At 63.9% G+C, this 111,429-nt stretch carries 111 protein-coding genes (2 of these 111 running past the window's edge); 42 read left to right on the top strand and 69 right to left on the bottom strand.

Annotated features, from left to right (window positions below; genetic code table 11):
• From arsH to AC0L28_RS05605, 9 genes are all read right to left on the bottom strand, one after another.
• Positions 1–317 carry the 5' end (the start) of an arsenical resistance protein ArsH gene (gene arsH / locus AC0L28_RS05645; RefSeq protein ID WP_473476277.1) on the bottom strand. 400 nt of this gene lie to the left of the window's left edge, so the window shows 317 of its 717 coding nt (coding positions 1–317); the start codon lies at positions 315–317; its stop codon lies beyond the left edge, outside the window.
• A 4-nt stretch (positions 318–321) separates the two neighbouring features.
• Positions 322–744: an arsenate reductase (glutaredoxin) gene (gene arsC / locus AC0L28_RS05640; RefSeq protein WP_473476104.1), complete on the bottom strand. Its 423-nt coding sequence runs from the start codon at positions 742–744 to the stop codon at positions 322–324.
• A complete protein-coding gene (locus tag AC0L28_RS05635) occupies positions 741–1,430 on the bottom strand; it encodes an aquaporin (RefSeq protein ID WP_473476101.1) in 690 nt (229 codons plus the stop codon). Before AC0L28_RS05635 ends, arsC begins: the two co-directional genes overlap by 4 nt.
• Before the next feature lie 4 nt (positions 1,431–1,434).
• Positions 1,435–1,941 (bottom strand): arsenate reductase ArsC, encoded by a 507-nt coding sequence (locus AC0L28_RS05630; RefSeq protein ID WP_473476099.1) that lies wholly within the window; start codon positions 1,939–1,941, stop codon positions 1,435–1,437.
• 16 nt (positions 1,942–1,957) lie between these two features.
• Positions 1,958–2,287 (bottom strand): ArsR/SmtB family transcription factor, encoded by a 330-nt coding sequence (locus tag AC0L28_RS05625; RefSeq protein ID WP_473476096.1) that lies wholly within the window; start codon positions 2,285–2,287, stop codon positions 1,958–1,960.
• 278 nt (positions 2,288–2,565) lie between these two features.
• On the bottom strand, positions 2,566–3,549 hold the full coding sequence (locus AC0L28_RS05620) for a TonB family protein (RefSeq protein WP_473476094.1): 984 nt from the start codon (positions 3,547–3,549) through the stop codon (positions 2,566–2,568).
• On the bottom strand, positions 3,549–4,007 hold the full coding sequence (gene exbD / locus AC0L28_RS05615) for a TonB system transport protein ExbD (RefSeq protein ID WP_023800509.1): 459 nt from the start codon (positions 4,005–4,007) through the stop codon (positions 3,549–3,551). Before exbD ends, AC0L28_RS05620 begins: the two co-directional genes overlap by 1 nt.
• 15 nt (positions 4,008–4,022) lie before the next feature.
• The gene (gene exbB, locus AC0L28_RS05610) at positions 4,023–4,982 is read right to left on the bottom strand and encodes a tonB-system energizer ExbB (RefSeq protein ID WP_473476090.1); all 960 of its coding nucleotides are present in this window, start codon (positions 4,980–4,982) and stop codon (positions 4,023–4,025) included.
• 28 nt (positions 4,983–5,010) lie between these two features.
• Entirely contained in the window at positions 5,011–5,802 is a 792-nt protein-coding gene (locus AC0L28_RS05605) for an ATP-binding cassette domain-containing protein (protein WP_128173647.1), read from the bottom strand.
• 229 nt (positions 5,803–6,031) lie between these two features.
• Between AC0L28_RS05605 and AC0L28_RS05600 the strand changes: the two genes are divergently transcribed.
• From AC0L28_RS05600 to fhuB, 3 genes are read left to right on the top strand one after another with little or no spacing between them, the layout of a single operon-like run.
• Positions 6,032–8,206 (top strand): TonB-dependent siderophore receptor, encoded by a 2,175-nt coding sequence (locus tag AC0L28_RS05600; protein ID WP_473476088.1) that lies wholly within the window; start codon positions 6,032–6,034, stop codon positions 8,204–8,206.
• A gap of 7 nt (positions 8,207–8,213) precedes the next feature.
• The gene (locus AC0L28_RS05595) at positions 8,214–9,095 is read left to right on the top strand and encodes an ABC transporter substrate-binding protein (RefSeq protein WP_473476086.1); all 882 of its coding nucleotides are present in this window, start codon (positions 8,214–8,216) and stop codon (positions 9,093–9,095) included.
• Positions 9,092–11,134 carry a Fe(3+)-hydroxamate ABC transporter permease FhuB gene (fhuB, locus tag AC0L28_RS05590; protein WP_473476084.1) on the top strand — a complete coding sequence of 681 codons (2,043 nt, stop codon included), beginning with the start codon at positions 9,092–9,094 and terminating at the stop codon, positions 11,132–11,134. The genes AC0L28_RS05595 and fhuB overlap by 4 nt, the downstream gene beginning before the upstream one ends.
• Positions 11,135–11,141: 7 nt before the next feature.
• On the opposite strand, the gene AC0L28_RS05585 is transcribed toward fhuB, so the two are convergent.
• The 3 genes from AC0L28_RS05585 to AC0L28_RS05575 form a co-directional block, all read right to left on the bottom strand.
• Positions 11,142–12,086, bottom strand: coding sequence for an LLM class flavin-dependent oxidoreductase (locus AC0L28_RS05585; RefSeq protein ID WP_023800515.1), 945 nt, complete (start codon positions 12,084–12,086; stop codon positions 11,142–11,144).
• A 131-nt stretch (positions 12,087–12,217) separates the two neighbouring features.
• Entirely contained in the window at positions 12,218–12,373 is a 156-nt protein-coding gene (locus tag AC0L28_RS05580) for a hypothetical protein (RefSeq protein ID WP_023800516.1), read from the bottom strand.
• Between the two features lie 199 nt (positions 12,374–12,572).
• Positions 12,573–12,965: a hypothetical protein gene (locus AC0L28_RS05575; protein ID WP_023800517.1), complete on the bottom strand. Its 393-nt coding sequence runs from the start codon at positions 12,963–12,965 to the stop codon at positions 12,573–12,575.
• 299 nt (positions 12,966–13,264) lie between these two features.
• Here AC0L28_RS05575 and AC0L28_RS05570 point away from each other — a divergent pair, with 299 nt between their 5' ends.
• The gene (locus tag AC0L28_RS05570) at positions 13,265–15,415 is read left to right on the top strand and encodes a DUF294 nucleotidyltransferase-like domain-containing protein (protein ID WP_473476082.1); all 2,151 of its coding nucleotides are present in this window, start codon (positions 13,265–13,267) and stop codon (positions 15,413–15,415) included.
• A 6-nt stretch (positions 15,416–15,421) separates the two neighbouring features.
• Here the strand turns inward: AC0L28_RS05570 and AC0L28_RS05565 are convergent, their stop codons facing one another.
• Complete coding sequence (locus tag AC0L28_RS05565) at positions 15,422–16,054, bottom strand: hypothetical protein (RefSeq protein WP_473476080.1); 633 nt, start codon at positions 16,052–16,054, stop codon at positions 15,422–15,424.
• A gap of 301 nt (positions 16,055–16,355) precedes the next feature.
• Here AC0L28_RS05565 and AC0L28_RS05560 point away from each other — a divergent pair, with 301 nt between their 5' ends.
• The 4 genes from AC0L28_RS05560 to AC0L28_RS05545 all read left to right on the top strand — a co-directional run bounded on the left by AC0L28_RS05560 (position 16,356) and on the right by AC0L28_RS05545 (position 19,355).
• Positions 16,356–16,610: a DUF4212 domain-containing protein gene (locus AC0L28_RS05560; protein WP_473476078.1), complete on the top strand. Its 255-nt coding sequence runs from the start codon at positions 16,356–16,358 to the stop codon at positions 16,608–16,610.
• Between the two features lie 14 nt (positions 16,611–16,624).
• Positions 16,625–18,613 (top strand): sodium:solute symporter family protein, encoded by a 1,989-nt coding sequence (locus AC0L28_RS05555; RefSeq protein WP_473476076.1) that lies wholly within the window; start codon positions 16,625–16,627, stop codon positions 18,611–18,613.
• 108 nt (positions 18,614–18,721) lie between these two features.
• The gene (locus AC0L28_RS05550) at positions 18,722–19,030 is read left to right on the top strand and encodes a YggT family protein (RefSeq protein ID WP_128173652.1); all 309 of its coding nucleotides are present in this window, start codon (positions 18,722–18,724) and stop codon (positions 19,028–19,030) included.
• Between the two features lie 4 nt (positions 19,031–19,034).
• On the top strand, positions 19,035–19,355 hold the full coding sequence (locus AC0L28_RS05545; protein WP_091592307.1) for a hypothetical protein: 321 nt from the start codon (positions 19,035–19,037) through the stop codon (positions 19,353–19,355).
• A 20-nt stretch (positions 19,356–19,375) separates the two neighbouring features.
• On the opposite strand, the gene AC0L28_RS05540 is transcribed toward AC0L28_RS05545, so the two are convergent.
• The 8 genes from AC0L28_RS05540 to AC0L28_RS05505 form a co-directional block, all read right to left on the bottom strand.
• Entirely contained in the window at positions 19,376–20,320 is a 945-nt protein-coding gene (locus tag AC0L28_RS05540; RefSeq protein ID WP_473476074.1) for an ABC transporter permease, read from the bottom strand.
• Positions 20,317–21,372 carry an ABC transporter permease gene (locus tag AC0L28_RS05535; RefSeq protein ID WP_473476073.1) on the bottom strand — a complete coding sequence of 352 codons (1,056 nt, stop codon included), beginning with the start codon at positions 21,370–21,372 and terminating at the stop codon, positions 20,317–20,319. The genes AC0L28_RS05540 and AC0L28_RS05535 overlap by 4 nt, the downstream gene beginning before the upstream one ends.
• Positions 21,372–22,883: an ABC transporter ATP-binding protein gene (locus tag AC0L28_RS05530; RefSeq protein WP_128245862.1), complete on the bottom strand. Its 1,512-nt coding sequence runs from the start codon at positions 22,881–22,883 to the stop codon at positions 21,372–21,374. Before AC0L28_RS05530 ends, AC0L28_RS05535 begins: the two co-directional genes overlap by 1 nt.
• Before the next feature lie 191 nt (positions 22,884–23,074).
• The gene (locus AC0L28_RS05525; RefSeq protein ID WP_473476070.1) at positions 23,075–24,106 is read right to left on the bottom strand and encodes a BMP family protein; all 1,032 of its coding nucleotides are present in this window, start codon (positions 24,104–24,106) and stop codon (positions 23,075–23,077) included.
• 164 nt (positions 24,107–24,270) lie between these two features.
• Positions 24,271–25,563 carry an NAD(P)/FAD-dependent oxidoreductase gene (locus tag AC0L28_RS05520; protein WP_473476067.1) on the bottom strand — a complete coding sequence of 431 codons (1,293 nt, stop codon included), beginning with the start codon at positions 25,561–25,563 and terminating at the stop codon, positions 24,271–24,273.
• On the bottom strand, positions 25,563–26,915 hold the full coding sequence (locus tag AC0L28_RS05515; RefSeq protein WP_473476065.1) for a glutamine synthetase family protein: 1,353 nt from the start codon (positions 26,913–26,915) through the stop codon (positions 25,563–25,565). The genes AC0L28_RS05520 and AC0L28_RS05515 overlap by 1 nt, the downstream gene beginning before the upstream one ends.
• A gap of 37 nt (positions 26,916–26,952) precedes the next feature.
• Positions 26,953–28,236, bottom strand: coding sequence for a glycosyltransferase (locus AC0L28_RS05510; protein ID WP_473476062.1), 1,284 nt, complete (start codon positions 28,234–28,236; stop codon positions 26,953–26,955).
• Positions 28,237–28,253: 17 nt separating this feature from the next.
• Positions 28,254–29,192 (bottom strand): GntR family transcriptional regulator, encoded by a 939-nt coding sequence (locus AC0L28_RS05505; RefSeq protein ID WP_128173659.1) that lies wholly within the window; start codon positions 29,190–29,192, stop codon positions 28,254–28,256.
• Positions 29,193–29,431: 239 nt separating this feature from the next.
• On the opposite strand from AC0L28_RS05505, the gene AC0L28_RS05500 reads away from it, so the two are divergent.
• The 8 genes from AC0L28_RS05500 (at position 29,432) to AC0L28_RS05465 (ending at position 37,338) form a co-directional block, all read left to right on the top strand.
• Complete coding sequence (locus AC0L28_RS05500) at positions 29,432–30,496, top strand: polyamine ABC transporter substrate-binding protein (RefSeq protein ID WP_128168655.1); 1,065 nt, start codon at positions 29,432–29,434, stop codon at positions 30,494–30,496.
• A gap of 365 nt (positions 30,497–30,861) precedes the next feature.
• A complete protein-coding gene (locus AC0L28_RS05495) occupies positions 30,862–31,704 on the top strand; it encodes an ABC transporter permease (RefSeq protein WP_473476274.1) in 843 nt (280 codons plus the stop codon).
• Positions 31,697–32,491 carry an ABC transporter permease gene (locus AC0L28_RS05490; protein ID WP_128168656.1) on the top strand — a complete coding sequence of 265 codons (795 nt, stop codon included), beginning with the start codon at positions 31,697–31,699 and terminating at the stop codon, positions 32,489–32,491. The genes AC0L28_RS05495 and AC0L28_RS05490 overlap by 8 nt, the downstream gene beginning before the upstream one ends.
• On the top strand, positions 32,488–33,561 hold the full coding sequence (locus AC0L28_RS05485) for an ABC transporter ATP-binding protein (RefSeq protein WP_473476059.1): 1,074 nt from the start codon (positions 32,488–32,490) through the stop codon (positions 33,559–33,561). Before AC0L28_RS05490 ends, AC0L28_RS05485 begins: the two co-directional genes overlap by 4 nt.
• 16 nt (positions 33,562–33,577) lie before the next feature.
• The gene (locus tag AC0L28_RS05480) at positions 33,578–34,852 is read left to right on the top strand and encodes a glycosyltransferase (RefSeq protein ID WP_473476057.1); all 1,275 of its coding nucleotides are present in this window, start codon (positions 33,578–33,580) and stop codon (positions 34,850–34,852) included.
• A 238-nt stretch (positions 34,853–35,090) separates the two neighbouring features.
• The gene (locus tag AC0L28_RS05475) at positions 35,091–35,441 is read left to right on the top strand and encodes a cupin domain-containing protein (RefSeq protein ID WP_473476055.1); all 351 of its coding nucleotides are present in this window, start codon (positions 35,091–35,093) and stop codon (positions 35,439–35,441) included.
• A gap of 24 nt (positions 35,442–35,465) precedes the next feature.
• A complete protein-coding gene (locus tag AC0L28_RS05470; protein WP_473476053.1) occupies positions 35,466–35,810 on the top strand; it encodes a cupin domain-containing protein in 345 nt (114 codons plus the stop codon).
• A gap of 19 nt (positions 35,811–35,829) precedes the next feature.
• Entirely contained in the window at positions 35,830–37,338 is a 1,509-nt protein-coding gene (locus AC0L28_RS05465; RefSeq protein WP_473476051.1) for an aldehyde dehydrogenase family protein, read from the top strand.
• 38 nt (positions 37,339–37,376) lie between these two features.
• Here the strand turns inward: AC0L28_RS05465 and AC0L28_RS05460 are convergent, their stop codons facing one another.
• Genes AC0L28_RS05460 through AC0L28_RS05445 form a run of 4 tightly spaced genes read right to left on the bottom strand, consistent with a single transcriptional unit; the run spans position 37,377 to position 41,894 of the window.
• A complete protein-coding gene (locus AC0L28_RS05460; RefSeq protein WP_128181260.1) occupies positions 37,377–38,324 on the bottom strand; it encodes an ABC transporter permease in 948 nt (315 codons plus the stop codon).
• 4 nt (positions 38,325–38,328) lie between these two features.
• On the bottom strand, positions 38,329–39,309 hold the full coding sequence (locus tag AC0L28_RS05455) for an ABC transporter permease (RefSeq protein ID WP_287172999.1): 981 nt from the start codon (positions 39,307–39,309) through the stop codon (positions 38,329–38,331).
• 1 nt (position 39,310) lies between these two features.
• Positions 39,311–40,831, bottom strand: coding sequence for an ATP-binding cassette domain-containing protein (locus tag AC0L28_RS05450; protein ID WP_473476047.1), 1,521 nt, complete (start codon positions 40,829–40,831; stop codon positions 39,311–39,313).
• 49 nt (positions 40,832–40,880) lie between these two features.
• A complete protein-coding gene (locus AC0L28_RS05445) occupies positions 40,881–41,894 on the bottom strand; it encodes a substrate-binding domain-containing protein (protein ID WP_236384608.1) in 1,014 nt (337 codons plus the stop codon).
• Between the two features lie 201 nt (positions 41,895–42,095).
• Here AC0L28_RS05445 and AC0L28_RS05440 point away from each other — a divergent pair, with 201 nt between their 5' ends.
• From AC0L28_RS05440 to AC0L28_RS05415, 6 genes are all read left to right on the top strand, one after another.
• Positions 42,096–44,492 carry a glucan 1,4-alpha-glucosidase gene (locus AC0L28_RS05440; protein WP_473476044.1) on the top strand — a complete coding sequence of 799 codons (2,397 nt, stop codon included), beginning with the start codon at positions 42,096–42,098 and terminating at the stop codon, positions 44,490–44,492.
• Between the two features lie 120 nt (positions 44,493–44,612).
• A complete protein-coding gene (gnd, locus tag AC0L28_RS05435) occupies positions 44,613–45,629 on the top strand; it encodes a phosphogluconate dehydrogenase (NAD(+)-dependent, decarboxylating) (protein ID WP_473476042.1) in 1,017 nt (338 codons plus the stop codon).
• Positions 45,630–45,645: 16 nt separating this feature from the next.
• Complete coding sequence (gene zwf / locus AC0L28_RS05430) at positions 45,646–47,022, top strand: glucose-6-phosphate dehydrogenase (RefSeq protein ID WP_473476041.1); 1,377 nt, start codon at positions 45,646–45,648, stop codon at positions 47,020–47,022.
• 16 nt (positions 47,023–47,038) lie between these two features.
• Positions 47,039–47,743 (top strand): ROK family protein, encoded by a 705-nt coding sequence (locus AC0L28_RS05425; protein ID WP_287343382.1) that lies wholly within the window; start codon positions 47,039–47,041, stop codon positions 47,741–47,743.
• Positions 47,744–47,890: 147 nt separating this feature from the next.
• Positions 47,891–48,352: a Ros/MucR family transcriptional regulator gene (locus AC0L28_RS05420; protein ID WP_023800548.1), complete on the top strand. Its 462-nt coding sequence runs from the start codon at positions 47,891–47,893 to the stop codon at positions 48,350–48,352.
• A gap of 307 nt (positions 48,353–48,659) precedes the next feature.
• Positions 48,660–49,901, top strand: coding sequence for an MFS transporter (locus AC0L28_RS05415; RefSeq protein WP_091592269.1), 1,242 nt, complete (start codon positions 48,660–48,662; stop codon positions 49,899–49,901).
• Positions 49,902–49,937: 36 nt separating this feature from the next.
• Here the strand turns inward: AC0L28_RS05415 and AC0L28_RS05410 are convergent, their stop codons facing one another.
• From AC0L28_RS05410 to hemC, 6 genes are all read right to left on the bottom strand, one after another.
• The gene (locus tag AC0L28_RS05410; RefSeq protein WP_023800550.1) at positions 49,938–50,654 is read right to left on the bottom strand and encodes a glutamine amidotransferase; all 717 of its coding nucleotides are present in this window, start codon (positions 50,652–50,654) and stop codon (positions 49,938–49,940) included.
• 13 nt (positions 50,655–50,667) lie between these two features.
• Positions 50,668–51,147 carry a tellurite resistance TerB family protein gene (locus tag AC0L28_RS05405; protein ID WP_287343388.1) on the bottom strand — a complete coding sequence of 160 codons (480 nt, stop codon included), beginning with the start codon at positions 51,145–51,147 and terminating at the stop codon, positions 50,668–50,670.
• 64 nt (positions 51,148–51,211) lie between these two features.
• Positions 51,212–52,813 carry a heme biosynthesis protein HemY gene (locus tag AC0L28_RS05400; RefSeq protein ID WP_128168666.1) on the bottom strand — a complete coding sequence of 534 codons (1,602 nt, stop codon included), beginning with the start codon at positions 52,811–52,813 and terminating at the stop codon, positions 51,212–51,214.
• 10 nt (positions 52,814–52,823) lie between these two features.
• The gene (locus tag AC0L28_RS05395; protein ID WP_473476036.1) at positions 52,824–54,317 is read right to left on the bottom strand and encodes a COG4223 family protein; all 1,494 of its coding nucleotides are present in this window, start codon (positions 54,315–54,317) and stop codon (positions 52,824–52,826) included.
• Between the two features lie 91 nt (positions 54,318–54,408).
• Entirely contained in the window at positions 54,409–55,125 is a 717-nt protein-coding gene (locus AC0L28_RS05390; RefSeq protein ID WP_287241317.1) for a uroporphyrinogen-III synthase, read from the bottom strand.
• 1 nt (position 55,126) lies between these two features.
• Entirely contained in the window at positions 55,127–56,053 is a 927-nt protein-coding gene (gene hemC / locus AC0L28_RS05385; protein ID WP_473476033.1) for a hydroxymethylbilane synthase, read from the bottom strand.
• A gap of 103 nt (positions 56,054–56,156) precedes the next feature.
• Here hemC and tsaD point away from each other — a divergent pair, with 103 nt between their 5' ends.
• The 6 genes from tsaD to AC0L28_RS05355 all read left to right on the top strand — a co-directional run bounded on the left by tsaD (position 56,157) and on the right by AC0L28_RS05355 (position 60,328).
• Positions 56,157–57,242 carry a tRNA (adenosine(37)-N6)-threonylcarbamoyltransferase complex transferase subunit TsaD gene (gene tsaD, locus AC0L28_RS05380; protein ID WP_287241324.1) on the top strand — a complete coding sequence of 362 codons (1,086 nt, stop codon included), beginning with the start codon at positions 56,157–56,159 and terminating at the stop codon, positions 57,240–57,242.
• Positions 57,239–58,249, top strand: a complete 1,011-nt coding sequence (locus tag AC0L28_RS05375) for an NAD(P)H-dependent glycerol-3-phosphate dehydrogenase (RefSeq protein ID WP_287260887.1) — start codon at positions 57,239–57,241, stop codon at positions 58,247–58,249. Before tsaD ends, AC0L28_RS05375 begins: the two co-directional genes overlap by 4 nt.
• 25 nt (positions 58,250–58,274) lie before the next feature.
• Positions 58,275–58,571 carry a YciI-like protein gene (locus AC0L28_RS05370; protein ID WP_027154810.1) on the top strand — a complete coding sequence of 99 codons (297 nt, stop codon included), beginning with the start codon at positions 58,275–58,277 and terminating at the stop codon, positions 58,569–58,571.
• Between the two features lie 123 nt (positions 58,572–58,694).
• Positions 58,695–59,120: an EVE domain-containing protein gene (locus AC0L28_RS05365; RefSeq protein WP_023800559.1), complete on the top strand. Its 426-nt coding sequence runs from the start codon at positions 58,695–58,697 to the stop codon at positions 59,118–59,120.
• Between the two features lie 53 nt (positions 59,121–59,173).
• Positions 59,174–59,773: a class I SAM-dependent methyltransferase gene (locus AC0L28_RS05360; RefSeq protein WP_287059049.1), complete on the top strand. Its 600-nt coding sequence runs from the start codon at positions 59,174–59,176 to the stop codon at positions 59,771–59,773.
• 132 nt (positions 59,774–59,905) lie between these two features.
• A complete protein-coding gene (locus AC0L28_RS05355) occupies positions 59,906–60,328 on the top strand; it encodes a DUF1761 domain-containing protein (protein WP_473476029.1) in 423 nt (140 codons plus the stop codon).
• 60 nt (positions 60,329–60,388) lie between these two features.
• On the opposite strand, the gene gcvA is transcribed toward AC0L28_RS05355, so the two are convergent.
• Positions 60,389–61,324, bottom strand: a complete 936-nt coding sequence (gene gcvA / locus AC0L28_RS05350; protein WP_287173850.1) for a transcriptional regulator GcvA — start codon at positions 61,322–61,324, stop codon at positions 60,389–60,391.
• 164 nt (positions 61,325–61,488) lie between these two features.
• On the opposite strand from gcvA, the gene AC0L28_RS05345 reads away from it, so the two are divergent.
• Positions 61,489–61,725: a hypothetical protein gene (locus AC0L28_RS05345; RefSeq protein WP_091592244.1), complete on the top strand. Its 237-nt coding sequence runs from the start codon at positions 61,489–61,491 to the stop codon at positions 61,723–61,725.
• Positions 61,726–61,828: 103 nt separating this feature from the next.
• Here AC0L28_RS05345 and AC0L28_RS05340 read toward each other — a convergent pair whose 3' ends face one another.
• Positions 61,829–62,425: a L,D-transpeptidase family protein gene (locus AC0L28_RS05340; RefSeq protein WP_287232845.1), complete on the bottom strand. Its 597-nt coding sequence runs from the start codon at positions 62,423–62,425 to the stop codon at positions 61,829–61,831.
• Positions 62,426–62,509: 84 nt separating this feature from the next.
• Here AC0L28_RS05340 and AC0L28_RS05335 point away from each other — a divergent pair, with 84 nt between their 5' ends.
• Together AC0L28_RS05335 and AC0L28_RS05330 are read left to right on the top strand one after the other, a co-directional pair.
• Positions 62,510–63,193, top strand: coding sequence for a response regulator transcription factor (locus AC0L28_RS05335; protein WP_023800565.1), 684 nt, complete (start codon positions 62,510–62,512; stop codon positions 63,191–63,193).
• A gap of 232 nt (positions 63,194–63,425) precedes the next feature.
• Complete coding sequence (locus AC0L28_RS05330; RefSeq protein ID WP_023800566.1) at positions 63,426–63,881, top strand: cyclic nucleotide-binding domain-containing protein; 456 nt, start codon at positions 63,426–63,428, stop codon at positions 63,879–63,881.
• Positions 63,882–64,094: 213 nt separating this feature from the next.
• Here AC0L28_RS05330 and AC0L28_RS05325 read toward each other — a convergent pair whose 3' ends face one another.
• The 6 genes from AC0L28_RS05325 to tesB form a co-directional block, all read right to left on the bottom strand.
• The gene (locus AC0L28_RS05325) at positions 64,095–64,901 is read right to left on the bottom strand and encodes an exodeoxyribonuclease III (RefSeq protein WP_027155918.1); all 807 of its coding nucleotides are present in this window, start codon (positions 64,899–64,901) and stop codon (positions 64,095–64,097) included.
• Positions 64,902–65,269: 368 nt separating this feature from the next.
• A complete protein-coding gene (locus AC0L28_RS05320) occupies positions 65,270–65,953 on the bottom strand; it encodes an outer-membrane lipoprotein carrier protein LolA (RefSeq protein ID WP_027155917.1) in 684 nt (227 codons plus the stop codon).
• Between the two features lie 165 nt (positions 65,954–66,118).
• The gene (locus tag AC0L28_RS05315; protein ID WP_287259424.1) at positions 66,119–68,767 is read right to left on the bottom strand and encodes an FtsK/SpoIIIE family DNA translocase; all 2,649 of its coding nucleotides are present in this window, start codon (positions 68,765–68,767) and stop codon (positions 66,119–66,121) included.
• Between the two features lie 371 nt (positions 68,768–69,138).
• On the bottom strand, positions 69,139–70,566 hold the full coding sequence (locus tag AC0L28_RS05310; protein ID WP_473476024.1) for an ammonium transporter: 1,428 nt from the start codon (positions 70,564–70,566) through the stop codon (positions 69,139–69,141).
• Between the two features lie 31 nt (positions 70,567–70,597).
• Entirely contained in the window at positions 70,598–70,936 is a 339-nt protein-coding gene (locus AC0L28_RS05305) for a P-II family nitrogen regulator (RefSeq protein WP_023800571.1), read from the bottom strand.
• A gap of 220 nt (positions 70,937–71,156) precedes the next feature.
• Positions 71,157–72,032: an acyl-CoA thioesterase II gene (tesB, locus tag AC0L28_RS05300; RefSeq protein ID WP_128173684.1), complete on the bottom strand. Its 876-nt coding sequence runs from the start codon at positions 72,030–72,032 to the stop codon at positions 71,157–71,159.
• Positions 72,033–72,190: 158 nt separating this feature from the next.
• On the opposite strand from tesB, the gene AC0L28_RS05295 reads away from it, so the two are divergent.
• Positions 72,191–73,450 (top strand): ubiquinone biosynthesis hydroxylase, encoded by a 1,260-nt coding sequence (locus AC0L28_RS05295; RefSeq protein ID WP_128170437.1) that lies wholly within the window; start codon positions 72,191–72,193, stop codon positions 73,448–73,450.
• A 42-nt stretch (positions 73,451–73,492) separates the two neighbouring features.
• On the opposite strand, the gene AC0L28_RS05290 is transcribed toward AC0L28_RS05295, so the two are convergent.
• Together AC0L28_RS05290 and AC0L28_RS05285 are read right to left on the bottom strand one after the other, a co-directional pair.
• Positions 73,493–74,020: a hypothetical protein gene (locus AC0L28_RS05290; protein ID WP_128177907.1), complete on the bottom strand. Its 528-nt coding sequence runs from the start codon at positions 74,018–74,020 to the stop codon at positions 73,493–73,495.
• Positions 74,021–74,131: 111 nt separating this feature from the next.
• A complete protein-coding gene (locus tag AC0L28_RS05285; protein ID WP_128177909.1) occupies positions 74,132–74,488 on the bottom strand; it encodes a YciI family protein in 357 nt (118 codons plus the stop codon).
• 412 nt (positions 74,489–74,900) lie between these two features.
• On the opposite strand from AC0L28_RS05285, the gene AC0L28_RS05280 reads away from it, so the two are divergent.
• Complete coding sequence (locus AC0L28_RS05280) at positions 74,901–75,326, top strand: OsmC family protein (protein ID WP_287067316.1); 426 nt, start codon at positions 74,901–74,903, stop codon at positions 75,324–75,326.
• A gap of 99 nt (positions 75,327–75,425) precedes the next feature.
• Here the strand turns inward: AC0L28_RS05280 and AC0L28_RS05275 are convergent, their stop codons facing one another.
• The 6 genes from AC0L28_RS05275 to AC0L28_RS05250 form a co-directional block, all read right to left on the bottom strand.
• On the bottom strand, positions 75,426–76,064 hold the full coding sequence (locus AC0L28_RS05275) for a YceH family protein (RefSeq protein ID WP_128177915.1): 639 nt from the start codon (positions 76,062–76,064) through the stop codon (positions 75,426–75,428).
• Positions 76,065–76,152: 88 nt separating this feature from the next.
• Positions 76,153–76,932, bottom strand: a complete 780-nt coding sequence (locus tag AC0L28_RS05270) for a succinate dehydrogenase iron-sulfur subunit (RefSeq protein WP_023800578.1) — start codon at positions 76,930–76,932, stop codon at positions 76,153–76,155.
• Positions 76,933–76,996: 64 nt separating this feature from the next.
• A complete protein-coding gene (sdhA, locus tag AC0L28_RS05265) occupies positions 76,997–78,835 on the bottom strand; it encodes a succinate dehydrogenase flavoprotein subunit (protein ID WP_128170443.1) in 1,839 nt (612 codons plus the stop codon).
• Between the two features lie 4 nt (positions 78,836–78,839).
• The gene (gene sdhD, locus AC0L28_RS05260; protein WP_268929907.1) at positions 78,840–79,214 is read right to left on the bottom strand and encodes a succinate dehydrogenase, hydrophobic membrane anchor protein; all 375 of its coding nucleotides are present in this window, start codon (positions 79,212–79,214) and stop codon (positions 78,840–78,842) included.
• Between the two features lie 23 nt (positions 79,215–79,237).
• Positions 79,238–79,657, bottom strand: a complete 420-nt coding sequence (gene sdhC / locus AC0L28_RS05255; RefSeq protein ID WP_077380892.1) for a succinate dehydrogenase, cytochrome b556 subunit — start codon at positions 79,655–79,657, stop codon at positions 79,238–79,240.
• A gap of 387 nt (positions 79,658–80,044) precedes the next feature.
• A complete protein-coding gene (locus AC0L28_RS05250) occupies positions 80,045–80,389 on the bottom strand; it encodes a hypothetical protein (protein ID WP_023800582.1) in 345 nt (114 codons plus the stop codon).
• Between the two features lie 229 nt (positions 80,390–80,618).
• Here AC0L28_RS05250 and AC0L28_RS05245 point away from each other — a divergent pair, with 229 nt between their 5' ends.
• Positions 80,619–80,987 carry a hypothetical protein gene (locus tag AC0L28_RS05245; RefSeq protein WP_128170444.1) on the top strand — a complete coding sequence of 123 codons (369 nt, stop codon included), beginning with the start codon at positions 80,619–80,621 and terminating at the stop codon, positions 80,985–80,987.
• Here AC0L28_RS05245 and AC0L28_RS05240 read toward each other — a convergent pair.
• Together AC0L28_RS05240 and AC0L28_RS05235 are read right to left on the bottom strand one after the other, a co-directional pair.
• Complete coding sequence (locus AC0L28_RS05240; protein ID WP_128177919.1) at positions 80,971–82,194, bottom strand: GGDEF domain-containing protein; 1,224 nt, start codon at positions 82,192–82,194, stop codon at positions 80,971–80,973. The genes AC0L28_RS05245 and AC0L28_RS05240 overlap by 17 nt on opposite strands.
• 166 nt (positions 82,195–82,360) lie before the next feature.
• The gene (locus tag AC0L28_RS05235; RefSeq protein ID WP_128177921.1) at positions 82,361–83,572 is read right to left on the bottom strand and encodes a GGDEF domain-containing protein; all 1,212 of its coding nucleotides are present in this window, start codon (positions 83,570–83,572) and stop codon (positions 82,361–82,363) included.
• Between the two features lie 155 nt (positions 83,573–83,727).
• Between AC0L28_RS05235 and AC0L28_RS05230 the strand changes: the two genes are divergently transcribed.
• Positions 83,728–84,039, top strand: a complete 312-nt coding sequence (locus AC0L28_RS05230) for a hypothetical protein (protein ID WP_023800585.1) — start codon at positions 83,728–83,730, stop codon at positions 84,037–84,039.
• A gap of 50 nt (positions 84,040–84,089) precedes the next feature.
• On the opposite strand, the gene leuC is transcribed toward AC0L28_RS05230, so the two are convergent.
• The 5 genes from leuC to rplS all read right to left on the bottom strand — a co-directional run bounded on the left by leuC (position 84,090) and on the right by rplS (position 89,136).
• The gene (gene leuC, locus AC0L28_RS05225; RefSeq protein WP_128170446.1) at positions 84,090–85,499 is read right to left on the bottom strand and encodes a 3-isopropylmalate dehydratase large subunit; all 1,410 of its coding nucleotides are present in this window, start codon (positions 85,497–85,499) and stop codon (positions 84,090–84,092) included.
• A 277-nt stretch (positions 85,500–85,776) separates the two neighbouring features.
• Positions 85,777–86,412, bottom strand: a complete 636-nt coding sequence (locus AC0L28_RS05220) for a class I SAM-dependent DNA methyltransferase (RefSeq protein ID WP_128170447.1) — start codon at positions 86,410–86,412, stop codon at positions 85,777–85,779.
• 57 nt (positions 86,413–86,469) lie between these two features.
• A complete protein-coding gene (locus tag AC0L28_RS05215) occupies positions 86,470–87,285 on the bottom strand; it encodes an amino acid ABC transporter permease (protein WP_128170448.1) in 816 nt (271 codons plus the stop codon).
• A gap of 257 nt (positions 87,286–87,542) precedes the next feature.
• Entirely contained in the window at positions 87,543–88,340 is a 798-nt protein-coding gene (locus AC0L28_RS05210) for a transporter substrate-binding domain-containing protein (RefSeq protein WP_023800590.1), read from the bottom strand.
• 256 nt (positions 88,341–88,596) lie between these two features.
• The gene (rplS, locus tag AC0L28_RS05205; RefSeq protein ID WP_023800592.1) at positions 88,597–89,136 is read right to left on the bottom strand and encodes a 50S ribosomal protein L19; all 540 of its coding nucleotides are present in this window, start codon (positions 89,134–89,136) and stop codon (positions 88,597–88,599) included.
• Between the two features lie 333 nt (positions 89,137–89,469).
• On the opposite strand from rplS, the gene AC0L28_RS05200 reads away from it, so the two are divergent.
• On the top strand, positions 89,470–90,222 hold the full coding sequence (locus tag AC0L28_RS05200) for a sulfite exporter TauE/SafE family protein (RefSeq protein WP_473476016.1): 753 nt from the start codon (positions 89,470–89,472) through the stop codon (positions 90,220–90,222).
• Here the strand turns inward: AC0L28_RS05200 and trmD are convergent.
• Both trmD and rimM read right to left on the bottom strand, forming a co-directional pair.
• Positions 90,204–90,902, bottom strand: coding sequence for a tRNA (guanosine(37)-N1)-methyltransferase TrmD (gene trmD / locus AC0L28_RS05195; protein ID WP_287343407.1), 699 nt, complete (start codon positions 90,900–90,902; stop codon positions 90,204–90,206). The genes AC0L28_RS05200 and trmD overlap by 19 nt on opposite strands.
• On the bottom strand, positions 90,899–91,498 hold the full coding sequence (gene rimM / locus AC0L28_RS05190) for a ribosome maturation factor RimM (protein ID WP_287067340.1): 600 nt from the start codon (positions 91,496–91,498) through the stop codon (positions 90,899–90,901). Before rimM ends, trmD begins: the two co-directional genes overlap by 4 nt.
• A 132-nt stretch (positions 91,499–91,630) precedes the next feature.
• Between rimM and AC0L28_RS05185 the strand changes: the two genes are divergently transcribed.
• Both AC0L28_RS05185 and AC0L28_RS05180 read left to right on the top strand, forming a co-directional pair.
• Positions 91,631–92,569 carry a tyrosine recombinase XerC gene (locus AC0L28_RS05185; protein WP_128187221.1) on the top strand — a complete coding sequence of 313 codons (939 nt, stop codon included), beginning with the start codon at positions 91,631–91,633 and terminating at the stop codon, positions 92,567–92,569.
• A gap of 113 nt (positions 92,570–92,682) precedes the next feature.
• A complete protein-coding gene (locus tag AC0L28_RS05180) occupies positions 92,683–93,765 on the top strand; it encodes a TraB/GumN family protein (RefSeq protein WP_128175391.1) in 1,083 nt (360 codons plus the stop codon).
• Between the two features lie 714 nt (positions 93,766–94,479).
• Here AC0L28_RS05180 and lpdA read toward each other — a convergent pair.
• The 11 genes from lpdA to mdh all read right to left on the bottom strand — a co-directional run bounded on the left by lpdA (position 94,480) and on the right by mdh (position 106,257).
• Positions 94,480–95,886: a dihydrolipoyl dehydrogenase gene (gene lpdA / locus AC0L28_RS05175; protein WP_128175390.1), complete on the bottom strand. Its 1,407-nt coding sequence runs from the start codon at positions 95,884–95,886 to the stop codon at positions 94,480–94,482.
• A 38-nt stretch (positions 95,887–95,924) separates the two neighbouring features.
• Entirely contained in the window at positions 95,925–96,680 is a 756-nt protein-coding gene (locus tag AC0L28_RS05170) for an SDR family oxidoreductase (RefSeq protein ID WP_128175389.1), read from the bottom strand.
• Positions 96,677–97,165 (bottom strand): hypothetical protein, encoded by a 489-nt coding sequence (locus AC0L28_RS05165; RefSeq protein ID WP_287067342.1) that lies wholly within the window; start codon positions 97,163–97,165, stop codon positions 96,677–96,679. Before AC0L28_RS05165 ends, AC0L28_RS05170 begins: the two co-directional genes overlap by 4 nt.
• Before the next feature lie 68 nt (positions 97,166–97,233).
• Positions 97,234–98,541 carry a 2-oxoglutarate dehydrogenase complex dihydrolipoyllysine-residue succinyltransferase gene (gene odhB / locus AC0L28_RS05160; protein WP_128175386.1) on the bottom strand — a complete coding sequence of 436 codons (1,308 nt, stop codon included), beginning with the start codon at positions 98,539–98,541 and terminating at the stop codon, positions 97,234–97,236.
• 50 nt (positions 98,542–98,591) lie between these two features.
• Positions 98,592–101,576 carry a 2-oxoglutarate dehydrogenase E1 component gene (locus tag AC0L28_RS05155; RefSeq protein ID WP_473476012.1) on the bottom strand — a complete coding sequence of 995 codons (2,985 nt, stop codon included), beginning with the start codon at positions 101,574–101,576 and terminating at the stop codon, positions 98,592–98,594.
• A gap of 149 nt (positions 101,577–101,725) precedes the next feature.
• On the bottom strand, positions 101,726–102,628 hold the full coding sequence (gene sucD / locus AC0L28_RS05150) for a succinate--CoA ligase subunit alpha (protein ID WP_473476009.1): 903 nt from the start codon (positions 102,626–102,628) through the stop codon (positions 101,726–101,728).
• A gap of 13 nt (positions 102,629–102,641) precedes the next feature.
• A complete protein-coding gene (locus AC0L28_RS05145; protein ID WP_473476007.1) occupies positions 102,642–103,055 on the bottom strand; it encodes a PIN domain-containing protein in 414 nt (137 codons plus the stop codon).
• A 21-nt stretch (positions 103,056–103,076) separates the two neighbouring features.
• On the bottom strand, positions 103,077–103,448 hold the full coding sequence (locus tag AC0L28_RS05140; protein ID WP_077380912.1) for a cupin domain-containing protein: 372 nt from the start codon (positions 103,446–103,448) through the stop codon (positions 103,077–103,079).
• A 36-nt stretch (positions 103,449–103,484) separates the two neighbouring features.
• On the bottom strand, positions 103,485–104,042 hold the full coding sequence (locus AC0L28_RS05135; protein ID WP_473476005.1) for a hypothetical protein: 558 nt from the start codon (positions 104,040–104,042) through the stop codon (positions 103,485–103,487).
• 10 nt (positions 104,043–104,052) lie between these two features.
• Positions 104,053–105,246, bottom strand: coding sequence for an ADP-forming succinate--CoA ligase subunit beta (gene sucC, locus AC0L28_RS05130; RefSeq protein WP_473476003.1), 1,194 nt, complete (start codon positions 105,244–105,246; stop codon positions 104,053–104,055).
• A 42-nt stretch (positions 105,247–105,288) separates the two neighbouring features.
• Positions 105,289–106,257, bottom strand: coding sequence for a malate dehydrogenase (gene mdh / locus AC0L28_RS05125; protein WP_128170459.1), 969 nt, complete (start codon positions 106,255–106,257; stop codon positions 105,289–105,291).
• 238 nt (positions 106,258–106,495) lie between these two features.
• Between mdh and AC0L28_RS05120 the strand changes: the two genes are divergently transcribed.
• Positions 106,496–106,924 (top strand): GNAT family N-acetyltransferase, encoded by a 429-nt coding sequence (locus AC0L28_RS05120; protein ID WP_128175380.1) that lies wholly within the window; start codon positions 106,496–106,498, stop codon positions 106,922–106,924.
• Between the two features lie 206 nt (positions 106,925–107,130).
• Here AC0L28_RS05120 and zapE read toward each other — a convergent pair whose 3' ends face one another.
• Positions 107,131–108,333 (bottom strand): cell division protein ZapE, encoded by a 1,203-nt coding sequence (gene zapE, locus AC0L28_RS05115; RefSeq protein WP_473476000.1) that lies wholly within the window; start codon positions 108,331–108,333, stop codon positions 107,131–107,133.
• Positions 108,334–108,473: 140 nt separating this feature from the next.
• Entirely contained in the window at positions 108,474–109,013 is a 540-nt protein-coding gene (locus AC0L28_RS05110) for a protease inhibitor Inh/omp19 family protein (RefSeq protein ID WP_128170462.1), read from the bottom strand.
• A gap of 293 nt (positions 109,014–109,306) precedes the next feature.
• Here AC0L28_RS05110 and AC0L28_RS05105 point away from each other — a divergent pair, with 293 nt between their 5' ends.
• The 3 genes from AC0L28_RS05105 to dapF form a co-directional block, all read left to right on the top strand.
• Entirely contained in the window at positions 109,307–110,317 is a 1,011-nt protein-coding gene (locus AC0L28_RS05105) for an MBL fold metallo-hydrolase (RefSeq protein ID WP_473475997.1), read from the top strand.
• A 95-nt stretch (positions 110,318–110,412) separates the two neighbouring features.
• Positions 110,413–110,574, top strand: a complete 162-nt coding sequence (locus AC0L28_RS05100; RefSeq protein WP_023803355.1) for a DUF1328 family protein — start codon at positions 110,413–110,415, stop codon at positions 110,572–110,574.
• 176 nt (positions 110,575–110,750) lie between these two features.
• Positions 110,751–111,429, top strand: partial view of a diaminopimelate epimerase gene (dapF, locus tag AC0L28_RS05095; protein WP_287067359.1) — the 5' portion only. It continues 206 nt past the right edge of the window; 679 of the gene's 885 nt are visible here — the first part of the coding sequence; the start codon lies at positions 110,751–110,753; its stop codon lies beyond the right edge, outside the window.

Here is a 111,429-nt window from a genome sequence, read left to right as displayed (position 1 = left end):
CGCTCCGGCGAGCACCAGACCTGCGCTTCCGACCAGATCGACAGGTCTCGCAGCTCCTGGACTTTGGCGTGGTCGGCCGAGGTCGAATCCGGCAGCGGCAGGCCGGAAGGATTGTAGATGCGCACTTCGGCGCCGAGGCGGCGCAAAATGCGAGCGGCCTCCTCCGTCGCGAGCCGGGAGTAGGACCGCTCGCGCAGCGAGCCGTAGAGCATCAGCACGCGAGGTTTTTGGATCGACCGCGGCACGTCGAGCAGCGCCTGCAGGTCGATCGGCCGGAACAGGTCTTCGTCGACGTTCGGCAATGAGTCTTCAGGCAATTGGTCAGGCAACGCGCTTGCCCTGCGCGTCGATGACGATTTCGCCGTCTTCCTTGGTGAACGGCCCGATCTCAGGATTGGGCAGGATGTCGAGAACCGCTTCGGACGGCCGAGCAAGCATAGTGCCAAGGGGCGTCACCACGATCGGCCGGTTGATCAGGATCGGATGCGCCAGCATGAAATCGACGATCTCGTCGTCGGTCCATTTGGGGTCGCCGAGATTGAGCTCGGCGTACGGCGTGCCCTTCTCGCGCAGCAATTGGCGCGGCGTCATCCCCATCGCCTTGATCAGCTCGACCAGCCGCTCGCGCGACGGCGGGTTTTTCAGATATTCGATCACATCAGGCTCTTCGCCGGACTGCCGAATGATCGCCAACGTGTTGCGCGAGGTGCCGCAGTCGGGGTTGTGGTAGATGGTGATGGTCATTTCGCGGCCCTCATCTGTCTGATTGGTTTGGGCTCAGCGAGCAGCCATCCTGCCAAGGCCATGGCAAGCAGCGCGCCCAGAAGTTCGGCAAGGATGAACCCCGGCAGGTCTATCGGCCGGATGCCCACGAATGTGTTGGAAACCGCCCGCGCGATGGCGACTGCCGGATTGGCAAACGAGGTCGAGGCCGTGAACCAATAGGCCGCGGTGATGTAGAGGCCGACCAGCCAGGGGATGGCATCCGAATGGAAGCGAAGGCCGGCCAGAATGGTGAAGACCAGGCCGAAGGCGGCCACCAACTCCGCAATCCATTGTCCGTTTCCGGTCCGCACGGTTTGCGAGATTTGTAGGATCGGCAGTTCGAACATGGCGTGCGCCAGCAGCGTTCCGGCGACGCCGCCGACAATCTGGGCGATCACATAGGTCAGGGCAGCGTTCGCTTCGATTTCCCGCCGCAGCGCAAAAACCAGCGTCACCGCCGGATTGAAATGCGCCCCGGAAATCGGTCCGAGTATGGTGATCAGCACCACCAAAATCGCTCCAGTCGGCAGCGTGTTGCCGAGCAAGGAGAGACCCACATCATCCGTCAGACGATCCGCCATGATGCCGGACCCGACGACCGTCGCAACGAGCATCGCAGTGCCGAGCGCTTCCGCGACGATGCGGCGGGACAGGTCGGCCGCCATTATGTCAGCCGGCCTTCGGCAGATCGCGGCCGATTTCATCGAGCCGTCTCTGCAGGGCGAGCTTGTCGATGGTGTTCATCGGCAGGCTGACGAAGATCGAGATCCGGTTGTTGAGCATGCGATAGGCTTCGGCAAAGGCCAGATGCTTTTCGGCATCGGTGCCGTCCACGACGGCCGGGTCGGGCACCCCCCAATGCGCGGTCATCGGCTGTCCCGGCCAGACCGGGCAGGCTTCATTGGCCGCGTTGTCGCACACCGTGAAAACGAAATTCATCTCCGGGGCGCCAGGAGCCGCGAATTCCTGCCAGTCTTTTGAGCGGGCGAAGGACGTGTCGTGGTTGAGGGTTTTCAACAGCTGGAGCGCGTAGGGATGGACCTCTCCCTTCGGCCGAGATCCGGCCGAATAGGCCCTGAACGTGCCGGCGCCGACACGGTTGAGGATCGCTTCGGCGAGGATCGACCGTGCCGAATTGCCGGTGCACAGGAAAAGCACGTTGTATGGGTCATTCATGGGGTGGTCCTCCCTTCTAGCAGCAAGTCACGGCCTGAATGACCGGCTGGCAGAGTTCCGGCGCGCCGTTGCAGCAATCCTCCATGAGATAGGCAAGCAGATCGCGAAAGCCGGTCATGTCGGCAACGTAGCGGATCGTCCGGCCGTCGCGCTCGGCGCGGACCAGGCCGGCATGGTCAAGGACCTTCAGATGCGCCGACATGGTGTTCTGCACCGCACCGAGGCGCGCGGCGATCTCGCCGGCTGGCACACCGTCTGCGCCCGCCCGCACCAGCAGGCGAAACACTTCGAGCCTGGTATCCTGGCCAAGCGCTGCCAATGCGAGAAGAGCGGTGTTCTTATCCATGTATCCTAAAATCCGGAATTATGGATGTATATGGCAGGTATGTGACAACCAGATGACGGAGGCAAGAGGCCGGCCACTTCTGAGCCGCTGCATTCTTCGGCTGATGTCACGGAATGGATCCCAGGGTCTGCGCCGCGTCGCTTCGCTCCTTGCTCCGCCCTGGGATGACGAAGTGGAGGATGATTCGGCTAATCCTAGAGGTTGGCGGTTTGCCACTGGACCGAATTGTCGACGTTCGCTGCCGGCCCAGACCTGTCAAAATCACTGTGCCGAGGAACTTAGTTGCGCAGGGCGAACGAGAATGGCGCGGTGCGGGTTATGCGGGAGCCGAGTTCCGGCGGCGGCTCGGGCACCGAGGCGCCCTGTAATGTGCTGAGCGCCGCCCTATCGAGGTCCGGATCGCCGGAGGAACGAGCCAGCCGGGCGGACAGGACCCGGCCGGATCCGTCGATCGTGAAGGTCACGCTCGGACTGCCTTCCGAGCGCCGGGCCTTCGCCGCCCTTGGATAGTTTGTGTGCCGTCTTATCCATGCACGCAGCCGCGAATTCCATCTGTCCGGACTCACGCCGGATCTCGCAGCCGTTGCCTTGGTCGATTTCGGGGCGGCCGCCCTGGCTGCGGATGTCGCAGCGACACTGGCCGTCGTCCGCGGCGGTGCGGCCTTTTCCTTTTTCGGACGCTTTTTGGCTTCTTTGACAGGCTTCTTCGCCTTGACCTCAGCCGGCTCCTTTACCTCAGTCTTTGCCTGTTTCTTTGGCTTGGCCTCGACGGGTTTGTCGACCGGTTTCGGCTGCGGCAGCGGAACGACCACTTCCGGCGTGACGGCTTCGGCAATTTCGGGCACGACCTCCTCGAGCGGCGGCTGGTCGACCCGTTCGGCCACTGTCGGCGGGGTCGGCTCGACCGTGTCGGCCGGAGCGGCCTCCGATGGCTCGGTGACCGGCTCGGCCTGCTCGACGGGCGGTTCGGGCGGAGGCTCCGTTACGGTTATCTCGGGCTGCTCGGCCGGGTCCGGCTGATCGGGCGCTATCTCATCCGATATCGGCGCCGGCTCGGCCGGCGTGAGCGCCATTGGCGACAGCTCGATCACCTGCGCCTGCGGCGGCCCGCCATCGGGCTCGGCCGGGCGCCAGCTCTGCATCGCATAGCCGACCGCGGCATGCGCCATCAGGACCAGCGCAGCCGCGCCCGCCCACCAGGCGATCTCGCGCGCGCCGAAACGCCTCTGATCGGCCATCGGCAGGGCGGCCGCCGGCGACATTATTGGCCGGTTCCGACTTGCGGCGCCGCGGCATCGCCGGGCGCGGTCTCGAGGCCAACCAGCGCGATCTTCAGATAGCCGGCGCCGCGCAAAAGGTTCATCACCTCCATCAGCTCGCCGTAGCCGACCGCCTTGTCGGCGCGCAGGAAGATGCGCGTCTGCCTGTCGCCTTTTGTCCTGCCGACCAGCGCGGCGGCGAAGGCTGCGCGCGGCACGCTGTCGTTGCCGATCGCCAGGCTGAGATCGTTCTTCAGCGTCAGGAACAGCGGCGTCTCCGGTCGAGGCGCAGGCGTTGCGGTCGAGCCCGGCAGGTCGACATTGACATCCACGGTCGCCAGCGGCGCCGCGACCATAAAGATGATCAGCAGAACCAGGATCACGTCGATGAACGGCGTGACGTTGATCTCGTGATTTTCCTCGAGATCGCCGTCAATGTTCTCTCGAATTCTAGCCGCCATGGCGTCGCTCCGTGTTCATTCCGCGGCCATCTGCTTTGCCGGCGCGACCGTGCGGAAATCCAGATCCCGGCTGACCAGCCGCTCGACCCCTGCCGACGCATCGGCAAGGATCTGCCTGTAGCCGGCTATCGATCGCGCGAAGACGTTGTAGATGACCACCGCCGGGATCGCCGCGACAAGGCCCATCGCCGTGGCCAGCAAGGCTTCCGCAATGCCCGGGGCAACCACGGCGAGGTTGGTGGTCTGCGCCTGCGAGATGCCGATGAAGGCGTTCATGATGCCCCAGACGGTGCCGAACAGGCCGACGAAGGGCGCGGTCGAGCCGATTGTCGCCAGCACGCCGGTGCCGCGCGACATGCGCCGCGCCGCCGCCGCCTCGATGCGCGACATGCGCGAGGTGACCCGTTCCTTCAGCCCGTCGCCGGACACATGGTCGAGCGAGCCGGCCGAAAGCGCGGTCTCTTCCTCGGCTGCCCGCACCAGCAGGGCGCCAGGACCGTTATTATGGCCAAGCGCGCGCCCGGCCTGGTTCAACGTCGCGGCATTGCCGATCGCTTGTGCCGCGCGGCGGGCGCGCAGCTTGCCGCCAAGGATCTCCAGCGATTTGGCCAGCCATATCGTCCAGGTGACGAAGGACGCAAAAGCCAACCCGATCATCACCGCTTTCACGACGATGTCGGCCGCCATGAACATGCCCCATGGCGACAGGTCACGCGGCAGGGTCAGGGACGTTGCCGTCGAAGGGCCAGTTTCGGTAGGCGTTGTCTCGATAGGTGTTGTCACGCCGGGCTGCGTCGCCGGTGGCGCGGCGGCGTCTGGCGCAGCCTGCCCAGGCACTGGAGCCGGCGCCTCGATCGCCGGGGCCGCGCCCGGTTGCTCCTGGGCGGCTGCCTCCGGGTGCTCCTGGGCGGCTGCGCCGCCGGCCGACAGGATGGCGGATGCGAGCAACGCCGCGAACAAACCATGTCTGGACAAGGGCTTCTTCCTTATTCTCACGGTGGCCTCATTGCACATAGCCGATGGGCTGGCCGGTGACGGGGTGCGCAAACACGCCCATCTCGACACCGAAAATTCCTTTGAGCACGTCGCCCTGCATGATCTGGTCCGGCGTGCCGCGCGTCAGCAGCCTGCCGTCCTTCAGCGCGATCAATTCGTCGCAGTAGCGCGCCGCCATGTTGGGATCGTGCAGCACGACGACGACGCACAGGTCGCGCTTGCGGCTGAGGTCCCTGACCAGCCCCAGCACCTCGACCTGATGGGCGATGTCGAGCGCCGAGATCGGCTCGTCGAGCAGCATGACGCCGGCATTCTGCGCCACCAGCATGGCCAGCCATGCGCGCTGGCGCTCGCCGCCGGATAATTCGTCGACCAGCCGGTCGGTGAAGTCAGCCATATCGGTCAGGACAAGCGCCTCCTCGACATGGCGCCTGTCCTCATGCCCGAAACGACCGAGCGCGCCATGCCAGGGATAGCGGCCGAGCGTCGCCAGTTCGCGCACCGTCAGGCCGGTCGCCGCCGGCGTCGTCTGCGGCAGATAGGCGAGCGCGCGCGCCAGTTCGCGCGCGCCCCACTGCACCAGCGGCCGCTGCGCGAAGGTTATGCCGCCCGAGCTTGCCGGCTGCTGGCGCGCCAGGAGCTTGATCAGCGTCGACTTGCCCGAGCCGTTGTGCCCGATCAGCCCATAGACGCGCGAGCGTTGCAACTCGAGTGTAACCGGACCGAGCAGCGTCCGCTCGCCGACGGCGAACCGCACCGCTTCGACATGGAAGGCAGTCTGGGCATGAATTCCTGCCACGGTCTCGGCCTCACTCCAGCTTTCCGCGCATTTCGAAATCCGGTTTTCGGCAATCCGGTTTGCGGGCGCCGATGTCCGGTTGACTATGAAACATGAGTTTACTAGTCAACAATGAAGATGACTTTTGAGTCAACAAAATGTCGTGACGCGCCGGATTTGCGTCGAAACACGAAATGTGGAGCGCGCCGAGATGGTCGTTGGTTCAGGTCGCGGAAGAACTCAAAGCGAAGTGACTGCGCGCCGAAACCTGCTGGTCGCGGCGATGTCGCTGCCGGTGCTGCTTGGCGGCGGTCACGCCGTCGCGCAGGAGGCGACCACCACTCTCGACCCGATCAATATTCAGGAACGCGTCGAAAGCGCCTTTGGGACGGTCGACGGCTATGTCGCCACCCAGGGCTCCACCGCTACCAAGACCGAAACACCGCTGATCGAGACGCCGCAGTCGATATCGGTCATCACCAAAGACCAGATGGAAGCGCAGGCGGTGGACAGCCTGAACAGCGCGCTGCGGTATACGCCAGGCGCAACCGGCAATCTCTACGGCACCGACAATCGTGGCCACGGCTTGCAGATACGCGGCATTTCGAACTCCAGCGGCGTCTTCTACAAGGACGGGCTGCAGCTCAAGGAAAGCAATTTCACGCTGTTCACGGCGCTCGATTCCTACGGTGCCGAACGCTACGAAATCCTGCGCGGGCCGGCATCGGTTCTTTACGGCCAGGCAAGTCCTGGCGGCATCATCAACTATGTCAGCAAGCGTCCGACCGAGGAGAACCTCCGCGAGGTTGAGCTCGGCGCCGGAAGCTTCGACCGCTATGAAGGAAAGTTCGACTTCAGCGGGGCTGTCAACGCCGACAAGTCGCTGCTGTTCCGCCTCACCGGCGCCGCCCACACCGGCGATACGCAGACAGACTTCGTCGAGGACGACCGCATCTTCATCGCGCCGGCGCTGACCTGGCAGCCCGATGCCGATACCAGCCTGACCATCCTCGCCAACTATCAGCGCGACCGGTCCGGCTGGGCGATGCAGTATCTGCCGGCATACGGCACGATCAGGCCGGGCAGGGACGGAAAATACCTGCCGAACAGCATGTTCGTCGGCGAACCGGGCTTCGACACCTACGACAACGACCAGGCGTCGATCGGTTACGAGTTGGATCACCGCCTCAACGAGACGTGGCAGGTTCGCCAGCATGCCCGCTACGTCTATCTGAAGCACTATGAGGAAGGCGTCTTCGGCGGCGGGCTTCTGAATGATGAGGGCGACTATTCCCGCTATGCCGATGCCGGCGGCAGCAGGCTCAGCGGCGTGACCATCGACAACCAGGCGCAGGCCGATTTCGACACCGGGCCGCTCGCCCACACGCTGCTTCTCGGCCTCGACTACAAGCGCTACACCTACCGCGACTATGCCGCCAGCAACGATATGACCGACGATGAATTCAACATATTCGACCCGGCCTATGGCTACCCGGTCGGCGAAATGACACCCTATACCGACACCGACACCACCCAATCGCAGGTCGGCCTCTACGCACAGGACCAGATCAAGCTGGGCAACTGGCGGCTGACGCTGGGCGGCCGCCAGGACTGGGCCGACGCGAAAGTCCACGACAATCTGGCCGGCGCTTTCGGTCCGCGCCAGAAGGACGACGCCTTCACCAGCCGCGCCGGTCTGCTTTATCTCGCCGACAACGGCCTTGCCCCTTATGTCAGCTATTCCGAATCGTTCCAGCCGGTGTCCGGCCCCGACAGCAACGGCAATCCGCTCGTGCCCGAAACCGGCAAGCAGTACGAGGTCGGGCTGAAATACCAGCCGGTCGGCTGGAACGCTTTCGTCACCATTTCGGCGTTCGACCTGGCCCGGCAGAATGTCGTGCGCTATGGCGGTGTTGGCGCGCCCAACGATATCTTCCAGACCGGCGAGATCAGGTCGCGCGGCATCGAGCTGGAAGCTGTTGCGAGCCTCGATTCAGGCTTCGATTTCCGGGCGGCCTATACCTATCTCGACACCGAGATCACCAAGGCCACCTCGATCACCGTCGATGACGATAGTGGCGAGACAATCAGCGATGAGAGCAACACCCCATTCGGCGTGCCGGAGCATGCGGCCTCGCTGTGGGCGAATTACACCGTCGGCAGCGGCAAATTGGAAGGCTTCGGGCTCGGCGCCGGCATCCGCTATGTCGGCTCGACCTTCGGCGACGACGCCAACACTTTCAAAGTGCCGGCAGTCACGCTTGTCGATGCCGCACTCCACTACGAATGGAGGAACGCCGAGCTGAACCTCAATGTCAGCAATCTGTTCGACAAGCGCTATGTCGCCTCCTGCTACGCGGAAAGCTTCGGCTGCTTTTATGGCGAGGGTCGCCGGATCAACGGCTCGGTGAAGTACACATGGTGACCCGCGCGTGCAGGCCCGGACCCAATTGGCGCCACTGACGCGGCGCCGGTGCCTGGCCGGCCTGGCCGCGACGAGCCTAGGCCTGCGCGGCGACCCGGCGCATGCCGCTCCGCCGCCGCGCATCGCCTGCCTCGAATGGACCTCGGCCGAGATGGTCATCTCGCTCGGGATCGGCCCGGTGGCGGTCGCCGACACCAAAGGTTACCGCGACTGGGTCGCGGGACCGGCTCTTCCTGCCGGCTGCCTCGATCTCGGCTCGCGCGGCGAGCCCAATCTCGAACTGCTCCTGGAACTCAAGCCCGATCTTATCACCGGTGCCTATGGCTATGGGCTGGACGAAGCTCCGTTCAGGCGGATCGCGCCGCTGCATACGGTGCCCTTCTACGATGGCACCGAAGCGCCTTATCGCCAGGCCGAGAATGAGACTCTGAAACTTGGCTCAAAACTCGGCCGCGAGGCTGAGGCGCTGCGCCTTGTCCAGGAAACGGCGGCGGCAATCGCCCAGATCAGGGCACAGTTTTCAGGGCGGGCAGACCAGCCGCTCGCGGTGGTCAGCATGTTCGACGATCGTCACGTCCGTGTCTACGGCAAGGGCAGTCTGTTCCAGGACGTGCTCGCCAGGTTGAGCCTCACCAACGCCTGGACGGCGCCGACCGATAGCTGGGGCTTTTCCATGCTGGGCATCGAAGAGCTGGTTGCGATCGGCGAGGCCCGCGTGATTACCCTCGATCCGATCCCGCCGCATGTGAAGATCAGGATCGACCAGAGCAGCCTCTGGGCGAACCTTCCCTGTGTCAAGGCCGGCAACGTCAGGACAATCCCGCCGGTATGGCCGTTCGGCGGGCTGGCCGCCGCTGCCCGTTTTGCGACGTTTTTGGCCCGGGCATGACCATCATGCAGTCCACGGCCAGCCATCGTGCTCGTTTCAAGGCAGGGATGCTCGTCGCCCTCGTCGGCCTGCCGGCGGTGCTCGCCGCCTATCTCACCGCTGCCGGGCTTTTGCGCCTGTTGCCCGCCGAAATGTGGTGGCAGTCGCTCGTGGCGACCGACTTTTCCGATCCGCGGCAGCTGCTTTACCGGCATGCCTTCCTGCCGCGCCTGGCGATCAGCCTGCTGGCCGGCGCGGCGCTCGGCCTGACCGGCGCGCTGCTCCAGCAGCTGCTGCGCAATCCGCTCGCCGAGCCGACGACCATCGGCACCAATGCAGGCGCCACCGTCGCCCTGACGATCGCCACGCTCTACGCGCCGTGGCTGCTGGAGCAAGGTCGCGAATGGATGGCGCTCGCCGGCGGCGCCCTGTCGACGCTGGCGGTTTTGGCTCTGGCCCGGGGCCGGAGTTTCTCGCCGGTCGCGATCATCATTTCCGGCCTGGTGGTCAGCCTCACATGCAGTTCGGCGAGCGCCCTGCTGATGGCGGCCAACCGCGAATATTCCGAGGAACTCTTCATCTGGCAGAGCGGTTCGCTGATCCAGAACGGCGATGCCGTAGTGCTCGGGTTCGCGCCATGGCTGGCGATGGCCGGCTTTGCCGCCTTCCTTCTGCTCCGGCCGCTGCGGCTTCTCGACCTGAGCGACGAGGGAGCCGAAAGCCTCGGAACGAATCCCGCGATGACACGGCTGGCCGGGATGACCGTCGCCGTCGCTCTGAGCAGCATGGTGGTCGCAGCCGTCGGCGTCATCAGCTTCGTGGCGCTTGCGGCGCCGGCGCTGGTCAGGCTCGCCGGCGCACGGACCCTGCGCCAGCGCATGATCTGGGCGCCGCTTGCGGGCGCCATGCTGTTGTGGCTGACCGACCGGCTGGTGCAGGTCCTGCCGTTTACCTCCGAAATCCCGGCAGGCGTGGCGACTGCTTTCCTCGGTGCGCCGCTGCTGTTTCTTCTCCTGCCGAAATTGCGCACCAGCCCGGATCGGGACGGCACCATGCTGGCTTCCGTGCGCAGGCGCAGCGGGTGGCCCTGTCTGCTGCTCGGGCTCGTCGCGATGGCGCTTCTTCTCTGCGCCGCGCTTGTCATCGGGCGAGGCGCGACCGGCTGGCACGTGGCCTCGGCCGCCGAACTTGCCGACCTGCTGCCGCTCAGAGCGCCTCGCATCGTCGTCGCGGTTTGCGCTGGCATGATGCTTGGCGTGGTCGGCACGCTGATGCAGCGGATGACCGGCAATCCGATGGCGGCGCCCGAGGTGCTGGGTATCTCAGGCGGCGCCTCGCTAGGCATACTGCTGCTCTTCGTCGCGACTTCTGATGTCAACCGTCCGGCGATGATCGCGGCCGGTCTCGTCGGGGCGCTGGTCAGCCTGGCGATGGTTTCGCCGACCGCCCGCCGGCAGCCCCTCGCGCCTGATCGGTTGCTGCTTTCCGGGGTCGCCGTGGCGACGATGGCGTCGGCATTCTCGGCGGTGATGCTCGCCAGCGGCGATCCTCGGCTCGATACGCTGATCGGCTGGCTGTCCGGCTCCACCTACCGAGCCACCGCCGCCGATGCCTCAATCGCTGCCGTGACGGCGACTGCTCTGCTCGCCATCGTGCCCCTCACCAGCCGCTGGCTGGAAATCCTGCCGCTTGGAGAAGCCGCCTCGCGCGGGCTCGGGCTTGGCCTGTTTCGCGTGCGGGTCGTCCTCCTGGTGCTTATCTCGGTGCCGACGACAATAGCCACGCTGGTCATCGGGCCGCTGAGCTTCGTCGGATTGATGGCGCCGCACCTGGCCCGCATGCTCGGTCTTCAACGCGCGTTGCCGCAGCTTTTCGCTTCCGCGATGCTTGGCGGGATGATGCTTGTCTCGGCCGACTGGGCCGGCCGGATGCTGATTTTCCCGTGGCAGATTCCGGCGGGTTTGCTTGCTGCCCTGGTTGGCGGGCCTTACTTCATGGTGCTGATGTGGAAAGGCCGGCAATGGCCACGCGCTTCGGGTTGGCGACCACAAAGCGCATAGCACGCGCTCAGCCGGCGCGTGCTTCGCGGATCACGCGAGGCGCAAACGCGCCGGGCTGAGGGACATCGGCCTCGCGGCGCGTCAGCGAATTGCGCAGCAGCGCGATCACCTCGCGGCCCGCCGCCGCGATGCCGCCCGGCCTGTCGACACCGACGATCATGAACTCCTCGATTCCCAGGGCAGCATAAGGAAGCAGGGAAAGCGCGACTTGTGTCGGCGGCCCGACAAATTCGACCGCCTTCTGGCAGGAAGCGTTGCCCTCCGAACGGATCCGGACGGGGAGCGCGAAACGCAGCTTGCCGGCCCGACCGTGTTCGGCGGCGGCATTGCGAACCCGCTCCATCAGTTGCCGGATCTCGTCGAGCGAACCCGGCGTCAGCTCGAAGACATCGGCATGCCGCCCGGCGACCCTGAGCGCCGTTCCGGACCGTCCGCCCATGCGGATGCTCACCCCGGCGCTACGCGGCCCCTTGCGCGGCACATAGCCGCCGCTGACGCTGTAGAAGGCGCCTTCATGGTCGAACGGCCTGTCGTTCGACCACAACCGTTTCAGCAGCACCAGATATTCATCGATGCGCTGCCAGACAACCGTATGACCGACCGGGCGTGTTTCGGCATCGTCGTCGTTCAGCGGCTCGCTGAGCATCCTGAGCGACAGCCGACCGCCGCTTTTCGCGTCGAGGGCCGCCAATTGCCGTGCCGCCACCGTCGGGTCGATCACACCAGCCCAATGCGTGAGAACGATCTCGAGCGAAGAAGTGCGGTCCAGCGCCCGGGCGGCAATATCCATATTGGTCAGCAGCCCGGCCGGATCGTCGACGACGATTTTCTGGAAACCGATGTCCTCGATCAGCGACAGCTTTGTCGCGGTTTCCGCGAAATCGTAGAAAAACGGCGCGGTTGGGTCGGCCGGGTGAGTTTTACCGGGAACATGCGTGAACTCGAACGGCATTGCCATCTCCTCCATCACGTTGGGGTCAAGCGCGCGAAAGCGCACCGGGACTCGGTTCATTCAACTCCGATATCGCGAAACGGCAGACAGCTATCCCTTTAGTCAGGCCCGATGACTCGCGGGCTCCAAAGTCAGGGAACAAAACCCAGAACGACCGCCCCGGTGAACACGAACGCAAGGGCAAAGACGAGATAGGCAAAGGCGCCCGCATAGGCCGGCCGCCAAGTCTGCTCGGAACCGAGACTTTGGCCTTTGCGGGCAGTGTGGGTGTTCTGGAAATAGGACATATCGACCTCCGTCTCGGCAGTTAATCTATTAAATCAGTAGACTTTGTCGAGTGCTATTTTCCAGCGATCCTTAGAATGTTTTTCTCCAACCTGAGCACAATTTGGTTTGTTTGCTGCAGCGCGGCACTTTCCGAGGCCGATCGGCTCGATGGCAAAACGCCCGGTCGTGCGGGCGGGCAGGGATGGGCGGAGCGGCCGCCTAGTTGGCGGGCGGCCTGTAAGCTTCCAGGCCGAACAGCATCAGCACGAGCGACACAAGGAAGAACCCGACCGCGACGCCGAGCGCGATCCGGGCGTAGAGTCTATAAACGTCGCCCATGATGGTGCCGAACACCCGTCGTGCCGAGGCATCGGCTGGGCGCGATTTCTCATCGAGGTAGAGCCAGACTTCGGTGTGCTTGGGATTTTTGAAGGCTGCGGTCGTGGCTTTCCACATCAGCGCCAGAACCATGGTCAGCGTGAGGAACGCGCCGGAGCGAAATGCAGACACCGGGTTGAAGGAGAATCCGACCATGACACAGCCAATGGCAAGCGAGCCGAACATGACGGCGCGCCCGATGCACCCCACAGCAACCCGCCTGATCTCATCCATCGGCGCCCTCGGCAGCAAGCTCGCCGACAATGTGCGAGCGCTGCGACCGTATCAAATCACTTTAAGGCGAATGTGCCGCCAGGACGGGTATACCTCTGGGAATTCAGCATGGGCGTGCAGGCGCGCGACTCCCCAGCGCAACTTTGCGAACGCAACAGCCTGAAATACGGCCATCGACGCGGCCGGCCGGCGCCCTCTATGTTGCATGGCAAGCCGGATCGAACCTTTCCGCACCGACAGGCGCTGCCTCGGACAGGCATTGTCTGGGCAAGACATCCGGCAGAGGAAGGCTATCGGCTATGCCGAAGGAGACGGAATTGAAGCCGCCGAGCGGCGCGACACCGCTGATAGCAATTGCGGCTGCCGCCGTCGACACCGAAACAACCGGGCCCGACGCCACCAGGGCGCGCGTGGTCCAGATTGGCGCGATCGGCATCGCGCATGGCAAGGTCGTCCGGGAAACTCAGCTCGATCTCCTCATCGATCCCGGTGAAGCAATCCCGTCCGAGGCTTCGCTCGTCCATGGCATCACCGATACCGATGTTGACGGAGCCGGCAGCTTCCCGGATGCATGGGCACAATTCCAGGAGTTCGTCGGCGACCGCATCCTCGTCGGCCATTCGATCGGCTTCGACCTGGCGGTATTGGAACGCGAATGCCGACGCGCCCGATTGCCCTGGAAAAAGCCTCGGGCGCTGTGCGTCCGGCTTCTTGCAACCATAGCAAATCCCAATCTGGCAGACCATTCGCTGGAAACGATCGCCGGATGGCTTCGCCTGGAGATAACCGGCCGGCATTCGGCTCTGGGCGATGCGATTGCGGCCGGAGACATCTTTGCCGCGTTGATTCCGGAGTTGCGCAAACGCAACATCCGAACACTTGGAGAGGCCGAGGTTGCCTGCCTTGCCCTTTCGGACGCTCTCGAAGCCGGCCATCGCGCCGGCTGGGCCGAGCCGGTGTCGCGACCCCAGGCTCCGGCGTTTCAGCCGGTTGATCCCTATGCCTATCGCCATCGCGTCGGCAGCCTCATGAGCAGCCCGCCAGTCGTGGTGAAGTCGACCAAACCGACAAGGCAGGTCATCGACCTCATGGTCAAGCGCAAGATCAGCTCGGTCCTCGTGTCCGAGCGTGGAACGCCGGATCAAGCGATTGAGGCGTATGGCATCGTTACCGAGCGTGACCTGCTGCGCCGCATATCGTCCGACGCCGAGCGGGCTTTTGACATGCCGGTCGGAAAAATCGCGACGCGACCGCTGATAAGCATCCGCGCCGCCGCCTTCGCTTATCGGGCGATCGGCCGCATGGATCGGCTGAAGGTCCGCCACCTCGCCGTCCGCGACGAAGGCGGCATGCTGGTCGGCGTGCTTTCGGCGCGCGACCTGCTGAGGCTTCGCGCCGCCGCTGCCATCGATCTCGACGACACGATCGAACATGCCAGGGATGCCGCCGAACTGGCGGCCAGCTGGTCGATGCTGCCGGGCGTGGTACGATCGCTCATAGGCGAAGCAATCGACCCGCGCGTGGTGGCGGAAATCATCAGCGACGAACTTTGCTCGCTTACCCGCCGCGCCGCGGTGCTTGCCGAACAGCAGATGCAGATAGAAGGTCACGGCCCGCCGCCCTGCGCCTACGCCGTGCTTGTGCTCGGCTCGGGCGGCCGTGGCGAAAGCCTGATGGCCCCCGACCAGGACAACGCAATCGTCTTTGCAGATGGCGAGCCGGATGGGCCCGAAGATCGCTGGTTCAAGAATCTCGGCGCCAGGCTCGCCGACATGCTCGACATCTCAGGCGTGCCGTATTGCAAAGGCGGGGTAATGGCCTCGAATGCCGCATTCCGCGGTAGCCTCTCCACCTGGAAGCGGCGCGTCGAGGATTGGGTTCGCCGCCTGCGGCCTGAGGACCTGCTCAACGTCGATATCGTCTACGACCTGCGACCGGTGCATGGCGACACCGCACTGGCCGCGCAGTTCATCGAATATGCCTATGACCGTGCCCACGCCGAGCCGGTGTTCGCGAAGCTGCTCGGCGAGCAGATGACGACCGGCAGTCCCTTCACTGTCTTTGGCGGCTTTCAGCTTGAAAATGGCCGGCTGGACATCAAGAAGCATGGCCTTTTTCCAATCGTCGCGACCGCACGCACGCTTGCAATTCGCCAAGGCATCCGCGAGCGGAGCACCCGTGCCCGGCTCGAGCAACTGATCGCCCTGGATATTGGCGGCGAGCCCGACATGAAGGCGATGCTGGCCGGCCACGCCATGCTGGTCGGCTTGCTGCTCGCTCAGCAGACGCATGACATCTACGCCGGTATACCGGTATCCAACCGCGTCGAGATCAATGCGCTGGCGCGCGAGCAGCAGGCACAGCTCAAGAGCCTCATCAAGCGCCTTCAGTCGGCACCCGACCTGGTGCGGGACCTGCTGTTCGCATCGCCGGCGACGCTCGGACAGTAAACAAACTCAGCTGCGCGCGGCGCCAAGCAGTTGGTCGACGAGGGCGCTGCGGTCGGCCTGCACCAGGAAATCCTCATGCGCGCGCAGCAGATTCATTCTCAGGAAGTTGAAGATATAGTCGTAATCGTTGGTCAGCAGATTGGGGTGGATCGGTACCATCTCGAAAACCGTTCGCGCCAGCGGCTCGGGGATCTCGCGCACCGGCCGCGGCGGGCCGATCTGGGTGGCGGCGAGGCGCTGGCGGGTGAGCTCGGCGGCGTCCTCCCAGAAAGTGGGGGGCGAGCCCGCCGGAACGGCATATTTGGAGAAGCTTGCCAGGGCGACTTTTTCCAGCGCGGCCGGCAGGCCCCGCTGGCGCAAGCCGGCGGGTTCGCGCAGCGCACCCTCCACCATTTCCGCCATCATGGCGTAACACGCAGGGTAGGCGCGCCAGCGTGAATGGTTCAGCGCCGCCTGGAACTCCTTCTCGCTGAACAGCTTCTGCCAGTAGACTCCTGCCCTGACGCGGCAGAACTCGACGATGCTTTTCTGGGCCAGGAAGGCGGCGCGAGAATCCATGAAGTCAGCCAGTTCGCCGACGCTGACGATCGGCTGCGGCTTGCGCAGGAACTCGGGCAACAAATTGTTCAGCAGGCCCATGGCGCTCTCCTTCGGTCTTGTTTCCAACCGATATTGACCGTTTAGCCCTCGCGACGCCGCACGGCCAGCCCTCTTACCGATTCAAGTCCTCCCACCGATTCTCCAGTCCTCTCACCGATTCTAAAGTCGTATGAACAGGCGCGACAAGAAGTGATACTCATACAAAGTTACGGTCGGCTGATTCTATACCTGGCCGCGACCTATGCCGGAGGGCTTCCGCGTCAGCGGAAGAGGCAAGCTTTAAACGGCGCCTTGCGGTCGAGACGGTTCGCAAGCTGCCAATCAAGGGAGGGTTCAAGCTATGGCGACGCCAGACCGCGTAAGTTATTGGAACAAGACCAGGGGCCTCATGTTTACCATGCTGGGTCTGTGGGTATTCTTCGGTTACGTCATCCACATGTTCGTGGAGCAGCTCAACACCATCGTCATATTTGGCTTTCCGCTCGGCTTCTACATGGCCGCTCAGGGTTCGCTCATCGCCTTCGTCGTCATGCTGTTCTGGTTCGCACGGCGCCAGAACGCAATCGACGAAGAGCATGGCGTCCATGAAGAATGATCGGGGGAACTTCAATGGCTAACACGACAGCGACTACGGCAGGCGGACGCGACTTCACCTCCAATCTCGGCCGCATCTACGGCATCTACACCGGCGGCTTCATAGCTTTCATCATCCTGATGGCGATCATCAGCGCGATGGGCGTCCCCAACAGAATCATCGGCTATCTGTTCGTGGCGTTCACGATCACAATCTATGCCGTGATCGGCATTCTCAGCCGCACCATGCAGGTCGGCGAGTACTACGTGGCGGGGCGCAGGGTCCCGGCGATCTACAATGGCATGGCGACCGGCGCTGACTGGATGTCAGGCGCATCCTTCGTCGGCATGGCCGGCACGCTCTATCTGCTCGGCTATGACGGCCTCGCCTTCGTGCTGGGCTGGACCGGTGGCTACGTGCTCGTGGCCATCCTTGTTGCGCCCTATCTGCGCAAATTCGGCGCCTATACTGTTCCAGACTTCCTGTCGGCGCGCTATGGCGGCAATCTGGCACGCTTTATCGGCGTGGTCGTGCTGTTCTCCTGCTCTTTCACTTATGTGGTGGCGCAGATCTACGCGACCGGCATCATCTCGGCACGATTCCTCGGCCTCGACTTCAACGTAGCAGTCTATGTCGGCCTCGCCGGCATCCTGGTCTGCTCGATGCTGGGCGGCATGCGCGCCGTCACCTGGACGCAGGTCGCACAGTACATCGTGCTCATCATCGCCTACCTGATCCCAGCCATCTGGATGTCCACCGTGAAAACCGGCGTGCCGATCCCGCAATTGATGCAGGGACAGGCACTCGCAAGCATCACCGCGCTTGAAACGGCGCAGGGCATCGCGGTGCATCACATCACGCCGTTCGTGCATGGCGGCTACAACGCGCTCAACTACTTCCTGCTTATTTTCTGCCTGATGGTCGGAACGGCATCCCTGCCGCACATCCTGATGCGATACTTCACCACCCCGTCGGTGCGTGAAGCGCGGGTCTCGGTCGCCTGGTCGCTGCTGTTCATCTTCATCCTCTATTTCACCGCGCCCGCCTATGCGGCGTTCGCCAAGTTGACGATGCTCGACCTGGTGGCGTCGGGCCTGACGCCCGAGAACATCGGTGAGAAAGCCGGATGGATGATGCGCTGGGCGGCAGCGGACGGCACGCTCGTACAGATCTGCGGCAAGGCTGCCACTGACGCGGCAGCAATTGCAGCGGCCTGCGCCGAAAAGGGCGTGACAGCGCTTTCGTTTGCCGACATCAACCTCAACGCCGACATGATCGTGCTGGCCACGCCGGAAATGGCCGGCATGCCCTACGTCATCTCGGGCCTCGTCGCCGCCGGCGGACTTGCCGCCGCGCTGTCGACTGCGGATGGCCTGCTGCTGGCCATCGCCAACGCGCTCAGCCACGACATTTACTACAAGATGATCGACCAGAATGCTCCGACCGCCCGCCGTCTGGTGGTGTCGCGTATTTTGCTCGTGCTCGTGGCCATCGCCGCCGCCTACGTGGCGTCGACCAAGCCGGGCGACATCCTCGCCATGGTGTCTTGGGCATTCTCGCTTGCCGCCGCGGGTCTGTTCCCTGCGCTGGTGCTCGGCGTTTGGTGGAAGCGCACAAACTCTGCCGGCGCTGTCGCAGGCATGATCGCCGGTTTTGGCATCTGCCTCTATTATTTGCTCGGCACCCGCTACGGCGCAGTAGGATTTTACGAGACGTGGAGTGGCCTGTCCGCGGCACCGGCTGACGCCGTTGCAAAATATGCGGAGCTGAAGGCGGCTTGGGCTTCTGCTGCTCCGGACGCTCAGGCCGCTGCATGGGCGGCACTCGACAAGCATGCCCAGACCATCGCCAACTGGTGGGGCGTCAAGAACCTGTCGGCAGCCGCGTTCGGCCTGCCTGTCGGCTTCCTGGTCATGATCGTTGTCTCCAGGCTGACCAGGGAACCATCTTTGGCAATGCAGGAGTTCATCGAGGAACTGCGTGTGCCGCGTGGCAAGCAGATGATGGAAGAAAAGACTGCCTGATCGCGCATAGCGATCGGCGCTCAAGGCGGGGTCCGGTGACGGACCCCGCTTTCATTTTGGAGGCGTCGCTGGCATAACGCGGCGCCGCCGCTGCTTGGAAACTCCCCCATGAACGATTTCTGGTCCTATTGGTATTTCCACATCCCGAATTTCATCCTTGCCGCGGTGATGTACACTCTGATGGGGCGTCTCCTGCTCGGCCTCTTCGTGCCCGAAAGCTGGGACAACTACATCTGGCGCTTCTTCAAGAGTGTCACGGACCCGTTCCTGCGGGCCGTGCGGAGCATTACCCCGTCGATCCTGACCCAGCCGGTGGTGATCGTCTTCAGCGTGCTCTGGCTTATGGCCTTGCGCGTGTTCTACCTCGTCTTTCTGATCAATTTCGGCATTGCGCCGATGGCTTCGCAGGGGGGTTGAGGCAATGGACAGAAACGGTCTTGTCCCGGTCATGGCGGTCGCCATCGTCAACGGCATCTTTTCGCCGTGGGTGCTGATGGTGTTCCTGTTCTATCCGATCTGGTATCCGGGCTGGGCGCCTCCCCTGAGCCAGATCGTCTACATGGCAAGTGCGCTGATCCTGTCGACGATGACCATCATGCTCGCCGGCGTGCCGGCCGCTCTCTATGAGCGCTGGTCGGCGCGCCCCAGGAGCATCGTCGTCGCGTCGATCTGGCTTGCCGGCACGGTTTTGCTGACGCTGCCGGCGCTGCCGAATGTGATGCGGGCGCTAAGCGGTGGCTGAGAATTCCCTTCCCCGCCCTGTCAGCGTTCTTCGCGGCGGAACGGCTTGAGGAGCGCCGAAGGCGCGACGGCGTTGCGTGACATCACCGCCATGGCGACGATGGTGAAGATGAAGGGCAGCATCAGGAACGCCTCATAGGGGATATGGCCGAGCCCGCTCGCCTGCATGCGCAGTTGCAGGGCATCGACGAAGGCGAACAGCAGGGCGGCCCCTGCCGAACGCCAGGGATCCCAGCGGCCGAAGACGACGAGCGCGATCGCCACCCAGCCACGCCCGGAGACGAGGCCGAAGGTGAAGGCGTTGAACTGCACCATCGACAGGAAAGCCCCGGCCAGCCCCATCAGGGCACCGCCAAGGATCACCGCCTGGAAGCGAGTGGCGATGACGCCGACGCCGGCCGAATCGGCGGCGCGCGGATTTTCGCCGACCATGCGCACCGACAGGCCCCACGGAGTCCGATAGAGCACGAAGGCGGCAAGGGGAACGGCTGCCATCGCCATGTAGACCAGCGAAAACTGGTTGAACACGGCTGGTCCGAGCACCGGGATGTCGGAGAGAACAGGGATCGGCAGCGTTTCGAAACTCTTGATGCTGGGCGGCACCGATTGCTGGCCGAAGATCAGCCGGTAAAGGAAATAGGCGAGGCCCGACGAGAACAGCGTCACGCCGATGCCGCAGACATGCTGGCTGAGGCCGAGAGCCACCGTGAACAGCGTATGCACGGCACCCATCAGCGCACCGGTCAGCACCGCCGCAAGCACGCCGAGCCACAGGCTGCCGCTGAGGCTGGTCGCGGTGAAGCCGGTCATCGCCGACAACAGCATGATGCCTTCGATGCCGAGATTGAGCACGCCGGCCCGCTCCGAGAACATCTCGCCCAGCGTCGCGAAAGCCAAAGGCGTGGCGATGCGGATGATCGCGGCGAGGAAGCCGACTTGAAAAATCTGTTCGAGCACGACGCTCATCGTGCGGCGCCGACGCGGCGGATGCGATAGGCCGTGAACAGCAGCGCCACCAGCATGGCGAGCAGCGCGGTGCCCTGGATAACGTCGCTGAGGAAGGCCGGAACGCCGGTGGCCCGCGACATCGCCTCGGCGCCGGTCATCACGGCGGCGAGGAACAGCGCCGCCGGCATCACGCCAAGTGGATTGAGCCTCGCCAGCATGGCGACGACGATGCCGGAATAGCCATAGCCCGGCGAGATGTCGCTCATCACTTGGAAATGCACGCCGCCGACCTCGCTGACGCCGGCAAGCCCGGCGAGCGCCCCGGACAGCAGCGCCGTCGAGATCAGCACCCGTTCGACATGGACGCCGCCATAGCGCGCGGCCTCGGGATTTTCGCCGATGACCCTGATCCTGAAGCCGAGCGTCGTGCGCATGATCAGGAACCAGATGACCGGCGCGGCCACGAAAGCCGCCACGACGCCGAGGTGCAGCCGCGTGCCTTCGAGCAGCACCGGGAAATTGGCTGAATCCTCGATCGGCGGCGAGATCGGGTAGCCGCTGAAACTGTCTTTCCACGGGCCTTCGATCAGCGCCATCAACGCGTAGAAGATGACCGAGTTGAGCAGCAGTGAACTAACGACATCATCGACTTTGAATTTCACCCGCAGCGTTGCCGGGATCAGGGCGACCCCAGCACCGGCGGCGGCGCCGGCGAGCGCCATCATCAGCATGGCAAGCGGCCCCGGCATCGGAATGGCGCCGACGGCACAGCTCGCCACCGCACCGGCAAGCAACTGCCCCTCGGCGCCGATATTCCAGAATTTGGCGCGGAAGGCGACCGCCACGGCAAGCCCGGTGAAGATCATCGGTGTTGCGCGCACGAGCGTTTCGGTGATCGCGTAGCTGTCGCCCAGCGACGCCGAGAACATCACGCCATAGGCCTCGATCACCCCGGCACCGGCCAGCGCAATGAGGCCGCTGCACAGCACCAATGTCGCGCCGATGGCCAGCAACGGCAGAGCCAGGTTGAACCAGGCGGGCGTTGAGGTGCGGGCTTCGAGGCGGAACATCAACTATGGCCCTCCGCTCCGGTCATCATCAGTCCGAGCCGCGCGATCGTGGCGTCGGCGCTGTCCAACGTGCCGGCAATGCGCCCCTCATACATCACCGCGATGCGGTCGCAGAGCATCAGCAGCTCTTCGAGGTCTTCGCCGATGACGACGATGCCGCAGCCCCTGGCACGCATGTCGAGGAACTTTTCGTGGATGAATCGGGCCGCACCAATGTCGAGGCCGCGCGTCGGCTGCGACACGATCAGCACCTTGGGGTCGAAGGCGAGCTCACGCGCCAGCAGCGCCTTTTGCAGATTGCCGCCGGACAGCGCTCCGGCCCGCGTCATCGGCCCGGGGCAGCGTATGTCATAGGCCTTGATCTGTTCTTCGGCGAAGGCGCGGATCGCATCGGGCCTGAGGAGACCGTTGCGGCTGAACGCCCCGGTGCCGATGCGCGGCAGCACCATCGAATCGGCAAGCGGCAGGTTGGTGACCAGTCCCGTCGTCATCCGGTCTTCCGGGATGCGCCCGAGACCGAGCGCCTGCACCTCGCGCGGCGAGAACCGCGAGACAGCTTTGCCGGCTATCGTCATCCGGCCGGCATCGGGCGCGCGAACGCCGGAGATCACCTCGGCAAGCGCCCGCTGGCCGTTGCCCGAGACACCGGCAATGCCGAGGATCTCGCCGGCGCGCACCAAAAGCGAGACATCGCGCAGCGCCATGCCGGAATGGCGCGACGTCGAGATGCCGTCCAGGGTCAGCACCGCGGCACCCGGTGTCGACGGTCCCCTGGCCGGCGGAACGATCTCGTGGCCGCACATCAGCCGCGCCATCTCCGAGGATGTCGTGCTGGCAGGTGCGTCGACGCGCCCGGTCACGCGGCCATGCCGCAGCACGACGCAGCGATGGGTCAACGCCCTGACCTCGTTGAGCTTGTGCGAGATGAAGATGATGCCGAGACCCTGGGCAGCCATCGACCGCAGCGCCGAAAACAGCCCGTCGACCTCTGTCGGCGCCAGCACCGCCGTCGGCTCGTCGAGGATCAGCAGCCTTGCACCGCGAAACAGCGCCTTGACGATTTCGAGCCGCTGCTGCTCGCCGATCGACAGCGCCGAGACGGGAAGGTCCGGATCGAGCGTGAGGCCATGCTGGCGGCCGATCTCCGCCAGTCGCGCCAGCCCGCCGGCGCGGTCGATCCGGCCCGATTTGCCGGGAATGCCTATCAGCAGGTTTTCCAGCACCGAAAGCCGCGGCGCCAGATGAAAATGCTGGTGCACCATGCCGATGCCGGCGGCGAGCGCATCGGCCGAGTTGTTGATCGTCACCGGCCGGCCCTGAACCAGGATCTCGCCGGCGTCGGGGGCATAGGCGCCGAACAGCACGTTCATCAGCGTCGTCTTGCCGGCGCCGTTTTCACCCAGCAGCCCGAGAATTTCGCCGGGTGCGACGCTAAGATCGACGGCCTCGTTCGCCATGACGGCGCCGAAGCTCTTGGAGATGCCGCGCATTTCGATGAGAGGGGCGGGCAAAGGCGAGGGTGCTCCTGGTGGGAGATGGCGCTGATATCCCTCCCCCTCGAGGGGAGGGTGGCCCGAAGGGCCGGGTGGGGTCCGCTGTGACGCGCTCCATCCTTATCGGTCTAAAGCTCGAGGCAGCTGAGATCACCCCACCCGCCTCGCTTCGCTCGGCACCCTCCCCTCAAGGGGGAGGGCTGCGCCGCTCAATCCGAAACCGGCGTGTTCTCGTCGACGACGACACGGAAATTGCCGTCGAGGATTTCGGCCTTCTTCTTCTCGACCAGCTCCTTGACGTCGGCGGGCAGCGTCTTGTCGAATTTGTGGTAGGGCGCCAGAAAGGAGCCGCCCTTGGCCATGCGCGAGAAATCGCCATAGTCCTGCGCGGTGAAGACGCCGGCCTTGACCAGTTTGATCGCATGCTCGACCGTCGGATACATGTCCCAGACCGGGCCGGTGATCACCGTGTCCGGGCCGAGGTTGGACTGGTCGGACATGTTGGAGATGGCGAGGATCTTCCTCTCGACTGCCGCTTCGATGACGCCGAAACGTTCGGCATAGATCACGTCGACGCCGGCGTCGATCTGGGCGATAGCCGCTTCCTTGGCCTTTGGCGGGTCGAAGAAAGAGCCGATGAATGCGACCTTCCTCTTGATGTCAGGATTGACCTCGCGGGCGCCGGCAAAGAAGGCATTGACCAGCCGGTTCACTTCCGGAATGCCCATCGCCGCAACGGCGCCGATCGTGCCTGATTTCGACATCTTTCCGGCGATCAGGCCGGAGAGATAGGCGGGCTCGTGGATCCAATTGTCGAAGACAGCGAAATTCGGCTCGGCCGGCCCGGCGCCGGAGCCGAACAGGAAGGCGACCTTCGGAAACTGCTTGGCGGTGCGGCGGGATTCGCGTTCGGCAGCGAACGCATCGCCCAGCACCAGCTCATAGCCGCCTTGCGCATATTCGCGCATCACACGGCTGAAATCGGCCGTCTGCACCTTCTCCGACCATTTGTATTCGATGCTGAGTTCCTTCTCGGCCCTCTGCAGGGCGACATGGATCTGGTGGACCCATGGCTCCTCGGTCGGCGTGGCGAAGATCGCCGCCACCTTCAGCTTCTTGTCCTGCGCCAAGACCTGGCCCGGCAGCATGGTTGCCGCCAGGCCGAGCGCGCCGAGTTCCAGCAAATCGCGTCGCGAAAGCCCTCCGCGTTTCGATTGGATTTTGCTCTTCCCGTTTTCCATTGCATGCCCCTCTGATTGGCGCCGTGTCGAGCCGGCTGTTTCTTTGGATATCAGGCGAGGGAACTATGGAACGGCGTCCGACCTTTGTCCACATGGTCAAATTTGTCGGGAAGCTGCAGCCGGCTGCCCTCCTCGCAAGACCACGGCGGCAGTGGATTGCTTGCTCAATGCTTGATGCGATCGCGCATGGCGTACCAGAGCATGCCGAGCACATAGAGCGGGCCGCGCAGGGCGGCACCGCCGGGAAACGGCATTGGCCTCAGCGTCGAAAACAGATCGAGCCGCGACGGATCGCCGGTGATCGCCTCGGCAAGCAGCTTTCCCGACAGCGTCGACAGGATCACGCCCTTGCCTGAATAGCCATGCGCAAAATAGACCTCGCCATAGTGGCCGACGTCCGGCAGGCGCGATGTCGTCACCGAGACCAGCCCGCCCCAGGCATGCTCGATGCGGCGGCCGCGCAATTGCGGAAAGGTCTTTTCCATATGCGGCCGCACGAAGCCGGCAATGTCGGCGGGCGGCGACGGCGTGTAGCGCTCGCCACCGCCGAACAGCAGGCGGCCGTCCGCCGACAGCCGGTAGTAGTTGACGACGAAGCGTGTGTCGGAAACGGCGGCATTGCTTGGGATGACGTCGCTGGTGTCGTCCAGCGGCTCGGTGGCGATGATGTAATTGCCGACCGGCATGATGCGGCTGCTGACGCGCGGTTCGAGCCCCTGAAGCAGGGCGTCGCCGGCCAACACAACATGTCTGGCCCGGACCGAGCCCTTGGCCGTGGAAACCCGGATGGAAGGTTTCCGCTCCAGCCGCAGCGCTACCGAATTCTCGTGGATGGTGACGCCTGCCGCTGCCGCGGCGCGAGCAAGACCCAGCGTGTAGTTCAGAGGATGCATATGGCCGCCGAGCTTCTCGTACATGGCGCCGTGATAGGGCGTGTTCACCATTTCACGCGCCCGCGCCGCCGACAGCATCTCGACCTCATGAAAGTTCATTACTGTGGCAAGGCACTCGGCCTCTTCCTCGAGATCGCGCAGGTCGGAGCCGTTTATCGCACCGGCCAGATGGCCGGTGAGCCGGAGGTCGCAATCGATGGCATGGCGCTCGATCAGGTCGAGCACCAGCCCGCGCGCCTCGAGGGCGAGATCGAAAAGCGCCCGCGCCCGTTCGGGCCCATAAAGCTTGGCCAGGCCCTTGGCGCCCTTGCGCAGGCCGGGAATGATCTGGCCGCCATTGCGCCCCGACGCCCCCCAGCCGATCTTGCCGCCTTCGAGGAGCACCACCTTCAGCCCGCGCTCGGCGGCATGAAGGGCTGCGGACAAGCCGGTGCAGCCGCCGCCGACCACCACCAGATCGGCGTCGACGTCGGCCTGCAGCGCCGCCGGATGATCAGGGGCTGGATTGGCGGTCGCGACATAGTAGGATCTGCCGATGTCCAGGCCGGAATTGAAGCCCATCATCAGACCTTGAGCAGCAGGTGGTCGCGTTCCCAGCTGGTGACGACGCTCTGGAACAGGTCGAGCTCGACGCTTTTGACGCGCAAATAGGTCTGGACGAAATCCTCGCCGAGCAAGTCCCGAACCGGACTGCAGGCGGCGAAACGGTCGAGCGCCTCCTCCATGGTTTTCGGCAGCGTGCTCTTGCTGCGATAGGCGTTGCCCGATGCCTCGGGCGAACGCGAGAGCTTTTCCTCGACGCCGAGATAGCCGCAGAGCAGCGAGCCGGCCATCGCCAGATAGGGGTTGGCATCGGCGCCGGGCAGCCGGTTTTCCACCCGCCGTGCGGCCCGCCCGCCGGCCGGCACGCGCAGGCCGCAGGAGCGATTGTCATGCGACCACTCGATGTTGGCGGGCGCGCTGTGGTTCGGCCGGATGCGGCGGAACGAATTCACGTTCGGCGCAAACAGCGGCATCACCTCCGGAATGTATTTCTGCAGGCCGCCGATGAAATGCCCGAACATCTCGGTGTCGGCGTCGTCACGCCCGGCGAACAGCGTATTCCCGGCCTCGTCGATGACCGACATGTGGAGATGCATGGAGCTGCCGGCTTGTGCGGCGATCGGCTTGGCCATGAAGGTCGCATGAATGCCATTATCCTGCGCGGCCCGGCGCGTCATCCGCTTGAACAGCAGCACCTTGTCGGCCAGCGGCAGCGCGTCGCCATGCAGGAAATTGATCTCCAACTGCGCGGTGCCTGACTCGTGGATCAGCGTATCGAGCGGCAGCCCGGCCTTTGCGGCATAGTCGTAGAGCCGCTGGATCACCGGCTCGAATTCCTCCAGCGCCGCCATGTCATAGGGGTGCTGCACGGTTTCGGAGCGGCCATTGCGCCCGACCGGCGCGATCAACGGCCGATCGGGATCGGGATTGGGCGCGGTCAGGTAGAATTCGAGCTCCGGCGCCACCACTGCCCGCCAGCCGCGCTGGTGATAGAGATCGAGCACGGCCCTCAACACATGACGTGGCGAGGCCATCCACGGCCGGTCGTCCATGTGAAACGCATCGGCGAAGACATAGGCCTTTTCAGCTCCAGCGCCGGGCGCAAGGCAGAGCGTCGCGACATCCGGCACCATCCGCATGTCGGGATCCTGATAGGCGAAGCCCTCGTCGTTGGAACCGGAATAGCGGCCGTCTATGCAGACCAGGAAGGCGCTGCTCGGCAGGTAGAGCGCGCGGTCTTCGAGCGACTTCAGGAACTTGGCCGTTGGCAACGCCTTGCCGCGCAAGACGCCGTTCACGTCCGGCACCAGGCACTCGACTTCCCTGATCCCCTGCTGCTCCAGCCATCGCTTCGGATCGTCCGTCGGGGTCATTTGCGGTGCATCCGTTGTCGTGGTGTTGAGCATCAGGTCACGTCCTTGCGAGGGCGAGAATGGCTTCGGCGGCGGCGTCAGTTCCCGGCGCCCGCGCCATGGTGGCCGCATTCTCCTTGAGGCGAAAGCGCATCTCGCCGTCGGCCATTAGGCCAAGGATAGCCTGTTCCAGTTCGTCGTCGCTCCAGCCATCGCGGCTGAGGTAGCGGCCGACGCCGGTTTCCTCGGCGCGTTGCGCATTGTCGTGCCCGTCCCAGCAATAGGGCATGATCAGCGACGGCACGCCGAAACGCAGCGCTTCGCAAAAGCTGTTGTTGCCGCCGTGATGGATGAAGAGATCGGACTTGGCGACAACCGACGGTTGCGGAAACCAGGCGTCGAGATAGACATTGTCCGGAACCGCGCGATAGCTGTCGCGCAGACCGCCGACATTAACGATGAAGCGGGCCGGAAGCCGGTCGAACACGGCGAGCATGCGCTCGATCAGCCCGACATCCATCGCGCCCAGGCTGCCGAAGCTGAGATAGACCAGCGGCCCGTCATTGCGTGGAAAGACCGGCACGTCGAACGGCCCTTCCGAACGGACGCAGCCTTCGAGATAGACGAAGCGGGCCGGGTCGAGCGGCTCGGCGCGCTGCCTGCGCACGATGGTTGGGGTCAGCAGCAGATTGAGATCGGGCGAAGCTTCGAGAAAAAGCCCCTCCGGCAAGGGCGCAAGGCCGGCGTCGGTCCGAAGCCGGTTGAACCGGTCATGTGCCGGAGCGACGGCTGCCAGGTAGCGCGCCTCGAAGACCGCGCGACCGGGGTCGTCGGCGGCGAGACCGGACAGATAGGGCGGTACATCGGCGTCGGGCAGCTCGGTCTCGGCGCAGGAGACGACGCGCACCCATGGGCAACCGGCGGCAGCAAGTGCTGGAAACATGACGACGTTGTCGAGCACCACGGCGTCCGGCTTCAACCGGGTCAGCAATTTGCGCAGCGGCGCCTCGGCATTGACCGCGGTATCGACGATCGCTTGCCAGGTCGGGGCGACGTAGGTTTCGAGCTGGTCGATCGGGCTCAGCCTGAAATGCGGCAGATGCCGGCGCACGAAGGCCTGCCAATAGCTCTGGCGTTCGCTGTCGGTCAGCGGATCGTCGGTCGGCAACTGGTATTCCTGAAACCCGTAGTCGGCGAACACGCCGGAAAAGCCGGCGTGACAGATAAACACCGGCCGCGCACCCCTTGCGCGCAAGGCCTGCGCGATGCCGACGCAATTGAGCGCGGCACCGAAGCTCGCTTCGGGAAACAACGCGATAGTCGGGCTGGTTTTGCGCGTCACTGTTCTCGTGGTCCTCGTCAATCCGGCCGGCTGATCATGCCGAACAACGCGGGGGCGCCGCGACTGGCCGCCTGCGGTCGCTGGCTGCGGGACAATCGCAGATGGACGCGAAGCAGATCGGCTGCAACCTCATACTGCCGGCTTTCCAGTTGGTCGAGTATGGTCAGGTGCTCGCGCAGCGATTGCTTCAGCCGGAAGACGTTGACGCCGGCATAGGTCCCCGGCAGCCGGCGCAGCCTGAGATGGTCCGACAGCGCGTCGGCGACGAACCGGTTGCTGGAGCCGCCGGCGATTAGGCCGTGAAAGTCGATGTCCAGCCGCTGGAACTCTCTGATATCGAATGTGGCGTCGGGCAGCGCCAGCAGCGCCTCCATGCCCTGGCGCAACGCTGCCGCGCGGGTCCCGTCCAGCCGAAAGCCAGGCGCCAGAATGGCGGCGGGTTCCAGCATCAGGCGGAACTCATAGCTTTCCCCTTGTGCCTCCGGATCGTCTGGCGCTCGCCTGAACAGCCAGGACTGTCCCGGTGCGCGATCCAGAAGATTTTCGTCTGTCAGTTTCTTTAGCGCTTTTAGTACTGTCCTTCGTTCGGCACTGTAGCGCCGCATCAACGCGCCGATGGTCACAGTCTGATCCAACCGACGTGCCGACCGATCGCGCAGGATCATCTCCGCGAGTTCGTCCTCCTCGGCGCTTGGCAGGTCAGTGGCAAGCGTCGCCTGCTTGGTGAGGTCAACGGCCAGCCGATAGCCGGATTCGGCTTCCCATCGCACGACGCCTTTTTCGGTGAGCAGGCGCAGCGCGGCCCGCACCGGGGTCCGCGAGACGTTGCAGAGCGAGGCGATCTGCTGTTCCGGGAGATGGGCGCCGGCCTCGAAGCCGCGCTGCCGGGCTACATCGAGAATGCGCTGCGCGAGATCAAGATGATTGGTGCGCGGGCGTTTGGCAACGGCTTGCATGGCGTTTCTCGTGAACGGGCTCGACCGCTGCGGTTTTACCAATTGCCCTTGCGGGCGCGATCGGCTGGATTTCGCGGCGATTTTCCAAATTATGGATTGACGTACTTTTTTCCGCAATAGTACTGTGGGTTCAATCGGCAATAAAAAGACCGGGGAACAGGATCGAAGCGGCGGCATGGTCGCAAGCGCTGGTCCGACGATTGATTGAATTCGACGATCAACCAGAATGGGAGTCTGTCATGACCGCCACCACCCTGCGGCACCGTTCGTTAAAAACTTCCGCGATTGCGCTTGGCCTCGCTATGGCGCTGTCGGCGCCGGCGGCCGCCGCCGACCTCGTCATTTCCAACTGGGACGGCTACATGGCGCCGGACGTCATGGCCGCCTTCAAAGCAGCGACCGGCGTTTCCGGCGAGGTCGTCGTTCACGCCACCAATGAGGAGATCATGGGCAAGCTCGTTGCTTCGGGCGGCAAGGGCTATGACGTGGTCTTCGTTTCCTCGCCGTTCGCAGAAGTGCTGAACAATCTCGGCCTGATCGAGACGATCGACCACGCCAAGATCCCCAATCTCGCCAATCTCTATCCTGAGGCGGCCAAGCTGCCGCACGATGTCGGCAACAATTTTTCCGTGCCTTACACCTGGGGCACCACCGGCCTCTGCTACCGCTCGGATCTGGTGAAGACCGAGCCGGCCAGCTGGAACGATCTTCTCGCCCCGTCCGAGGCGCTCAAGGGCAAGACCACGATGCTGGCGACCGACCGCTGGCTGCTTGCCGCCGGGCAGCTCGCCAAGGGCTATTCGGTCAACGAAACCGATCCGGCCAAGCTCGCCGAGGTCAAGGACCTGCTGATCTCGGCCAAGAAGACCTTGCTCGCCTATGACGACACCACCTTCTATTCGAAGCTGGTTTCGGGCGAGGCGCTGATGGTGCAGGCATGGGATGGCTGGTGCAACTATGGCATCGCCGAGAATCCGCAGATTAAATACACCATACCCAAGGAAGGCTCGGACCTGTGGGTCGATACGATGGTGGTGATGAAGGCATCGGCCAACAAGGACGCCGCCTTCCAGTTCATCAACTTCATGCTGGACGCCAAGAACCACGCCTGGGCGGCTCAGAACATCGATTACAAGGTGCCGAACAAGCCGGCTATGGAAAGCCTGCCGGCGGATTTCCTCGCCAAATTCCCAAATATGAACATGCCTGTGGCCGAACTGGTCAAGTTCGAGCAGTTGCGCGACGTCGGCGACGCCCAGCGCGACTATTCGAAGATCGTCAGCGAGATCAAGGCGGCGCAGTAGTTTCGGCATCTGGAATCAGGCTTGCGTTCCTTCACGCCCCCCTCTGGCCTGCCGGCCATCTCCCCCTCAAGGGGGGAGATCGGCTGGATTGCAGCCGCTCGCCAATCTCCGGCGCAGCACCCCCTCATCCGGCCGCTTCGCGGCCACCTTCTCCCCGCTGGGGAGAAGAGGCTGACGCCAAGGTCGGCGACCTCCTCTCCCCTCGGGGAGAGGTCGGATTGCCCCGAATTTCCCTTCGCAATTCGGTTGGCAATCCGGGTGAGGGGGCGCTTGTCCAAACACAATTTCGATGCCTTTGAGATGGCCTCAAGGCCAGAGGAGGGTGCGACATGAGATCGTTCACACCTTCTCGCTCCTCCTTGCTGATGGCGCCGGCGCTGGCCTGGCTCACCGCCTTGATGGTGGTGCCATGCGCGCTGGTGCTGGCGCTCGCCTTCTTCCGGCGCGGCATTTATGGCGGCATCGAATACAGCTTCACGCTGGAGAATTTCGGGCTGGTGCTCGACCCGCTCTATGCCGGCATCTTCCTCAATTCGGCGCGCATCGCCGGCACGGCAACGCTGATCGCGGTGGTGATCGGCTATGCCGCCGCCTATGCGATCGCGGCAGCACCGCGCCGGTGGCAGCCGGTGTTCCTGTTCTTCGCCGTCTTGCCTTTCTGGTCCAATTACCTGATCCGCACCTATGCATGGATCGTGCTGCTCAACCGCGAAGGCCTGATCACCCAGCTCTTGCGCTGGTTCGGCTATACCGGCGAGCCGCCGTCGATGCTCTATACCGAAGGCGCCGTCATCGCCGGTCTGGTCTACAATTACCTGCCTTTCGTCATCCTCGCCTGCTACGCGCCGCTGTCTCGGCTCAATCCGGAGCTGGCCGAGGCCTCGCGCGATCTCGGCGCTTCGGCCATGACCACATTTCGCCGGATTATACTGCCGCTGACGGTGCCGGGCATCGCCGCCGGGGCGGTTTTCGTCTTCGTGCTGTCGATCGGCAATTTCGTCACGCCGGCACTGCTCGGCGGCGGCCGCTTCCAGATGATCGGCAATCTTGTCTACGACCAGTTCCTGACCGCCAATGACTGGCCGTTCGGCGCAGCGCTGGCGATGGCGCTGATCGCCATCATGCTTTTGGTGCTGACGGCGCAGGCCCTGGCTGCCGATCGCGCCGCGGGCCGTATCGCCGAAGCGAAAGGAGGCGCCGATGACTGAGCGCTCGCCCGCCACACGGCGTACGCTCTGGCTCGTGCTGACGCTCGTCTTCGCCTTCCTCTACATTCCGATCGCCGTACTGGTCGCGCTGTCGTTCAACCAAGGCGGGCTGCCGACCGTCTGGTCGGGCTTTTCGCTGAAATGGTATGCCTCGCTCGCCGGAAACGCCGCGATCCTTTCCGCCGCCCTCAACACGCTGATCGTGGCGCTGGTCTCGACAGCCATCGCCACGCTGCTCGGCACCTTGCTGGCCATCGGCGTCGAAATGCGCCGGCAGTACGGAAGCGGCCTCGAGGCGCTGATCTTTGCGCCGATGATCATTCCCGACATCGTGCTGGCGGTGGCGCTGCTCAGCTTCTTTTCTATGCTCGATTTCACGCTCGGCCTGCACACCATCATCCTCGCCCATGTCGTCTTCAACCTCGCCTTCGTCTGCTCGGTGGTGCGCGCGCGGCTAAAAAGCTTCGACTGGTCGATTGTCGAGGCCTCCGCCGATCTCGGCGCTTCCGCGCTCACCACCTTCAGGCGGGTGACATTGCCGGTCATCCTGCCTGCGGTCGTCGCCGGCGCGCTGCTCGCCTTCACCCTTTCGGTCGACGAGTTCATCATCGCCTTCTTCACCGCCGGCGCCGGCCGCGCCTCGACCACGCTGCCGATGCAGATCTATTCGATGATCCGCTTCGGCATCACGCCGGAGATCAATGCATTGGCGACCATCGTCATGGCGGTCTCAATCACCGCGCTGACCCTATCGCAGCGGCTCAACCGCGGAGTCATCGGCCAATGAGCGAGCCCCGCACGCTGCTGGCGATCGACAAGGTGTCGAAGAACTTCGGCCGGGTGACGGCCGTCGACGGCATCTCGCTCGATGTCCGCGAGAACGAGTTCTTCGCCTTGCTCGGACCTTCCGGCTGCGGCAAGACCACGCTGCTGCGCATGCTGGCCGGTTTCGAGACGCCCAATGAGGGGCGCATCCTGCTCGACGGCCGCGACATCGCCAAAACCCCGCCCAACAGGCGGCCGGTCAACCTGATGTTCCAGTCCTACGCGCTGTTTCCGCATATGAGCGTCCGGGCCAATGTTTCCTACGGCCTTGAAATGGAGCGCTTGCCGGCAAACGAAATCCGCTCCCGCGTCGACGCCATCCTGGCGACGACCGAGCTTGTCGCCTTCGCCGACCGCAAGCCGGAGCAATTGTCGGGCGGCCAGAAGCAGCGCGTCGCGCTTGCCCGGGCGCTGGTCAAGCGGCCGCGGCTGCTGCTGCTCGACGAGCCGCTCGGTGCGCTCGACAAGAAATTGCGCGGCGCCATGCAACTGGAGCTGAAGCGGCTGCAGCACGAAGTCGGCATCACCTTCGTCATCGTCACCCATGACCAGGAGGAATCGCTCGTTATGGCCGACCGCATGGCGGTGCTGAGGGACGGCGAGCTGCTGCAATGCGACACGCCGCATACGGTCTACGAACATCCGGCCGACCGTTTCGTCGCCGACTTCATTGGCGTCATGAATTTCGTGCCGGGCAAAGCCGCCAACGATGGCGTGCTGGCAGCCAATGGTGCGCGGATATCAGGCATGGTTCCCGAAATACTTTCGCCCGGCGCTGCGGCGGTCGCTTCGGTGCGGCCCGAGCGCATCCGGCTGTTCCCGCCGCCAGAGACGGCCAACCGTGTTGCCGGCATCGTCGAGGCGCTCGCCTATCACGGGCTGGACCTGCAGCTGCATGTCCGCACCGCTCTGTCACAAAAACCGTTCCTGGTGCGCGTCACCGCCGACGCCGCCGACCGCCGCCCGGTCGCGTCGGGCGATGCGGTCGAACTCGGCTGGGATGCCGCCGACGTCAGAATTTTCGCAGATTGATTGAAGGAGAACTTTCATGGCGCAGAAGACCATCGCGTTTTTTCCGGAAGCGGCCTACGGCCCGGCGCTCAACTCCGTCGGTATCGCCCAGGCGGTCGAGGCGCGCGGCCACAGAGCGGTGTTCCTGTCGGACCCCGGCTTCGTCGACGTCTACAAGGGCTACGGCTTCGAGGCGCATCCGGTGAACCTGTCCGAGCCGATGCCGCCCGAGCAGATGGCCAAGTTCTGGGCAGACTTCATCAACGGCCACATCCCGAATTTTCGCAAATCGCCCTACGACCAGGTCGACAATTACGTGAAGGACTGCTGGACGGCGATCGTCGACAGCGCCAAATGGGCTGAGAAGGACCTGCCCGGCGTGCTTGCGACGATCAAGCCCGACGTCATCTGCGTCGACAACGTCATCCTGTTCCCGGCGATCAAGCAGTATGGCAAGCCATGGGTGCGCGTCATCTCCTGCTCGGAAAACGAGATCGAGGACGAGGACATCCCTCCGCATCTGTCCGGCTGCGGCGAGAACGACCACGCCTGCCATCAGCGCTACCGCGACCATCTCAACGCGGTAATCAAGCCGATCCATGACGACTTCAATACGTTTTTGAAAGCCAACAACGAAGCGCCGTATCCGATCGGCCAATTCTTCGAGGCCTCGCCTTACCTCAACCTGTTGCTTTATCCCGAGGCGGCAAAGTTCAAGCGCCGCCATCCGCTCGACCCGGCAAAATTCCAGTATCTGGAAGGGTGCGTGCGGCAGGAGAAGCCCTACACCGTGCCGACCTTTGCTGAGAATAATGACGGGCCGCTGCTCTACGTCTCGTTCGGCAGCCTTGGCGCCGGCGATGTCGATCTCTTGAAGCGCATCATCGCGACGCTGGCCGAGACTCGCTACCGGGCGCTGGTCAATGTCGGCGGCTACAAGGACCAATACGCGCAAGTGCCCGGCAATGTCATCGTCGAGAGCTGGTTTCCGCAGCCCTCGGTGATCCCGCAGGTCGACGCGGTTATCCACCATGGCGGCAACAACTCGTTCACCGAGTGTCTCTACTTCGGCAAGCCGGCGATCATCATGCCCTATGTCTGGGATGGCCACGACAACGCGACGCGGGTCGAGGAAACCGGCCACGGCTTCGGCATGCCGCGCTACGACTGGAGCGACGCCGAGCTAATCGCCAAGATCGAAACCTGCCTGACCGACCCGGCAATCAAGGTCAAGCTGGCGAAGACGTCGGCCCAGATGCAATCGCAGAACGGCCCGGAGAAGGCGGCCGGGCTGCTGGAGGAGCTGCTGTGACCGGGCGGATGGGTATGGCGTTCCTTCGCGCCCTCCTCTGTCCTACCGGACATCTCCCCCACTTGGGGGGAGATTGGCCGTCATCACTGATTTCGCCAATCACAAATGTCGCAAGAAGAGTGCCGCCGCCAGAGCTGCCAATCTCCCCCCTCGTGGGGGAGATGTCCGGCAGGACAGAGGGGGGCGCCGTAGAGCGAGACGATCGCGGAGTCATGCATCGCGCCGGCGGAGCACCCACATGACCTCCTCTGTGCCACATCTCCACCAAGCCTCGACCCGCACCGACCTCGTCGACTGGGGCGCACAGCCCAATGCGCTGGAAGGTGCTTCGCACTCCACCGGCAGGCTCGTCCACAAGGGGCCGAACAACCAGCCGGAATCCGGCATCTGGGTCTGCACGCCCGGCCGCTGGCGGCTGGCGATCCCGCGCGACGAACTGTGCCATTTCGTTGCCGGCCGCGCGACCTACCGATCTGACAACGGCGAGGTGATAGAAGTCTCCGCTGCCACGGTGGTCATGTTCCCGGCCGGCTGGACCGGCGAATGCACCGTCCACGAGACCATCCGCAACATTTACATGCTGGCCTGAAGCCAGCCACTGGAGCTTCACGACATGCTGACACCGATCATGAAATCGCCGCTTGCCCTCACCGACCTCGTCGACTGGGGCGTCATCCCCACGATGATCGAGGGCGACTCCCGTACCTCCGGCAAATTGCTGCACAAGGGGCCGGAAGGCCGCTCCGAATGCGGGCTGTGGGTCTGCACCCCAGGCAAATGGCACTGCCACGTCACCCGCGACGAATTCTGCCATTTCCTAGAGGGCCGCTGCACCTATGTCCACGAATGCGGCGAGGTGATCGAGATCGAACCCGACACCGCGGCGTTCTTTCCGCAGGACTGGAAGGGCGTCTGCACCGTCCACGAGACCATCAAGAAGGTCTACATGATCCGCTGAGCGACTTGAAAGGACGACCATGGACTTCTCACCTGACCGGCCGGCCTTCTTCGTCAATCCGGATTATCGGCCGATGACCGGCGCGGCAAAACCGGTGATCGATCCGGCGACGCTGGAAACCGTCGGCGCCATCGCGGCTGCAACCGACGGCGAGATCGACGCCGTGCTCACCGCTGCGGCCAGGGCGCAAGCTGCCTGGAAAAAGCTCGACGCCAAGAGCCGCGCCGGGCATCTGCATGCAGTCGCCAACGCCATCGAGGCGGCCGACTTCACGCGCTGCGCCGAGCTGATGGTGCGCGAGATGGGCAAGCCCTATCCGGAAGCAATCGGCGAGATCGCCAATTGCGCGCCGATCTTCCGCTACTACGCCGAGATGGCGCGTGACGATGCCGGCAAGATCGCCGGCACGACGCAGGCCGGATCGTTCCAGTATGCGCGCTACGAGCCCTACGGCACGTCGGTGCACATCATGCCCTACAATTTCCCGATCCTGTTGATGTGCTGGACCGTTGCCGCCTCGCTTGCCGCCGGCAATGCCTGTGTGATCAAGCCGGCCGAAGCGACGACATTGTCGACGCTGGATTACATGACCGTGTTCCGCTCCCTGCCGGAGGGCCTGGTTTCCTGCCTGCCCGGCGCGGCGGCCACGGCGCAGGCTTTGATCGCCTCCGACCGCACCCATGCGGTTGCCTTCACCGGTTCGGTCGCCGCCGGCAAGGCAGTCGCCGTCGCTTGCGCCGAGCGCATGAAGCCATGCGTCATCGAGGCCGGCGGCAGCGATCCGCTGATCATCAGCCGACACGCCCCGCTCGACGTGGCGGCCGCCGGCAGCGTCACCGCAGCGTTCCATCTCACCGGCCAGGTCTGCACCTCGGCCGAACGCTTTTTCGTCGTCGATGCCGTTCACGACCGCTTTGTCGAGCTGTTTGCGCAGAAGACACGGGCGCTACGCATCGGCAACGGTCTCGACAAGACCGAGATCGGACCGCTGGTCAGCGAGGCGGCGCGGGCGAAAGTCATGCGGCTGGTCGACGATGCCGTGCGCAGCGGTGCCAGGGCGATCACCGGCGGGCGTATCCCGCCGGCGCACAATGTCGGCTGGTTCTACGAGCCGACGATCCTGACCGGCGTCACCCCCGACATGGCAATCGTGCGCGAAGAATGTTTCGGACCAGTCGCCGCGATCTGCCGGGTCAAGGATTTCGACGAGGCGATAGAGCTTGCCAATGACAGCCCGTTCGGGCTCGGCGCCTCGGTGTTCACCACCGATCTCGCCGAGGCGCATGAGGCTGCGGAGCGGCTTGAGGCAGGGATGGTCTGGGTCAACAATCCGCTGATCGACAATGACGCGCTACCGTTCGGTGGCTGGAAGGCGTCGGGCCTTGGCCGCGAACTGGGACGCCAGGGGCTCGATGCCTTCCGCCGTTCGAAGATGGTGATCATCGACCACAAACCGGCGATCCAGGGCTGGTGGTATCCCTATCCCGACAGCTGGTTCCGCGAATCCGGCGGCCGCAAGCACGTATGAGATGACACAGGGTCAGCGCCGCCAAGCGCCGCCGCTTGCTAGCGCAGCGCTTTCTGCCCGCCAGCGGCAGTGATGACGCCGACGATGATCAGCCCGGTCAGCAACAGACGGACGCCGGCGCTGACGCCGAACGTGTTGAGCATGGTCAAAAGCAGCACCAGGAACAGGGCCGCGCCCCATACACCCGGCACATTGGCCTTGCCGCCGGCTACCGACGTGCCGCCGATGACGACGACGGCGATCGAGGCCAGCAGGTACTCATTGCCGATATCGACATTGGCGCCGCGGAAATAGCCGGCGAGCAGCGCCCCGTCGAGGCCGCCGAGCGCGCCCGACAGCGTGTAGGTAAGAAAGCGGATGCGGCCGACATTGACGCCGGCCAGCCACGCCGCGCGGATGTTCTGGCCGATCGCCAGCACCGAACGGCCATAGATCATGCGCTGCAGCGCGATCGCAGCGCCGATGGAGAACAGCACGGTGAGGATCGCCAGCACCGGAATGCCAAGAATCTGCCAGTTGGTGAAACTGGCAAAGCCCGGCGGCGGCTTGATCTGCAAGCCGCGGCCATAGCTGATGTCGATCGACTGGATGATGAAGCTCGCCGACAGTGTGGCGATGATCGGTGGAATGCGCAGCGCCCAGATCAACAGATAATTGGCGGCGCCGATCGCCATGCCGCAGGCCAGCGCCGCCAGCAGCCCGACCGCGATCATTGAATCATTGCCGTCCATCACCTTCATGGCGACGGCGCTGGCGAGGCCGATATTGGCGGGCAGCGACAGGTCGACATTGCCGGGACCGAGCGTGATCACGAACATCTGGCCGACACCGACGATGACGGTGAAGACGGCGAGCGAAAGTGCCGCCGTGATCATGCCGCCGCCGCCATATCCGCCGGTGAAGGTGATCGTCGCCAGCCACACCAGCAGCGCACCGATGAAGGACCATATCCAGGGTTTTGCGAGCAGCAATCGCAACGATGCCATCCCCTCACCTCTCCCTGCGGCTGATCAGCACCCGGGCCGCCAGCACGATGATGAGGATGGCGCCGTTGGCGGCCACCTGCCAATCGGGCGGGATGTGCATGAAGGTCAGCAGCGGCGAGGCGGCGAGCGCCAGCGTCAGCGCGCCGATTACCGCGCCGATCGGCGATACCCGGCCGCCGACAAATTCGCCGCCGCCGAGGATGACGCCGGCAATCGAAAGCAGCGTGTAGCCATTGCCAATATTGGCATCGGCCGAGGTGGTGATGCCGATCAGGGCCATGCCGGACAAAACGCCGAACAGACCGGTCAACGCGAACAGCACGATCTTGGTCTTGAGCAGCGACCAGCCGGCACGGCTGAGGGCCGCGGCATTGCCGCCCGATCCGCGCAGGATGACGCCATACGAGGTGCGCATCAACCCGAAATGAACGACCGCCGCGATCAGCAGCGCCGCAATGATCGGGAACGGAACGAAGGGCGGTTTGAAGGCCATAAGCGACAGCAGCCAGTCCGGTGCTTTGCCGCCGGGCTTCGGCAGGATGAGGATGGCGAGGCCCTGCCAGACAAAACTCATGCCGAGCGTCACCACGATTGAAGGCAGGTTGCGCAGATGGATCAGCGCGCCGAGCAGCGCATAGACGCCGATCGACCCGAGGAGGATCAAGACACCGACCAGCGGCGCCTCCTTCAGCCATGTCGCCGTGACGCAGCCGACGAAACCGACGAAGGTGCCGATCGACAGGTCCAGCTCGTTGCCGGCAATGACGAACATCTGCGCGATCGTCGCCAATGCGATCGGGATTGCCAGGTTGAGCATCAGGCTGAAGCCGAAATAGCTGATGGCGCGCGGGTTGAGCCAGGCGATCGCCAGCAGCACCAGCACCAGCGACATCGCAGGCAGCAGCCCGCGCAGCAGGCGCGCCCGCGCCAGCGCGCTTCGCTCGGAAGAACTCTTGGGACCGCTCTCGACGGGTGCTGCCGTCATCTCAAGCCGCATCGCCGAACGAGGACTGGATGATCTTTTCCTCGGTCAGCTCGTCGCGACCAAGCTTGGCGACGATCCGGCCGTTCTTGAAGACATAGACGTGGTGGCAATTGTCGAGCTCTTCGGTTTCCGTGGTGTACCAGAGGAAGGTACGGCCGCGGCCAGCCTCTTCGCGCACAAGGTCGTAGACCTCGAGCTTGGTGCCGATGTCGACGCCGCGCATCGGGTCGTCCATCAGCACGATCTTGGCGTCGGAACCGAGCGCCCGGGCAAACAGGGCCTTCTGCTGGTTGCCGCCGGACAGCGAGAAGATGTTGTTGTTCATGTCGGGGGTGCGGATGCCGATTTTCTTTTGCCAGAAGTCGGCGAGCTCGGCTTCGCGCCGCGGCGAGATCAGCAGGCCGTTGCGCAATCGCGCCAGCGAGCGGATGCCGATGTTTTGCGCAATCGACCATTGCGGAAAGATCCCGTCAGACTGGCGGTCGCCGGCCACCAGCGCCACCGGCGCGGTGACCTCGATGCCGGTTTTGGTGCGCGCCGCGGCTGCGAAAATCGCCAGCAGCAGATCGGTTTGGCCATGACCGGCAAGCCCGGCAAGGCCGATGATCTCGCCGGCATGCGCCACAAGTTCGTTGCCGTCCTGTTGCCGCGCTGGGCGGGCCCGGACCCGCAACGGGCCGGTCTCCGGCTTTTGGGTCGCGATTTCGGCCGCGATCTTCTCACGCGCTGCCGCTCCGCCCATGGTCGTCACCAGCCTGCCGCGATCGAAAGCCTTAGCCGCATCCGACGCGACGACCTTGCCGTCGCGCATCACCACGATGCGGTCGGCATTCCCGAGCACCTCGCCCAGAACATGCGAGATCAGAATGCAGCTCTTGCCCCCGGCGACAAAGCGCCGGACGAAACCCAGCAACTGGCCGGCCGTGTGCGCGTCGAGCGAGGATGTCGGCTCGTCGAGGATGACCAATTCGAGCGGATCCTGCGTCACCGTGAAGGCGCGCGCCACCTCGACCATCTGCCGCCTGCCGATGGAAAGGTCGCTGGCGATATCGGCGGCGGAGATGCTGTGGCCCGGAAATATCTCGTCGAGCTTGGCGGCGATCAGATCGGCCGCCTTGCGCCGCCAGCCGAGGCCGCGCAGCGCCGGGTGGTTGATTCGGGTGTTCTCGGCAACGCTGAGGTTCGGGCACAGCGACAGTTCCTGGAATACGCAGCGTATGCCGAGTTGTTGGGCGCGCGGCACCGAATAATTGTCCTCGATGCCGCCACGCACCGCGATCCGACCGCTGTCGGGCACGAGCGTGCCCGCCACCATATGCATGAGCGTCGACTTGCCCGCGCCATTGTGGCCGACGAGACCGACGCATTCGCCGGCGCCGACGTGGAAATCCACCCCGGCGAGCGCCCGGACGGCGCCGAAATGTTTTTCGGCTCCGTCCAGCCTGATGATGTCGACAGTGGCGGCGCCGAAATGTTTTTCGGCTCCGTCCAGTCTGATGATGTCTACACCGGCCTCGGGCATCCCTAGTGAAATCCGGAAGACGACGCGCGCGGCATTGGATGTGCCACGCTCACTTGATGTTGGCTTTGATCGCCGCGATGGCGTCTTCCTGCGTGTATTCGTGGCTGGCGACGCCGCCCTTGGGGATGTTCGGCAGCTCGGCCTCGAAATTGTCCTGGGTGAAGGCGAGGTATGGCACCAACAGGTCATGCGGCACATCGGTGCGGCCGTCGAGCACCTGCTGCGCCACCCAGAAGGCCAGCGACGACACGCCCGGCGCAATCGACGCCGACCAGGTCTGGTAGCCATCCTTGTCCTTCTGTTCCTTCCACCACTGCAATTCGTCCTGGCGGTTGCCCATAATGATGGTCGGGCGCGGTTTGCCGGCGGCGGCGAAGGCTTGTGCCGCGCCATAGCCGTCGCCGCCCTGATCGACGACGCCGACGATTTCCGGCAGCGACGGCAGGATCGTCGCGACCGCCTTCTGCGCTGTGGTCTGGTCCCAGTCGCCGGTCACCGAACCGACGATCTTGAACTCGGGATGGGCGGCGACGCCCTCCAGAATCCCGGCGTGGATGGCGTCGTCGATCGACGTGCCGGCAAGGCCGCGGATTTCCAGCAGATTGCCGCCCTCGGGATGGAACTTGGCCATCTGCTCGACTTCCTGCCTGCCCATGTCCTTGAAGTCGACGACGACGCGGTAGGCGCAGGGCTCGGTGACGATGCCGTCGAAGGAGACGACGACGATGCCGGCATCGCAGGCCTGCTTGACGGCGCCGTTGAGCGCGTCCGGCGAGGCGGCGTTGATGACGATGGCGTCATAGCCTTGCAGGATCAGGTTCTGAACCTGGGCAGCCTGGGTCGGCACTTCCTTGTCGGCCGTCGTGAAGATGTCCGCGGCGGCGACCACCCCGTCGGCGACCGCCTTCTTGGTGACGATGGCATAGCTGTCGAGCATCGCCTGCCGCCACGAATTGCCGGCATAATTGTTGGAAAAGGCGATCTTCTTGTCGCTGGTGTCGGCCAGTGCTGCGCCTGACGCGAGCATCGCCGCAAGGGCACTCAGGACGAGTATCTTCTTCATCTGTTATCCTCCCATGGATTGCTGGTCGTTGTTGGCTGCTGGCGGCTGTTATGACGACCCTCGTTTCAATATTGTCAGACAAATTTAGATGGACGCGCTTGTCAACAGCGATCGATGACGGTTTGACGATCAACTTGCGGTGCAATGATTGAAAAGGCTTCGGCTCCTGGTCTAGGGATGGGGCAGGAGACCAAAATCAAGATGGTAGCGACGCCGACTTTTGCGCCGGGTGCACCCGGAATTCCGGCGCGCTGGACGTCGAGCGCCAAGAGCGGCGTCGGAACCGCGCTTTCGCCGGCCTGTCCTGTCTGGTTCACGATCAGCCACGGCATCCTCAACGAGGTCTATTATCCCCGCCTCGACAGCGCCTGCACCCGAGACATGGGACTGGTCGTCACCGGCCCCGGCTTCTATTTCTCGGAAGAAAAGCGCGATGCCGTGCACAGCCTCGAGCCGTTCGAGGATGGGGTGCCCGCCTACAGGCTGGTCAACACCGCCGCCACCTACCGGATCGAAAAGCGCATCGTTACGGATCCGGAACATCCTGTTTTGCTGCAGGAAATCAGCTTCACGCCGCTGAGCGGCACATACGCCGACCACCGCGTCTACGCGCTGCTGGCGCCGCATCTGGTCAACGCCGGCATGGCCAACACCGCCTGGGTCGGCGACCACGAGGGAAGGCCTGTCCTGTTTGCATCGGGACGTGGCGTTTGCCTGGCGCTCGCCTCGTCGCTGCCCTGGGGAGCATGCTCGGCCGGCTATGTCGGTGTCTCCGACGGCTGGCAGCAGCTCCGTCGTGACGGCCGACTCGACCCGGCTTGCCGCAGGGCCGAGGACGGCAATGTCGCGCTGACCGGCGAGATCGGCTTTTCGGCTGCGAACCCGACGGCGTTGCTGGCGCTGGGTTTCGGAACGACGCCGCAAGAGGCGGCGGAAAATGCCTCGGCCAGCCTGAAGCGAGGCTTTGCGCCCGCGGCCAAATCCTTTATCGAAAAATGGCGCAAATGGCAGGCTGGCTTGCTGCCGCTGGACCGGCGTGGTGCGGGGATCAACACGTATCGTGTCAGCACGGCAGTTCTGGCAACGCATCGCTCATCCACCGGAGCGGCCGTCGCCAGCCTGTCGATCCCGTGGGGCTTCAGCAAGGGCGACGACGATATAGGCGGCTATCATCTGGTCTGGCCGCGCGACCTGGTCGAAACCGCGGGCGGTTTCCTCGCCGCCGGCGATCCGGCGCAAGCGCTTGAGATCCTCGCCTATCTCCGCTCGATCCAGCAGCCGGATGGGCATTGGCCGCAGAACGCCTGGCTCGACGGATCAGCCTATTGGCCGGGCATCCAGATGGACGAATGCGCGTTTCCGCTGCTGCTCGCAGACGCGCTGCGCCGGGCTGGGCATCTGGCAGACGCCGCGTTGCGCTCCTTCATGCCGATGGTCGAGCGCGCCGCTTCCTACGTCGTGCGCAACGGTCCGGTCACCGGCGAAGACCGCTGGGAAGAGGATGCCGGCTACAGCCCGTTCACGCTGGCCGTCGAGATCGCCGCCCTGCTGGCCGCGGCCGACCTGTTCGAAACTTGCGGCAAAGCAGAGCCGGCAAATTATCTGCGGGAAACCGCCGATGTCTGGAACGACCAGATCGAGCGCTGGACCTATGTCACCGGCACTCCACTCGGCGAAGAGGTCGGCGTCGAGGGCTATTACGTCCGCATCGCGCCGGCCGACACCGCCGGCGCGGCGTCGCCGAAGGACGGCTATGTGCCGATCAAGAACCGGCCGCCGGGCGATAGCGACCGGCCGGCCGAGGCGATCGTCAGCCCGGATGCGCTGGCGCTCGTCCGCTTCGGCCTCAGGGCCGCCGACGATCCGCGCATCGTCGACACGGTCAGGGTCATCGATGCGCGGCTGCGCTGCGACCTGCCGCAGGGGCCCGTCTGGCATCGCTATACCAGCGACGGCTATGGCGAGCACGCCGACGGCGCGCCCTTCGACGGGTCCGGCCAGGGCCGGCCCTGGCCGCTGCTGGTCGGCGAGCGCGCCCATTACGAACTGGCGGCGGGCCGCAAGGACAAGGCAGCGAGCCTGTTAAAGACCCTGGAGGATTCGGCCGGGTCGGGCGGCCTGCTGCCGGAGCAGGTCTGGGATGGTCCCGACATCGCCGAACACGAACTGCGGCACGGCGGACCATCGGGCAGCGCCATGCCTCTGGTCTGGGCGCATTCGGAGCATATCAAGCTGCTGCGCTCGCTCAAAGACGGCGCCGTCTTCGACATGCCGCCGCAAGGCGTGAAGCGCTACATCGAGGACAGGACCGTGGCGCCGCGCCGGACATGGCGCTTCAATCACAAGCTCCGCGCCATGCCCGCCGGCAAGCTGCTGCGCGTCGAACTGCTGGCCCGGGCGGTGGTCCATTGGAGCACCGACGATTGGGCAACCATCCGTGACGCCGCGACGATCGAGAACGCCTTCGGCATCCATCTCATGGACCTGCCCGTTGCCGATGTCCCGCCGGGCAATATGATCGTCTTTACTTTTTTCTGGCCCGATGCCGGCCGTTGGGAGAATGTCGACTTTTCCGTCGGTATCGACAAGCCGGACTAGAGCATGATCCCGAACCGAAGGTCCGCGTTAGCGAAAAGTGGAAACCGGTTTTCGGAAAAGATCATGCTCCAACAATAGAGCCAGTAGATCTTCTATCCCTCAAGAAGCAGGACGAAAAACATGCAGATCGGAATGATGGGACTGGGCAGGATGGGCGCCAACATGGTGCGGCGCCTGCTGCGCGATGGCCATGAATGCGTGGTCTACGACATCAACCCGGCCAGCGTTGAAGCCCTTGTGACGGCTGGCGCGATCGGAGCCGCTTCGATGGAGGATTTCGTCGGCAAGCTGACCGAGCCGCGCAGCGCCTGGCTGATGCTGCCGGCGGCGATCACCAGCCGGATCGTCGATCAGATGGCCGACCTGATGGAGCCGGGCGACATCATCGTCGACGGCGGCAATTCCTATTATCACGAGGCTGTCGACCATGCCGCGCGCCTGGCATTGAAAGGCTTGAACTATGTCGATGTCGGCACCAGCGGCGGCGTCTGGGGCCTTGAGCGCGGCTATTGCCTGATGATCGGCGGCCCCGACAGCGCGGTCCAGCATCTCGACCCGGTCTTCGCCACCCTGGCGCCGGGCGCCGATGCCGGGATGCCCGCCCCCGGCAAGGATGCCGGAACCGCCCCGTTCGGCTATCTCCACTGCGGACCGAGCGGCGCCGGCCATTTCGTCAAGATGGTCCACAACGGCATCGAATACGGCGTCATGGCCGCCTATGCCGAGGGCATGAACATCCTGAAGTCGGCGAATGCCGGCAAGCGACAGCGGACGGCCGACGCCGAAACCAGTCCATTGGAAAACCCGCAATATTACCAGTTCGACATCGATATCGCCGAGGTAGCCGAGGTCTGGCGGCATGGCAGCGTCATCGGCTCCTGGCTGCTCGACCTCACGGCGGGCGTATTGAAGGCCGATTCGGGGCTGACGCAGTTCGGCGGACGGGTTTCGGATTCCGGCGAAGGCCGCTGGACGCTGAAGGCGGCGATCGACACCGGCGTGCCGGCGCCGGTTCTGTCCTCGGCCCTGTTCGACCGGTTCGCCTCGCAAGGCGAATCCGAATTCGCCGACAAGCTGCTGTCCGCCATGCGCTATGCCTTTGGCGGCCATGTCGAAAAGCCGAAGACCGGCTCGTGACGGGGAAGACACGCTCATGAACCAGGAACGGTCCGACACGCTGGTGCTTTTCGGGGCGACCGGCGACCTCGCCCACAAAAAAATCTTCCCGGCACTTTACGCCATGGTCGCCAAGGGAACGCTGACCGAGCCGGTGATCGGCGTCGCTTTCGACGCCTGGGACCTGAAGCAGTTGCAGGCGCGCGCCCACGACGGCATCGTCAAGGCCATCGGCAAGGTCGACGAAAAAATCTTCGCTAAACTAGCCTCGCTGCTTCGTTATGTCAGCGGCGACTACCGCAGCGCCGCGACATTCGAGAAGCTGAAAAGCGCGCTCGGAACCGCGCAGCACCCGCTGCACTATCTGGCGGTGCCGCCGACCATGTTCGAGACGGTCATCCAGGGCCTGGAACAGTCGGGCGCAGCCCGGGGCGCGCGTCTGATGGTGGAAAAGCCTTTCGGTCACGATCTGCAATCGGCGCGCTGGCTGAACCGGGTCCTGCACCTGGTGTTCGACGAGCAGTCGATCTTTCGCATCGACCATTATCTCGGCAAGGAGGCGATCCAGAACCTGCTCTATTTCCGCTTCGCCAATTCCTTTCTCGAGCCGATCTGGAACCGCAATTTCGTCGAGAGCGTGCAGATCACCATGGCCGAGGATTTCGGCGTCGAAGGCCGCGGCCGCTTCTACGACGAGGTCGGCTGCATCCGCGACGTCATCGAGAACCATCTGCTCAACATCCTGCTGCTGCTTGCCATGGAGCCGCCCGTTGGCCGCTCGGCCGACGATCTGATCGACGAGAAGGTGCAGGTGCTGCGGGCGATCCGGACGCTGACCAGTGACGATGTCGTGCGCGGCCAGTTCAAAGGCTATCTCAGCGAGCCGGGCGTCGCGCCGAATTCGCCGGTCGAGACCTTCGCGGCGGTGCGTTTCTTCGTCGACACCTGGCGCTGGCGGGACGTGCCCTTCTTCATCCGCGCCGGCAAATGCATGCCGGTGCACGCCACCGAGGTCATCGTGCGGCTGAAGCGGCCGCCGCTCGACGTCTTCGACCCGATCAAACCCGGAGATGCGAATCACGTCCGTTTCCGCATCGACCCGCAGGTGGCGATCTCGATCGGCGCCCAGCGCAAGGCCGCTGGTGACGACATGATCGGCGAGCAGGTCGAACTCACCGCGCTCGACGACAGCAAGGGCGACATGCCGCCCTATGAGCGGCTGATCGGCGACGCCATGAACGGCAACGGCCAGTTGTTCACTCGCCAGGATGCCAGCGAGCTTGCCTGGCGGATCGTCGGCCCGGTGCTCGGCGATACCACGCCGCCACACCTCTATGAGCCGGGAGCATGGGGTCCCGCCGAGGCGATGGCCGGGTTCGGACCGCCGAACGGCTGGATCAACCCGGCGAAATGAACTCGGAGGCGACGCAATGGCCAAAGCGGCGAAAAAGCCGGCACCGGAGAGCGAAAAGATCGTGCTTGCGATCGATATCGGCGGCTCCCATGTCAAGATCCTCACCAGCGCCGGCGGCGAGGAGCGCAGAGCCGATTCCGGGCCCGGCCTGACGCCGCAGCAAATGATCGCCGTCGTGCAGACGCTCGCCGATGGCTTGCCCTACGATGTCGTCTCGATCGGTTATCCCGGCCCGGTGCACCACAACAGGCCACTGGCCGACCCCGCCAATCTCGGCAAGGGTTGGGTCGGATTTGACTTCGCAACGCAGTTCGGCAAGCCGGTGAAGCTGGTCAACGACGCGCTGATGCAGGCCGTCGGCAGCTATGAAGGCGGGCGCATGCTGTTCCTGGGTCTCGGAACCGGACTCGGTGCTGCGATGATCCTCGACAACGTCGCCCAGCCGATGGAACTCGCGCATCTTCCCTACAAGAAGGGCAGCAGCTTCGAGGACTATGTCGGCGAACGCGGCCTTGAAAAGCGCGGCAAGAAGAAATGGCGCAAACACGTTTTTGACGTAGTCGAGCGGCTGCGCGCCGCCCTTCAGCCTGACTATGTGGTCATCGGCGGCGGCAATGTCGACAAACTCGACGAATTGCCTGCCGGTTGCAGGCGTGGCGACAACACACGCGCCTTCGACGGGGGGTTTCGACTGTGGCGCGACAAATCCCTGATTGTCTGATATTATAGCGGTTCGAGGCCAAACCTGTTGATCTGGCCCGGCCGTTAGTATTGTTATTCAAAATAATGTGTAGCGTGGTGCGGCGTCATTGCGTTATGCAGATTTGCCGACTAGGAATTCTGCGACCCCACTAACGGAGAAAATAGATTGACCGACGACAGCAACAAAGCCCGCAAGGACATCGACCTTCTCGAGCTGACCGCTCATATCGTGTCCGCTTACGTTGAGAAGAACCGCTTGCCCGCTTCCGGCCTCGGCGATCTCATCGCCAGCGTCAGCGCGTCGATAGGTGGGCTCGGCCAGCCCGCCGTTCCGGTCGCAGCACCGCTGATCCCGGCGGTCAATCCCAAGAAATCGGTGACGCCGGATTACATCATCTGCCTCGAAGACGGCAAGAAGTTCAAATCCCTGAAACGCCATATCGGCGTTCATTTCGGACTGACGCCGGATGCCTACCGCGCCAAATGGGGCTTGCCGGCTGACTATCCGATGGTCGCCCCGACCTATGCGGCCTCGCGCTCGCAGTTGGCGAAGGCGATCGGCCTTGGCCGCAAGGCCGCCCCGCCGGCGCCGGTCAAGAAGACCAGGAAGCCCAAGGCCACGGTCTGACGCGCTCGAAGTCGCCTTTGACGCTCGAGATTGGCGAAAGCCGTCGCGACGTCCAATCTCCCCCCCCTTGGGGGGGGGGGAGATGTCCGGCAGGACAAGAGGGGGCGCGGGGAGAACTCGACCTGCGCGCCTAATAACCCTTCCACCTCCGCCGAGCTGTGCAATTAGCATGGTAGCCGGAAATCCTTGATCCAGAGCCGATTTTTGCGCGCGCCTCGCACCGAACTGCGCTAAAAGCGCGGTGGTCGGACCAGCGCCCTCGTGGAAGTGCCCCGCCGGCCGACTTCCTTGCCACGGGGCCTGATTCATGACACCCGAACCTCACGCACCGCCCGACCGGCGCTATGCCGCCTTCCGGCACAAACCCTTCCTGAGCTATTGGGCGGCACGCTTCCTCGCCACATTCGCCACCCAGATCGTATCCGTCGCCGTCGGCTGGCAGGTCTACGACCTGACCCGCGATCCGTTCGATCTCGGCCTTGTCGGCATTGTCCAGTTCCTGCCTTCGCTGCTGCTGGTGCTGATCACCGGGGTGGTCGCCGACCGTTTCGGCCGCCGCCTGATCATGGCGCTGATGGTGCTGCTGGAGGCGATCTGCGCGCTGGCCCTGCTGCTGCTGACGCTGCGCGGCCTTAGCGGACCGGGATTGATCTTCGGCGTGCTCGCCATGTTCGGCATCGCGCGCGCCTTCTTCGGACCGGCAGCGGCGTCGCTGTTCGCCAACCTCGTGCCGCCGGAGGATTTCGGCAACGCGATCGCCTGGAATTCGTCCGCCTGGCAGACGGCGACCATCGTCGGACCGGTCGCCGGCGGCCTGCTCTACGGGCTCTCGGCGCAAGCGGCATACGGCACCGCTGCCGTTCTGATGTTTGTCGCTGCGGTGCTGGTCTTCACCATCCCAAAGCCTGCCCAGCGCAGCGAGACCGACAGGCCGACGATGCAGACCCTGTTTGCCGGCTTCGGCTATATCTGGAGCGAGAAGATCGTGCTCGGCGCCATTTCGCTCGATTTGTTCGCCGTGCTTTTGTCCGGCGCCACGGCGCTGCTGCCGGTCTATGCGCGCGACATCCTCGAACTCGGCCCTTGGGGCCTGGGACTGTTGCGTTCGGCGCCGGGCATCGGCGCCATCTGCGTTGCCATCTGGCTGGCCGGACATCCGATCCGCAACCATGCCGGCGTGGTCATGCTCGGCTTCGTCGCGCTGTTCGGCGCCTTCACGGTGCTGTTCGGCCTTTCCACCATCACCTGGCTGTCGATCGCAGCGCTCGCCTTGCTCGGCGCCGCCGACATGTTCAGCGTCTACATCAGAGAGACGCTGATCCAGCTGTGGACGCCGGACAAGGTTCGCGGCCGCGTCAACGCCGTCAATCAGGTTTTCGTCGGCGCCTCCAACGAACTCGGCGAATTCCGCGCCGGCACCATGGCGGCATTGATCGGCACCGTGCCCGCGGTGGTGATCGGCGGCGTCGGCGCAGTCGTTGTCGCCGGGCTGTGGGCGGTGCTGTTCCCGCAGTTGCGCAAGGTGCGCCACCTCAACGGGCGAAATTGATCCCAGGGCACTCTGATCCGGGCAAACTAGATCAGATCAGGACAGCGCCGGCTTGCCGAAGATCGTCTGCAGGAATTCGCCGAGCCAGCGCTTGAGATGCATGTCCCAGATCAGCCGGCCGCCGAGATGATCGCGACCGGGCTGCGCGCCGGGCAACTCGAAGCGATGCGCGCCGCGAACGACCCAGCGCTGCATCATCGCCCTTGTCAATTCGCCATGGAACTGGATGCCCCAGGCATTGTCGCCATAGCGAAAGGCCTGGTTGGGATAGGTTTCGGCCGTCGCCAGCAGCGTCGCGTCCTTCGGCAGCGAAAAGCCCTCGCGGTGAAACTGATAGACCATCTCAGGCCAGCGCATCAGCTTCTTGCCGTCCTCGGTCGCTGTCAGCGGATACCAGCCGATCTCGACCAGCCCCTCGCCATGACCCTCGACCTTGCCGCCAAGATGGTTGACCAGCATCTGCGCGCCGAGGCAGATGCCGAGCAACGGCCGGTTCTCCCGGAGCGGCACTTTTAGCCAGTCGGTCTCACGGCGGACGAAATCGTCCTCGTCATTGGCGCTCATCGGTCCGCCGAACACCACGGTTCCGGCATGACCGTCCAGTGTTTCCGGCAAGGCGTCGCCGAGCGGCGGGCAGCGGAGATCAAGGTCGAAGCCTTCTTCGATAAGCATGTGGCCGACGCGCCCGGGGCTCGAACTCTCCTGATGCAGCACAATCAGGATTTTTGGTCTCGGCCTCGGCGTGGGTGGCATGGGGAAATCCCGTCTATTCGTCGCTCGATGTTCCAGCCGCGCCCGGCACTTCGGCGGCCGCCTTGCGGCGTGCCTCGACGCGGTCGTGGCGTTCGACATCCATCAGCTCGGCGACGCGCCAGACGATATTGTCCTCGAGCTCGTGCAATTCGCCATCGGCATAGACGATTTCCCACATCAGGCCGATGAAGGCTTTTCGCGCGTCCGGATCGAGCTGACGCTTCAAAACGCTGGTGAAGGCGTAGAGGTCGATCGCCTCATTGTCGGCCCGCTCGCCGGCAGCGGCAAGCGCGTCGAGCTCGTCGCCGCTGATCGAATAGCTTTCCGCCAGCACCGCCTTGAACCGCTCCCATTCGGCATCCTGACGCACGCCGTCGGCACTCATCACATGGTAGAGAAGGGCGGATGCGGCAACGCGCGGATCATCGGCGTTGTTGCGGGCGCGGCCGTCTGCCGGCAGGTCCTTCAGAAACGACAGAACGCGTTCGAACATGTGATTCCTGCTTCCCATCCGCCAAAACTTTCAAGCTCAGCCAAACTTTTCAAGCTCAGCCAAATCAAAACAATCGAAACTTGCGTGGTGATTTTTGCTCTTCGTCGTCCGGATCGACGCCGGGATCGTCGGGCAGCCGGGCCATTTCCTCCGCCGGTTCGGCAGCGTCGCCATCCGGCGGCACTGCGGCAGACGCCGTGGCGGTGACCGGCGCAACATCGTCTTCGTCAGTTTCCGATGCCGCCACGGCGGTCGGTCTTTCGGCCGAACCAGCGGGGTTCAGCTCGATCACATTTTCCTTTTCCGGCTTCGTTGGCGCTGCAATTGTCGGCACCGCGGCGTCCGGCGCATCCTCGTCACTGTCGATGAGTTGGCCGAGCCGCTCCATCGGCGCACGCCACTCGAAGGCGTCGAGCTTGCCGGTGATCGGCGACACCGGCGCCCAGCGTTCGGAAACGACGCCGTCGGCGACCCAGGCCGGATCGCGCGGTGCACGCACTGCCTTGGACAAAAGCTGCCGCACCTTGCCCTGATCGCCGGTCTCTGCCTCCTCGATGTCGGCCAGAAGCAGATAGGCGCCTTCGCGGCGATCCATGCGGATAGCCGCCTCGGCCTCTTTGCGGGCGGTTGAAAAGTCCTGCGCGTCGAGCGCGGCGCGCGCCACCGCCAGCGACGATTCGGCGTGGTTCTTCTTCATCTCCTGCAGCTTCTTCGCCCGGTTCAGCCGGTCGAGCACGGCATCGCCTGGCCGGGCGTGGGTGTAAAGCTCGGCGATCTCTGGATGCGGCTCGGCTTTCCACGCCGTTTCGAGGATCTTCGCGCCCTTGCGCACATCATTCTGTCTGAACAGCAGTTTGGCTGCGATCCCCGCCGCCGGCGCGAAATCCGGCCGCAGCCGGTTGGCCTCCAGAGCAGCGGTTTTGGCGGCATTGGGATCGCTGTCGATCAGCGCCTGCGCCTTGGCGGTGAGCAGCACGGCGCGACGCCGGTTGGCGGCATCGCGCTCGATCTGCCGCGTCGATTTCTGCGCCTCGACCAGTTTCAGCGCGCCGTCCCAGTCGCCGCGCCCGGTCAGGTCTTCCAGCGTCGATTCGGCGGCCCAGGCTAACTGCGGCGCCATCGCCGCGGCGCGGCCGGCGTAGTGCCGCGCCGCGTTGCGGTCGCCGAGGCGTTCGGCCTCGAGATAAAGCCCGCGCAGGCCGAGCAGCCGCATTTCGGGATCGTCGAGCATGGTCTCGAACTTTTCGCGGGCACCCTCATGGTCGCCTTCGAGCAGCGAGGCTTGCGCCTCCAGCAATTGGATCAGCGGCTCCTGATCGGAGCGGATCAGCTTTGCCGCTTCCTTGGTCTTCTTGCGGGCGAGCGCCCCGTCACCGGCGCCGGCGGCAATCATGCCGGTCGACAGCGCCTGATAGCCACGATCGCGACGGCGCACGCGGAAATAGCGCGAGATGGTGTAGGGGCTGTTCCACAGCGCCTTGAGCAGCCACCAGACGATCATCACCGCGGCAACCACGGCAACGACCGCCACCGCCGCCACCATCAGGCTGACCTGGTATTGGTAGCCGCTGAAGGTGACGACCATCTCGCCCGGCCGGTCGGCCAGCCAGGCGAAACCCAGCCCGAGCGCGAAAACCACGGCGAGGAAAAGCAGAATGCGAATCATCGGGTTTCCCTCACGCCTTCATCGCACTGGCGATCAGCGCGTCGACCTGCTTCTCGACCTCGATTCGCGCCTTCAGTTTGCCGGCAAAATCGGCGCCGGCAGCCTTCACCGCCTCGGGCAGCATATCGTATTCGCTGAGCGCCTTGGCGTAATCGCCCTGATTGACCGCCACCTCCATGCGAGCGACGATTTCCGGAGCGCCAGCGCCTTCGACTGCACCGATCGGCCTGACCTTGACCAGCGATTGCGCGCTCGACAGCAGGTTTTGCAGGAAGCCGGCATTCTGGTCGACGGGCTCGGAGGCAGCGACCATGGCATTGGCGGCGGCAGGCATTTCGGTTGCGATCTCCGCCCGGGTCGGAACGCCCGTTTCGGCGTAGGGACGCAAGGCTGCGATCTCTGGAGCATCCGGCGAAATCGCCGCAAAGGTTTCGAGTTCGGCGGCGAATGGCGCACCACGGTCGAGTGCTGCCTTCAGCGCCGATGCGGCGATGGCGAGCGCAACCTTGGGCTGCCCGGCCTGTGCCTCGACCTTGCCGGAAAGCTGAGACACCGACTGTTCCAGCGCTGCAAGCCGGCCGTCCTGTGCCTTCGCCGTCTCACCGGCGGATTTCACCGCCGCGTCGAGCCCGGCCAGCTTTTCATTGAGCGGTCCGAGATCGACCGGCGCCGTGTTGCCGGTCTGGCCAAGCGCCGCAACCGCCGTCTCGATCTGCCTGACCTTATCGCCGAGGGCTGCAAGCCCGGCAGTGTCGCCTGCTCCGCCCTGCTCGATCGCCGATTGCAGCGCCGTGACATCCGTCTTGACCTGACCCAGCGCCGACGACAGGCCGTCCACCTTGGCCGAGGCGTCATTGTTGCCGGCTGTATCCTTGAGCCCGGCAATCTCGCTCTTCAGCGCAGCGATTTCGCTGTTGATGCCATCGAGCGACACGCCGCCCGAGGATAAATCGCCAACCGCTGGCGCGCCGAGCAGGCCGGCAAACTGCAGCCCTCCGGCGGCAGCCAGCGCGATGACGCCGCCGATAATGCCGGCAGCGATGCCGTTGATGCCGCCACGCTTCGGCTGCGCTGCCATGTCTTCAGTCCCTGCCTGGGTTTCCTTCGGCGCGTCTGCGGCGCCCGCCTTGGCCGAAGCGTCCTTGGCCGATGCGTCGTCGAAACTGTAGTCGAAGGCCCGCTTCGCCGATGCCTCCGAGCCGGCCGGATAAGTCGGGTTGGGCCCTTCAGGAGTTTTGGCACCGCCCTCGGCCGGCTGTTCCGAGCCGTCCGGCGGGGCCGCTTCGGCATGTTCCCACGGCTCGATGTCGGTCTGGTCGGCATGGACGGGTTCTTCAGGCGCTTCCGGCTGCGACGCGCTTGCCGCCTCCTCCGCTTTCGCCTCGTCGGTCCGCCCGTTGGCGGCATCCTCGTCGGCAACGCGCGAGACAGCGCCGGGCTCGAGCTCGATGGTCACCGGCTCGCGACGGCTTTTCGAATGCCGCATCTTCGGCGTCTTGACCATGCTTGGGCTCCGCAAGTTTCGCTTCGGGATGGTTCAGGAAGGGTCTAGCACATCACCAAGCGGTGAAAAGGGGCGGCGTGATGACACGGGGTCAAGGCGACGTCCGCAAAAGCTCCAGCAGCGCCTCCTCGCTGGGCTCCGGCGCAACGCGGAGCTGTTCTGAGGCAACCGTCTCCAAGGCTGCGGCGATACGTCCGGACAGCGCAAAAAAACATGTCTTTTTAAAAAGCTCACGCAGCGCCGGCCGCCCAGCCAGTGCCTGCAGCGCTGTGGCGGCCTTGGCCGAAAAGAGCAGCACCGCCTCGACCGGCCGGCCGGACAAGCGCGCAAGAACGGCCTCGTCGGAATAATCCAGCGCGACAGTGTCATAGGTCTCGACGGCGCGAACCTGAACGCCTGCCGACTGCAGCCGCTGCTCGAAACCCGAATAACGCACCCGCCCGCACAAATAGACGATGGGATGTCCGGCGCAATCGCCGGCAAGCGCATCCGCCAGCGCCTCGGCATCGCCCGGCCCTTCGCTGACCGACAGAAACCCGGCCGCACGGGCGGCCTGCGCTGTCCGTCTGCCGACGGCATGGCAAGGCAAACCGGCGAGCGCCGTGCTGATTTCTTTCGGCGCATGGCGCACGGCATTGGCGCTGGTGACGGCAACGGCCGCGGCATTGGCTGCGACCCTGTCCGGATCAACCGGCAGCGCCACCGTTTCGGTCAGCGGCAGCAGGATCGGCTTAAAACCCAGGTCTTCAAGCCGCTGTGCCGTGCGCGAGGCGCCCGGCTCCGGCCTCGTCACCAGGACGGGACGCATGTCAGGCCCAGCCGTCGAAGAATTTTTCGCCGGCCTTGGCCCGCACGGTCCTGGCAGCTTCGTCGCCGATGCGCGCGGCATCCTGCGCCGGGCCTTCCGCCTTGACCTCATGCGATTGCACGCCGTCCGGCGAGATGATCAGCCCGCCGAAGAACACCGTTTCGGCCGATATCGTCGCATGGCCGGCAATCGGCGTGCGGCAGGAACCGTCGAGCGCCGCCAGGAAAGCGCGTTCGCAGGCCAGCGCCTGCCCGGTCGGCACGTCGTGGACTGCCGTCAGCATTCTTTCCACATCGAGATCGCCGATGCGGCTTTCGATGCAGATCGCGCCTTGCCCCGGCGCCGGCGGAAAGCTGTCGAGCGGCATCAGGTCGGTGATGACATCTTCGAGTCCGAGCCGCTTCAGCCCGGCATAGGCAAGGATGGTGCCGTCGGCGACGCCCTCGTCGAGCTTGCGCAGCCGCGTCTGCACATTGCCGCGGAACATCACCACGTCGAGATCCGGCCGCATCCGCCGGATCAGCGCCTGGCGCCGGAGCGACGACGAACCGACCTTCGCGCCGTGCGGCAATCCGGCGATCGTTTTGGCCGCCTTGCCGACGAAGGCGTCGCGGGCATCCTCGCGCGGCAGGAAGGCAGACAGTTCCAGCCCGTCGGGCAACACCGTCGGCATGTCCTTCGACGAATGCACGGCGATGTCGATGCGGCGCGCCAGCAGCGCCTCCTCGATTTCCTTGGTGAACAGCCCCTTGCCGCCGGCTTCCGACAGCGGCCGGTCCTGGATGCGATCGCCGCTGGTCGAGATGACGACCACCTCGAATGCCTCAACCGGCATACGGTGAGCGGCCATCAGCCGCGCCTGCGTTTCATGCGCCTGCGCCAGCGCCAGCGGGCTGCCGCGTGTTCCGATTTTCAAGGTTGTTTGCATGGCGCGCTGTCCGTGATAACCCCCGGCAGATTGAGGCCGTTTCCGGGCTTTCTCCTAACGGGGAAAGGCTGGTTGCACAATCTCCAGGGATGGCAACGAATTGATCCGCGTTCTGGGCATTGAGACGAGTTGCGACGAGACCGCCGCCAGCGTGGTAGCGCTGGACGGCGGCGGCGCGCCGAAAATCCTGTCTGATATCGTGCTCAGCCAGATCGAAGAGCACGCCGCCTTCGGCGGCGTCGTCCCGGAAATCGCCGCGCGCGCCCATGTCGAGGCGCTGGACGGCATCATCGAGGCCGCGCTTGCCGATTCAGGCGTCGATCTCGCCGATATCGACGCGATCGCTGCGACCGCCGGCCCCGGCCTCGTCGGCGGTCTGATCGTCGGGCTGATGACGGCCAAGGCGATCGCAGCCGCGGCGAACAAGCCGCTGATCGCCATCAACCACCTCGAAGGCCATGCGCTGACCGCGCGGCTGACCGACGGGCTCGACTTTCCCTATCTGTTGCTGCTGGTGTCCGGCGGCCACACGCAGATCGTCGCGGTGCGCGGCGTTGGTGACTACCAGCGCTGGGCGACGACCATCGACGATGCGCTCGGCGAAGCTTTTGACAAGACGGCCAAGATGCTCGGCCTGCCCTATCCAGGCGGGCCGAATGTCGAGAAGGCGGCGGCGACCGGCGACGCCGCGCGCTTCGCCTTCCCGCGGCCGATGAAGGGCTCGGCGCAGCCCGATTTTTCCTTTTCCGGGCTGAAGACCGCCGTGCGCCAAGCAGCGACGGCCATTGCCCCTTTGAGCGACCAGGACGTCGCCGACATCTGCGCCTCCTTCCAGGCGGCGGTTGCGGATGCGCTGGATGACCGTGTTTCGAGGACGCTGAACCGTTTCCGCCAGGAGTTTCCGAGCGAGCTGAAGCCTGCGCTCGTCGTTGCAGGCGGTGTCGCCGCCAACCGGACGATCAAGACGACACTCGAAGCCCTGTGCGAGAAGGCCGGTTTTGCTTTCGTCGCGCCGCCGCTCAAGCTCTGCACCGACAATGCGGCGATGATCGCCTGGGCCGGCATCGAGCGGCTGCGCGCCGGCATATCGGGTGAAAACACCGCTGATTTCGTGCCGCGTTCGCGCTGGCCGCTGGACAGCATCTCCGCTCCGATGGTCGGCTCGGGCCGGCGCGGAGCCAAGGCATGAGCGGCAGCGGGCACGAGGTACCAAGCGGCTGGCGCATTGCCGTGCTCGGCGGCGGTGCCTGGGGCACGGCGCTGGCGCTGGCCATGCTGCGCGCCAGCCATTTCGTCCGCCTTTATGCGCGCGACCCGGAGACCGTCGCCGCGATCGACCGTGGCGAAAATCCGCGCTATCTGCCGGGCATCGCGCTCCAGGCCGGCATCGTGGCAACGAGCGACATCGAGGCTGCGCTCGACGGCGCCGACTGCGTTCTGGCGGTGGCGCCGGCGCAGTCGCTGCGCGCCATGCTGGCCACCGCGAAAGCCCATATGCCGAAGGACGTCCCGCTGGTCCTCTGCGCCAAGGGCATCGAGCGCGACACCGGCGCATTGCTGTCGGCGGTCGCTGGAGAGACCCTGCCTGAAAATCCGGTCGCCGCCCTGTCCGGGCCGAGTTTCGCCACTGACGTCGCCAGGGGGCTGCCGACGGCCGTGGTGGTCGCCGCCGGCAATGAGGGTCTGGCGGCCGACCTGGCCGCACGCTTTTCGGCGCAGAATCTGCGCTGCTATTCGAGCGACGACCTCATCGGCGTCGAGATCGGCGGCGCGCTGAAGAACGTCTTCGCCATTGCCGCCGGTGCGGTCACCGGCGCCGAGCTCGGCGCCAGCGCCCAGGCCGCCATGGTGACGCGCGGCTTTGTCGAATTGCGCCGCATCGGCGCCGCCTTCGGCGCCAGGCCGGAAACGCTGATGGGACTTTCCGGTCTCGGCGACCTGTTGCTCACCTGCTCGTCCGCCCAGTCGCGCAATTTCGCCTACGGGCTGGCGCTGGGGCAAGGCAAGCCGCTTGCCGGGCTGCCCCTGGCCGAAGGGGTGCCGACGGCGGCGATCGCCGCCCGCATCGCCACCGAGCGCAACATCGACGCGCCGATCATCACCGCCGTCGCCGCCATACTGGACGGCACGATCACCATCCGCCAGGCTGTGTCGGCGCTGATGACAAGGCCGCTGAAGACCGAAACCGACGTGTAATGTTGAACAATCCGGAGATGGAAAGATGCTGTTTGCGCTGATTTGCAAGGACAAGCCTGGAAGCCTGCAGGTGCGGCTCGATACGCGGCCCGAGCATGTTGCCTTTTTGGAGGGACTGAACGGCGAGAACAAGCTGGCCTTCGCCGGTCCGTTCCTCGACGCCGACGGCAAGCCGAACGGCAGCCTCGTCGTGGTTGAGGCGCCCGATCTGGAGGCGGCAGAAGCGCTATCGGCGGCAGACCCCTTTGCCAGGGCAGGGCTGTTCGAAAGCGTCGAAATCCGGCAATGGAATTGGACCTTCAACAAGCCAGTGAGTGCATGACTCCGAAAATCGGAATCGATTTTCGGAGAGGATCATGCGCAAAATCAAAGTGCTACAGCGTCCTTTGCGCGTCTGAAAGACGCGCGGCGCTGCAGCTGATCTCCAGCCGCGGAGGAGCAAAAAATGAACTACTGGCTGTTCAAATCCGAACCCTCGGTCTTCTCCTTCGAGGACCTCAAGGCGAAGAGCAAGGCCGGCACGCAATGGGACGGCGTGCGCAACTATGCGGCGCGCAACAACATGAAGGCGATGCAGATCGGCGATCTCGGCTTCTTCTACCATTCCAACGACGGGCTCGACGTGGTCGGCATCGTCGAGGTCTGCGCGCTGGCCCATCAGGACACCACTACTGACGATCCGCGCTGGGAATGTGTCGATATCCGCGCCGTCAAGGATGTGCCGAAGCCGGTGACGCTGGAGCAGGTCAAGGCCAACCCCAAGCTTGCCGAGATGGCGCTGGTCCGGCTCGGACGACTTTCCGTGCAGCCGGTGACGCCGGCCGAATGGAAAGAGGTCTGCCGCATGGGCGACCTGACGCCGGCGCCGTGACGGCGCTGACGCCAAACAGCGCGAGAAACTTCATCCTCGACAACACGGCGCTGATGGCACCGCCGCATGTGCCGGAGATGCTGCTGCATCTGGCCGACGAGGCGCATGATCTGTGGCAGCGGACAGAGGACGAACTGGCCGAAATCGGTCTGCCGCCGCCTTTCTGGGCCTTCGCCTGGGCCGGCGGCCAGGGCCTTGCCCGCTACATCCTCGACAATCCGTCTGATGTGCAGGGCAAGCGCGTGCTCGACTTTGCCTCCGGTTCCGGCCTTGTCGCCATTGCGGCAGTGAAGGCCGGCGCGGCAGAGGTGATCGCCGCCGACATCGACCCGTTCTGCGCGACCGCGATCCGCCTCAACGCCGAGGCCAATGGCGTCGGGATAATGTTTCTTGGCACCGACTGCATCGGAACCGATGCGGGCTGGGATGTGGTCCTGGCCGGTGACGTCTTCTACGACAAATCCTTCGCCGACCGGCTGAAGCCATGGTTCGCGACGCTCAAGGCGCGTGGCGCCGACATCCTCGTTGGCGATCCCGGCCGCTCCTATCTGCCGAAAGCTGGACTGGAGCCGCTCGCCGTCTACGAGGTGGCGGTAACCCGGGCGCTGGAAGACGCGCTGGTCAAACGCACCACCGTCTGGCGGTTTTCTTGACGGCATCGCCGAACAGGCGTTCCATCACGCTTCGATTTTGAGAATACGAATGCCGTTGTCCCAAAACCGCTGGGCACCCCGGCTCGGGCCCGGGGGCATGCTTTTGAGCGACATGCTTCCGGGGAGGAAATCATGGATTTTTCAGCAGTGAACTGGCTGGCAGTGATCGTCGCCGCGGTGGTGGCGTGGTTGTTCGGCGCTGCCTGGTACATGGGCCTGAGCAAGCCGTGGCTAAAGGCCACCAGGCTTGATCCGGCGACCATGAGTAAATCGCCGCTGCCCTTCGTAATCAGCTTCGTCGCGGAAATTGTCATGGCGCTCGTCATGTCTCTGATCGTCGCAGCGATGACCGGTGGCGAACCGAGCCTCGTTGCCGGGCTCGTCTTCGGCTTCGTTCTCTGGTTCGGATTCGTCGCCACGACGCTATCCGCCAATCATCGCTACCAAGGGTTCGACTGGGACTTGACCATCATCGACTGCGGCCACTGGCTCGGCGTGCTGCTTATCATCGGCGCGGTGATCGGTTGGTTCGGCGCGGCGGATGTCGCGGGCTGACGCTGCCGCCATGAAAATAGGTCGACGACTGCCAGCTGATCACTCAGAGCGACCTGAAGCTCATCCAAGCGTCGGCTCCGGCTGCGGGTTGTGAACTTCGTTGAGCAGCCAATCCCTGAACGCCACGATCCTGGGATCATTGGCGGATGCGACGGGATAGACCAGGAAGTAGGCGAAGTCGGGCGGAACCTTGATGCCAAGTTCGAAGGGCCGGATCAGCCGGCCCTCGGAAAGGTCGTTCGCCACCATGGCAAAATCGGCGAGCGCAACGGCATTGCCGTCGAGCGCGGCCTGAACGGCGTCGGTCGAGGTGCCGAAAACGATCGTCCGGCTGTCGTCGAAATCGTCGACGCCGGCCGCCGCCATCCACATCCGCCAGTTTGGCCAGGTCACGCCCTGTCGCGCCCACTCGATGTGGGCGAGCGTGTGATGGAAGAGATCGCGTGGCTCGCGCAGAGGCGGGCCGGAGGCCAGCAGGCTGGGGCTGCACACAGGGATGATGATGTTGTCGAACAGCCGGTGGGTGCAAAGTCCCGGATATTTTCCCGCGCCGAAACGGATGCCGACATCGACGTCGTCCAGGTCGAAATCGCGCAATTCAGAGGCAATGTCGAAGCGGAGCTCGATGCCCGGTCGCTGCTTGCGAAAATCGTCGACGCGTCGCATCAGCCATTTTGTCGCGAACTGGGCGTCGAGTGTCACTTTCAGCAACGCCGTTCCACGCGCCAGCTTGTGCGCCCGTGAGACGGCGCGGCCAAGCAGGTCGAGCGCGTCGGTCGAGGCCTCGAACAGCACCGCGCCCGCCTCGGTAAGCCGGATGGTGCGGCTGGTGCGCGTGAACAGCACGATGCCGAGCTGATCCTCGATTTCCTTGATCTGGTGGCTGACCGCGGCCGGGGTCAGGCCAAGTTCGTCCGCGGCGCGGGTGAAATTGAGGTGCCGGGCGGCTGCTTCCAGCGTCCTCAGGGCACGGGTTCCAGGCAGCAGGCGCGCCATCAGAATAGGACGAGGAGAGGTCGGTCGAGCATTTTCAATCCTCAAACAAAACTTGAAGATGCAGAGAAAACTACTCGTTTCTCGTTTTAATTTCAATCCGTCATGATGTGACCATCGAACAAACATCAAACCGGACTTGATGTCCGGAGAAGCCGGATTGCACCATGTCTCACATCGTCTTGAGTCCTGTAACCATCCGCCCGGCCTGGCTGCGCGCGGTGTCTGATTGGTTCCGCCATGCAAAAATGGCGGTCAACCTCCCGCCCGAGAACGTCGACGACCTTCCGGACCGGCAATTGCGCGACATCGGCGCCGAACGCAAGGATGTCGCGCGCGCGATGGACCGGGAACTCGGCCGGTTGGGTCTGCTCGACATCGGCTGGCAGAGGCCGCGGACGTAGGGGAGTAGGGGAGTAGGGGAGTAGGGGAGTACGAAAACGAAAGGAAGCGGCGCGTCCGCGCAATCCTACTGGCACTTTCTTCCTGCCCTATTCCCCTATTCCCCTACCTCACCACCCTCATCACCGTGCGGTCCGACAGCAGCGGCAGCAGCCGGGCCATCGTGCGTGCCGTCACCGCGACACAGCCCTGCGTCGGCGTGAAGTCGGGGCGCGCCAGATGAAAGAAGATGGCGCTGCCGCGTCCGCGGCGACGCGGCGCAATGTTCCAGTCGAGCACCAGGCAGGCGTCATAAAGGCGGTCGGCGCGCAGCATCCGCTCGTGGCTGGCGCCATAGGGAATCTTGACCGGACGGTTGTAGTTGCGGTCCTCAGGCACTTCGCACCAGCCGAGATCGCGACCGATCGGCGCCATCGCCAGCCGGGTTTTGCGGCCGCCGGGAAAATGATCGTTACGGAAATATCCCGACAGTATCCGCATCAACCCAAGCGGCGTGGCTCCATCGCCTTCGCGCTTGCCGGCCGATATGCCGCCGCGCCCCAGCGCACAGGAAAACACCAGTTTGCCAGCCTGCAGAAGTCCCTGGCTGGGGTGGCCGGGCCTGGCGCGCACGGTTAGAACACGAAGCCCTTTTCGCAAAAATGCGCTCGCCTCATTGCATGCGCGTTTTTTCTTGTATGATCGTGCCACGGAACAAATCATTGTGATCGGCTGTTGTGCCGGTCAGCTTCCGCATAAACAGGCAGCGGTCAACTGAATTTTCTTTTCAAAACAACGGATTGATCCATGACTTCACGCACCATTCTGATCGTCGATGACGATGACGACCTGCGCGGCACGCTCGTCGAGCAATTGTCTCTCTATGAAGAATTCGACGTCCTGCAGGAATCAACCGCCGCCAAAGGCATCGCCACGGCCCGCGGCGGCATCATCGATCTGCTCATCATGGATGTCGGCCTCCCCGACATGGATGGCCGAGAGGCGGTGAAGATGCTGCGCAAGGGCGGCTACAAGTCGCCTATCATCATGCTGACAGGACACGACACCGATTCCGACACGATTCTCGGCCTCGAAGCCGGCGCCAACGACTATGTGGTCAAGCCGTTCCGCTTCGCAGTTCTCCTGGCTCGCATCCGTGCCCAGCTTCGCCAGCATGAGCAGAGCGAAGACGCCACCTTTTCGGTTGGCCCCTACACGTTCAAGCCTAGCCAGAAGCTTCTGATCGACCAGCGCGGCGCCAAGGTGCGGCTGACCGAAAAGGAAGCCTCGATCATCAAATATCTCTATCGCGCCGACCAGAAGGTGGTGACGCGCGACGTGCTGCTCGAGGAAGTGTGGGGCTACAATTCCGGCGTCACCACGCACACGCTGGAAACCCATGTCTATCGGCTGCGCCAGAAGATCGAGCGCGATCCTTCCAACGCAGAAATTCTTGTGACAGAAAGTGGTGGCTACAAGCTGGTTCCTTAAATATTTAATCATTCAATCAGCGGTTAGGGGAGGCGCCGCTTTCGGGTACGATCCTGAGACTGGAGGTGGTTCTGGATTGAGCTCGCTGGCGCAACGGCCCAAAAACCCGATTCGTTTTTTGGAAAGCCCGATGCGTCGATTTCAAAGCGTTTAGAGCGTCCTTTGCCGCGTCCAAAGGAACGCTCGGCGCTCCAATGGAGGGATTGGACTGGCCGTTCGGGGACACAGCTAGATGGCGTTGGATGACGACATCCGCATCCTGTCCGCCGTGAGGCTCTTCGAGAGCTTCACCGAGGAACAGCTGCGTCTGCTCGCCTTTGGCGCGGAAACCACCAGGCTGCAGGCCGACCACAAGCTTTACCGCGAGGACGACGAGGCCGATTGCGCCTATATCGTGGTCAGCGGGCGCATCGTGCTGTATCGCGAGCAGGATGGTGCCCGTGTCCCGATAGGCACGGCCGGCCCCGGTACGATGCTGAGCGAACTGGCGCTGATCGCCGACACCAACCGGCTGACCAGCGCATCCGCCGAGATCGATTCGGAAGTGCTGCGGCTCAGCCGCAAGATGTTCCACCGCATCCTGGAGGAATACCCCGATATCGCGGTCCACCTGCACCAGCGCATCTCCGAGGATTTTCTGGCAATGATCCGCCGCATCGAGAAGCTGGCGCCGCGTTTCGACGACTGACACCGGATGCTTTTGCAACTCGCTCTCGCAACAGACCGTGAAAGCCAGTCGGATCAGGGGCGACAGGGGCTGAGGCGTGTCGAGATTCAGATCAGGCCGAGCCGAGAATGGTGGGATCCGAGAACCGGAGCGGAGCGTACTTTTGGGTACGTGAGCACCGGAAGCGCAGGAAACCGTCATTCGCAGGCCGGCCTCATCTGAATATCGATACACCTAATCCAGGTCGAACCGCGCTATGACCGGCACATGGTCCGACGGCCGTTGCCAGCCGCGCGCCGGCCGCAGGATCTCGTAGCCGGCAAAGCTCGGCACCAGGTTCGGCGACGACCAGACATGGTCGAGCCGCCGGCCGCGATCCGACGCTTGCCAATCCTGCGCGCGATAGCTCCACCAGGTGTAGAGCTTCTGCTCGTAAGGCACGTTGAGCCGCATCAGGTCGACCCAGTCGCCGGCGAGCCGCATCGCCTCGAAATTTTCCGTCTCGACCGGCGTATGGCTGACCACTTTCAGGAGCTGCTTGTGCGACCAGACATCGTGCTCGAGCGGCGCGATGTTGAGGTCACCGACCAGGATCGAGCCGGACACTTCGTCGTGCTCGGCGCGGATGGCGTTCATTTCGGCGACGAAATCCAGCTTGTGCTTGAACTTGCGGTTGATAACTGGGTCGGGCTCGTCGCCGCCGGCCGGAACATAGAAATTGTGCAGCAGGATCGCCTTGCCGCCGGCCCGCACGGTGACCGACAGATGTCGGCAGTCCTCGATCTCGCAGAAGCGGCGCTTTTCGACAATCGCGATCGGCCGGCGCGCCACTGTCGCCACGCCGTGATAGCCCTTCTGGCCGTGGAAGGCGATGTGCTGATAGCCGAGCTTGCGAAACGCCTTCTCGGGAAACAGTTCGTCCGGAACTTTGGTTTCCTGCAGGCAGAGCACGTCCGGTGCCTGTTCGACAAGCAGGCGTTCGACGAGCGGCATGCGCAGGCGGACGGAATTGATGTTCCAGGTCGCGATCGAAAAGGGCATGTTTGGGATTCCGGGACAGCGCAAGGTCCGCCAGATGGCTCCGACGGGAACGAGGTCTTCCAAGTCAATCCCGGAAACTACTGCCAGCCGCCCACCGCAAAAACAAGCCGGCAGCGGTTGGCCGGGCCTGTTGATGTCATGGTCGACCTCGGCGCCGCCCCTCATCGCCCTACCGGGCACTTCTCCCCGTATAGTGACGGGGAGAAGGGGCTGACCTCACCCTTGGCGCTCGTTTTGCTACGCTGACAATTGGTTGGCGAAATCATTCATGAAGGGTCCCCTCTCCCCGTCCCTATACGGGGAGAGGATGCCGGCAGGCAGGTGAGGGGCAGCACCAACGCCTGGAACCTTCCGACAGCGTTGGCGACCTACCGCGACTTGGTGTTCAGTTCGCGGTTGGCCGTATAGTCGATGGCAAAAGTGTCGGGGGCGAAGCTTACGCCTTCCCTGACGTTGAAGATCATCACCGTCGTGTCCTTGCCTTGCGCGTCGGTAATCGTCCATTGGCGCAATTCGTAGGTTTTCGGATCGAACATCATGGTGATCTTCGAACTGCCGAACACCGATTTGTCGGCGAGTTGGATGGTGGTGACGTCGTTCTCTTCCTTGACGCTTTTGACGCGGCCGCCGGAGAGGTCGATCCTGGTGTCGAGCAGCAGCTTGAGCGGCGTTTTCGACAGTGGGTAGAGATCGGACGTTTTCAGCCGCTTGTTCAGGATGACCACCGACTTGCCGTCGGAAATCACCCGGAAATTCGACGTCCCATCATAGTTGAAGCGTATCTTGCCCGGCCGTTCCAGAAAGAACTTGCCGCCGGTCTGCTCGCCCTTGGGTCCGAACTGCACGAATTCGCCGGCCATCGATTTGACCGAGGAAAAATGGTCGGCGATCTTCTGCGCGGTGGCTGGCACCGCCGCTTGCGCCGACGCCAGCAACTGGACCCCGGGCACGACATTGATGGCCGCGGCGCCGGCCAGGACCAGACCGAGGCCAAGCAGTTGGCGGCGGGTCGGGGCAAAATCGCTGATCGTGGCGAAAGAAGAGTTTTTCATGCCGGTTACTCTCGTCTGGTTCATCTGTTGTCGCAGTGTTTGGCCCCCCAGTTGGGCTTAAGTTTGGCGGCCGAACAGCGCTTGGTCGTTGCAAACGCGCCAGAAGGTTCAAAGTTGCTGCCGTCAGGTTGCAGCCGCGAAAATCCCGTCGGCTTGGCGAGCGGATCAGAACTTGTCGTCCTCCGTCGGCACCAGAATTTCGCGTTTTCCGGCATGGTTGGCCGGGCCGACAATGCCTTCCTTCTCCATCTTCTCGATGATCGAGGCGGCGCGGTTGTAGCCGATGCCGAGCCGGCGCTGGATGTAGCTGGTCGAGGCCTTGCCGTCACGCAGCACCACCGCAACCGCCTGGTCGTAGGGATCGTCGGAATCCTCGAAATTGCCGCCGCCACCGCCCGAGCCACCCTTGCCCGACGGCTCGTCGTCGTCCTCGTCGTCATCCTCGGTAATGGCATCGAGATATTCCGGCACGCCCTGCAGCTTCAGATGCGCGACAATCTTCTCGACCTCGTCATCGGAAACGAAGGGACCGTGCACGCGCTGGATGCGGCCGCCGCCGGCCATGTAGAGCATGTCGCCCATGCCGAGCAGCTGTTCGGCGCCCTGCTCGCCCAGAATGGTGCGGCTGTCGATCTTCGACGTCACCTGGAAGGAGATGCGGGTCGGGAAGTTGGCCTTGATCGTGCCGGTGATGACGTCGACCGACGGCCGCTGCGTCGCCATGATGACGTGGATGCCGGCAGCGCGCGCCATCTGCGCGAGGCGCTGCACCGCGCCTTCGATGTCCTTGCCGGCGACCATCATCAAATCGGCCATCTCGTCGATGATGACGACGATGTAGGGCATTGGCTCGAGATCGAGGTTTTCCGTCTCATAGACCGCTTCGCCGGTCTGCCGGTCGAAGCCGGTCTGCACGGTGCGCGAGATTTTTTCGCCCTTCTTCTCGGCCTGCTGCACCCGCGCGTTGAAACCGTCGATGTTGCGGACGCCGACCTTCGACATTTTGCGGTAGCGGTCCTCCATCTCGCGCACAGTCCATTTCAGCGCCACCACCGCCTTCTTCGGATCGGTGACGACAGGCGTCAAAAGATGCGGGATGCCGTCATAGACCGAGAGCTCGAGCATTTTCGGGTCGATCATGATCAGCCGGCAGTCCTGCGGCGTCAGTCGATAGAGCAGCGACAGGATCATGGTGTTGATGGCGACCGACTTGCCCGAGCCGGTGGTGCCGGCGACCAGCACGTGCGGCATTTTGGCGATGTCGACGATGACCGCCTCGCCATTGATGGTCTTGCCAAGCGCCAGCGCCAGCTTGGCCTTGGTGGTCTCGAAATCTCGGCTGGCCATGATTTCCCTGAGATAGACGGTCTCGCGCTTGGCGTTCGGCAGTTCGATGCCGATGGCGTTGCGGCCCGGCACCACGGCGACGCGGCAGGCGATCGCGCTCATCGAGCGGGCGATGTCGTCAGACAGGCCGATGACCCGCGACGATTTGATGCCGGGCGCCGGCTCCAACTCGTAAAGCGTGACGACCGGGCCGGGGCGGACATGGATGATCTCGCCCTTGACGCCGAAATCCTCCAGCACGCCTTCGAGCAGGCGGGCATTCTGCTCGAGCGCGTCCTTGGACAGGCTGGCGTCGCGCACGACGTTCTTCGGCTCGGACAGGAAATGCAGCGACGGCATTTCGAATTGTTCGGAGCCGATCAGCGAGGACTGCGCTTCGCGCTGGACACGCGCGCCCGGAACCGGCCGCGGCGCCGGCGCCGCGACGCGTGTGGCGGCATCGGAACGGAACGGCTGCACCTTCGCATTGGGCGCAGCGGCGCGCCGGCCCGCGGGCTCCGGCGCAAAATCCATGTCATCGTCATCGTCAAAAACATCGGCGTCGTCGGGATCGAGCGAGGCGCTGCGGTCGTTGACCATGGCGGCGAAGAATTCCGGCTCGACGCGGGCGCGGCCATCGGCACTCATCCGCGATTCGGCGAATTCGGCCGATTCGACCCGTTCGGCAGCGCGCCGCCAGGCGCTGGCGCGCGGCTCCGGTTCGAAATCGTCGCGCTCGCGGCGGCGGGCGGCGCGGCGGCGGAGATAGGCCCGCAACGATAGCCACCAATGCGTGATCGCGCCTAGCGCCAGAATGCCCTCGTCGCCCTCGTCCTCATCATTGTCGAAAAGCAGGTCGTCCTGGTCCCTCGGATCGGCTGCGGCCGGTTGCTCCAGGACGGCGAAACCATTCCTGCGTGCAATCAGCGCCGAGCCGTAGGCAAACAGCCACAGTGCCGGCGCGGCCAGGAGCACGGCGAGCACACTGGCGATGAGACCGGTCGGATAGCCGCCGACGACGAGCCCGGGAATCTTGAGCACCATGTCGCCGAACACGCCGCCGAGACCGGTCGGCAGCGGCCAGGTCTTGGGCGGCACCACGCAGCCGGCCATGGCCGCGGCAAGCACCGCGTAGCCGAACCAGGCGAGCCCGCGCTTCGGCAGCCTGTCGACGCCGCGTGCCGAAAACAGCAGAGATCCCCACACCACCGCCGGCACCAGCGCCGCGACCGCAGCAAGGCCGAAGAACTGCATGGCCAGGTCGGAGAAGACAGCGCCCACATAGCCCATGGCGTTGGTGACGATGTTGTCGGTGGCATGGGAGAAGCTTGGGTCGGCGACATTCCAGGTGGCGAGACTGGCGACGCCGAAGGCGACCAGCGCAAACAGGCCGGCGCCGAGCAGCCGGCCGACCTGACGCCGCGCGAACGCCCTGATGCCGTGCTCCGTATCGGCCAGCGCAAGCGGTGCTGAAGCCCCTGAACGCATTCGTCGTTCCCCGTCTGTCTTGGACTGGCCGGACGCATGACGCACTCCGGCAGATTCGGATGCCAGACTATCGGCGGGAAGGTTAAGGCCGCATTAACCATGGGTGCGTGCCGGCGCTCCCCGAGTGGAAACCAGTCACACAAATGGCGGGCACGCTGGCCCGGCCGATGTTTCATCGCCCAAGATCGATCAGGCGCCCGATCAAGCGATTGTGACCGAGCCTAGACTGCCACCGGCGCGGCATCGCACGAAAAAGAGGCCCGGAACCGGTCCGGGCCTCAATGCGTGAGCCCTTTTCAGGAGCGTCACGACGGGAGGGAAGGTGTTGGGCGACCGAGGCCGCCCCAGACAAGACCCACAGCCGGCCAGGCTTACGGGTGATAGGCCGCTTCGCCATGCGCGGTGAGGTCGAGCCCTTCGCGCTCTGCATCGGCTGTCGGGCGCAAGCCTACGATCATATCGACGATCTTGTAGAGGATGGCGCTGCCGATGCCCGACCACAGGACGGTTACCAGGACACCCTTGAACTGCGACCACAGCTGGGTCGCCGTGCCGGCATAGCCGGCGGCGAAGTCGGCCGTCGAATAGTCGACGATGCCGGCGCCGCCGAGGGCGGGGTTGACCAGGATGCCGGTGCCGAGTGCGCCGATGATGCCGCCGACGCAGTGGATGCCGAAGACATCGAGGCTGTCGTCGTAGCCGAACTTGTTCTTCACGACCGAAACGAAGAAGTAACAGACGCAGCTGGCGACGATGCCGAGCACGATGACGCCCATCGGTCCGCCAAAGCCGGCGGCGGGCGTGACGGCGACAAGTCCGGTAATAGCGCCCGAAACCGCGCCAAGCATGGAGGCTTTGCCGCGCAGCAGCGTTTCAAGCACGATCCAGGTCACTGCCGCCGCGGCTGTGGCGACGAAGGTGTTGACCATGGCCAGCACCGCATAGGCGTTGGCTTCGAGGTTCGAACCGGCATTGAAGCCGAACCAGCCTACCCACAGCAGCGACGCGCCGACCATGGTCAGTGTCATCGAATGCGGCGCCATGACGTCCTTGTTGTAGCCGATGCGCTTGCCGATCATCAGCGCGCCGACAAGGCCGGCGATGCCCGCATTGATGTGGACGACGGTGCCGCCGGCGAAGTCGATGGCGCCGAAGCTGAAGATGAGCCCCGACGGGTCGCTGTAAGCGCTCGGGCCGCCCCAGAACCAGACCATATGCGCGATCGGGAAGTAGACGAATGTGACCCACAGGATGGTGAAAAGGATCACGGCCGAAAACTTGACGCGTTCGGCGAAGGCGCCGACGATCAGGGCGGGCGTGATGCAGGCGAAGCTCATCTGGAAGATGACGAACACCAGCTCAGGAATGGCGACGCCCTTGGTAAAAGTTTCCGACACCGTCGTCACGTCGACGCCGGCGAGAAACATCTTGGAAAGGCCGCCGACGAAGGCGTTGCCGGGGGTGAAGGCAAGGCTGTAGCCGTAGAAAACCCAGACGATCATGACCACGCTGGTGATGGTGAAGACCTGCATCAGCACCGACAGCATATTCTTGGCGCGAACCAGGCCGCCGTAGAAAAGGGCAAGGCCGGGAATGGTCATCAGCAGCACCAGGATGGTGGAGATCATCATCCACGTCGTGTCGCCCTTGTCGACGGTAAAGGCCGGCGCTGCTGGCGCGGCCGGTGCGGCCGGCGCCGCTTCCTGCGCGAATGCGGCGACCGTGCCCAGCGCTGCGATAGCGAGTGAGCCTAGCAGCGCGGTGCGCGCCACCGACTTCAAAGTAGAAGGAATATTCATTGAACTCTCCATTGGAATACGTTTCCGCAGCTCAAAGCGCGTCGGTGTCTGTTTCGCCGGTGCGAATGCGCACCGCCTGGTCGATGCCGAAAACGAAGATCTTGCCGTCGCCGATCTGACCGGTCTTGGCCGCCGCAGTGATGGCTTCGACGGCCTTGTCGACCATGTCCAGGCCGACCGCGACTTCGATCTTGATCTTCGGCAGGAAGCTGACCGCGTATTCCGCCCCGCGATAGATTTCCGTGTGTCCCTTCTGACGCCCGTAGCCTTTGACTTCGGTGACGGTCAGGCCCTGGATGCCGACTGCGGTGAGCGCTTCGCGCACCTCGTCGAGCTTGAACGGCTTGATGATTGCCATCACGATTTTCATAAGGTTTCACCCTTTACTGTTGCGGGTCCCCCGCGTTTGCATGACTTCGCCGATCCCCATGAGAGCCGGAGAGTGCCCGCTAGGATTCAAGCTCCGTGCCAGTTGCCGAAGCAGGGTGTTAAGCTGCTGTTAAATAACGACTTGGGGAAGGTTTGTCGGCTGACTGTTCATAGTCGCGGCAGCGCAGCTGATTAAAAAGTAGGCAATTTTGCAAAATTGCCTATTCCGCGGGCGGCCGCTTCAGCCTGATGAGGCCTTCCTGGGCAACCGAGGCGATCAACGTGCCGTCGCGGGCAAACAGCGACCCGCGCGTGAACCCCCGCGACCCTTGCGTCGACGGGCTGTCCTGCGTGTAGAGCATCCAGTCGTCGAGTGGATGGCTGCGATGGAACCACATGGCGTGATCGAGGCTCGCCGCCTGGATGTCGCTATCGAAGATGGCGCGGCCATGCGCAAAGGTCGAGGTATCGAGCAGCGTCATGTCGGAAAGATAGGCAAGCACTGCCGCCTGCGTGGCGCGATCGCCCGGAACCGGGCCGGTCGTGCGGATCCAGATGTTCTGCTTCGGCTCCAGCTTCTCCCGGCTGGTGTAATGCTCCAGCATCACCGGCTTCATCTCGATCGGCCGGTCACGCTCCCAGTAGCGCCTGATGCCGTCGGGCACGGCCGCGCCGAACTTGCCGATCAATTCGCGCTGCGACAGCAATGTGTCGGGCGCCGGCACGTCCAGCGGCATCGGCACCTGGTGCTCGAGACCGACCTCGTCCTGCTGGAACGAGGCTTCCAGCGAAAAGATCGCCTGGCCGTGCTGGACCGCCACGACGCGGCGCGTGGTGAAGGAGCCGCCGTCGCGGATGCGGTCGACCTGGTAGATGATCGGCACCTTGGTGTCGCCCGGCCGCATGAAATAGCCGTGCAGCGAATGGACGTGGCGTTCGGGCTCGACCGTTCGCTGGGCTGCGACCAGCGCCTGGGCGATGGTCTGGCCGCCGAAGACACGCTGCCAGTCGAGTTTGGGGCTGCGACCACGGTACAGGTTGTGTTCCAGCTGCTCGAGGTCGAGAATGCCGAGAAGCTCGTCCATGGCCGCCGTCATGTTTCGCGCCCTCGTGTCGTTTTGATTCCGAAGTTCGCCTTAATTTCGATATTTCACTCGAAGCGAGCTTCAGAAGCCGCAAAAGTGTTATGGCGGTTTCCGACAGGAATGACGGGCAGTCAAGGCCGGAAAGGAATTTGGCCGGAAAGGAATTTGCCATGCTCGACAAGGCGGATGCAAAAAACCGAACCGCGCTCGACATTCTGGTCGCCGGCGCCGGCTATGTCGGCCTTGCCGCCGCCGTATCGCTGAAACAGGCACGACCGAGCCTGGCGGTCGCTGTCGTCGACGCCGCGCCCGCCGGCATCTGGCAAAAGGACGGCCGCGCCTCGGCGATCGCCGCTGCCGCTTGCCGCATGCTCGACCAACTCGGCGTCTGGGCCGAAATCGCCCCCGAGGCGCAGGCGATCACCGAGATGATCGTCACCGATTCGCGCGCTTCCGATCCGCTGCGCCCGGTGTTTCTCACGTTCGATGGCGAGGTCGCGCCTGGCGAAGCGTTTGCGCATATGGTCGCCAACAGGGATTTGAACGGCGCCTTGCGCCGGCGCGCTGAAACACTCGGCATCGACATCATCGAAGGCGTCGCCGTCAGTGCCTTCGACGTCAACGGTGCCGGCATCACCGTGCATCTTGCCGACGGCGCGACGCTGAAGGCGCGGCTGCTGATCGCCGCCGACGGCGTCAACTCGAAGCTGCGCGACATGGCCGGCATTAAGACGGTGAAATGGGACTACGGCCAGTCCGGCATCGTCTGCACCGTCGCGCATGAACGGCCGCATAATGGCCGCGCCGAAGAGCATTTTCTGCCAGCCGGCCCGTTCGCCACGCTGCCGCTCAAGTCGGACAAGGACGGCACCCACCGCTCGTCGATCGTCTGGGTCGAGCGGTCGGAAGACGCCGAAAAACTGGTCGACGGCGACGACCTCGTCTTCGAGCACGAGCTGGAACAGCGGTTTGGCCTGAAGCTCGGCGAAATTCGCGTCGCCGACAGGCCGCGCGCCTGGCCACTCGGCCTGACCATCGCCCGCGATTTCGTCGCGCCGCGCATTGCGCTCGCCGGCGACGCCGCCCACGGCATCCACCCGATCGCCGGCCAGGGCCTCAATCTCGGTTTCAAGGATGTCGCGGCATTGGCCGAAGTGGTGGTCGAGGCCGACCGGCTCGGCCAGGATGTCGGTGCGCTCGACGTGCTCGAACGCTACCAGCAGTGGCGGCGCTTCGACACGCTGCAGATGGGCATCACCACCGATGTCCTGAACCGTCTGTTTTCCAACGACATCGGCCCGTTGCGCGCCGTCCGCGACATCGGCCTCGGTCTCGTCGAACGCATGCCGCGGCTGAAGGATTTCTTCATCCGCCAGGCGTCCGGTCTGTCCGGCGACACGCCGAAACTGCTCAAGGGCGAGGCGATCTGAACCCGACTGACGGGCCGGCATCACCTGAATATCAGCACACCCTTAGTTGACCTCGAAGCCGAGCTTCTGGCGCAGCCGCAGTATCCTCTGGTCGGATATTTTTAGGGGTTGCTCACCAGCCTGCGCCGCGCGGTTCACCATCTGCAGCAAATCGTTTCGCTCAGTCACATCGAGACGTTCGCGCAGGAACGGCGCCAGTTTGTCGATGACGATCGTGGCATCGTCGATCTGGGACGCCGCCCATTTGGCGTAGACCACGGCCTCATCGGTCTTCTTGTCGTCTGCAATCTCCGAAATCACCGACCGAATCACGGCTTCGCGCTGCGACAGGACAGGGCCGTTCTCGGCAATGATGGCGGTGATCAGCGTCGCGGCCGCCACGACCGGATCGTCGATCGCCGTCAGCGGTGAGAGCGCCGCCTGCTTGCGCAACCTCTTGCGCCGAATGTTGCCTTGCACACGCCCGACGACGTCCGCGACCTCGCGCGCCGCATCGTTCATGGCCTTCATCCGATACCACCAGAACGCCGCCACTCCCAACAGCCCAATTGCAGCAATCAGTATATGCATGCCCGAAATCCCCAACCTCAACGACGATAGGAGAAGTGCTGTTTCGCTTCAACACGCAAAAGTTGCGCCCGCCGAAGAAATTGATTCCGCCGGACGCAAACGGAATAATGTTCAGGATCCCGGTACGCTGTAGATCGCCCTGACCTCGATCGTGCCGATTTCGGCCAGCGGGATCCCGCCGGCGATCTCCAGCGCCTCGTCGAGATCCGCCGCCTCGATCATGACGAAGCCGAGCAATTGCTCCTTGGTCTCGGCGAAGGGACCATCGGTGATCAGCCGCCTGCCCTTGCGCCGGCGCACGGTTTTAGAGGTTTTTACCGATTGCAGCGCCTGCGCGATGATCAGCCGGCCGCTTTGCTCCACCGATTTGTCATAGGCCAGCGAGTCGGCGTCGAGCCTGGCCAGCCTTTCCGGGCTCATTGCGTAAAGGTCTTTTTCCTCACCATAAACCAGGCAAACATATTTCATCTCTCATCTTCCTTGTTGGGACGAACTGTTCGCGACCAAGGTCCCAGCCGGGCTTTTGACCGCCGCATGATCGAGAAGGGATACCGCAACCCCTATCATGGCGACCGCAGCAAGCAGTCGACCGAAACCGCAAGGTTGCCGAGCCAACCAGTCGGCTTCCTGTTCAGCCGCCTTTCGGCCAGTGTCTCTCCAGTGAGCAGAAAACAGATTATCCATGGTGTCCTCCATTCGGCCACGAAACCCGTGGCCGCCCGCAGGACGGCCGAGGCAGATGGAAGTCGACATTTTTGCACGCGGATTTTTTTTTACGCGTCGCCATTGGCGCGAAAGCACGGGTGGCCTTCGTGCCCGCGCGCGCTATAGTCGACCAGACGCCGATCACGGCTCAGCCACCACAATCAAGGAGGACTTCATGGACCGCACCGCAAACGCCGTCTGGAAAGGCAATCTGAAAGAGGGCAAGGGCACGCTCGACACGCAGAGCGCGGCCCTGAAAGCCACGCCCTACTCGTTCAAGGCGCGGTTCGAGGATGAAAGCGGCAAGGCCGGCACCAATCCGGAGGAACTCATCGCCGCCGCGCATGCCGGCTGCTACGCCATGCAGTTCTCTCACTTCCTGGCCGAGAACGGCACCCCCGCCACCGAACTCGACGCCAAGGCGGTGGTGACGCTGGTTCCTGGCACGGGGATCACAGGCAGCGCGCTCACCGTGGTCGGCAAGGTGCCGGGCATCGATGCGGCGAAGTTCCAGGAGCTGGCCGAGAAGGCCAAGGCCGAATGCCCGGTCTCGAAGGCGCTCGGCGCCATAAAGGTTTCGCTCGACGCCAAGCTCGGCTGAGCAGATGGCATGAGGTGATAAACGCCCGCTCCAAGGCCGGCGTTTTCATTTGTGGGGCGTAGGCGATCCTTCACGTCCCTCCAACACCTCAAAAGGTCATCAGCGTCCGTCGCCGGTCAGCGCGTCGATGCGTGCGCGCATCTGTGCGACCTCTTCCTCGAGAGCCTGCACGCGCGCTTCGAGATCCGAGGCCGGCGAAGACGCTTGCAAGGGCGCTGCGGCAGCCGACAGCTGCACCGGCCCGCCCAGGAGATGCACATAGCGGTCCTCACGCTGGCCGGGACCACGATCGATCTGCTGAACGAGCGGCGGCTTGCGGCCGATCAACAGGTCGAGGTTGCTGCGAAGCTCGTCGATGGAGGGCAATCGCGCCATGCGCTCGCTTCGCGCCAGCAATTCATAGGCGGTTTGCGGACCGCGCAGCAACAGCAGCCCAAGCAGCGCAATCTGCGCCGAGGTCAGCGAAAAGCGCTGCGCGACGACATGCTCGTAGCGCTCGACACGCGAGGCAAAGACCTGCCTGACCAGCCCCTTGTGCTCGAGTTGGCCAAGCGCTCGTCTCACCTCGACAAGCTCGACCGACATCACCGGCTCGCGCGCCGTCTTCTGGTTGGCGGCGGCAAGTGCCGCATTGAGCGTCAGCGGGTAGATGTCGGGCGTCAGTTCCTTCTTTTCGATCAGGCAACCGAGCACGCGCGCTTCGAGGGGAGAGAGGATGGGGAGTTCGGTATCGGTCATGGGTCGGCTATCCTTTGAAGTCGGCGGGACAGCGCCGGCGCGAAGGATCACTACCGACGAGATGATCCCTGCAGCAACTCGTCCGAAGCTAAACCCTTCTCTCCACCATCATCTTCTTGATCTCGGCGATCGCCTTGGCCGGGTTCAGCCCCTTGGGACAGGTCTGGGCGCAGTTCATGATGGTGTGGCAGCGATAGAGCCGGAACGGGTCTTCGAGATTGTCGAGCCGTTCGCCCTTGGCCTCGTCCCGGGAATCGATCAGCCAGCGATAGGCCTGCAGCAGCGTCGCCGGACCGAGATAGCGGTCGCCGTTCCACCAGTAGCTCGGACATGAGGTCGAGCAGCAGGCGCACAAGATGCATTCATAGAGCCCGTCGAGCTTTTCGCGGTCCTCATGGCTCTGCAGCCATTCCTTGGCCGGTTCGGGCGACACCGTCTTCAGCCACGGCTCGATCGAGGCGTGCTGGGCGTAGAAATTGGTCAGGTCTGGCACCAGGTCCTTGACCACCGGCATATGCGGCAGCGGATAGACCTTGATCGCGCCGGAAATGTCGTCGCAGCCCTTGGTGCAGGCCAGCGTGTTGGAACCGTCGATATTCATGGCGCAGGAGCCGCAAATACCCTCGCGGCAGGAGCGGCGCAGCGTCAGCGTCGGGTCGATCTTGTTCTTGATGTAGAGCAGAGCGTCGAGCACCATCGGCCCGCAATCGTCCATGTCGACGAAATAGGTGTCCATGCGCGGGTTCTCGTCATCGTCCGGCGACCAGCGGTAGATGCGGTACTCCCGCAGATTGGTCGCACCCTCCGGCTTCGGCCAGGTTTTTCCGGCCTTGATCTTCGAGTTTTTCGGAAGGGTGAGTTCGACCATTATCTCAGGTCCTTTCGGATGACGAGCTTCAGCCCGGACCAAGTCCCGTTTACCGCGGCCATCATCAATACACCCTGGCCTTGGGCGCGATCTTGGCCAGGTTGATGCCGCCGTCTGCTTCCCTGAGCAGCGGCTCGGTGTGCACCGGCCGATAGCTGAGCGATACCTCGCCGGCCTCGCTGAGCCGGGACAGCGTGTGCTTGCGCCAGTTCGCATCGTCGCGCGCCGAAAAATCTTCTCGCGCATGCGCGCCACGGCTCTCCTTGCGCGCCTCGGCGGCGTAGACCGTGGTGATGGCGTTGGCCATCAGGTTTTCCAGCTCCAGCGTCTCGACCAGGTCGGAATTCCAGATCATCGAGCGATCGAACACTTTTACGTCCTTGAGCTCGCCCCAGATCTGCGAAATGCGCTTGCAGCCGCTTTGCAGTGATTCCTGGGTGCGGAACACCGCCGCATCGTCCTGCATCGCCTTCTGCATCTTTTCGCGCAAAACCGCCGTCGGCGTCGAGCCGTTGGCGTGGCGCAGCCGGTCGAAGCGGTCCATGATCTTGTCAACCGAGGCTTCGTTGGGCGACGGGATCGCCGCGTTGCGGTCGATCACCTGGCCGGCCCGGATCGCCGCCGCGCGGCCGAACACCACCAGATCGATCAGCGAGTTGGAGCCCAGCCGGTTGGCGCCGTGGACGGAGGCGCAGCCGGCTTCGCCGACCGCCATCAGCCCGGGCGACACCTGGTCCGGGTTCAAGGCGGTGGGGTTGAGCACCTCGCCCCAGTAGTTGGTCGGCAGGCCGCCCATATTGTAGTGGACCGTCGGCAGCACCGGGATCGGCTCCTTGGTCAGGTCGACGCCGGCAAAGATCTTTGCCGACTCCGAAATACCCGGAAGTCGCTCGTGCAAAACGGCCGGATCGAGGTGGTCGAGGTGGAGGAAAATATGGTCCTTGTTCTTGCCGACGCCGCGTCCCTCGCGAATCTCCAGCGTCATGCAGCGCGAGACCACGTCACGCGAGGCAAGGTCCTTGGCCGACGGCGCATAGCGCTCCATGAAGCGCTCGCCTTCTGAATTGACGAGATAGCCGCCTTCGCCGCGCGCGCCCTCGGTGATCAGGCAGCCGGCGCCGTAGATGCCGGTCGGGTGGAACTGCACGAATTCCATGTCCTGCAGCGGCAGCCCGGCCCGCGCCGCCATGCCGCCGCCGTCGCCGGTGCAGGTGTGCGCCGAGGTCGCCGAGAAATAGGCGCGGCCATAGCCGCCGGTCGCCAGCACCACCATCTTTGCCGAAAAACGGTGGATGGTGCCGTCGTCGAGGTTCCAGGCGACGACGCCGGTGCAGGTGCCATCCGGCTCCATGATCAGGTCGAGCGCGAAATACTCTATGAAGAACTGCGCGTTGTTCTTCAGCGACTGGCCGTAGAGCGTGTGCAGGATGGCGTGGCCGGTGCGGTCGGCGGCCGCACAGGTGCGCTGTACCGGCGGGCCGTCGCCGAAATTCATCATGTGGCCGCCGAACGGCCGCTGGTAGATCTTGCCCTCTTCGGTGCGCGAGAACGGCACGCCGTAATGTTCGAGCTCGTAGACGGCGGCGGGTGCTTCGCGCACCAGATATTCCATGGCGTCGACGTCGCCGAGCCAATCCGATCCTTTCACGGTGTCGTACATGTGCCACTGCCAGGAATCGGGGCCCATGTTGGACAGCGAGGCGGCGATGCCGCCCTGAGCGGCGACAGTGTGCGACCGCGTCGGGAAAACCTTGGTGATGCAGGCGGTGCGCAGGCCCTGTTCGGCCATGCCGAGCGTGGCGCGCAGGCCGGCGCCGCCGGCGCCGACCACAACCACGTCGAATTTGTGGTCGACATAGCTGTAGGCGGACGCCGTGTTGGCGTTGTTCGCGTCCTTGGCCAAAATTTCAGCCTCCAAATGCCAGTTTGAGCAGGGCGAAGATCGAGGCGACGCCGACCACTACGGGAAAGAATGTGTTGAGGGCGAGCAGCGCCAGCCTCATGCCCTCGCCATGCACATAATCCTCGATGATCGCCTGCATGCCGAGCCGCATATGGTAGAGCCCGGACAACAGCACCAGGGCCAGGACCAGCGCCACGAACGGGTTGGCAAGTGCGGCGCGCACTTGCGCATAGCCGGCGCCGTTCAGCGCGATCAGAAAGCCGACGAAGAACAGGATCAACGGAATGTTGGCGATCGCCGTCAGGCGCTGGCGCCAGAAATGCTCCGTGCCCTCGCGGGCGGAGCCGAGGCCGCGGACCTTGGCCAGCGGCGTGCGCATGTCGGTGTTGTGGTGGCTCACGATCAGGCTCCCCGCGCCATGTAGCCGGCGATCCAGATCAGCAGCGTCAGTACGATCGAGCCGGCCAGCGTCGCCCAGGCTACCCTGGAGGCGGTGTCCTTTTCAAGACCGGCCCCGGTGTCCCAGATCAGATGGCGCACGCCGCCCAGCATGTGGTGCATTAGCGCCCAGGTATAGAACAACAGCACCAGCCGCCCCAGCCACGAGCCGAAGGCCCAGTTGACGGCATCGAAGGTGGATTGCGAGCTCGCCGCCGCCATCAGCCACAGCGCGACCAGCAGCGTGCCGAAATAGAGCGCCCCGCCCGTGATGCGATGGATGATCGACATCGTCATCGTGATCGGCGGTCGATAGACGGTCAGATGCGGCGAAAGCGGCCGTTCACGTCTGGCAAATTCGCGGGTGGCTGGTGATTTGCTCATGGCTCCCCCAGTTCGGCGTCTCTGGAGCCCCAGGTGGAAATGCGGCATTACCGCTTCCGGTTGCGACTTTGGACAGCCCGGTTTCTAATGCTCTTTTTGCACCGCGTCAAAGCCGGAAAATCGTTTCGAAAACGTAATTTAGTCTGACAAAAGGCAGTGTTTGGCTTCAATCGATTAGGGCGCGATCCAAAGCCGGCGCAACGTTCGCTGCAGCGCGGTATATGGTTTCGGTCCGGCGGCTTGGGGCATGTTTGAGATTCAGGTCAGGCCGCGCCGAAAATGGTGAATGCCGAGAACCGGAGCGGGGCGTACTTTCGGGTACGTGAGGACCGGAAGCGCAGGGATCCACCATTTGCCGACCGGCCTTACCTGAATATCGGCATGCCCCTAACGCTTGCAGGTCAGCGGCGTCCTCCCGCCCTTCATCACCAGCGCGTCGCGCCCGTCGATCACGATTGCGTCATGCGCCGCGCCGAAGCGGCTGTTTTGATTGGCTGGCGAGGCCGGCAGGTCCTCGCTGGCGCCGTCCGGGCCAAGCACCCGCACCGAAGTGCCGAGGTTTTCGATGGTGATCCTGGCGCCATCGGCGCAAGTGTAAGTCGCGGTGCGCGGCTGCGGTGAATCGGCGAGCGGATTTCCAGCCTTCGGCGCATTGGTCTGAGACACGCAGGCAATTGTGGTCAGCAATGGACAAAGGGCCAGCGTCACCCGAAACGTCCGGCCTAACGCCATGTACTGTCTCCCTACGCGTCAATCCAGCCGCGATGCTTTGCCAAGATCACCGATGTCGCGCTCGACGCCGGCTGCGATGGTGGCGGCAAGCATGGCCGAAAGATGGCCGCGGATATTAACCATGTTTGCCGAGACCTGGCGGCCAACAGGGCTGGCCCCTTAACAATGGTTAAGAAAAGGTTAATTTATGATTCGAGCAAGACTCGGTCTCTGACAAATGGGGGACGCCATGCGTTCGAATTCAGCCAGATCGCGCCTTCCGGCGCCCCTCTCGATGGCCATCGTCCTGGTGGCGGTGGCCATCGGCTTCGCAGCGCCGGCACGCGCCGGGACGCGCGACCGCGTCTATGCCGATTCGTTCGGCAATCTCGTCATCGAGAGCGCCGCCGGCTACAAGCGCATCCTCGTTGGCGAGGGCGAATTGGCCAAGGAAATGTCGGATTACGTCGGCGCCGGCCGGCCCAAAATCGTCTATCAAGACGAACCGGACGATGTCAGCAGCCGCGACTGCTACAGGCCGCCGGTTTTCGTCAAGGGCCGCAGCTATATGTACGGGCTTTCCGACGGCGAGATGCCGGAGCTTAGCCCCTGCCGCTGATCTTCGGCCCGGCATTGGCGACAGCCGGCTGCCGGGCGGCGATTGATCCTATCGAGATCCGCACGCAATTGCGTCCGCTGCCCTTCGCTTGATAGAGCGCTTCGTCGGCGCGCCGCAGCAGGTCGGAAAAATTCTCAGTCGGGTGGAGCTCGGCAACGCCGAAGCTGGCGGTGCAACGATGGTTCGCCGGCAGACAGTCGATCGGCAACGCCCCGAAAGCGCTGCGCGTGCCTTCGGCGAAGAGCCGCGCGGCGGCGAGGTTGGTTCCCGGCAGGATGATGGCGAATTCCTCACCACCGATGCGGCCGGCGACGTGATGCTCGGCGGCCGCATCACGCAGGAAGCCGGCAAAGGCCTCGATGACCCTGTCGCCGGATGCATGGCCGAAACTGTCGTTGATGCTCTTGAAATGGTCGAGGTCGGCGATGACCAGCGCGACCGGAATACCCCTGCGCACGGCGTCACGCATCGCAAGCTCGGCATGACGCTCGAAGCCGCCACGGTTGAGCAGCCTCGACAGCGTGTCCGTCTCCGACTTCGACGTCGCTTCGGCGAGCACGTCGCGGACCAGAATGATCAGGATGAGAAGCGCGATTGTCATGGCAAACACCGTGCCAAGCGATTGCGACACCAGAGCGTAGTTGCTCTGCAGATAGGCCTGCGGATTGGCTCCCCAGCCGCCCATGGCATGGGCGATGAACGGCTTGCTCACGAATTGCAGGGCGCTGGCCGCCAGGACGGCCATCAGCGCATGGTCGAGCCAGTCGCGTCTTTGCCTTGACGACCCGACGATGCCGACGCCGACGAACTGCATGGCGGCATAGGGAAGCTGGTAGGCCATCATGCGGGCAAGCGACTGGCGCGGCAGATCCTGCACGAAATACACGGCCACGGTGGCCGCAAACAGGAAGACGAGCATCGGCACCCAAGGCGGCGCCACGCCGTATTTATGGGCAAGCCCGCCATTGAAGGCGATGGTGGCGCCCAGGAAAACGGCGAAGCCCGCGACGACTGCGGGTCGTGCATTGTCGAAGAGCGGAATGCTGAACTCGATGGCGAAATAGGCCATCCCGAGCAGATAACCGAAGACCAGCCAGCGCGCCGGCGCGCGCGCCACGTCGTTGAACGATATGGTCATGAAGGCGGCCGCCAGCAGGCCGGCGACGAGCAGGTTGATTGCAAGGATGAACTCTGCGCCGCCGCCCATGTGGTCTTTCACACTCCCTGCGACAGCAAATCACGAACGGGCGAAAAAGACGTTAACGTGGGCGTAGGACGGATTGAACCGCGCACCCCGCGCTGTTTGTTTGTTTGGCGCGATTTCTGCGGCGCCAAGCGATTCCCTTGGCTGCAAATGCTCTAGACGTGGACGATCAGCCGGCTTTGAGCGGCTCCACGACCAGCGCCGTTTCCGACCGTCCATGGGGCGACCGTTCATAGGATAGCCGCACGCTGTCGCGGCCGTTCCGTTTGGCCTTGTAAAGCGCCTCGTCGGCGCGGCGCATCAGCGGCTCCAGCCCCTCCTCGCCGGTGCGGGCCGCCACGCCGAAGCTCGCCGTTACTCTTGTGCCGGGCGGAAGCCCGTCGACGCTGCCCGCCGAATAGACCGTGCGAATGGCTTCGGCAAACAGCCTTGCCGCGCCAAGGTCGCTCAGCGGCAAAAGCACGGCGAACTCCTCGCCACCGATTCGGCCGGCGACGCAGCTGGTGCCGGCAGCCGATCGAAGCTTGGCGGCGAAATCGGCGATCACGCGATCACCCGCCGCATGCCCGTGCAGATCGTTGACTGCCTTGAAGTGATCGAGGTCGGCGAGCACCAGCGCGACCGGAAGTTTGGCGGTGGCGCAGTGCCGCAGGAGATGCGTGGCGCGTTCCTCGAAGCCGCGCCGGTTGAGCAGGCCCGACAGCGGGTCGGTGTACGCCTCGGCCTTCAGCGTTTTCATCACGTCGAGCGCAGCCGCGCAGAACAGGCTAAGCGCGATGAGCAGCGACAGCAGCGCATGCGACAGCAGCGCCGTCGTCCAGTAGGACGAGGCATAGAACCCGTCATAGCTTTGGTAGGGCCCATGCGCGATGACGATAACGAGGGTGCGCGCGACGAAATTCAGCCCGGAAAGCAGCGACAGCACGAACAGCATCATTTCCGTCGGGCCCCTGTCGCGCACCACGCGCAGTTCGGCGGCGACAACCAGGCTGAGCCCGCCGAAAGCGAAATTCATCGCCAGGATTCGCCAGGTGAGATCGGGCTGGATGAACATGAACCAGCAAAAAGCGGCCAGGCCGCTGCTCGCCAGAAAGCCGATCGCAACAAAGGGCACGCGCCGTCCATAGCGTGTCACAATCGCGCCGGCGAGACCACTGGCGGCAATCGTGAAGCAGGTGACGGAGAGCAGTTTGGTCGGCGCCATGCCGATGGGCAGGGTGAAGTACTGCAGCAGGAAGCCGGCCGCCGAAAGCCAGTAACTGGCGGCGAGCACAGCCAGATAGGGGCAGTGACGCTGATAAAACCACAGCACGAGAAACACCGCGCCGAGCGCAAGCGCGATCGTCGGGTTGAGCAACTCTGTCAGCAGACCGTTGTCCAAAGGACCGTGAACCCCCACGCTTCCGTGAGAGAGACCTTAGGGCGCAAGCCCCAACAAGCGGTTAAGCAAAGTCGAATATGGCTGCCATGAAGCCGCTGCACGGAACTTGAAACCGCGACCGGCGTTTTCCAGCAGCAATCGATGGAGACGCTTTCATGGCCGATACGATCATGCTGACCGACCACGAGGCAATTCGCTCTTGGGCCGCGTCACGTGCCGGATTTCCGGCAATCGTCGATGTATCGCCCGAAACAGGCACGCAAGCCATGCTGAGGCTGGTTTTCGGCCAGCATGCCTATCAGGACCAGGACCAGGCCGAACGCCCGGCCAACGCCGGCGGCTACGAACTGGTCGAATGGGACGAATGGTTCAAGCTGTTCGACGAACGGCAGCTGGCGCTCGTGGTGGCAAAGGATGAACCCGGCCGCCGTGAGCAATTCCACGAATTCGTCAGGCGCCCGGCGTGAAGAGAACCCGAACCGCATCGCGGTTCGGGTTCTGGCAACTCGTCAGCGGGTTATTTCCACTCGCGGATGTCGACGAAATGGCCGGCGATCGCCGCCGCCGCCGCCATCGCCGGCGACACCAGATGGGTGCGGCCCTTAAAACCCTGGCGGCCCTCGAAATTGCGGTTCGAGGTCGAGGCGCAGCGCTCATGCGGCTTCAGCCGATCGTCGTTCATGGCAAGGCACATCGAGCAGCCCGGCTCGCGCCAGTCGAAGCCAGCGGCGACAAAGATCTTGTCGAGACCTTCGGCCTCCGCCTGCTCCTTGACCAGACCGGAGCCCGGCACGATCATCGCATCGACGTGAGGGCTGACTTTCTTGCCCTCGACCACTTTGGCGACAGCGCGGAGATCCTCGATGCGGCCGTTGGTGCAGGAGCCGATGAAGACGCGGTCGAGCGCGATATCGGTGATCTTGGTGCCTGGGGTCAGGCCCATATAGTCGAGCGCGCGCTGCTTGGACGTACGCTTGTTCTCATCGGTGATATCGTCTGGGTTCGGCACGATGCCCTGGACCGAGACGACGTCCTCGGGCGAGGAGCCCCAGGAGACGATCGGCGGCAGTTTCGCCGCGTCGAGCACGACCACCTTGTCGAAATGCGCGCCCTCGTCGGACTGCAGCGTCTTCCAGTAGGCGAGCGCGGCGTCCCATGCCTCGCCCTTCGGCGCGCGCGGCTTGTCCTTGACATAGGTGAAGGTTGTCTCGTCAGGCGCGATCAGGCCGGCCCGGGCACCGCCCTCGATCGACATGTTGCAGATGGTCATGCGGCCTTCCATGGACAGCGCGCGGATCGCTTCGCCGGCATATTCGATGACGTAGCCGGTGCCGCCGGCAGTGCCGATCTCGCCGATGATCGCCAAAATTATGTCCTTGGCGGTGACGCCTTCCGGCAGCACGCCGTCGACGCGCACCAGCATGTTCCTGGCCTTGCGCTGGATCAGTGTCTGCGTGGCCAGCACATGCTCGACTTCCGACGTGCCTATGCCGTGCGCCAATGCGCCGAAAGCACCATGCGTCGAGGTGTGGCTGTCGCCGCAGACGATGGTCATGCCAGGCAGCGTAAAACCCTGCTCCGGACCGATGATGTGGACGATGCCCTGGCGGATATCCTTCTCGGAATAGTATTCGACGCCAAAGTCCTTGGCGTTCCTGGCCAGCGCCTCGACCTGGATGCGGCTTTCCTCGTTCTTGATGCCGAACTTGCGCTCGGGCGAGGTGGACACATTGTGATCGACCACAGCCAGCGTCTTTTCCGGATGGCGGACCTTTCTGCCGGTCATGCGCAGGCCTTCGAAAGCTTGCGGGCTGGTCACTTCATGGACGAGGTGACGGTCGATATAGAGCAGGCAGGTGCCGTCGTCCTGGCGGTCGACGACATGGTCGTCGAATATCTTGTCGTAGAGGGTGCGCGGTGCGCTCATGTGCGTAAATCCGTCGATATGAAAATGGGAAGTGACTGGCGCCGGCTAGCCGGCGAACACGGCCTAGCGAAGTCGGCTGGTCAGAGCGCCGGAAACGCGCGCCGAGAAACGCGACGGCAGGCGTTTTCTGTCCTGCAGCACGAACCCCTTGTAAGCCGGGTCGCCAAAAAGCTGTTCCATGGCGTGGCTCATATCAATGTTTTGACTTTTCGGCAATTGCGGCTGCCTGGCGCGGCTCTGCCTTCTCCCCTTGTTGTAGGAGAAGGAAGAAGGCGCTTCAAACCACCTCGAACACAAATGTCTTCACCAGCGCCTCAGGTTCGGCGATCGCATAGCAGCGAAACCACGGGCTTTCTTCGACCGGCCGCCACTTTTTCGCCTGCTCCAGTTCGTCGAACGTCGCCTGAAACCCGCCGCTCGCAAAAACCTGGTCGCGAACGGTGAAGATGGCGTGGCCGCCCTTCCTGGTGATGCGCACCAGTTCATGCAGGCCGGAGGGCGGTGCATGGCTGATGGTGAACACGCCGGTCGAGAAGAAGGCGCGGAAATGCCCGTCCGGCCAGGGCAGCGGATCGCCGAGCATCGCCTGTTTCAGCTCGCTGTAAGCCTGCCGGCTGCCGGCGATTTTCAGCATTTCAGCCGACAGGTCGAGCCCGGCGATGTCCTCATAGCCCAGCGCCTTGAGCGACGGTCCCGACAGGCCGGTGCCGCAGCCGGCGTCGAGCAGCGGCCCTTCGCCTGACGGCACATGGCGCGCCACCCAGGCGGCGATCAGGAACGGCAGGAGGTAGCCGAGCGCGGCGGTTTCGCTGTCATAGGTCGCAGCCCAGGCGGCGTAGGCCTTGGCAAGCGCTTCCGGCGTGTCGGCCGTATAGACCGCATCCAGCGCCGCATTGGCTTTGTCGATGTTCATGGAACTGACCCTCCAAAACGTATTGGCCGCAATCGTAGCGCCGCCTTCGCCTGCCGGTTATTGCTCATGCTGGCGGCGCAGCCGCTTCTCCAGCGCCCGCAAGGCCAGCGACAGGCCGACCGTCAGGATGAGATAGATATAGGCGACGATCGAATAGGTCTCGAAGAAGCGGAACGAGCCGGCTGCATAGATCTTGCCCATCTGGGTGATGTCGGCGACGCCGAGCACCGAGACCAGCGAGGAATCCTTGACCATGGCGACGAAATCATTGCCGAGCGGCGGCAGGATGGTGCGGATCGCCTGCGGAAAGACGATCAGCCGAAAACGCTGGGTGCGCGTCAACCCCAGCGCCTTCGCGGCCTCGATCTGGCCCTTCTCGACCGCCTCGATGCCGGCGCGGAAGACCTCCGAGATGAAGGCCGAATAGCCGATGGTCAGCGCCATGATGGCGCGCCATAGCAACGATACGTCGCGTATCATTAGCTCGCCGAACAGGCCGGCGCTTTGCAGCGGCGCCGTCAGCGCGTTCCATCCCGCGACGAAGGCCGGCGCGCCGGCGAAGGCGATCCAGAACAACAGCACCAGCATTGGCACGCCGCGAATGATCTCGACATAGAAGCGAGCGATCTGGCGCAGCCGGCGCGACCCCGACAGGCCCATCAGCGCAATGCCGAGCCCGATCGCCGAGGCCAGCGCGAAGGCGACCATTGTGACGAACACGGTGATGCCGATGCCCTTGGCAACGGTTGCGAAAACCTGGGCATAGAGGTCGCTTGCGGCGATGAAGATAGCCGCTGCCAGGGCGAGCGCCGCGGCCACGGCGAGCCACCAGGGGAAGTCGGACTTGGCGGTTGAAGATGCGGGCGTTGCCATCAGGGCGCGCCGACGAACCAATGTCGCGCCAGGCCACCCCCCTCTGGCCTGCCGGCCATCTCCCCCTCAAGGGGGGAGATCGGCAGCTTCGCTGGCCGCGCTTTTTCTCTAACGTTGAAGATTGGCGAAAGCGGAGGGTACAGCAAATCTCCCCCCTTGAGGGGGAGATGTCCGGCAGGACAGAGGGGGGTGTTCGAGCGCAGAGTCAGCGCGAGTTCCGGCGCGCAATTGTCATGAAAAGCGCGCCACAAAGGAAATCACTGCCCCATCTTGTAATCAAGGAACCATTTCTTGTTGAGCGCGTCGAGTGTGCCGTCGGCCTTCAGCGCGGCGATGGCTGCGTTGACCGGTTTCACCAGATCCGAGCCTTTCGGAAAAATAAAGCCGAAATCCTCGGTGCCGAGTGGTCCGCCGATCAGCTTCAGCCCGCCATTGGACGCCTCGACATAGCCCTTGCCGGCAGTGCCGTCGGTCAGCACGACATCGACGTCGCCGGTCTTCAGCGCCTGCACCGTGGCGCCGAATGTCTCGAAAAGTTTTATGCGCGGGTTCTGCTCATTGCCGTCGAGGACGCTGTAGACAGCGGTGTAGAACGGCGTGGTGCCGGCTTGCGCACCGATCAACCCGTCCTTGAAAGCGCCGAGCGTCTTGGCGTCGGTGAAGCGCTTCTCGTCGCCGCGCACCAGCATGAACTGTTCCGAGCGCATATAGGGGTCGGAGAAATCCACCTTCTGCTTGCGATCGTCCTTGATGGTGATGCCGGTCATGCCGATGTTGTACTGATTGTCGGAAACCGCCTGGATCATCGCGTCCCAGGAGGTGTTCTGGTACTCGACCTGGAAATTCAGCCGCTTGGCGATCTCGTTCATCGCGTCATATTCCCAGCCGATCTGCTTGCCGGTTTTGGCGTCGATGAACTGCAGCGGCGGATAGGCGTTTTCCGTCACCACCACCACCTTCTTGCCGCCGAGATCGGGCAGCGCCTGCGCCAGGGCGGCGACGGGCGCAAGTACCAGAGCCAACAGGCCGGCCAACAGCAGTTTCGATTTGATCATGGTACACCCCGAGCATTTGAACGGCCTCGACATGGTCGAGGCTTGCAGGAAATCCGGCGCCGACTTTAGCTTTCCGCAGGCGCCTTGCAAGCCGGCTTGATGCGGCTTCGCGCGAAAATGGATTCCATGCTTTCACGGCATTACGGAACGATCCGTTTCGATTGCGCACCGGCGGCCCGGCAAAATCGAAACCCATTCCGCGAGGCAAAAAAGGCGGCCGAAGCCGCCTTTCCGAAACATGGTTTTTGAATTCGCCTTATTCGGCGGCAGCGGCTTCCTCGGCCTTGGCGGCCTCGTCGGCGGCCTTCTTCTCGGCGGCTTCCTGCGCGGCCTTCTCGGCGGCCAGCGCCTGGGCGGCGGCCACCTTCTCGGCCTCGATGCGGGCCTTCTCGGCGTTCAGCGCATCGCGCTCCTCATCGTTCAGCTTGCGGGCGCGCACGCCGGTGTTTTCCGAAATGCGGGCCGACTTGCCGCGACGATCGCGCAGGTAATAGAGCTTGGCGCGGCGCACCTTGCCGCGGCGCACGATCTCGACGCCCTCGACCATCGGCGAAAAGACCGGGAACACGCGCTCCACGCCTTCGCCGTAGGAAATCTTGCGAACGGTGAAATTCTCCTGGAAACCGGCGCCGGCGCGGGCGATGACGACGCCCTCATAGGCCTGGACGCGGGTGCGGGTGCCTTCGGTCACGCGGACCTGGACGCGTACGGTGTCGCCGGGCTGGAATTCGGGAAGCTTGCGCTTGGCTTCGATCTTGGCGGCCTGTTCGGCCTCGAGCTGACGGAGGATATCCATCTCTACAAATCCACTTCTTGTTCTTCCGACAGTCAGAGCGTCCGACACTCGCCTTGCAGTTCCATTGACCGCTCGGCTATGCCCTTTGTTCGAGAACATCTGGGTTCGAGAACATCGGGCAGGGGCGACTACACCGTCATTGTTGACGGGTCCGGCAGATTTTCTCCCGGTTCGGCGCGCACATACAGCTATTTCGACGCTTTGTCACGCCTTTGCCGCGTTCTTTTTTGGTCGTTGGTCAACGTCGCAATCTTCCGGCACAGGGGTTGCGTTGAAGGCCCAAGCTTTTTAAGTCGGGCAGAACGTGACTTTCCTCCGGCGGCAACACCCTCCATGCCAGTTCTCGATGCGGCCCTGCTCTTTTTCGCGGGCTTTCTGTCGGGTGCCGTCAACGCCATAGCCGGCGGCGGGACATTCATAACCTTCGGCGCCATGTCGCTGGTCGGCTTGCCGCCGATCGTCGCCAACGCCACCTCGTCGCTGACGCAATTTCCCGGCTACATCACCTCGACGCTCGCCTACTGGTCCGACATCAAGCATTTCTGGCGCACCGCGTTGCTGCTCGGCCTTATCTCGGTTTTTGGCGCGCTGGCCGGTGCGCTCATCCTTCTGGCGCTCGACAATCCGTCGTTCCGCGTCCTGGTGCCCTGGCTGCTGCTCGCGGCAACCGCGCTGTTCGCCGCCGGGCCGTGGCTGAAGCCGGCGCCCAAGCCGGGCCGTCAGGTCGCGATGGGTTCGCTGGTCGGTTCCCTGGCGCAGTTCGCCACCGCCGTCTATGGCGGCTTCTTCGGCGCCGGCATGGGCGTCATGATGCTGGCGACGCTCGGCCTCACCCAGGCCGGCGACTATCACCGCCTCAACGCGCTGAAGAACCTGCTGGCCGTGGTCATCGCGGCAGTAGCCATCCTGGTCTTCGTCTCCGGCGACATCATCGCCTGGCGGCAGGCGATCGTCATGATACCGGGCGGCGCGCTGGGCGGCTATGCCGGCGTCTGGATCGCCAAGCGCGTGCCGCAAATTGCCGTGCGTGGCTTCGTCGTCGGGGTCGGCGTGTTTCTTGCCTTCTATTACTTCACCAAGGGCTGAGCGGCCAACAGGTCCGGCCGCCGCTCTTTCGTCAATCTTTCCGATTCGGCGCGTCGCCACGCGGCGATCTTCTGATGATTGCCCGAGGTGAGAACCTCGGGGATTTGCCGGCCCTCGAATTCCTGCGGACGCGTGTAGTGCGGATGTTCGAGCAGGCCGTTTTCAAAGCTCTCTTCATCGCCCGACACCGTATTGCCCATCACGCCGGGCAACAGCCGCACCACGGCGTCGAGCAGCACCAGCGCTGCCGGCTCGCCGCCGGAGAGGATGAAGTCGCCGACCGAGACCTCCTCCAGCCCCCGCGCATCAATCACCCGCTGGTCGACGCCTTCGAAGCGTCCGCAGACGATCACCGCGCCCGGCCCCGCGGCCAGTTCGCGCACACGCACCTGCGTCAGCGGTTTTCCACGCGGGCTCATCAGCAGCCGTGGCCGTGGATCGCCCGGTGGCGAGCTATGGTCGATCGCCTCGGCCAGAACGTCGGCGCGCATCACCATGCCGGCGCCGCCGCCGGCCGGCGTGTCGTCGACGGTGCGATGGCGATCGGTGGCGAAATCGCGGATCTGGATTGCTTCCAGCGACCATGTGCCGGCCTCCAGCGCCCGGCCGGCCAGCGACACGCCGAGTGCACCGGGAAACATCTCGGGATAGAGCGTCAGCACCGAGGCGGAAAAACTCACCGGTTGCCCCCGGCGTCCTTCGGCCCGCGCGGCCTGCCCTTCGGGTCGAAACCATCGCTGCCAGGAGCATCGCTGTCTTCGTCATCGATCAAGCCCGCCGCCGCCGGATCGATGCGGACGAAACCGTCCTTGATCGACACGTCAGGAACGGCAGCCTGCGTGAACGGGATCAGCACGCCTTTGCGCCCCGCCAATATCACGTCGAGAATATCGCCGCCGCCGAAATTATGCACGGCGACGACCTTGCCGATGTCGGCACCGGTATCGTCGCGGACCGTTAAACCGACGAGATCGGCATGATAGAACTCGTCCTCTTCGCCGTCGTCCGGCAGCATCGAGCGGTCGACGAACAATTCCGTGCCGGCGAGCGCCTCGGCAGCGTTTCGGTCGCTGATACCTTTGAAGCGCACCACCACGACGTTATTGGCCGGCCTGATGTCGACGATCTGGAAGGCGCGGCCGTCCCTGGCATAGAGCGGCCCGTAGTCGGCCAGCGCCAGCGGATCGCCGGTGAAGGTTTTCACGCGCAATTCGCCCTTGATGCCATGGGCGGCGCCGATCACGGCCATCTGGACAGGGTTTTGCGGTTTGGTCATCGGTGGAAAAATCCTTTGCCTTGCTCTAGCTCCACGCTCTTGTCATTTCAATGACGCGGCTCTTCACCGCTTCCTAACCCGGCTGCCGGAAGATCGCCCGGAAATGGAAGAGCGGCATATCGGAAGAGCGCAATGCAGGAATTCCTCATACCGGCCAAGCCAGATCTTCAGGCGGCCCGCGAAAGCTGGCTCAAGATGCTGGCGCGCGAGCGCCGGCTGTCCCCGGAAACCGTGGAAGCCTATGAGCGCGACACGCGCCAGTTCCTGCACTTCCTGACCGGCCATTGCGGCGGCTCGCCCGGCATTTCGGATATAGCCGATCTGCGCCCGGCCGATCTGCGCGGCTTTCTGGCTGCCCGCCGTGCCGGAGGCGCCGGCGCCCGCACGCTCGGGCGGGGGCTCGCCGGCATCCGCTCGCTGCTGCGCTTTCTGGAGCGGCGCGGCCTCGTCAATGCGGCGGGTGCTGCGGCACTGCGCGCGCCGCGGCAGCCGAAGTCGCTGCCCAAGCCGCTGACGGCAAGCGATGCGAAACACGTCGTTTCGGTGGAAGGCCAGCTGGCGGAGCAACCGTGGATCGCCGCCCGCAACGCCGCCGTGCTGACGCTGCTCTACGGCTCGGGCCTGCGCATTTCAGAGGCGCTCGGCCTGTCCGGCGGCGATCTGTCGTCGCCTGATGAAACGGTGCTGCGCGTCACCGGCAAGGGCGGCAAGACGCGGCTGGTGCCGGTGCTGCCGATCGCGCTGCGGGCGATCGCCCAATACCGCCGGCTCTGCCCCTATCATCTCGATCCGAAGGGTCTGCTGTTTCGCGGCGCCCGCGGCGGCCCGCTCAACCCGGCCATCGTCCAGCGCGACATGGCCAAGCTGCGCTCGGCGCTCAATCTGCCGGACACCGCCACGCCGCATGCGTTGCGCCATTCCTTCGCCACACATCTGCTTGGGCGCGGCGGCGACCTGCGCACCATCCAGGAACTTTTGGGCCACGCCAGCCTGTCGACGACGCAGATCTATACCGGCGTCGACACCGCGAGGCTGCTCGAAATCTATGAAGCGGCCCACCCGCGGGCGTAGCCGACGCATGATTTCGCAAGTTGCAGCCGGGGTATGCGCCGTGGATCGATGTCCGAGACAATTTTGCCGCGCCGGTTAACCGTTTCGCCGTTCTTTGTCTCTAAAAGCGAGCCATGAAACGCGTCATTGCTATCGCCGACCGCACTGCTTTTGCTTCGCTGAAGCTGCTCGTCGCGCTGAACGTCCTGTTTTTCCTCTCTTTCCTCGTCATCGCGCTGCTCGCCGCCGGCAGGGCGCGCGCTGAAACCCCAGGGGCTGAAACCCAGGTCTGCGCCGGCGCCGACATGCTGTCGGCCTTGCAGAAGGACGACCCGGCCGCCTACCGCAAGATCGAGACGGAAGCGGCCGCGACACCGAACGGTAAGGGCCTGTTGTGGAAACTGGAAAAGGCGGGCGAAAGACCGTCCTTCCTGTTCGGCACCATGCACATGACCGACCCGCGCGTGACCGCGCTGCCGCCCGCCGCGCAAAAGGCCTTTGACGCCGCCGACACTGTCGTCATCGAGACCACGGAGGTGCTCGACAAGCAGAAGATGATGGCGGCGTTCCTGAAAGAGCCGGAGCTAATGATGTTCACCGACAGCACCACGCTGTCCTCGCTGCTGTCGCCGGACGATGCGGCGGCGGTGAACAAGGCGCTCGACGCGCGCGGCATTCCACCGGCGAGCGTTGCCAAGATGAAGCCGTGGATGCTGTCGACCATGGTCGCGCTCCCGGCCTGTGAACTGGCCCGCCAGGCCGGCGGCACGCCGGTGCTCGACATCAAGCTTGCAGAGGACGCCAAAGCCTCAGGCAAGGCGGTCGATGGGTTGGAGACCGTCGCCGACCAGCTTCGCGCCATGGCCTCGCTGCCGCTTGCGTTTCACATGAAGGGCCTCGTCGACACCCTGAAGCTCGGCGACAGGGTGAACGACGTCAATGAAACCATGATCGTGCTTTACCAGCGCGGCGACACCGGCATGCTCTGGCCGCTGTTTCGTGCCGTCCTTCCCGGCGACCAAGCCGATTCAGCAAGCTATGCCGCCTTCGAGGAAATCATGATCACCAGCCGCAACAAGGTGATGATCGACCATGCCAGGCCGATCCTCGCCAAGGGCAACGTGTTCATGGCGGTCGGCGCCCTGCACCTCCCCGGCGCGGAGGGCCTGGTCGAGGATTTCCGCAAGGCCGGCTACACCGTCACTGCCGTCGACTGAGTTGCACGGTCGAGTTGCAGACCCGGCAAGGCGTGATTCGGGGCGACGCTTTGCCCGAGTCGCCGGAGGTTTGTCTCAGTACAGGACGGTCGAAAGGTCTGATTTGGCTCGATCACGGTGAGTTTTGCGAGTAAAGTGCTTGCAGACAAACGATTCCCGGCGAAGAATGCCCTGTTTTCGGCGTTTTCGATTCCTAGCGTGAAACCTGTTCAACGATTGCGCGTTGATGTGTGTTGATTGATACTTTTCATCCACGGAGGACACTTTTATGGCGAATCCAAACGACCCGTACACCACTCCGACCCCCCCTCCCAAGTCGGGTGGCGGCAGCACCGGCTGGCTGATTGCCCTGGTCGTCGTTATCCTGGCCATCGTCGCTTATTATATTTTTGGAACAAGCGGTGAGGCGCCAGAGCCTGGTGAACCGCCAGCTGCAACCACGCCGGCCCCGGCGCCAGCGCCCGCTGAACCGACGCCTGCCCCGGCCCCTGCAGAGCCTGCACCTGCCCCGGCGCCGGCAGAACCAGCGCCCGCTCCGGCGCCAGCAGAACCAGCTCCGGCTCCGGCTCCGGCACCCGCAGAGCCAGCACCTGCTCCGGCGCCCGCACCAGCCCCGCAGTGATCGGCTGCTGACTTCAAATACGAACGGCCCGCTGAAAAGCGGGCCGTTTTTGTTTGAGCCGTCAGATGGCTGCCGGAGTTCCTTGGGAAGGCCTACATGTGGATCGGCTTAAAGAAGGTCGCCAGTGCCGCTTCCTTCACCGCTTCCGACATCGTCGGATGGGCGTGGCAGGTGCGGGCAAGATCTTCCGACGAGCCGCCGAACTCCATCAGCACCGCCGCCTCGTGGATCATCTCGCCGGCGCCGAAGCCGACGATGTGGACGCCGAGCACGCGGTCGCTCTGCTTGTCCGCCAGGATCTTCACGAAGCCGTCGGTATGCAGCATGGCGCGCGCCCGGCCATTGGCGCTGAACGGAAACTTGCCGGCCTTGTAGTCGATGCCGGCCGACTTCAGCTCTTCCTCTGTTTTGCCCACCGAGGCGATTTCCGGACTGGTGTAGACGACGTTCGGGATCACCCCGTAATTCACATGGCCGGCCTGGCCGGCAATGATCTCGGCCACCGCCACGCCCTCGTCCTCGGCCTTGTGGGCGAGCATCGGCCCGGCGATGACGTCGCCGATGGCGTAGATGCCGGGGACATTGGTCGTGAGATGGCCGTCGGTCTTGACTCGGCCGCGCTCGTCGACCTCGACCCCGGCATCCTTCAGCCCGAGACTGTCCGAATAAGCCCGGCGTCCGGTCGCGATCAGCACCCCATCCGCCTCGATCGTCTCGGCCGCGCCGCCCTTAACCGGCTCGAAGGTGACGGTGGCGCCCTTTGTGGCCTTGGCGACACCGGTCACCTTGGCGCCGAGCCTGAATTCGATGCCTTGCTTGGACAGCATGCGCTGGAACTGTTTGGCGACCTCGCCGTCCATGCCGCCGAGAATGGTGTCGAGGAACTCAACGACGGTCACCTTGGCGCCGAGCCGCGCCCATACCGAGCCGAGCTCCAGCCCGATGACGCCGCCGCCGACCACCACCAGGTGGCCCGGCACCTTGCCCAGCGACAACGCGCCGGTCGACGACATGATTACCTTCTCGTCGATGTCGACCTTTACCCCCGGAATGCCGGCGACGTCGGAGCCGGTGGCGATGACGATGTTCCCGGTCTCGATCTCCTCGACCTTGCCGTCCTCGCCGGTCACCGACACTTTTCCGGCGGACAGGACCTTGCCGGTGCCGCGAAAGCTGTCGATCTTGTTCTTCTTGAACAGGAAGGCGACGCCGTTGACGTTGGACGCCACTGTCGCGTCCTTGTGCGCCATCATCTTTTCCAGATTGAGCTTCGGCTTGCTGATTTCGACGCCGAGTGTATCAAAGGAGTGGCCGGCCTCAGAAAAAATCTCGGAGGCATGCAGCAGCGCCTTGGACGGGATGCAGCCGATATTGAGGCAGGTGCCGCCGAAGGTCGGGTTCTTCTCGACCACCGCCGTTTTCAGGCCGAGCTGCGCCGCCTTGATGGCGCAGACATAGCCGCCTGGTCCCGATCCGATGATAACGACGTCATAAGCCATGATTTGTCCTTCTGGTCTGCACTCAGCCTTGGCTGGGATTAGCGGCCGCCGCCCACTTCCAAATTCGCGCCTGTCGTATAGGACGCCCCGTCCGACAGGAGCCAGAGAATTGCCGCGGCGACCTCTTCGGTGGTCCCCGGCCTTTGCATCGGCACGCCGTGACGCATCCTCTCGACGCGATCCGGCTGTCCGCCGGAGGCATGAATTTCGGTATCGACAATCCCTGGACTGACCGCGTTGACGCGAATGCCTTCGCCGGCTACCTCGCGCGCCAGGCCGATCGTGAAAGAATCGATCGCGCCCTTCGAGGCAGCGTAGTCGACATATTCGCCCGGCCCGCCAATTCTCGCTGCAATCGAGGAGACATTGACGATGGCGCCGCCGTTGCCGCCATGGCTGGTCGACATGCGCTTCACCGCTTCGCGGGCACAGAGCATGGGGCCAATGACGTTGATGCGCATCATGCGCTCCAGCCGTGCTCCGCTCATTTCGTCGACACGCGCCCTCTGGTCGACGACGCCAGCGTTGTTGACGAGCGCATCGAGCGGCCCGAAGACATGATCGATCCTCTCGAACATCGCCTGGATATCGGCCTCGCTGCCAACGTCGCCCTTGATGGCCAGCGCTTCGCCGCCGGCCTGTTCGATTGCCTCGACAAGCGCCGTGGCAGCAGCCTCATTCGATGCGTAGTTGATCGCAACACGATATCCAGCCGTGACGGCAAGCCTGGATGTGGCAGCGCCGATGCCGCGGCCGCCGCCGGTCACCAGCAGCACTTTTTTGGCCGCGCTCATTCCTGACAGCCCTTCAACGAAAAAACATCCCACGGCACCTTTGAAAACCCGTTGGCGCCATAGGCGGTCGACCTCTGCAGCGACGGTCCGAGGTCGGGAAAGATCAGGGTCTTCGGAGCATCTACCCCTTCGGCCGGCAACAGAGCGATGTTGCCCTTGTCATCCGCACTGTAGACGACCCCCTCCCACAGCGTGCAGGCGGCGAGCTCGTCGCCGGTGACGTCGCCTGTCGGGCATTTGTACATCAGCGAACCATGCGGCCGCGCCACGCCTTGCGTCCACATGACGATCCCGTCGAGAACGACATCGTTATCGAGCACCATCTTGAAGGTGTTGGTGACGACAGCCGATCCCCCGGTCGGCCTGAAATCGATCTCGGCCGCACTTTCGGCATCGCCATAGACGGCGAGTTCGAGCGGGCATGCGGCAAAGGCTGCCGATCCCGCCTGCGCAATGCCGGCCGCGAGCACAGCTGCGAAAAACATTCCGGAGTGCAAACGAGAGGAACTCATTCGGTGGCGCAGATCCATTCTCCGGCTCACCTCGACCGGGCCTAGAGATCGAGCACCAGCCGTTCCGGATCCTCCAGGCTTTCCTTGACCCGCACCAGGAAGGTCACCGCTTCCTTGCCGTCGACGATGCGGTGATCGTAGGAGAGCGCCAGATACATCATCGGCCGGATCACGATCTGGCCGCCGACCACCACCGGCCGCTCCTGGATCTTGTGCATGCCCAGAATGCCCGACTGCGGCGCGTTGAGGATCGGCGTCGACATCAGCGACCCGTAAACGCCGCCGTTGGAAATCGTAAACGTGCCGCCCTGCATGTCGGCGACCGACAGCTTGCCATCACGCGCGGCGATGCCCAGCCTGCCGATATCTTTCTCGATCTCGGCTATTCCCATCTGGTCGGCATCGCGCACGACAGGCACGACGAGGCCTTTTTCGGTGCCGACTGCGACGCCGATATGGGCGTAATTCTTGAAGATGATGTCGGTGCCGTCGATCTCGGCATTGACGGAAGGGATTTCCTTCAGCGCATGGGTGACGGCCTTGGTGAAGAAGCCCATGAAGCCCAGCTTCACGCCGTGCTTCTTCTCGAACACATCCTTGTATTTGGTCCTGAGCGCCATCACCGCGCTCATGTCCACCTCGTTGAAGGTGGTCAGCATGGCGGCGGTCGACTGCGCTTCCTTGAGGCGGCGGGCGATGGTCTGCCGCAGCTTGGTCATGCGCACCCGCTCTTCACGCGACGCGTCGTCGGCCGAGGACGGCGCACGGGCGGCGACCGGTGCAGGGGCCTTCGGCGTCTCGGAAGACTGCGACGGAGCGCCCCTGGCGATCGCGTCGAGCACGTCGCCCTTGAGCACCTGGCCGCGCTTGCCGGAACCCGAGATCTGGTCGACCGCGAGATTGCTCTCGGCCAGCAGCTTCGCCGCCGCTGGCGCCGGCGGCATCGCGCGCGCCTCGATCGGCCCGGCATCGCCGGCGATCTTTGCGGTCTCGGCCGCGGCTTGCTTGACGGTGGCTGCGGCGGTCGGCGCCGAGGCCTGCGATACCGCGTCCTGCTTCGCTTCGGATGTTGACGGCTTCGCGGCTTCGGGTGCTGCCGCCTTTGCCCCGTTGCCCGCCGAAATCATGCCGAGCAAAGCACCGACTTCGACCGTCTCGCCTTCCTTGACGGCTATCTCGCTGAGCGTTCCTGCGGCCGCGGCCGGCACTTCGACCGTGACCTTGTCGGTTTCGAGCTCGACCAGCGGCTCGTCGGTGGCGATCGCGTCGCCCACCTTCTTGAACCATTTGCCGATGGTCGCCTCGGTGACGGATTCGCCAAGAGTGGGGACGCGGATTTCGGTAGCCATTGTGCCTGTCCGTTCTTCTGTCGGTTCTGTTCTATTCGCCGAACTCTGTTCTATTCACCGAGCGCGTCTTCGAGCAAGGCGGCAAGCTGGGCGAGATGCTTCGACATCAACCCGGTCGCCGGCGACGCGGCGGCCGGCCGGCCGGTATAGCGCACCCGCTGGTGCTTGGCGTCGATATGCGCCAGCACCCATTCCAGATACGGATCGATGAACGACCAGGCGCCCATATTCTTGGGCTCCTCCTGGCACCAGACCATCTCGGCGTTGCGGAAGCGTGACAGTTCGGTGATCAGCGCCTTGGCCGGGAACGGATAGAGCTGTTCGACACGCAGCAGGTAGATGTCGTTGATGCCGCGCTTCTCGCGCTCCTCGTAGAGGTCGTAATAGACCTTGCCCGAGCAGAGCACGACGCGGCGAATCTTCGAATCCTTGGTGAGCTTGATCGCCTGGCCGGGGAGTTGCTGGGCATCGTCCCACAACAGCCGGTGGAACGCGCTTTCGCCCGACATCTCCGGCAGTGTCGACACCGCCCGCTTGTGGCGCAGCAGCGACTTCGGCGTCATCAGGATCAGCGGCTTGCGGAAATCCCGCTTCAACTGCCGGCGCAGGATGTGGAAGTAGTTGGCCGGCGTCGTGCAGTAGGCCACTTGCATGTTGTCTTCGGCGCAAAGCTGCAGGAATCGCTCAAGCCTGGCCGACGAATGTTCCGGCCCCTGGCCTTCATAGCCATGCGGCAACAGGCAGACGAGGCCCGACATTCTGAGCCACTTGCGCTCGCCCGACGAGATGAACTGGTCGAACACCACCTGGGCGCCGTTGGCGAAATCGCCGAACTGCGCTTCCCAAAGCGTCAGCGCCTTCGGCTCGGCCAGGCTGTAGCCATATTCGAAGCCGAGCACGGCCTCTTCCGACAGCATCGAGTTGATGACCTCGAAACCGGCCTGCGCCGCCGACAGATTGTTGAGCGGGATGTAGCGTGTCTCGTCGCGCTGGTCGTAGAGCACGGAGTGGCGTTGCGAGAACGTGCCGCGCTCCGAATCCTGTCCGGACAGCCGGACCGGATTGCCGTCGAGCAGAATGGCGCCGAAGGCCAGCGCCTCGGCCGTCGACCAGTCGATGCCTTCGCCCGACTCGATCGCCTGGCGGCGGTTTTCGAGAAACCGCATGATCGTCTTGTGGGCCGCGAAATCCTTCGGCACCTCGGTCAGCTTCTTGCCGATTTCCTTCAGCGTCTTGACCGGCACGGCGGTCTTGCCGCGCCGCTGTTCGTCCTGGTTGTCGGCTGTGCGCAGGCCCGACCAGGCGCCATCCAGCCAGTCGGCCTTGTTGGGCTTATAGTGCTGGCCGACCTCGAATTCCTGCTCGAGATGTGCCCGCCAGTCGGCCTTCAGCTTGTCGAATTCGGCCTGGCTGATGTGGCCTTCGGCGATCAGCCGGTCGGCATAGATCTGCACCGTCGTCTTATGGTTGCGGATGTTGCGATACATGATCGGCTGGGTGAAGGCCGGTTCGTCGCCCTCATTGTGGCCGAAGCGGCGGTAGCAGAACATGTCGACCACGACAGGCTTGTGGAACCTCATGCGGAATTCGATGGCCACCTTGGTGGCATGGACCACGGCTTCCGGATCGTCGCCATTGACGTGGAAGATCGGCGCCTCGATCATCTTGGCGACATCCGACGGATAGGGCGACGAGCGCGAAAAGCGCGGGTTGGTGGTGAAGCCGATCTGGTTGTTGATGATGAAGTGCAGCGTGCCGGCGACGCGGTGGCCGCGCAAGCCGGACAAGCCGAGGATTTCGGCAATCACGCCCTGGCCGGCAAAGGCGGCGTCACCATGCAGGAGCAGCGGCAGCACCTTGGCGCGCTCTTCCAGCGGCACGATCTCTTCGCGGCTGCGGCCGAACAGAGAGTCCTGCTTGGCCCGCGCCTTGCCCATCACCACCGGATCGACGATTTCCAGGTGCGATGGATTGGCGGTCAGCGACAGGTGCACCTTGTTGCCGTCGAACTCGCGGTCCGACGAAGCACCGAGATGGTACTTCACGTCGCCCGAGCCCTCGACCTCGTCGGGCGCGGCCGAGCCGCCCTTGAACTCGTGGAAGATGGCGCGGTGCGGCTTGGCCATCACCTGGGAGAGCACGTTCAGCCGGCCGCGATGCGCCATGCCGAGCACGATCTCCTTCATGCCGAGCTGGCCGCCGCGCTTGACGATCTGCTCCAACGCCGGGATCAGCGCCTCGGCGCCGTCGAGCCCGAAGCGCTTGGTGCCCTTGTACTTGACGTCGATGAACTGCTCGAAGCCTTCGGCCTCGACCAGCTTCTGCAGGATCGCCTTCTTGCCGGCGGCGGTGAAGGAGATCTCCTTGTCGGTGCCCTCGATGCGCGCCTGGATCCAGGCCTTCTCCTCGGGATCGGAAATATGCATGAACTCGACGCCGAGCGTCGAGCAATAGGTGCGGGTCAGGATGTCGAGCATCTGCCGGATGGTGCCGAATTCGAGCCCGAGCACGTTGTCGAGGAAGATCGGGCGGTCGTAGTCGGCTGATGTGAAGCCGTAGTTTTCCGGCGACAGCTCGTTGTAATCCTCGAGCTTGGCGATGCCGAGCGGGTCGAGATTGGCGTGCAAATGGCCACGCATGCGGTAGGCGCGGATCATCATGATGGCGCGCACGGAATCGCGCGTCGCCTGATGGACGTCGGCGTCGGACAGGGTGACCCCGTTCATCACCGCCTTGTTCTGGACCTTCTTCTCGATGTGCTTCTCGACGATGCCCCAATCGCCGTCGAGCGCCGAGACTAGTTCGCCATTGGCCTGCAGCGGCCACGAGGGCTTGGCCCATGAGGCGCCCTTGGCATTCTTGCGGACATCGCCGGCGTCGTCCTTCAGCGCCGCGAAGAAATCCTGCCATTCGGGATCGACCGAAGAGGGATCGTCCTCATAGGCGGCGTAGAGCGCGTCGATGTAGTCGGCATTACCGCCATAGAGGAAAGAGGTAAGCGAAAATTGGTCGTTGGCCTGATCTTGTCTTGCCATTTTTTCCGCGGAGCCTTGGCTCCGTCTCCTGTTTTGGAGGGGAGTAGGGCAGTAAGGCAGTAGGGCAGTAGGGAGAACCAGGCACTTGCCATCACTCGTCCCGTTGTTCCTATTCCCCTACTCCCATACTGCCCTACTCCCTTACTGCCTTAACCTTTTATCGCTTCGACCAGCGTCGTGCCGAGCCGAGCCGGCGACGGCGAAACCTTTATTCCGGCCGATTCCATCGCCGCGATCTTGTCTTCGGCGCCGCCCTTGCCGCCGGAGATCACCGCGCCGGCGTGACCCATAGTGCGGCCGGCCGGAGCCGTGCGCCCGGCGATGAAACCGGCCATCGGCTTTTTGCGGCCACGCTTGGCTTCGTCCTTGAGGAACTGCGCGGCGTCTTCCTCGGCCGAGCCGCCGATCTCGCCGATCATGATGATCGACTGGGTCTCGCCGTCGGCGAGGAACATCTCCAGCACGTCGATGAACTCCGTGCCTTTGACGGGGTCGCCACCGATGCCGACGGCGGTGGTCTGGCCGAGGCCGACATTGGTGGTCTGGAACACTGCCTCATAGGTAAGCGTTCCCGAGCGGGAAACAACGCCGACTGAGCCCTTGCGGAAGATGTTGCCGGGCATGATGCCGATCTTGCATTCGTTGGGGGTCAGGACGCCAGGGCAGTTGGGACCGATGAGCCGCGATGTCGAGCGGTCGAGCCGCGCCTTGACCTTGATCATGTCGATCACCGGGATGCCCTCGGTGATGCAGATGATCAGCGGGATCTCGGCTTCGATCGCTTCCAGGATCGCCTCGGCGGCGCCCGCCGGCGGCACATAGACGACAGACGCATTGGCGCCGGTCTTCGCCTTGCCTTCAGCGACGGTTGAAAAGATCGGCAAGCTCTCGCCCTTGGCGCCGGTCCACGTCTCGCCACCCTTTTTGGGGTGGATGCCGCCGACCATTTTTGTCCCGTGATAGGCCAGCGCCTGCTCGGTATGGAATGTGCCGGTCTTGCCGGTCAGGCCCTGCACGAGCACCTTGGTGTTCTTGTCGACGAGAATGGACATTTTTGCGACCTAATCAGTGAGTGCGGAAGGGATGGATGGCGACCACGGCGCCGTAAGCCTGTCCGTGGTTGAGGTCTTCGGTGTAAAGTGTCTTGACGCCAAGGCGCTCGGCGGCGGCGATGGTTGCGCCATACTCCGCGCGCTTGGAATTATGTCCGATGGCGGCATGGACGAGCATGTTCTTGTCGAGGCGGCATTCAGCGGTCATGGGAGCTGCCCGGTTCCAAGTCTTGCTGTCCCTGTCGCCTGAAGCCTCGTAGGCAAGCCTAAGCAGGGCTAGCCGAGCCCCGTCGTTGGCACGGCGCTTCGCCGCCACTGTCGCGAAAAACTCCCGCACCAAGGCGTCGACGGTCGTTCCCTGTTCAGCGGCCGTCAGCTTGACCTGCTCCAGAACCTCGTCTTCGACCGCCAGAGTGATGTTCTTCATTTCTCTTCCTCGACAAGCTCCCTACAGCCGCTTGAGATCGGCGACGGTGAGGTCACTTTTGGCGTTGCCGGTGTTGAGCGTCGTCGCCGGCTCGAACATCAGCACCACCGGCTGTTCGCTCAGCGAGCGCGGCCGGTGCTCGACGGACCGCGGCACGACGATGAACTCGCCGCTGCCAAGCTCCACCGTGCCGTCGCGAAAATCGATGGCGATGCGGCCGCGCAGCACCAGGAACGCTTCGTCCTCGTTGTCATGCGCGTGCCAGTCAAAGACATCGCCGAACTTGGCGATCTTGACCTGGGCGTCGTTGACGTCGCCGGCAACATGCGGATCGAAGACCTTCTTGATCTTCTGATCCGCCGCCTCGACCAGATTTATCTTGTGCGGAGGCACCAGATCAGCCCCTCACGCTTGTGGATGGAGGTAAGGTCATAGAGGATCCCCCACTTGAGGCTGAGGAGTTCCAAAACGGAAAACCCCACTGAACTTTTCGTCTACCGGCTTGTCGCAGATGGTCCCGATCACAAGGCATGCGGCGCTGCCGTCCCCAATAGCCTGGCACTCCTTATTTGCGTAAATCCGGACATAGTTTTGGTCCGCTAGATCGCCAAGAACCTCCTCCTTTGGCACCTCGATCAAACCCCGCGAGCGAGCGTAGTCATCAAACTCTGCCATTCGAATCGTAGTTCCGAAGATCTCACAGATATCGAGCAAAGACTTATCCCCATTCGATCCTGCTGGCTTGAGTATGACAAACGGCGCCGAGAGAGTTCCAGTGCTCGTTCGATCGAAAGTCTTTCTGCCACTGTCGTCAGAATCTATCGAAAATCCATTCTCGATCGTCAATTGCTCCGCTTTGGTCAAATCGCCGTTTGATGCGATACAGATATTCTTATAGAGCACCATTGCATCCGAAACCTCTTCCGCGTGCGCCGACAGGGCGAAGCAGCCGAACCCAATTGCGCACAGAAGTCGGGGCGAAATCATCGACTTCCCTTCAGCCCTTCACCGCCGCCACGATTTTCTTGGCCGCGTCGTCGAGGTCATCGGCCGAGACGACGTTGAGCCCGCTGTCGTTGATGATCTTCTTGCCGAGCTCGGCATTGGTGCCTTCCAGCCGCACCACCAGCGGCACTTGCAGGCCGACTTCCTTGACCGCCGCGATAACGCCCTCGGCAATGATGTCGCACTTCATGATGCCGCCGAAGATATTGATCAGGATGCCTTTGACCGCCGGGTCCTTGGTGATGATCTTGAACGCCGCCGTCACCTTCTCCTTCGACGCACCGCCGCCGACGTCGAGGAAGTTGGCGGGCTCGGCGCCGTAGAGCTTGATGATATCCATCGTCGCCATGGCGAGGCCGGCGCCGTTGACCATGCAGCCGATATTGCCGTCGAGCGCGACATAGGCGAGGTCGTATTTCGACGCCTCGATCTCCTTCTCGTCCTCTTCGGTAATGTCGCGCAGCTCCATCACGTCGGGATGGCGGAACAGCGCGTTGTTGTCGAACGACACTTTTGCGTCGAGCACGCGCAACCGGCCATCCTTCATGACGATCAGCGGGTTGATCTCGAGCAGGCTCATGTCCTTCTCGACGAAGGCTTTGTAGAGGATCGGGAACAACGTCTCGCCGTCCTTGGCGGCGTCGCCGTCGAGCTTCAGCGCGCCGTTGAGTTCTTTCAAATCATCCGCCGTTATGCCTTTTTCCGGGTCGATGGCGACGGTGATGATCTTTTCCGGCGTGTCGTGGGCGACCGCCTCGATATCCATGCCACCCTCGGTCGAAACGACGAAGGCGATGCGGCCGACGGAGCGATCGACCAGCAGCGACAGATAGAGCTCGCGCTCGATGTCGGCGCCGTCCTCGATGTAGAGGCGGTTGACCTGCTTGCCCGCCGGGCCGGTCTGCTTGGTGACCAGCGTGTGGCCAAGCATTTCCTTGGCGTTGGCGACGACCTCGGCCACCGATTTCGCCAGCCTGACGCCGCCCTTGGCGTCGGGGCCAAGCTCCCTGAACTTGCCCTTGCCGCGGCCGCCGGCATGGATCTGGCTTTTCACCACATAGAGCGGGCCGGGCAGTGCCTTGCCGGCGGCTTCCGCCTCGCTTGCCCTAAACACCGGCACCCCTTCGGCCACCGGTGCGCCAAAGCCCTTCAGCAGCGCCTTGCCCTGATATTCATGGATGTTCATGCGCGTTGTCTCCAGATCACTTTACTGGCGGGTCACTTCGGATCATTTGGCGGCGAGTTGCGGAGCGATCTTGACGCAAGCCTCGCACAGGCCCTGCACCGCCGCCACCGAATTGTCGAACATCTTCTGCTCGGCCTTAACGAGCTCGATCTCGATGACGCGCTCGACACCGCCGGCGCCGATCACCACCGGCACGCCGACATAGGTGTTCTTGACACCATACTGGCCGGAGAGATGCGCAGCACAGGGCAGCACGCGCTTCTTGTCCTTGAGATAGGCTTCGGCCATGGCGATCGCCGAGGCGGCCGGTGCGTAGAAGGCCGAGCCGGTCTTGAGCAGGCCGACGATCTCGGCGCCGCCGTCGCGGGTGCGCTGCACGATCTGGTCGAGCTTTTCCTTCGAGGTCCAGCCCATCTTGATGAGGTCGGGCAGCGGGATGCCGGCGACCGTCGAATAGCGGATCATCGGCACCATGGAATCGCCATGGCCGCCGAGCACGAAGGCGGTGACATCCTCGACCGACACCTTGAACTCTTCGGCCAGGAAATAGCGAAAGCGCGAACTGTCGAGCACGCCGGCCATGCCCACGACATGGCTCTTCGGCAGGCCGGAAAACTTCTGCAGCGCCCAGACCATGGCGTCGAGCGGGTTGGTGATGCAGATGACGAAGGCTTTCGGCGCGTATTTCTTGAGACCCGCGCCAACCTGCTCCATGACCTTCAGATTGATGCCGAGAAGGTCGTCGCGGCTCATGCCGGGCTTGCGCGGCACGCCGGCGGTGACGATGCAGACGTCGGCACCCTCGATGCCGGCATAATCGTTGACGCCGGTCAGCCTGGAATCGAACCCATCAACCGGCGACGACTGCGCGATATCCAGCCCTTTGCCTTGCGGGATGCCCTCGGCGATATCGAACAGCACAACGTCGCCGAGATCCTTGAGGCCGATCATGTGGGCGAGCGTGCCGCCGATCATGCCCGAGCCGATGAGCGCTATCTTGTTGCGTGCCATGTCAGGATGTTTTCCCTTTAGACTGTGACGGCGCCCAATCCCTTAAGGAATTGGATGACGGCGTCGAGGAAGGAGGCCGGAATGCTGCGGGGAAGCCGCGAAGATTTCGCCGCACCCAATAGCCCCGGCGCATAAAATATTCAAACGATTATTTTGGAGTGAGATTTTTCAATCGGTTAGATGGATTGGGATTTACGTAAACGTCAAAAGAATTGAGCCGACTTGGGAAAGTTACGCAATGAAGATGGAAATAAGAAGGCTGTTTTCCGGCGATGACGCCCTTGTGATGCGGGTCGCCGAAGATGTGTTCGATGAACCCGTCAGGCTGGATCGGTTGGCAGCGTATCTCCGCGAACCCGGTCATTTCATGATCGTGGCATTGGCCGATGGCACAGTCGTCGGCCAATGCGCGGCCGTCATCCACCGCCACCCGGACAAGGTGAGCGAACTCTACATCGACGAAGTCGGCGTGGCGCCGGCCTTCCAGCGCCAGGCCATAGCGACGAAGATGCTCGACGCCATGTTTGAGCTCGGCCGGGAGCATGGCTGCGAGGAGGCCTGGGTCGGCACCGAGCCGGACAATGTGGCGGCCCAGGCGCTTTATGAGTCGCGCAAGGAGCCGCACGGGCCGGCGGAGGCGTTCGTCATGTATGTGTATCGACTATAGACGCCGGCGGGACAGCGCCCCCCTCTGTCCTGCCGGACATCTCCCCCACATGGGGGGAGATCGGCGGTTTTGACGACGGGCTTCTTCCACAACGCTGGAAACTGGCGAAGGTCGAGGCGACATCTGATCTCCCCCCTTGAGGGGCCCTTGAGGGGGAGATGTCCGGCAGGACAGAGGGGGTGTGCCGGAACTCTACGAAACGAGGTTCAGGCCCGAACCTGCCCCGCCTCCGCAGGCACCACCCGCGCCTTCTGCCTCTCCACCCAGTCTTCCAGCCATTCGTGGCTCCGCATCTCGATCAGCCGCGACGCGGTGCGCTCGAACTCGAAGACCTCGTTGCCGCGCCTAGCCGTATACAGCTCCGCTGGCGGTGCGGCGGCGCTCACCACCAGCCGCACATGATGGTCGTAGAGCGTGTCTATCAGCAGGATGAAGCGCTTCGCCTCGTTGCGCATGCCTTCGCCAAGCACCGGCACATGATCGATGAAGACGGTCGAGAAGCGGCTGGCAATCGCCAGGAAATCGCGGGCGCCGAGCGGGCTTTCGCAGAGATCGGCAAAAGAAAACCGCGCCGCTTCGCCGGCGGCGCGCGGCACGACGACCTGCCGGCCCTTTACCGTCAGGGCCGCTGCCTCCGTCGGCCTGCCATGCGTCATCACTTTCCAGGCCTCATCGAGGACAGCATCGGCCGCGGCATCGGCAGGGGTGACATAGACCGGCAGGCGGCTGAGCTTGTCCAGCCGATAGTCCTTGTCGGCATCGAGGGCAATCACCTGCGCATGCCGCTCCAGGATGCCGATGAAGGGAAGGAAAAGCTTGCGGTTCAAGCCGTCGCCGTAGAGATCCTGCGGCGCGACATTGGACGTGGCGACCAGCACGACGCCGTTGGCAAACAGCGCCGAGAACAGCCGCGACAGGATCATCGCATCGGCGATGTCGGTGACGGAAAACTCGTCGAAGCACAGCACCCAGGCTTCCTCGGCCAACGCGCGGGCCACCGGCGCGATCGGGTCGTCTTCCCTGACGGTGCCCTCTTTACGCGCCTGCCGGTGCTTCTGGATGCGGTCCTGCACATCGGCCATGAAGTCGTTGAAATGCACACGGCGCTTGCGCCGGACCGGCACCAGCTCGAAGAACATGTCCATCAGCATGGTCTTGCCACGGCCGACGCCGCCGTGGATATAGAGGCCCTTGACGGCCTCGCGCGTCTCGCGCTTGCGAGCGAACAGCCAGCCCAGCGCGCTCGATTTGTGCGCCAGCCGTTTTGCCGAAATCTCGTCGATCAACCGATCGAGTGCCGCGACGACCCGCTCCTGCGCCGGATCGCGGTCGATCACGCCCGTATCGACCCAATGGTCGTAACGCTGCCGGACGGTCGCATGGGTCTGAAGGCCGTCACGCAGATGCATCGGTCACGTCGTTCCGGAGCAATTCCAAGAAAAATGTGTAGCGGTTTTCTGTCCGGAATTGCGTAAAAACAAAAGAGAGCAATTCCGGGAAAGCGTGTAGCGGTTTTCGGAATCGCCTAAAAACAATAAGGGCGGGCGGGTCAGCCTCTTGTAAGCGAGATCGGCAGGCCGTTGGAAGTCTGGCCGTCGAATTTCTCTCCGCCCGAGGAATAGAGCCGTGCCAGCGTGCCGCCATTCGCGTCGTACAGCGTCAACTGCTTGCCGGCGACGTTCCAGGATTTGATGCCGTCGATCGGCGCCGGGCAATGCAGTGGTCCAGCCCGATAGCCGGAGCCGAATTTGGTTTGCGGCGTCGCCACCTGGCAGCTCTGGCCGGACACGCTGGCCTTCCACACGCCGGCGACGCTGCTTGCGGTAAGATCCGGGGCTCCGGCCGGAGCCGTTCCGTCCGGCGGCAGCGAGGCGACCTGAGGGCCTTGCGGCGCCGTCGGAAATTTCGACGGGTCGGCGGTGCCAGGCGACGCCGGCGGCGGCAGCTGGTTTGCGGTCACCGTGCCGGAGGGCGCGGCTTGCAGCGGCGCCGGCTGCTGGTCCATCGGCGAGAACCGTGACGTTGAACAGCCGCTCGCAAAGAGCGCGGCCAGCGATACGGCCAGCAGACCGGTTTTCGAAAAATTCATTTCAAACCTCCGTCGGGTCCGGCCGGGCTGCCGTCCGCACAATATCCCCCTTACCAAGACGGAGAAGGTGGCAAAATTTCAACCCTGTATGGTTAAAATAGCATTTGCGGCGGCACCTGTTGCAACTTTGCCACAAATGCGTGCCGCCCGAAAACCTGTCCTGGGGGTCTGACGCGAGACTGCGCAGCGGTTTGCCAGGACAGGCCTGCCCCTGGCGTCCGGCCGCCAAATGCTTGCGCCAGCCCGCTTCGGTCCTATCTCTGATGAAACCGAACCTTGCCGGAGGCGAAATCTTGGCTGCGAGGAAAAGGGCGGCCAACCGCTACTATAGCGGGCCGCCCAGCGATCATTTCGACGGCACCTTGTTCTTCAATCCCACCGGCAAGTTGCCTGCCCGCTTTTCCGATCTTTTGAAGTGGCAGCTGGGCGGCGAACGCTCGAAATGGCCGTCGGCGAATCCAAGTCCGTTTCATCAGGCGACACCGGCCAAACGGATCGACGGCTCCGAACTGAGGCTGACCATGGTCGGCCATTCCACGCTGCTCATCCAGACAGCCGGCCTGAACATCCTCACCGACCCGGTCTGGTCGCGGCGCGCCTCGCCGCTCCCCTTTGCCGGGCCGAAACGGGTCAATCCGCCCGGCATCGCCTTTTCCAGCCTGCCGCCGATCGATCTCGTATTGGTCAGCCATAACCACTACGACCATCTGGACCTCGCCACGCTGAAGCGGCTGAAGACAAAGCATGACCCGCTGGTGCTGACGCCGCTCGGCAACGACGCCATCATCGACGATGGCGTTCCCGGAATGCGGCTTTCCGTGCATGACTGGGGCGAGCGGGTCGAGATCGGCAAGGACGTCGCCGTCCATGTCGAGCCGGTGCACCACTGGTCGGCGCGCGGCACCCGCGACCGGCGCATGGCGCTGTGGGCGGGTTTTGTGGTCGAGACGCCGGGCGGAAAGGTCTATTTCGCCGGCGACACCGGTTTCCACGATGGCATCAACTATCGGCTGATGGCCGCAAGGCACGGCGGCTTCCGCCTCGCCATCCTGCCGATCGGCGCCTACGAGCCGCGCTGGTTCATGGCGCCACACCACCAGAACCCGGAGGAGGCGGTGCAAGGCATGCTGTTGTGCAACGCCGCCTATGCCGCCGGCTGCCATTGGGGCACGTTCCGGCTCACCAACGAGCCGATCGACGAGCCGGCAAGAAAGCTGGGCGAGGCCCTCAACGATCAAGGTGTCCCGCAAGAACGCTTTCGCGCCCTGCGTCCCGGCGAAGTCTGGGACGTGCCGGCGCTCTAGGCTGGCGACCCGGCCCCCCAGAGCCCCCGGGGGAACCCGGGACGTCGTAAACGCGTTGGTGGTGGTCCACAACCGTCGGCTGCGAGGGATTTCCCATGATCAAATGGATTGTGATTCTTCTGATAATCGCGGCCGCGGCCAGCCTGCTCGGCATGCCGGCATTGGCCGGAGCCGCCGCCACCGGCGCCCGCATTCTCATCGGCATTGTGTTGATCATCTTCCTGCTGGTCATGCTTGGCGTCTTGGCGGTGGCATAGACCGCATCCGCCCGAAAATCGGAATCGATCTTCAGGAAGCACGATGCGCAGGTTTAAAAATGTCAGAGCGTACTTTGTGCGTCCAAGTCGACGCACGTCGCGCTGGCGTCTCGCACTGGTAATTCCGGCCGCTATCCGCCATATAGGCGCCAAACCGGCATGAGACCTTTCGATCCATGGCAAGCACTGCCCCCTTCGCCAAGATGAACGGCATCGGCAACGAAATCATCGTTGCCGACATGCGCGGTCGCGCCGACCGGGTGGCGCCGGCTGCCGCCCTTGCGCTCAATGCCGATGCCGCGACGAAGTTCGATCAGATCATGGCGATCCACGACGCCAGAACGCCGGGCACTGCCTTTTTCATCGACATCCTGAATTCCGACGGAACTGGCGCGCAGGCCTGCGGCAACGGCATGCGCTGCGTGGTGCAGGCGCTTGCCGCCGAGACCGGCCAGAAGACATTCGCCTTCGAGACCGTCGCCGGCATCCTCAACGCCGAAGAACATGCCGACGGGCTGATCTCGGTCGACATGGGCAAGCCGCATTTCGGCTGGCAGGATATTCCGCTCGCCGAGGAATTCCGCGATACCCGCATGATCGAGCTGCAGGTCGGCCCGATCGACGCGCCGGTGCTGCACTCGCCCTCGGTCGTGTCGATGGGCAATCCGCACGCCATCTTCTGGATCGACCGCGACGTCTGGTCCTATGAGCTCGACCGCTTCGGTCCGCTGCTCGAAAACCACCCGATCTTCCCCGAACGCGCCAACATCACCATCGCGCGGGTGACCTCGACCGAGACGATGGTCATCCGCACCTGGGAGCGCGGCGCCGGCCTGACCAAGGCCTGCGGCACGG

The sequence above is a fragment of the Mesorhizobium sp. WSM4847 genome (genome assembly GCF_055811335.1).
This window is presented reverse-complemented; position numbering and strand designations above follow the sequence as displayed.

Coding starts and splice junctions, on each gene's coding strand:
- arsC (WP_473476104.1), bottom strand. CDS start 744: ATGACCATCACCATCTACCACAACCCCGACTGCGGCACCTCGCGCAAC.
- AC0L28_RS05635 (WP_473476101.1), bottom strand. CDS start 1,430: ATGGCGGCCGACCTGTCCCGCCGCATCGTCGCGGAAGCGCTCGGCACT.
- AC0L28_RS05630 (WP_473476099.1), bottom strand. CDS start 1,941: ATGAATGACCCATACAACGTGCTTTTCCTGTGCACCGGCAATTCGGCA.
- AC0L28_RS05625 (WP_473476096.1), bottom strand. CDS start 2,287: ATGGATAAGAACACCGCTCTTCTCGCATTGGCAGCGCTTGGCCAGGAT.
- AC0L28_RS05620 (WP_473476094.1), bottom strand. CDS start 3,549: ATGTCGCCGGCGGCCGCCCTGCCGATGGCCGATCAGAGGCGTTTCGGC.
- exbD (WP_023800509.1), bottom strand. CDS start 4,007: ATGGCGGCTAGAATTCGAGAGAACATTGACGGCGATCTCGAGGAAAAT.
- fhuB (WP_473476084.1), top strand. CDS start 9,092: ATGACCATCATGCAGTCCACGGCCAGCCATCGTGCTCGTTTCAAGGCA.
- AC0L28_RS05585 (WP_023800515.1), bottom strand. CDS start 12,086: ATGCCGTTCGAGTTCACGCATGTTCCCGGTAAAACTCACCCGGCCGAC.
- AC0L28_RS05580 (WP_023800516.1), bottom strand. CDS start 12,373: ATGTCCTATTTCCAGAACACCCACACTGCCCGCAAAGGCCAAAGTCTC.
- AC0L28_RS05575 (WP_023800517.1), bottom strand. CDS start 12,965: ATGGATGAGATCAGGCGGGTTGCTGTGGGGTGCATCGGGCGCGCCGTC.
- AC0L28_RS05570 (WP_473476082.1), top strand. CDS start 13,265: ATGCCGAAGGAGACGGAATTGAAGCCGCCGAGCGGCGCGACACCGCTG.
- AC0L28_RS05565 (WP_473476080.1), bottom strand. CDS start 16,054: ATGGGCCTGCTGAACAATTTGTTGCCCGAGTTCCTGCGCAAGCCGCAG.
- AC0L28_RS05560 (WP_473476078.1), top strand. CDS start 16,356: ATGGCGACGCCAGACCGCGTAAGTTATTGGAACAAGACCAGGGGCCTC.
- AC0L28_RS05555 (WP_473476076.1), top strand. CDS start 16,625: ATGGCTAACACGACAGCGACTACGGCAGGCGGACGCGACTTCACCTCC.
- AC0L28_RS05550 (WP_128173652.1), top strand. CDS start 18,722: ATGAACGATTTCTGGTCCTATTGGTATTTCCACATCCCGAATTTCATC.
- AC0L28_RS05545 (WP_091592307.1), top strand. CDS start 19,035: ATGGACAGAAACGGTCTTGTCCCGGTCATGGCGGTCGCCATCGTCAAC.
- AC0L28_RS05540 (WP_473476074.1), bottom strand. CDS start 20,320: ATGAGCGTCGTGCTCGAACAGATTTTTCAAGTCGGCTTCCTCGCCGCG.
- AC0L28_RS05535 (WP_473476073.1), bottom strand. CDS start 21,372: ATGTTCCGCCTCGAAGCCCGCACCTCAACGCCCGCCTGGTTCAACCTG.
- AC0L28_RS05525 (WP_473476070.1), bottom strand. CDS start 24,106: ATGGAAAACGGGAAGAGCAAAATCCAATCGAAACGCGGAGGGCTTTCG.
- AC0L28_RS05520 (WP_473476067.1), bottom strand. CDS start 25,563: ATGATGGGCTTCAATTCCGGCCTGGACATCGGCAGATCCTACTATGTC.
- AC0L28_RS05515 (WP_473476065.1), bottom strand. CDS start 26,915: ATGACCCCGACGGACGATCCGAAGCGATGGCTGGAGCAGCAGGGGATC.
- AC0L28_RS05505 (WP_128173659.1), bottom strand. CDS start 29,192: ATGCAAGCCGTTGCCAAACGCCCGCGCACCAATCATCTTGATCTCGCG.
- AC0L28_RS05500 (WP_128168655.1), top strand. CDS start 29,432: ATGACCGCCACCACCCTGCGGCACCGTTCGTTAAAAACTTCCGCGATT.
- AC0L28_RS05495 (WP_473476274.1), top strand. CDS start 30,862: ATGGCGCCGGCGCTGGCCTGGCTCACCGCCTTGATGGTGGTGCCATGC.
- AC0L28_RS05490 (WP_128168656.1), top strand. CDS start 31,697: ATGACTGAGCGCTCGCCCGCCACACGGCGTACGCTCTGGCTCGTGCTG.
- AC0L28_RS05485 (WP_473476059.1), top strand. CDS start 32,488: ATGAGCGAGCCCCGCACGCTGCTGGCGATCGACAAGGTGTCGAAGAAC.
- AC0L28_RS05480 (WP_473476057.1), top strand. CDS start 33,578: ATGGCGCAGAAGACCATCGCGTTTTTTCCGGAAGCGGCCTACGGCCCG.
- AC0L28_RS05475 (WP_473476055.1), top strand. CDS start 35,091: ATGACCTCCTCTGTGCCACATCTCCACCAAGCCTCGACCCGCACCGAC.
- AC0L28_RS05470 (WP_473476053.1), top strand. CDS start 35,466: ATGCTGACACCGATCATGAAATCGCCGCTTGCCCTCACCGACCTCGTC.
- AC0L28_RS05465 (WP_473476051.1), top strand. CDS start 35,830: ATGGACTTCTCACCTGACCGGCCGGCCTTCTTCGTCAATCCGGATTAT.
- AC0L28_RS05460 (WP_128181260.1), bottom strand. CDS start 38,324: ATGGCATCGTTGCGATTGCTGCTCGCAAAACCCTGGATATGGTCCTTC.
- AC0L28_RS05455 (WP_287172999.1), bottom strand. CDS start 39,309: ATGACGGCAGCACCCGTCGAGAGCGGTCCCAAGAGTTCTTCCGAGCGA.
- AC0L28_RS05450 (WP_473476047.1), bottom strand. CDS start 40,831: ATGCCCGAGGCCGGTGTAGACATCATCAGACTGGACGGAGCCGAAAAA.
- AC0L28_RS05445 (WP_236384608.1), bottom strand. CDS start 41,894: ATGAAGAAGATACTCGTCCTGAGTGCCCTTGCGGCGATGCTCGCGTCA.
- AC0L28_RS05440 (WP_473476044.1), top strand. CDS start 42,096: ATGGTAGCGACGCCGACTTTTGCGCCGGGTGCACCCGGAATTCCGGCG.
- gnd (WP_473476042.1), top strand. CDS start 44,613: ATGCAGATCGGAATGATGGGACTGGGCAGGATGGGCGCCAACATGGTG.
- zwf (WP_473476041.1), top strand. CDS start 45,646: ATGAACCAGGAACGGTCCGACACGCTGGTGCTTTTCGGGGCGACCGGC.
- AC0L28_RS05425 (WP_287343382.1), top strand. CDS start 47,039: ATGGCCAAAGCGGCGAAAAAGCCGGCACCGGAGAGCGAAAAGATCGTG.
- AC0L28_RS05415 (WP_091592269.1), top strand. CDS start 48,660: ATGACACCCGAACCTCACGCACCGCCCGACCGGCGCTATGCCGCCTTC.
- AC0L28_RS05410 (WP_023800550.1), bottom strand. CDS start 50,654: ATGCCACCCACGCCGAGGCCGAGACCAAAAATCCTGATTGTGCTGCAT.
- AC0L28_RS05405 (WP_287343388.1), bottom strand. CDS start 51,147: ATGTTCGAACGCGTTCTGTCGTTTCTGAAGGACCTGCCGGCAGACGGC.
- AC0L28_RS05400 (WP_128168666.1), bottom strand. CDS start 52,813: ATGATTCGCATTCTGCTTTTCCTCGCCGTGGTTTTCGCGCTCGGGCTG.
- AC0L28_RS05395 (WP_473476036.1), bottom strand. CDS start 54,317: ATGGTCAAGACGCCGAAGATGCGGCATTCGAAAAGCCGTCGCGAGCCG.
- AC0L28_RS05390 (WP_287241317.1), bottom strand. CDS start 55,125: ATGCGTCCCGTCCTGGTGACGAGGCCGGAGCCGGGCGCCTCGCGCACG.
- hemC (WP_473476033.1), bottom strand. CDS start 56,053: ATGCAAACAACCTTGAAAATCGGAACACGCGGCAGCCCGCTGGCGCTG.
- AC0L28_RS05375 (WP_287260887.1), top strand. CDS start 57,239: ATGAGCGGCAGCGGGCACGAGGTACCAAGCGGCTGGCGCATTGCCGTG.
- AC0L28_RS05370 (WP_027154810.1), top strand. CDS start 58,275: ATGCTGTTTGCGCTGATTTGCAAGGACAAGCCTGGAAGCCTGCAGGTG.
- AC0L28_RS05365 (WP_023800559.1), top strand. CDS start 58,695: ATGAACTACTGGCTGTTCAAATCCGAACCCTCGGTCTTCTCCTTCGAG.
- AC0L28_RS05360 (WP_287059049.1), top strand. CDS start 59,174: ATGGCACCGCCGCATGTGCCGGAGATGCTGCTGCATCTGGCCGACGAG.
- AC0L28_RS05355 (WP_473476029.1), top strand. CDS start 59,906: ATGGATTTTTCAGCAGTGAACTGGCTGGCAGTGATCGTCGCCGCGGTG.
- gcvA (WP_287173850.1), bottom strand. CDS start 61,324: ATGGCGCGCCTGCTGCCTGGAACCCGTGCCCTGAGGACGCTGGAAGCA.
- AC0L28_RS05345 (WP_091592244.1), top strand. CDS start 61,489: ATGTCTCACATCGTCTTGAGTCCTGTAACCATCCGCCCGGCCTGGCTG.
- AC0L28_RS05340 (WP_287232845.1), bottom strand. CDS start 62,425: ATGATTTGTTCCGTGGCACGATCATACAAGAAAAAACGCGCATGCAAT.
- AC0L28_RS05335 (WP_023800565.1), top strand. CDS start 62,510: ATGACTTCACGCACCATTCTGATCGTCGATGACGATGACGACCTGCGC.
- AC0L28_RS05330 (WP_023800566.1), top strand. CDS start 63,426: ATGGCGTTGGATGACGACATCCGCATCCTGTCCGCCGTGAGGCTCTTC.
- AC0L28_RS05325 (WP_027155918.1), bottom strand. CDS start 64,901: ATGCCCTTTTCGATCGCGACCTGGAACATCAATTCCGTCCGCCTGCGC.
- AC0L28_RS05320 (WP_027155917.1), bottom strand. CDS start 65,953: ATGAAAAACTCTTCTTTCGCCACGATCAGCGATTTTGCCCCGACCCGC.
- AC0L28_RS05315 (WP_287259424.1), bottom strand. CDS start 68,767: ATGCGTTCAGGGGCTTCAGCACCGCTTGCGCTGGCCGATACGGAGCAC.
- AC0L28_RS05310 (WP_473476024.1), bottom strand. CDS start 70,566: ATGAATATTCCTTCTACTTTGAAGTCGGTGGCGCGCACCGCGCTGCTA.
- AC0L28_RS05305 (WP_023800571.1), bottom strand. CDS start 70,936: ATGAAAATCGTGATGGCAATCATCAAGCCGTTCAAGCTCGACGAGGTG.
- tesB (WP_128173684.1), bottom strand. CDS start 72,032: ATGACGGCGGCCATGGACGAGCTTCTCGGCATTCTCGACCTCGAGCAG.
- AC0L28_RS05295 (WP_128170437.1), top strand. CDS start 72,191: ATGCTCGACAAGGCGGATGCAAAAAACCGAACCGCGCTCGACATTCTG.
- AC0L28_RS05290 (WP_128177907.1), bottom strand. CDS start 74,020: ATGCATATACTGATTGCTGCAATTGGGCTGTTGGGAGTGGCGGCGTTC.
- AC0L28_RS05285 (WP_128177909.1), bottom strand. CDS start 74,488: ATGAAATATGTTTGCCTGGTTTATGGTGAGGAAAAAGACCTTTACGCA.
- AC0L28_RS05280 (WP_287067316.1), top strand. CDS start 74,901: ATGGACCGCACCGCAAACGCCGTCTGGAAAGGCAATCTGAAAGAGGGC.
- AC0L28_RS05275 (WP_128177915.1), bottom strand. CDS start 76,064: ATGACCGATACCGAACTCCCCATCCTCTCTCCCCTCGAAGCGCGCGTG.
- AC0L28_RS05270 (WP_023800578.1), bottom strand. CDS start 76,932: ATGGTCGAACTCACCCTTCCGAAAAACTCGAAGATCAAGGCCGGAAAA.
- sdhD (WP_268929907.1), bottom strand. CDS start 79,214: ATGCGCACGCCGCTGGCCAAGGTCCGCGGCCTCGGCTCCGCCCGCGAG.
- sdhC (WP_077380892.1), bottom strand. CDS start 79,657: ATGAGCAAATCACCAGCCACCCGCGAATTTGCCAGACGTGAACGGCCG.
- AC0L28_RS05250 (WP_023800582.1), bottom strand. CDS start 80,389: ATGGCGTTAGGCCGGACGTTTCGGGTGACGCTGGCCCTTTGTCCATTG.
- AC0L28_RS05245 (WP_128170444.1), top strand. CDS start 80,619: ATGCGTTCGAATTCAGCCAGATCGCGCCTTCCGGCGCCCCTCTCGATG.
- AC0L28_RS05240 (WP_128177919.1), bottom strand. CDS start 82,194: ATGGGCGGCGGCGCAGAGTTCATCCTTGCAATCAACCTGCTCGTCGCC.
- AC0L28_RS05230 (WP_023800585.1), top strand. CDS start 83,728: ATGGCCGATACGATCATGCTGACCGACCACGAGGCAATTCGCTCTTGG.
- leuC (WP_128170446.1), bottom strand. CDS start 85,499: ATGAGCGCACCGCGCACCCTCTACGACAAGATATTCGACGACCATGTC.
- AC0L28_RS05220 (WP_128170447.1), bottom strand. CDS start 86,412: ATGAACATCGACAAAGCCAATGCGGCGCTGGATGCGGTCTATACGGCC.
- AC0L28_RS05215 (WP_128170448.1), bottom strand. CDS start 87,285: ATGGCAACGCCCGCATCTTCAACCGCCAAGTCCGACTTCCCCTGGTGG.
- AC0L28_RS05210 (WP_023800590.1), bottom strand. CDS start 88,340: ATGATCAAATCGAAACTGCTGTTGGCCGGCCTGTTGGCTCTGGTACTT.
- rplS (WP_023800592.1), bottom strand. CDS start 89,136: ATGGATATCCTCCGTCAGCTCGAGGCCGAACAGGCCGCCAAGATCGAA.
- AC0L28_RS05200 (WP_473476016.1), top strand. CDS start 89,470: ATGCCAGTTCTCGATGCGGCCCTGCTCTTTTTCGCGGGCTTTCTGTCG.
- rimM (WP_287067340.1), bottom strand. CDS start 91,498: ATGACCAAACCGCAAAACCCTGTCCAGATGGCCGTGATCGGCGCCGCC.
- AC0L28_RS05185 (WP_128187221.1), top strand. CDS start 91,631: ATGCAGGAATTCCTCATACCGGCCAAGCCAGATCTTCAGGCGGCCCGC.
- AC0L28_RS05180 (WP_128175391.1), top strand. CDS start 92,683: ATGAAACGCGTCATTGCTATCGCCGACCGCACTGCTTTTGCTTCGCTG.
- lpdA (WP_128175390.1), bottom strand. CDS start 95,886: ATGGCTTATGACGTCGTTATCATCGGATCGGGACCAGGCGGCTATGTC.
- AC0L28_RS05170 (WP_128175389.1), bottom strand. CDS start 96,680: ATGAGCGCGGCCAAAAAAGTGCTGCTGGTGACCGGCGGCGGCCGCGGC.
- AC0L28_RS05165 (WP_287067342.1), bottom strand. CDS start 97,165: ATGTTTTTCGCAGCTGTGCTCGCGGCCGGCATTGCGCAGGCGGGATCG.
- odhB (WP_128175386.1), bottom strand. CDS start 98,541: ATGGCTACCGAAATCCGCGTCCCCACTCTTGGCGAATCCGTCACCGAG.
- AC0L28_RS05155 (WP_473476012.1), bottom strand. CDS start 101,576: ATGGCAAGACAAGATCAGGCCAACGACCAATTTTCGCTTACCTCTTTC.
- sucD (WP_473476009.1), bottom strand. CDS start 102,628: ATGTCCATTCTCGTCGACAAGAACACCAAGGTGCTCGTGCAGGGCCTG.
- AC0L28_RS05145 (WP_473476007.1), bottom strand. CDS start 103,055: ATGAAGAACATCACTCTGGCGGTCGAAGACGAGGTTCTGGAGCAGGTC.
- AC0L28_RS05135 (WP_473476005.1), bottom strand. CDS start 104,042: ATGATTTCGCCCCGACTTCTGTGCGCAATTGGGTTCGGCTGCTTCGCC.
- sucC (WP_473476003.1), bottom strand. CDS start 105,246: ATGAACATCCATGAATATCAGGGCAAGGCGCTGCTGAAGGGCTTTGGC.
- mdh (WP_128170459.1), bottom strand. CDS start 106,257: ATGGCACGCAACAAGATAGCGCTCATCGGCTCGGGCATGATCGGCGGC.
- AC0L28_RS05120 (WP_128175380.1), top strand. CDS start 106,496: ATGAAGATGGAAATAAGAAGGCTGTTTTCCGGCGATGACGCCCTTGTG.
- zapE (WP_473476000.1), bottom strand. CDS start 108,333: ATGCATCTGCGTGACGGCCTTCAGACCCATGCGACCGTCCGGCAGCGT.
- AC0L28_RS05110 (WP_128170462.1), bottom strand. CDS start 109,013: ATGAATTTTTCGAAAACCGGTCTGCTGGCCGTATCGCTGGCCGCGCTC.
- AC0L28_RS05100 (WP_023803355.1), top strand. CDS start 110,413: ATGATCAAATGGATTGTGATTCTTCTGATAATCGCGGCCGCGGCCAGC.